103 protein-coding genes and 3 tRNA genes (2 of these 106 running past the window's edge) are annotated in these 112,833 nt (G+C 62.7%); 47 read left to right on the top strand and 59 right to left on the bottom strand.

What is annotated here, in order from left to right:
* From ACZ0AV_RS02715 to ACZ0AV_RS02700, 4 genes are all read left to right on the top strand, one after another.
* Positions 1 to 19, top strand: partial view of a FecCD family ABC transporter permease gene (locus tag ACZ0AV_RS02715; RefSeq protein ID WP_499149612.1) — the final stretch only. 1,034 nt of this gene lie to the left of the window's left edge; only the last 19 of its 1,053 coding nucleotides appear in the window; the start codon falls outside the window, past its left edge; it ends in the stop codon at positions 17 to 19.
* The gene (locus tag ACZ0AV_RS02710) at positions 12 to 800 is read left to right on the top strand and encodes an ABC transporter ATP-binding protein (RefSeq protein WP_499149611.1); all 789 of its coding nucleotides are present in this window, start codon (positions 12 to 14) and stop codon (positions 798 to 800) included. Before ACZ0AV_RS02715 ends, ACZ0AV_RS02710 begins: the two co-directional genes overlap by 8 nt.
* Before the next feature lie 65 nt (positions 801 to 865).
* On the top strand, positions 866 to 2,089 hold the full coding sequence (locus ACZ0AV_RS02705) for an MFS transporter (protein WP_499149610.1): 1,224 nt from the start codon (positions 866 to 868) through the stop codon (positions 2,087 to 2,089).
* Positions 2,090 to 2,198: 109 nt separating this feature from the next.
* A complete protein-coding gene (locus tag ACZ0AV_RS02700) occupies positions 2,199 to 2,543 on the top strand; it encodes a hypothetical protein (RefSeq protein WP_499153273.1) in 345 nt (114 codons plus the stop codon).
* 56 nt (positions 2,544 to 2,599) lie between these two features.
* Here ACZ0AV_RS02700 and ACZ0AV_RS02695 read toward each other — a convergent pair whose 3' ends face one another.
* The 3 genes from ACZ0AV_RS02695 to ACZ0AV_RS02685 all read right to left on the bottom strand — a co-directional run bounded on the left by ACZ0AV_RS02695 (position 2,600) and on the right by ACZ0AV_RS02685 (position 5,529).
* Positions 2,600 to 3,739 (bottom strand): mechanosensitive ion channel family protein, encoded by a 1,140-nt coding sequence (locus tag ACZ0AV_RS02695; protein WP_499149609.1) that lies wholly within the window; start codon positions 3,737 to 3,739, stop codon positions 2,600 to 2,602.
* Between the two features lie 131 nt (positions 3,740 to 3,870).
* Positions 3,871 to 4,278, bottom strand: coding sequence for a hypothetical protein (locus ACZ0AV_RS02690; RefSeq protein ID WP_499149608.1), 408 nt, complete (start codon positions 4,276 to 4,278; stop codon positions 3,871 to 3,873).
* A gap of 246 nt (positions 4,279 to 4,524) precedes the next feature.
* Positions 4,525 to 5,529: an NADP-dependent oxidoreductase gene (locus tag ACZ0AV_RS02685; RefSeq protein ID WP_499149607.1), complete on the bottom strand. Its 1,005-nt coding sequence runs from the start codon at positions 5,527 to 5,529 to the stop codon at positions 4,525 to 4,527.
* Positions 5,530 to 5,724: 195 nt separating this feature from the next.
* On the opposite strand from ACZ0AV_RS02685, the gene ACZ0AV_RS02680 reads away from it, so the two are divergent.
* Positions 5,725 to 6,618, top strand: a complete 894-nt coding sequence (locus ACZ0AV_RS02680) for a bile acid:sodium symporter family protein (RefSeq protein ID WP_499149606.1) — start codon at positions 5,725 to 5,727, stop codon at positions 6,616 to 6,618.
* A 106-nt stretch (positions 6,619 to 6,724) separates the two neighbouring features.
* Here ACZ0AV_RS02680 and ACZ0AV_RS02675 read toward each other — a convergent pair whose 3' ends face one another.
* From ACZ0AV_RS02675 to ACZ0AV_RS02665, 3 genes are all read right to left on the bottom strand, one after another.
* Complete coding sequence (locus ACZ0AV_RS02675) at positions 6,725 to 7,918, bottom strand: benzoate/H(+) symporter BenE family transporter (protein WP_499149605.1); 1,194 nt, start codon at positions 7,916 to 7,918, stop codon at positions 6,725 to 6,727.
* Positions 7,918 to 8,532: a LysE family translocator gene (locus ACZ0AV_RS02670; protein ID WP_499149604.1), complete on the bottom strand. Its 615-nt coding sequence runs from the start codon at positions 8,530 to 8,532 to the stop codon at positions 7,918 to 7,920. Before ACZ0AV_RS02670 ends, ACZ0AV_RS02675 begins: the two co-directional genes overlap by 1 nt.
* 96 nt (positions 8,533 to 8,628) lie before the next feature.
* Positions 8,629 to 9,075, bottom strand: a complete 447-nt coding sequence (locus tag ACZ0AV_RS02665) for a MarR family winged helix-turn-helix transcriptional regulator (protein ID WP_499149603.1) — start codon at positions 9,073 to 9,075, stop codon at positions 8,629 to 8,631.
* Between the two features lie 81 nt (positions 9,076 to 9,156).
* On the opposite strand from ACZ0AV_RS02665, the gene ACZ0AV_RS02660 reads away from it, so the two are divergent.
* Positions 9,157 to 10,323, top strand: coding sequence for an aminotransferase-like domain-containing protein (locus ACZ0AV_RS02660; protein ID WP_499149602.1), 1,167 nt, complete (start codon positions 9,157 to 9,159; stop codon positions 10,321 to 10,323).
* Between the two features lie 39 nt (positions 10,324 to 10,362).
* Complete coding sequence (locus ACZ0AV_RS02655) at positions 10,363 to 10,965, top strand: glutathione S-transferase family protein (RefSeq protein ID WP_499149601.1); 603 nt, start codon at positions 10,363 to 10,365, stop codon at positions 10,963 to 10,965.
* Between the two features lie 88 nt (positions 10,966 to 11,053).
* Here the strand turns inward: ACZ0AV_RS02655 and ACZ0AV_RS02650 are convergent, their stop codons facing one another.
* Positions 11,054 to 13,258 (bottom strand): heavy metal translocating P-type ATPase, encoded by a 2,205-nt coding sequence (locus ACZ0AV_RS02650; protein WP_499153272.1) that lies wholly within the window; start codon positions 13,256 to 13,258, stop codon positions 11,054 to 11,056.
* A gap of 325 nt (positions 13,259 to 13,583) precedes the next feature.
* Here ACZ0AV_RS02650 and cadR point away from each other — a divergent pair, with 325 nt between their 5' ends.
* Positions 13,584 to 14,030 carry a Cd(II)/Pb(II)-responsive transcriptional regulator gene (cadR, locus tag ACZ0AV_RS02645; RefSeq protein ID WP_499149600.1) on the top strand — a complete coding sequence of 149 codons (447 nt, stop codon included), beginning with the start codon at positions 13,584 to 13,586 and terminating at the stop codon, positions 14,028 to 14,030.
* A 318-nt stretch (positions 14,031 to 14,348) separates the two neighbouring features.
* Here the strand turns inward: cadR and ACZ0AV_RS02640 are convergent, their stop codons facing one another.
* Complete coding sequence (locus tag ACZ0AV_RS02640) at positions 14,349 to 14,717, bottom strand: glutaredoxin family protein (protein WP_499149599.1); 369 nt, start codon at positions 14,715 to 14,717, stop codon at positions 14,349 to 14,351.
* 114 nt (positions 14,718 to 14,831) lie between these two features.
* On the opposite strand from ACZ0AV_RS02640, the gene ACZ0AV_RS02635 reads away from it, so the two are divergent.
* Complete coding sequence (locus tag ACZ0AV_RS02635; RefSeq protein WP_074887485.1) at positions 14,832 to 15,065, top strand: DUF3820 family protein; 234 nt, start codon at positions 14,832 to 14,834, stop codon at positions 15,063 to 15,065.
* Here the strand turns inward: ACZ0AV_RS02635 and ACZ0AV_RS02630 are convergent, their stop codons facing one another.
* A complete protein-coding gene (locus ACZ0AV_RS02630) occupies positions 15,066 to 15,929 on the bottom strand; it encodes a universal stress protein (protein WP_499149598.1) in 864 nt (287 codons plus the stop codon).
* A gap of 159 nt (positions 15,930 to 16,088) precedes the next feature.
* Here ACZ0AV_RS02630 and copM point away from each other — a divergent pair, with 159 nt between their 5' ends.
* Both copM and ACZ0AV_RS02620 read left to right on the top strand, forming a co-directional pair.
* Positions 16,089 to 16,763, top strand: coding sequence for a CopM family metallochaperone (gene copM / locus ACZ0AV_RS02625; RefSeq protein WP_499149597.1), 675 nt, complete (start codon positions 16,089 to 16,091; stop codon positions 16,761 to 16,763).
* 170 nt (positions 16,764 to 16,933) lie between these two features.
* Positions 16,934 to 17,530 (top strand): MiaE family protein, encoded by a 597-nt coding sequence (locus tag ACZ0AV_RS02620; protein WP_499153271.1) that lies wholly within the window; start codon positions 16,934 to 16,936, stop codon positions 17,528 to 17,530.
* A gap of 97 nt (positions 17,531 to 17,627) precedes the next feature.
* Here ACZ0AV_RS02620 and lpxH read toward each other — a convergent pair whose 3' ends face one another.
* Positions 17,628 to 18,350 (bottom strand): UDP-2,3-diacylglucosamine diphosphatase, encoded by a 723-nt coding sequence (gene lpxH / locus ACZ0AV_RS02615; RefSeq protein ID WP_499149596.1) that lies wholly within the window; start codon positions 18,348 to 18,350, stop codon positions 17,628 to 17,630.
* Positions 18,347 to 18,841 (bottom strand): peptidylprolyl isomerase, encoded by a 495-nt coding sequence (locus tag ACZ0AV_RS02610; protein ID WP_499149595.1) that lies wholly within the window; start codon positions 18,839 to 18,841, stop codon positions 18,347 to 18,349. Before ACZ0AV_RS02610 ends, lpxH begins: the two co-directional genes overlap by 4 nt.
* Before the next feature lie 183 nt (positions 18,842 to 19,024).
* On the opposite strand from ACZ0AV_RS02610, the gene ACZ0AV_RS02605 reads away from it, so the two are divergent.
* From ACZ0AV_RS02605 to ACZ0AV_RS02595, 3 genes are all read left to right on the top strand, one after another.
* The gene (locus ACZ0AV_RS02605) at positions 19,025 to 20,704 is read left to right on the top strand and encodes a glutamine--tRNA ligase/YqeY domain fusion protein (RefSeq protein WP_499149594.1); all 1,680 of its coding nucleotides are present in this window, start codon (positions 19,025 to 19,027) and stop codon (positions 20,702 to 20,704) included.
* Positions 20,705 to 22,090 (top strand): cysteine--tRNA ligase, encoded by a 1,386-nt coding sequence (gene cysS, locus ACZ0AV_RS02600; protein ID WP_499149593.1) that lies wholly within the window; start codon positions 20,705 to 20,707, stop codon positions 22,088 to 22,090. It abuts the gene before it with no gap.
* Positions 22,091 to 22,169: 79 nt separating this feature from the next.
* On the top strand, positions 22,170 to 24,095 hold the full coding sequence (locus tag ACZ0AV_RS02595) for a UvrD-helicase domain-containing protein (protein ID WP_499149592.1): 1,926 nt from the start codon (positions 22,170 to 22,172) through the stop codon (positions 24,093 to 24,095).
* 40 nt (positions 24,096 to 24,135) lie between these two features.
* On the opposite strand, the gene folD is transcribed toward ACZ0AV_RS02595, so the two are convergent.
* On the bottom strand, positions 24,136 to 24,990 hold the full coding sequence (gene folD, locus ACZ0AV_RS02590; RefSeq protein WP_499149591.1) for a bifunctional methylenetetrahydrofolate dehydrogenase/methenyltetrahydrofolate cyclohydrolase FolD: 855 nt from the start codon (positions 24,988 to 24,990) through the stop codon (positions 24,136 to 24,138).
* Between the two features lie 267 nt (positions 24,991 to 25,257).
* On the opposite strand from folD, the gene ACZ0AV_RS02585 reads away from it, so the two are divergent.
* The 9 genes from ACZ0AV_RS02585 to ACZ0AV_RS02545 all read left to right on the top strand — a co-directional run bounded on the left by ACZ0AV_RS02585 (position 25,258) and on the right by ACZ0AV_RS02545 (position 34,189).
* Positions 25,258 to 25,334: transfer RNA gene (locus tag ACZ0AV_RS02585), tRNA-Arg, on the top strand.
* 38 nt (positions 25,335 to 25,372) lie between these two features.
* A tRNA-His gene (locus ACZ0AV_RS02580) sits at positions 25,373 to 25,448 on the top strand.
* Positions 25,449 to 25,510: 62 nt separating this feature from the next.
* Positions 25,511 to 25,595: transfer RNA gene (locus ACZ0AV_RS02575), tRNA-Leu, on the top strand.
* Positions 25,596 to 25,721: 126 nt separating this feature from the next.
* Positions 25,722 to 27,032 (top strand): trigger factor, encoded by a 1,311-nt coding sequence (gene tig / locus ACZ0AV_RS02570; protein ID WP_499149590.1) that lies wholly within the window; start codon positions 25,722 to 25,724, stop codon positions 27,030 to 27,032.
* A 94-nt stretch (positions 27,033 to 27,126) separates the two neighbouring features.
* Positions 27,127 to 27,768 (top strand): ATP-dependent Clp endopeptidase proteolytic subunit ClpP, encoded by a 642-nt coding sequence (clpP, locus tag ACZ0AV_RS02565; protein ID WP_070887516.1) that lies wholly within the window; start codon positions 27,127 to 27,129, stop codon positions 27,766 to 27,768.
* A gap of 109 nt (positions 27,769 to 27,877) precedes the next feature.
* On the top strand, positions 27,878 to 29,158 hold the full coding sequence (gene clpX / locus ACZ0AV_RS02560) for an ATP-dependent Clp protease ATP-binding subunit ClpX (protein ID WP_499149589.1): 1,281 nt from the start codon (positions 27,878 to 27,880) through the stop codon (positions 29,156 to 29,158).
* Between the two features lie 149 nt (positions 29,159 to 29,307).
* Entirely contained in the window at positions 29,308 to 31,704 is a 2,397-nt protein-coding gene (lon, locus tag ACZ0AV_RS02555; protein ID WP_499149588.1) for an endopeptidase La, read from the top strand.
* Between the two features lie 134 nt (positions 31,705 to 31,838).
* Entirely contained in the window at positions 31,839 to 32,111 is a 273-nt protein-coding gene (gene hupB / locus ACZ0AV_RS02550) for a nucleoid-associated protein HU-beta (protein WP_003239952.1), read from the top strand.
* A 218-nt stretch (positions 32,112 to 32,329) separates the two neighbouring features.
* A complete protein-coding gene (locus ACZ0AV_RS02545) occupies positions 32,330 to 34,189 on the top strand; it encodes a SurA N-terminal domain-containing protein (protein WP_499149587.1) in 1,860 nt (619 codons plus the stop codon).
* 143 nt (positions 34,190 to 34,332) lie between these two features.
* On the opposite strand, the gene ACZ0AV_RS02540 is transcribed toward ACZ0AV_RS02545, so the two are convergent.
* The 7 genes from ACZ0AV_RS02540 to gloB form a co-directional block, all read right to left on the bottom strand.
* Positions 34,333 to 35,952, bottom strand: a complete 1,620-nt coding sequence (locus ACZ0AV_RS02540) for an ABC transporter ATP-binding protein (protein ID WP_499149586.1) — start codon at positions 35,950 to 35,952, stop codon at positions 34,333 to 34,335.
* Between the two features lies 1 nt (position 35,953).
* The gene (locus ACZ0AV_RS02535) at positions 35,954 to 36,973 is read right to left on the bottom strand and encodes an ABC transporter permease (RefSeq protein ID WP_499149585.1); all 1,020 of its coding nucleotides are present in this window, start codon (positions 36,971 to 36,973) and stop codon (positions 35,954 to 35,956) included.
* 1 nt (position 36,974) lies between these two features.
* Positions 36,975 to 38,063, bottom strand: a complete 1,089-nt coding sequence (locus tag ACZ0AV_RS02530) for a microcin C ABC transporter permease YejB (RefSeq protein WP_499149584.1) — start codon at positions 38,061 to 38,063, stop codon at positions 36,975 to 36,977.
* Positions 38,064 to 39,914, bottom strand: a complete 1,851-nt coding sequence (locus ACZ0AV_RS02525; protein WP_499149583.1) for an extracellular solute-binding protein — start codon at positions 39,912 to 39,914, stop codon at positions 38,064 to 38,066.
* Positions 39,911 to 41,743: an extracellular solute-binding protein gene (locus tag ACZ0AV_RS02520; RefSeq protein ID WP_499149582.1), complete on the bottom strand. Its 1,833-nt coding sequence runs from the start codon at positions 41,741 to 41,743 to the stop codon at positions 39,911 to 39,913. Before ACZ0AV_RS02520 ends, ACZ0AV_RS02525 begins: the two co-directional genes overlap by 4 nt.
* 106 nt (positions 41,744 to 41,849) lie before the next feature.
* Positions 41,850 to 43,406 (bottom strand): LysM peptidoglycan-binding domain-containing protein, encoded by a 1,557-nt coding sequence (locus tag ACZ0AV_RS02515; protein ID WP_499149581.1) that lies wholly within the window; start codon positions 43,404 to 43,406, stop codon positions 41,850 to 41,852.
* 99 nt (positions 43,407 to 43,505) lie between these two features.
* Positions 43,506 to 44,279 (bottom strand): hydroxyacylglutathione hydrolase, encoded by a 774-nt coding sequence (gene gloB / locus ACZ0AV_RS02510; protein WP_499153270.1) that lies wholly within the window; start codon positions 44,277 to 44,279, stop codon positions 43,506 to 43,508.
* 88 nt (positions 44,280 to 44,367) lie between these two features.
* Here gloB and ACZ0AV_RS02505 point away from each other — a divergent pair, with 88 nt between their 5' ends.
* The 7 genes from ACZ0AV_RS02505 to nudC all read left to right on the top strand — a co-directional run bounded on the left by ACZ0AV_RS02505 (position 44,368) and on the right by nudC (position 52,299).
* Positions 44,368 to 45,129 (top strand): class I SAM-dependent methyltransferase, encoded by a 762-nt coding sequence (locus tag ACZ0AV_RS02505; protein ID WP_499149580.1) that lies wholly within the window; start codon positions 44,368 to 44,370, stop codon positions 45,127 to 45,129.
* 47 nt (positions 45,130 to 45,176) lie between these two features.
* On the top strand, positions 45,177 to 45,629 hold the full coding sequence (gene rnhA, locus ACZ0AV_RS02500) for a ribonuclease HI (protein WP_499149579.1): 453 nt from the start codon (positions 45,177 to 45,179) through the stop codon (positions 45,627 to 45,629).
* The gene (gene dnaQ, locus ACZ0AV_RS02495) at positions 45,622 to 46,374 is read left to right on the top strand and encodes a DNA polymerase III subunit epsilon (protein WP_499149578.1); all 753 of its coding nucleotides are present in this window, start codon (positions 45,622 to 45,624) and stop codon (positions 46,372 to 46,374) included. Before rnhA ends, dnaQ begins: the two co-directional genes overlap by 8 nt.
* A gap of 114 nt (positions 46,375 to 46,488) precedes the next feature.
* Complete coding sequence (locus tag ACZ0AV_RS02490) at positions 46,489 to 48,759, top strand: Orn/Lys/Arg family decarboxylase (protein WP_499149577.1); 2,271 nt, start codon at positions 46,489 to 46,491, stop codon at positions 48,757 to 48,759.
* A gap of 200 nt (positions 48,760 to 48,959) precedes the next feature.
* The gene (locus ACZ0AV_RS02485; RefSeq protein ID WP_499149576.1) at positions 48,960 to 49,772 is read left to right on the top strand and encodes a crotonase/enoyl-CoA hydratase family protein; all 813 of its coding nucleotides are present in this window, start codon (positions 48,960 to 48,962) and stop codon (positions 49,770 to 49,772) included.
* Between the two features lie 38 nt (positions 49,773 to 49,810).
* On the top strand, positions 49,811 to 51,469 hold the full coding sequence (locus ACZ0AV_RS02480; RefSeq protein ID WP_499149575.1) for a FimL-related protein: 1,659 nt from the start codon (positions 49,811 to 49,813) through the stop codon (positions 51,467 to 51,469).
* Positions 51,469 to 52,299, top strand: coding sequence for an NAD(+) diphosphatase (nudC, locus tag ACZ0AV_RS02475; RefSeq protein ID WP_499149574.1), 831 nt, complete (start codon positions 51,469 to 51,471; stop codon positions 52,297 to 52,299). Before ACZ0AV_RS02480 ends, nudC begins: the two co-directional genes overlap by 1 nt.
* Here the strand turns inward: nudC and ACZ0AV_RS02470 are convergent.
* The gene (locus tag ACZ0AV_RS02470; RefSeq protein WP_499149573.1) at positions 52,267 to 53,052 is read right to left on the bottom strand and encodes a TSUP family transporter; all 786 of its coding nucleotides are present in this window, start codon (positions 53,050 to 53,052) and stop codon (positions 52,267 to 52,269) included. The genes nudC and ACZ0AV_RS02470 overlap by 33 nt on opposite strands.
* 98 nt (positions 53,053 to 53,150) lie before the next feature.
* On the opposite strand from ACZ0AV_RS02470, the gene ACZ0AV_RS02465 reads away from it, so the two are divergent.
* Positions 53,151 to 53,798 (top strand): hypothetical protein, encoded by a 648-nt coding sequence (locus ACZ0AV_RS02465; protein ID WP_499149572.1) that lies wholly within the window; start codon positions 53,151 to 53,153, stop codon positions 53,796 to 53,798.
* 28 nt (positions 53,799 to 53,826) lie between these two features.
* Here the strand turns inward: ACZ0AV_RS02465 and ACZ0AV_RS02460 are convergent, their stop codons facing one another.
* The 4 genes from ACZ0AV_RS02460 to ACZ0AV_RS02445 all read right to left on the bottom strand — a co-directional run bounded on the left by ACZ0AV_RS02460 (position 53,827) and on the right by ACZ0AV_RS02445 (position 56,962).
* Complete coding sequence (locus ACZ0AV_RS02460) at positions 53,827 to 54,594, bottom strand: SDR family oxidoreductase (RefSeq protein WP_499149571.1); 768 nt, start codon at positions 54,592 to 54,594, stop codon at positions 53,827 to 53,829.
* Positions 54,595 to 54,621: 27 nt separating this feature from the next.
* Complete coding sequence (locus ACZ0AV_RS02455; RefSeq protein ID WP_499149570.1) at positions 54,622 to 55,689, bottom strand: phosphotransferase family protein; 1,068 nt, start codon at positions 55,687 to 55,689, stop codon at positions 54,622 to 54,624.
* 205 nt (positions 55,690 to 55,894) lie between these two features.
* The gene (locus ACZ0AV_RS02450; RefSeq protein ID WP_042552596.1) at positions 55,895 to 56,206 is read right to left on the bottom strand and encodes an SCP2 sterol-binding domain-containing protein; all 312 of its coding nucleotides are present in this window, start codon (positions 56,204 to 56,206) and stop codon (positions 55,895 to 55,897) included.
* Positions 56,207 to 56,263: 57 nt separating this feature from the next.
* Complete coding sequence (locus ACZ0AV_RS02445; protein ID WP_499149569.1) at positions 56,264 to 56,962, bottom strand: histidine phosphatase family protein; 699 nt, start codon at positions 56,960 to 56,962, stop codon at positions 56,264 to 56,266.
* A 207-nt stretch (positions 56,963 to 57,169) separates the two neighbouring features.
* Here ACZ0AV_RS02445 and sohB point away from each other — a divergent pair, with 207 nt between their 5' ends.
* Positions 57,170 to 58,189, top strand: coding sequence for a protease SohB (sohB, locus tag ACZ0AV_RS02440; protein WP_499149568.1), 1,020 nt, complete (start codon positions 57,170 to 57,172; stop codon positions 58,187 to 58,189).
* A 36-nt stretch (positions 58,190 to 58,225) separates the two neighbouring features.
* Positions 58,226 to 59,218 (top strand): YhdH/YhfP family quinone oxidoreductase, encoded by a 993-nt coding sequence (locus tag ACZ0AV_RS02435; protein WP_499149567.1) that lies wholly within the window; start codon positions 58,226 to 58,228, stop codon positions 59,216 to 59,218.
* Between the two features lie 141 nt (positions 59,219 to 59,359).
* Here the strand turns inward: ACZ0AV_RS02435 and ACZ0AV_RS02430 are convergent, their stop codons facing one another.
* The 4 genes from ACZ0AV_RS02430 to ACZ0AV_RS02415 form a co-directional block, all read right to left on the bottom strand.
* On the bottom strand, positions 59,360 to 61,486 hold the full coding sequence (locus ACZ0AV_RS02430) for a catalase (protein ID WP_499153269.1): 2,127 nt from the start codon (positions 61,484 to 61,486) through the stop codon (positions 59,360 to 59,362).
* 653 nt (positions 61,487 to 62,139) lie between these two features.
* On the bottom strand, positions 62,140 to 62,637 hold the full coding sequence (locus ACZ0AV_RS02425) for a DUF934 domain-containing protein (protein ID WP_499149566.1): 498 nt from the start codon (positions 62,635 to 62,637) through the stop codon (positions 62,140 to 62,142).
* On the bottom strand, positions 62,621 to 64,279 hold the full coding sequence (locus ACZ0AV_RS02420; RefSeq protein WP_499149565.1) for a nitrite/sulfite reductase: 1,659 nt from the start codon (positions 64,277 to 64,279) through the stop codon (positions 62,621 to 62,623). Before ACZ0AV_RS02420 ends, ACZ0AV_RS02425 begins: the two co-directional genes overlap by 17 nt.
* A gap of 424 nt (positions 64,280 to 64,703) precedes the next feature.
* A complete protein-coding gene (locus ACZ0AV_RS02415) occupies positions 64,704 to 65,168 on the bottom strand; it encodes an OsmC family protein (protein WP_499149564.1) in 465 nt (154 codons plus the stop codon).
* Between the two features lie 227 nt (positions 65,169 to 65,395).
* Between ACZ0AV_RS02415 and ACZ0AV_RS02410 the strand changes: the two genes are divergently transcribed.
* The 3 genes from ACZ0AV_RS02410 to ACZ0AV_RS02400 are packed head-to-tail and all read left to right on the top strand — an operon-like array spanning position 65,396 to position 67,468.
* Positions 65,396 to 66,271: a ZIP family metal transporter gene (locus ACZ0AV_RS02410; protein WP_499153268.1), complete on the top strand. Its 876-nt coding sequence runs from the start codon at positions 65,396 to 65,398 to the stop codon at positions 66,269 to 66,271.
* A gap of 60 nt (positions 66,272 to 66,331) precedes the next feature.
* Entirely contained in the window at positions 66,332 to 67,126 is a 795-nt protein-coding gene (locus ACZ0AV_RS02405) for a substrate-binding periplasmic protein (protein ID WP_499149563.1), read from the top strand.
* Between the two features lie 39 nt (positions 67,127 to 67,165).
* Complete coding sequence (locus ACZ0AV_RS02400; RefSeq protein ID WP_073266852.1) at positions 67,166 to 67,468, top strand: DUF1883 domain-containing protein; 303 nt, start codon at positions 67,166 to 67,168, stop codon at positions 67,466 to 67,468.
* Between the two features lie 35 nt (positions 67,469 to 67,503).
* Here the strand turns inward: ACZ0AV_RS02400 and ACZ0AV_RS02395 are convergent, their stop codons facing one another.
* The 3 genes from ACZ0AV_RS02395 to metH are packed head-to-tail and all read right to left on the bottom strand — an operon-like array spanning position 67,504 to position 72,065.
* The gene (locus ACZ0AV_RS02395) at positions 67,504 to 68,007 is read right to left on the bottom strand and encodes a hypothetical protein (RefSeq protein ID WP_499149562.1); all 504 of its coding nucleotides are present in this window, start codon (positions 68,005 to 68,007) and stop codon (positions 67,504 to 67,506) included.
* A 30-nt stretch (positions 68,008 to 68,037) separates the two neighbouring features.
* Positions 68,038 to 68,352, bottom strand: coding sequence for a DUF5629 family protein (locus ACZ0AV_RS02390; RefSeq protein WP_499149561.1), 315 nt, complete (start codon positions 68,350 to 68,352; stop codon positions 68,038 to 68,040).
* On the bottom strand, positions 68,349 to 72,065 hold the full coding sequence (metH, locus tag ACZ0AV_RS02385; protein ID WP_499149560.1) for a methionine synthase: 3,717 nt from the start codon (positions 72,063 to 72,065) through the stop codon (positions 68,349 to 68,351). Before metH ends, ACZ0AV_RS02390 begins: the two co-directional genes overlap by 4 nt.
* A 398-nt stretch (positions 72,066 to 72,463) precedes the next feature.
* Here metH and ACZ0AV_RS02380 point away from each other — a divergent pair, with 398 nt between their 5' ends.
* From ACZ0AV_RS02380 to ACZ0AV_RS02365, 4 genes are all read left to right on the top strand, one after another.
* Positions 72,464 to 73,483 carry an acyltransferase family protein gene (locus tag ACZ0AV_RS02380; RefSeq protein WP_499149559.1) on the top strand — a complete coding sequence of 340 codons (1,020 nt, stop codon included), beginning with the start codon at positions 72,464 to 72,466 and terminating at the stop codon, positions 73,481 to 73,483.
* A 71-nt stretch (positions 73,484 to 73,554) separates the two neighbouring features.
* Positions 73,555 to 74,139 (top strand): Fe-S biogenesis protein NfuA, encoded by a 585-nt coding sequence (nfuA, locus tag ACZ0AV_RS02375; protein ID WP_070883354.1) that lies wholly within the window; start codon positions 73,555 to 73,557, stop codon positions 74,137 to 74,139.
* A 208-nt stretch (positions 74,140 to 74,347) separates the two neighbouring features.
* Positions 74,348 to 75,349, top strand: coding sequence for a response regulator (locus tag ACZ0AV_RS02370; protein ID WP_499149558.1), 1,002 nt, complete (start codon positions 74,348 to 74,350; stop codon positions 75,347 to 75,349).
* Positions 75,350 to 75,354: 5 nt separating this feature from the next.
* Complete coding sequence (locus ACZ0AV_RS02365) at positions 75,355 to 76,311, top strand: GGDEF domain-containing protein (RefSeq protein WP_499149557.1); 957 nt, start codon at positions 75,355 to 75,357, stop codon at positions 76,309 to 76,311.
* Between the two features lie 3 nt (positions 76,312 to 76,314).
* Here ACZ0AV_RS02365 and ACZ0AV_RS02360 read toward each other — a convergent pair whose 3' ends face one another.
* From ACZ0AV_RS02360 to ACZ0AV_RS02335, 6 genes are all read right to left on the bottom strand, one after another.
* Positions 76,315 to 77,478 (bottom strand): MFS transporter, encoded by a 1,164-nt coding sequence (locus ACZ0AV_RS02360; protein ID WP_499153267.1) that lies wholly within the window; start codon positions 77,476 to 77,478, stop codon positions 76,315 to 76,317.
* Positions 77,465 to 77,716 (bottom strand): DUF1272 domain-containing protein, encoded by a 252-nt coding sequence (locus tag ACZ0AV_RS02355; protein WP_499149556.1) that lies wholly within the window; start codon positions 77,714 to 77,716, stop codon positions 77,465 to 77,467. Before ACZ0AV_RS02355 ends, ACZ0AV_RS02360 begins: the two co-directional genes overlap by 14 nt.
* Positions 77,709 to 78,719 carry a GlxA family transcriptional regulator gene (locus tag ACZ0AV_RS02350; RefSeq protein ID WP_499149555.1) on the bottom strand — a complete coding sequence of 337 codons (1,011 nt, stop codon included), beginning with the start codon at positions 78,717 to 78,719 and terminating at the stop codon, positions 77,709 to 77,711. The genes ACZ0AV_RS02355 and ACZ0AV_RS02350 overlap by 8 nt, the downstream gene beginning before the upstream one ends.
* Positions 78,720 to 78,810: 91 nt before the next feature.
* Entirely contained in the window at positions 78,811 to 79,839 is a 1,029-nt protein-coding gene (locus ACZ0AV_RS02345; protein WP_499149554.1) for a DNA topoisomerase IB, read from the bottom strand.
* Positions 79,840 to 80,109: 270 nt separating this feature from the next.
* On the bottom strand, positions 80,110 to 80,379 hold the full coding sequence (locus tag ACZ0AV_RS02340; RefSeq protein ID WP_499149553.1) for a hypothetical protein: 270 nt from the start codon (positions 80,377 to 80,379) through the stop codon (positions 80,110 to 80,112).
* Between the two features lie 366 nt (positions 80,380 to 80,745).
* The gene (locus ACZ0AV_RS02335; protein ID WP_499149552.1) at positions 80,746 to 81,825 is read right to left on the bottom strand and encodes a patatin-like phospholipase domain-containing protein; all 1,080 of its coding nucleotides are present in this window, start codon (positions 81,823 to 81,825) and stop codon (positions 80,746 to 80,748) included.
* Between the two features lie 127 nt (positions 81,826 to 81,952).
* Between ACZ0AV_RS02335 and ACZ0AV_RS02330 the strand changes: the two genes are divergently transcribed.
* Genes ACZ0AV_RS02330 through ACZ0AV_RS02315 form a run of 4 tightly spaced genes read left to right on the top strand, consistent with a single transcriptional unit; the run spans position 81,953 to position 84,564 of the window.
* Entirely contained in the window at positions 81,953 to 82,261 is a 309-nt protein-coding gene (locus ACZ0AV_RS02330) for a PepSY domain-containing protein (protein WP_499149551.1), read from the top strand.
* A 35-nt stretch (positions 82,262 to 82,296) separates the two neighbouring features.
* A complete protein-coding gene (locus ACZ0AV_RS02325; protein ID WP_499153266.1) occupies positions 82,297 to 82,575 on the top strand; it encodes a PepSY domain-containing protein in 279 nt (92 codons plus the stop codon).
* 1 nt (position 82,576) lies between these two features.
* Positions 82,577 to 83,245, top strand: coding sequence for a response regulator transcription factor (locus ACZ0AV_RS02320; RefSeq protein WP_499149550.1), 669 nt, complete (start codon positions 82,577 to 82,579; stop codon positions 83,243 to 83,245).
* Positions 83,242 to 84,564: a sensor histidine kinase gene (locus ACZ0AV_RS02315; RefSeq protein ID WP_499149549.1), complete on the top strand. Its 1,323-nt coding sequence runs from the start codon at positions 83,242 to 83,244 to the stop codon at positions 84,562 to 84,564. The genes ACZ0AV_RS02320 and ACZ0AV_RS02315 overlap by 4 nt, the downstream gene beginning before the upstream one ends.
* Before the next feature lie 121 nt (positions 84,565 to 84,685).
* Here ACZ0AV_RS02315 and ACZ0AV_RS02310 read toward each other — a convergent pair whose 3' ends face one another.
* Positions 84,686 to 85,282 carry an NADPH-dependent FMN reductase gene (locus tag ACZ0AV_RS02310; protein ID WP_499149548.1) on the bottom strand — a complete coding sequence of 199 codons (597 nt, stop codon included), beginning with the start codon at positions 85,280 to 85,282 and terminating at the stop codon, positions 84,686 to 84,688.
* Positions 85,283 to 85,516: 234 nt separating this feature from the next.
* Between ACZ0AV_RS02310 and ACZ0AV_RS02305 the strand changes: the two genes are divergently transcribed.
* Together ACZ0AV_RS02305 and ACZ0AV_RS02300 are read left to right on the top strand one after the other, a co-directional pair.
* A complete protein-coding gene (locus ACZ0AV_RS02305) occupies positions 85,517 to 86,836 on the top strand; it encodes a Na+/H+ antiporter family protein (protein ID WP_499149547.1) in 1,320 nt (439 codons plus the stop codon).
* 154 nt (positions 86,837 to 86,990) lie between these two features.
* A complete protein-coding gene (locus ACZ0AV_RS02300; protein WP_499149546.1) occupies positions 86,991 to 88,055 on the top strand; it encodes an AI-2E family transporter in 1,065 nt (354 codons plus the stop codon).
* A gap of 303 nt (positions 88,056 to 88,358) precedes the next feature.
* Here ACZ0AV_RS02300 and nuoN read toward each other — a convergent pair whose 3' ends face one another.
* From nuoN to purB, 19 genes are all read right to left on the bottom strand, one after another.
* Positions 88,359 to 89,846, bottom strand: coding sequence for an NADH-quinone oxidoreductase subunit NuoN (gene nuoN / locus ACZ0AV_RS02295; RefSeq protein WP_499149545.1), 1,488 nt, complete (start codon positions 89,844 to 89,846; stop codon positions 88,359 to 88,361).
* A gap of 19 nt (positions 89,847 to 89,865) precedes the next feature.
* Positions 89,866 to 91,395 carry an NADH-quinone oxidoreductase subunit M gene (nuoM, locus tag ACZ0AV_RS02290; RefSeq protein ID WP_499149544.1) on the bottom strand — a complete coding sequence of 510 codons (1,530 nt, stop codon included), beginning with the start codon at positions 91,393 to 91,395 and terminating at the stop codon, positions 89,866 to 89,868.
* Between the two features lie 41 nt (positions 91,396 to 91,436).
* Positions 91,437 to 93,284 carry an NADH-quinone oxidoreductase subunit L gene (gene nuoL / locus ACZ0AV_RS02285; protein WP_499149543.1) on the bottom strand — a complete coding sequence of 616 codons (1,848 nt, stop codon included), beginning with the start codon at positions 93,282 to 93,284 and terminating at the stop codon, positions 91,437 to 91,439.
* Positions 93,281 to 93,589 carry an NADH-quinone oxidoreductase subunit NuoK gene (nuoK, locus tag ACZ0AV_RS02280; protein ID WP_070883764.1) on the bottom strand — a complete coding sequence of 103 codons (309 nt, stop codon included), beginning with the start codon at positions 93,587 to 93,589 and terminating at the stop codon, positions 93,281 to 93,283. The genes nuoL and nuoK overlap by 4 nt, the downstream gene beginning before the upstream one ends.
* Positions 93,586 to 94,095: an NADH-quinone oxidoreductase subunit J gene (gene nuoJ / locus ACZ0AV_RS02275; protein WP_499149542.1), complete on the bottom strand. Its 510-nt coding sequence runs from the start codon at positions 94,093 to 94,095 to the stop codon at positions 93,586 to 93,588. The genes nuoK and nuoJ overlap by 4 nt, the downstream gene beginning before the upstream one ends.
* Positions 94,095 to 94,643: an NADH-quinone oxidoreductase subunit NuoI gene (gene nuoI / locus ACZ0AV_RS02270; protein WP_308841101.1), complete on the bottom strand. Its 549-nt coding sequence runs from the start codon at positions 94,641 to 94,643 to the stop codon at positions 94,095 to 94,097. The genes nuoJ and nuoI overlap by 1 nt, the downstream gene beginning before the upstream one ends.
* Before the next feature lie 13 nt (positions 94,644 to 94,656).
* Positions 94,657 to 95,649, bottom strand: coding sequence for an NADH-quinone oxidoreductase subunit NuoH (nuoH, locus tag ACZ0AV_RS02265; protein ID WP_499149541.1), 993 nt, complete (start codon positions 95,647 to 95,649; stop codon positions 94,657 to 94,659).
* On the bottom strand, positions 95,646 to 98,375 hold the full coding sequence (gene nuoG, locus ACZ0AV_RS02260; RefSeq protein WP_499149540.1) for an NADH-quinone oxidoreductase subunit NuoG: 2,730 nt from the start codon (positions 98,373 to 98,375) through the stop codon (positions 95,646 to 95,648). The genes nuoH and nuoG overlap by 4 nt, the downstream gene beginning before the upstream one ends.
* A gap of 108 nt (positions 98,376 to 98,483) precedes the next feature.
* The gene (nuoF, locus tag ACZ0AV_RS02255; RefSeq protein ID WP_499149539.1) at positions 98,484 to 99,845 is read right to left on the bottom strand and encodes an NADH-quinone oxidoreductase subunit NuoF; all 1,362 of its coding nucleotides are present in this window, start codon (positions 99,843 to 99,845) and stop codon (positions 98,484 to 98,486) included.
* Positions 99,842 to 100,342 carry an NADH-quinone oxidoreductase subunit NuoE gene (gene nuoE, locus ACZ0AV_RS02250; protein WP_499149538.1) on the bottom strand — a complete coding sequence of 167 codons (501 nt, stop codon included), beginning with the start codon at positions 100,340 to 100,342 and terminating at the stop codon, positions 99,842 to 99,844. The genes nuoF and nuoE overlap by 4 nt, the downstream gene beginning before the upstream one ends.
* Positions 100,343 to 100,351: 9 nt before the next feature.
* A complete protein-coding gene (gene nuoC / locus ACZ0AV_RS02245) occupies positions 100,352 to 102,133 on the bottom strand; it encodes an NADH-quinone oxidoreductase subunit C/D (RefSeq protein ID WP_499149537.1) in 1,782 nt (593 codons plus the stop codon).
* 59 nt (positions 102,134 to 102,192) lie between these two features.
* Positions 102,193 to 102,870 carry a NuoB/complex I 20 kDa subunit family protein gene (locus tag ACZ0AV_RS02240; protein WP_499149536.1) on the bottom strand — a complete coding sequence of 226 codons (678 nt, stop codon included), beginning with the start codon at positions 102,868 to 102,870 and terminating at the stop codon, positions 102,193 to 102,195.
* Positions 102,871 to 102,880: 10 nt separating this feature from the next.
* The gene (locus ACZ0AV_RS02235) at positions 102,881 to 103,294 is read right to left on the bottom strand and encodes an NADH-quinone oxidoreductase subunit A (protein ID WP_499149535.1); all 414 of its coding nucleotides are present in this window, start codon (positions 103,292 to 103,294) and stop codon (positions 102,881 to 102,883) included.
* 437 nt (positions 103,295 to 103,731) lie between these two features.
* The gene (locus tag ACZ0AV_RS02230; protein WP_499149534.1) at positions 103,732 to 105,327 is read right to left on the bottom strand and encodes an isocitrate lyase; all 1,596 of its coding nucleotides are present in this window, start codon (positions 105,325 to 105,327) and stop codon (positions 103,732 to 103,734) included.
* A 474-nt stretch (positions 105,328 to 105,801) separates the two neighbouring features.
* Entirely contained in the window at positions 105,802 to 106,617 is an 816-nt protein-coding gene (locus tag ACZ0AV_RS02225) for a secretin N-terminal domain-containing protein (RefSeq protein WP_499149533.1), read from the bottom strand.
* On the bottom strand, positions 106,614 to 107,243 hold the full coding sequence (locus tag ACZ0AV_RS02220) for a DUF7931 domain-containing protein (RefSeq protein ID WP_499149532.1): 630 nt from the start codon (positions 107,241 to 107,243) through the stop codon (positions 106,614 to 106,616). The genes ACZ0AV_RS02225 and ACZ0AV_RS02220 overlap by 4 nt, the downstream gene beginning before the upstream one ends.
* 39 nt (positions 107,244 to 107,282) lie before the next feature.
* Positions 107,283 to 107,705 carry a GNAT family N-acetyltransferase gene (locus ACZ0AV_RS02215; protein WP_499149531.1) on the bottom strand — a complete coding sequence of 141 codons (423 nt, stop codon included), beginning with the start codon at positions 107,703 to 107,705 and terminating at the stop codon, positions 107,283 to 107,285.
* Positions 107,698 to 108,864, bottom strand: coding sequence for a ribosomal protein uL16 3-hydroxylase (locus ACZ0AV_RS02210; protein ID WP_499149530.1), 1,167 nt, complete (start codon positions 108,862 to 108,864; stop codon positions 107,698 to 107,700). Before ACZ0AV_RS02210 ends, ACZ0AV_RS02215 begins: the two co-directional genes overlap by 8 nt.
* An 80-nt stretch (positions 108,865 to 108,944) precedes the next feature.
* Positions 108,945 to 110,315: an adenylosuccinate lyase gene (gene purB / locus ACZ0AV_RS02205; RefSeq protein ID WP_499149529.1), complete on the bottom strand. Its 1,371-nt coding sequence runs from the start codon at positions 110,313 to 110,315 to the stop codon at positions 108,945 to 108,947.
* Between the two features lie 592 nt (positions 110,316 to 110,907).
* Between purB and ACZ0AV_RS02200 the strand changes: the two genes are divergently transcribed.
* The gene (locus tag ACZ0AV_RS02200; protein ID WP_499149528.1) at positions 110,908 to 111,951 is read left to right on the top strand and encodes a GGDEF domain-containing protein; all 1,044 of its coding nucleotides are present in this window, start codon (positions 110,908 to 110,910) and stop codon (positions 111,949 to 111,951) included.
* A gap of 235 nt (positions 111,952 to 112,186) precedes the next feature.
* Here the strand turns inward: ACZ0AV_RS02200 and hflD are convergent, their stop codons facing one another.
* Together hflD and mnmA are read right to left on the bottom strand one after the other, a co-directional pair.
* The gene (hflD, locus tag ACZ0AV_RS02195) at positions 112,187 to 112,807 is read right to left on the bottom strand and encodes a high frequency lysogenization protein HflD (protein ID WP_499149527.1); all 621 of its coding nucleotides are present in this window, start codon (positions 112,805 to 112,807) and stop codon (positions 112,187 to 112,189) included.
* On the bottom strand, positions 112,804 to 112,833 hold the final stretch of the coding sequence (mnmA, locus tag ACZ0AV_RS02190) for a tRNA 2-thiouridine(34) synthase MnmA (protein WP_499149526.1). 1,086 nt of this gene lie beyond the right edge of the window; the window shows 30 of its 1,116 coding nt (coding positions 1,087–1,116); its start codon lies off the right edge, out of view; the stop codon is at positions 112,804 to 112,806. The genes hflD and mnmA overlap by 4 nt, the downstream gene beginning before the upstream one ends.

Below are 112,833 nucleotides of genomic sequence, written 5' to 3'. Positions count from 1 at the left end.
GCGAGGCCGCCATGCTTGAGTTGCAGTCGGTCACCGCGCGGGTCGGAAGCAAGCTGCTGTTCGAGAACCTCTCACTGAGCCTTGAACCGGGCCGCGTGCACGTGCTGATTGGTCCCAATGGCGCGGGCAAGTCGAGCCTGCTCAAGGTGCTGTTCGGGGAACTCGGCCATAGCGGACAGATCCGCATGCAGGGCGACGAGTTGCAGACTCGCCACCTGCCGCGCTGGCGCAAGCGCATCGGCTACATGCCACAGGACACCGCGCTGGAGCTTGGCCTGACCGCGCTGGAGGTGGTCCTGCTCGGGCGCCTCGACGCGCTCGGCATGCACCTCGGCGACGACCTGCTGATGACCGCCCTGCGGGCACTGGACGCGGTCGGCATGGCGGCGTTTTCCGACCGCCCGGTGCGCGAGCTCAGCGGCGGGCAACGGCAGATGGTGTTGTTCGCCCAGGTGTTGTTGCGCGAGCCGCTGCTGATGATGCTCGACGAGCCGGTCAGCGCCCTCGACCTGCAGCACCAGGTCGCGCTGATGGACCACCTCTGGCAGCAGACGCGCCGCCACGGCTGGATTACCCTGGTGGTGTTGCACGACCTGAATCTGGCGGCACAATATGCCGACCAGCTGATCGTGCTGGCAGACGGTGCGCTGCAAGCCTGTGGCGCGCCGGCGGACGTCCTCGACGAAGCGTTGATCCGTCGCCTCTACAAGGTGCCGGTGAGCGTGCAGCGCGGCGATGATGGCGTACCGCACATTCGCATCGTCCGCACCCCACAAGAGAACCGAGAGAACTGCCCATGAGTACCAGCGAGACCACCGCCGTGAACAGTCAGAACGCACGGGCTGGCATGATCGAGCGCTGAGCGATGCGCAGCATCTGGTCCCGGTTCCTCGAGCTGTCTCCCGCTGCGCGGGTGCTGATCCTCAACGGCCTGGCATTCAATTTCGGCTTCTACATGCTGGTACCGTACCTGGCCGGTCACCTCAGCGAGAACCTGGGTCTGGCGGGGTGGGCCGTGGGCCTGGTGCTCGGCATCAGGGTGTTCAGCCAGCAGGGGCTGTTTCTGCTCGGTGGCCTGCTCGGCGACCGCATCGGCTACCGGCGCGCGATTTTGATCGGTTGCCTGGTGCGCTGCGTGGGGTTTGCGGTGCTGGGGTTCTCCGAGAGCCTGGCCGTCCTGCTCTTGGCGGCCTGTCTCAGCGGCTTTGCCGGGGCGCTGTTCACGCCCTGCGCCCAGGCGTACCTGGCCGACGAATGCCAGGAGGCGCTGCAGCGCAAGCAGGCTTTCGCCTTGCACAACATGGCCAGCACCGCCGGCATGCTGCTCGGGCCGTTGGCCGGCCTGCTGCTGATCGGCGTCGACTTCGCGGTGTCTGGCATGGTGGCCGCGGCACTGTTCCTGTTGATGACCCTGGTTCAGTGGCGTTTTCTGCCGCTCAAGGAACTGGTCTCCGGCGAACAACCGGTGACCATGCTGCGCCAGTGCCTGGACATGCTGCAGCAGCGGCCCTTCCTGCGCTTCGCCTTGCTGGCTGCCGCCTACCCGGTGCTGTTCCACCCGCTGTACCTGGCCATCCCGGCCTATAGCCATGCCCACGGTGGCGGCCAGGCGTGGATCACCCGGGTGTTCGTGATCACCGCGCTGGTCGGCGTGCTGTTGCAGATGCCGATCAGTGCGTTGCGGCAACGCTGGCTCAGCGAAGGGCAGGGCATGGGCCTCGGCCTGGGGCTGATGGCCACCAGCTACAGCGTATTGGCGCAACCCTTTGCCAGTTTGCTGGGCCCGCAATGGGCGGTTCTGCTGATGGCCGCGTTGTTGAGCCTCGGTAGCCTGCTGGTGCTGCCGCTGCTGTCGGCCCACGTTCCGCATTACGCCAGGCGCGGTCAGATGGCCGCTTATTATGGCTTCTTCGCCGGTGTCGGTGGCCTGGCCGCGCTGTTCAGCAACGTGCTCATCGGCCGCCTGTTGCCGGCTGATCAGGCACCGCCGCAGCTGTTGTGGTGGGCGCTGGTGGCAATCGGCCTGGCGGCAGCAGTCGGTCTGGCTCGGCACATGAGCCGGCTGGAACGGCATCAGGGACAATCATGAGCGGCTGCAATGGGCCCGGACAGGGCGTTAACATGGGTAATCCGTTCGCCTGGAGAGGCCTGTGCCAACCTGTCTGAATCTTGCCGCCACCAGTCTGCTGGCCCTGTGCATGGCCGTACCGGTTCAGGCCGCATTCGTGCTGCCAGGCGACTCGATGCGCTGCACTCGCAGTGCAACGCTGCTCAACTGCACGGATCGCTTCGGCAATCACTACGGCATCGCCCAGCAGGGCAGCGACACGCTGATGCGTGGCTACGATGCCATTAGCCGGCAAACCTGGGCTCAGACCAGTACCACCTACGGTCGTCTGCAACTGTTCACGGGCGTGAGCAGCGATGGCGAGCTGTGGGTAGGTTCCAGCCGGCGCATCGGCTGGAACGTGGTGAGCCGGCTGTCCAGCTCCAGCGGTGAGCGAGACCGCGTCAACTGCAACCGCATGAGCGGTTGCCGGTAAAGCTGGGCGGCACTAATCCGCAGCTACGGGCGCGATGCCGAACGACGTCCGGCACGCTAGCTGAAGCGCGGCAGGCGCTGGTCATGTTCGGCCAGGTCGTCCTGCTGTTCGTGCTGCGGCAGGCCGGCGACCTTCAGTGTCGGCATCTTTTCACCGACCAGGCGCAGGTCGCGGCGCGGCAGGGCAAAGCGCACATCCATCTCGCGCAGGGTATCGAGCAGTTGCAGGTTGATCTCCTGCTGGATGTCCATGTACTGGTTATAGTCCGAGCTCAGCACGATATAGACCACCTCGAAGGTCAACTGGCTCTCGTCGAAGCCGAGGAAGTGGGCGCGGTCGAACCTGGCTTTCGGCGTGGCGCGGATGATCTCGCCGACCTTTTCGGACACCTGGCGCACCTTGTCGCTGGGCGTGTCGTAGCTGACGCCGAATTTGAAGACGATGCGCCGGGTGTCCATGCGCTTGTAGTTATGCACGATCTGGCGCAGCAGGTCGGCGTTGGCACATACCACCTGTTCACCGCTTAGGCTGCGGATGCGGGTGGTCTTCAGGCCGATATGTTCGATGCTCCCGGCCACTTCGCCGAAGACCACGAAATCGCCGATTTCGAATGGCTTGTCCACCCCGATCGACAGCGAGGCGAATACATCCCCCAGAACCTGCTGCACTGCCAGAGCGACTGCGATACCACCGACACCAAGGCTGGCTACCAGCGCGGTGATATCGACGCCGAGGTTGGCGAGGATCGACAGGAGCATTACCGACCAGACGACAATCAGCACCATGATGCTGATGATGGTGGTCATCACCGGGTTGTACGCGGTGCCGCCATGCTTGCCGACCACCAGGCTGCGCGACCACAGGCGCACCCCCGTGTCCACCCACAGGGCGATCTGCAGCGCCAGGGCGACGAACCAGGTGTGGCTCAGCGCCGCCTGCCAGCTGCCGGGGAGGTCGGGCACGCGCAACGCCAGCAACAGCGAGAAAGCCAGCAGCAGGAAGCGGCTGGTCCGCCCGACCACCACGGCGACAAAATGCTGCCAGTTGCCCTCCTGGCCTTTCGACCAGGCGCTCAAGCGCTTGTGCACGATGCCCACCACGGCACGCAGCACGGTGTAGATCACTGCGGTGGCGACCAGTACCACGCCGATGCCGAGCCATAGATCGCGGTCGAGCCAGATGTTCCACTGTTCCATTACGGGGTCTCCTGATGGGGCCGATACAGGTTTCTGTAGGCCTCAGCACGGAGAAGTTCCACCCAATTGGAGCAGATGGTGGCGGCAGATTGTTTCAGGCTGGCCTGGCCAACTGCTCGAGAAGGCGCTGCTCAGTCGCCAGCCGGCAGGCCGACCAACTGCCGGAAACGTTGGGGATCGACCTGATGAATCACCATCAGTGCGCCCAGTGTGCGGGCGGGCGAGGTGGCGATATATGCAGGAGGCAGGATCTCGGGCAGTTGGGTTCGCCAGCTGTCGATAAGAGCGGTGGGTTCGCCGTTAGCCGCCGCCAGGTCTGCCGCGTCGAGTTGCATACCCATTCGTGCCGCCAGCACCAGTGATTGCTGTAGCAGCGTCTCGGCCATCTCGTGCTGTTCGAGGGAACTGGCGGCCGCAAAGCGCTGCAGCCACTCGGCCATGGGCAGGCGGCACAGTGCGCTGGCGCTGCGAAAGTACTGGTACAGCAGATAGATCGCGCCAGCCAGCGCAAGGGTAATTGCAGTGAATACCAGTTCCATCACGGCTCCGCGCACGAGAGAGGTCTGCTGGCCGGGCCATGACGCGCGACCAGCATGGCGGCGAAGCTACCCGATCAGGCGGTGGCGCCTCAAGCAATTTCATGGCGTATCGCCATCGTCTCGTCGTGTCGATGCGCTGCCGCAGCCTGGGAGGCTGCTCGGCAAGCAAGCGCCGCAGCGCGGGCGAACCACGGCTGTGCGTGCGTGGAAGGATGAGCGGACGACACTGGGTCGCCCGCCAGGTGCTCAGACCTTGAGGACCAGCTTGCCGAAATTTTCCCCCTTGAACAGCTTGAGCAGGGTTTCCGGAAAGGTTTCCAGGCCGTCGACGATGTGTTCTTTCGACTTGACCTGGCCGCTGGCCAGCCAGCCACCGATTTCCGCAGCCGCGCTGGCGAAATTGGCCGCATGGTCCATGACCACGAAGCCTTCCATGCGTGCGCGATTGACCAGCAGGGACAGGTAGTTGGCCGGGCCCTTGACCGCTTCCTTGTTGTTGTACTGGCTGATCGCGCCGCAGATGACGATGCGCGCCTTGGGTGCCAGGCGACCCAGCACGGCATCCAGCGTATCGCCGCCGACGTTGTCGAAATACACATCGACGCCTTTCGGGCATTCGCGCTTGAGCGCTTCTGGCAGCGACTCGCTCTTGTAATCGATGGCCGCATCGAAACCCAGTTCATCGGTCAGGTAGGCGCATTTTTCCTTGCCGCCAGCGATGCCGATTACCCGGCAACCCTTGAGCTTGGCGATCTGCCCGGCAATGCTGCCCACCGCGCCTGCCGCGCCGGAGAGCACCACCGTATCGCCACTCTTCGGCGCGCCGACGTCGAGCAGGGCGAAGTAGGCGGTCATGCCGGTCATGCCGAGGGCCGACAGGTATACCGGCAGCGGTGCGCGTTTGGGGTCGACCTTGTAGAAGCCCTTTGGCGCGCCGAGAAAGTAGTCCTGCACACCCAGGGCGCCATTGACGTGATCACCGACGGCGTAATCCGGGTGCCGTGAGGCAACCACTTCACCCACGCCGAGGGCGCGCATCACATCACCCAGGCCGACCGGCGCGATGTAGGACTTGCCCTCGTTCATCCAGCCACGCATGGCCGGATCCAGCGACAGATAGAGGTTCTTGACGAGAATCTGCCCGTCAGCGGGCTCACCGATCGGCTTTTCCACGTAATCGAAGGTGTCGCGGCTGACCATGCCGGTGGGGCGTTTGGCGAGCAGGAACTGGCGGTTGAGCTGCGTGGACATGGGAAGCCTCCATTGGAATATGCAGTGTTGATAATCCTGGCCTGGTGATTGGACAAGGATGTCGCAGTGGCCGAATGTATGCCGATCCATCGAACTGATGGGGGGCGGGTTTACCGAAGCGGCCCACCCGTCGCGGAACAATGCCCGCTACAGTGTGGGCCAGGATCATGGAAGTCTGACCGCGGAGATGTACCGATGACTGCAAACCCCCTGCTGAGCGTGTTTCTCCCCATGGCACTGGGCATCATCATGCTCGGCCTCGGGTTATCGCTGACCCTGGCGGATTTCGCCCGGGTGCTGAAGTACCCCAGGCCGGTGTTGGTAGGGTTGTTCTGCCAGTTGCTGGTGTTGCCGGTGGCGTGTTTCTTCATGGTTCAGGCGTTCGGCCTGGCCCCGGCCCTGGCCGTCGGCATGATGTTGCTGGCCGCGTCTCCCGGCGGTACGTCAGCCAACCTGTACAGCCACCTGGCCCATGGTGATGTGGCGCTGAACATCACCCTGACCGCGGTGAACTCGGTCGTCGCGGTGCTGACCATGCCCATTATCGTCAACCTGTCGCTCGCCTATTTCATGGAGGGCGACCAGGCCATCCCCCTGCAGTTCGCCAAGGTGATGCAGGTGTTCGCCATCGTGCTCGGGCCGGTGGCCATCGGCATGCTGCTGCGCAGCCGCTTTCCCGGTTTCGCCATGCGCATGGAAAGCCCGGTGAAAATCATTTCGGCGCTGTTCCTGCTGCTGATCATCGTCCTGGCCCTGGTCAAGGACTGGCAGACGGTACTCGACTACGCGCCGGTGGTGGGTGCGGCGGCGCTGGCGTTCAACCTGCTGAGCCTGGCGGTGGGCTACTTGGTACCGCGGCTGCTCAAGCTGAGCCTGCGCCAGTCCATCGCCATCGGCATGGAGATCGGCATCCACAACGGCACCCTGGCCATCGCCCTGGCGCTCAGCCCGGTGTTGCTAAACAACAGCACCATGGCCATCCCCGCAGCGCTGTACAGCATCATCATGTTCTTTACCGCCGCGGCGTTCGGCTGGTGGGTGAATGCGGCCCACGGCAAACAACTGGCGACGGAGGCGGAGGCCAAATAGCGCGGTTGATGTCAGGCGTTCGCGGGCTTTGCAGGAGGGCGACGCTCCAGCCGTCCACCGCCTCTCGAGCGTAATGGCGGACGACACTGGCGTGGCCCATCCTCACTCAAGCTGCTTTTCTGCCGCCATTGAGCAGCACCAGGGTCAGCAGACCGGCAACGATGCCCCAGAACGCCGAGCCGACCCCGAACAGGGTCATGCCAGACGCGGTGACGAGAAAGGTGATCAGCGCCGCTTCGCGTTCCTTCGGCTCGCTCATGGCCTGGGTGAGGCCGCCGATGATCGAGGCGAACAGCGCCAGGGCGGCGATCGACAGGATCAGCGCCTTGGGCAGGGCCGCGAACAGGGCGGCGAGGGTGGCACCGAATAGGCCGGCGATGCCGTAGAAGACACCGCACCAGACTGCTGCCGTGTAGCGCTTGCGCGGGTCTTCGTGCGCCTCGGGGCCCGCGCAGATCGCTGCGCTGATGGCCGCCATATGAATGCCGTGGGAACCGAACGGCGCCATCACGATCGACACCAGGCTGGTGGTGTTGAGCAGCGGCGAGGCCGGCACGTCATACCCGTTGGCACGCAGCACGGCCATGCCCGGCAGGTTTTGCGAAGCCATGGCAACGATGAACAGCGGGATACCGATACTGATCGCCGCGGCGATGGAGAAGCTCGGCGTCGTCCATTCCGGAGTCGCCAGTTGCAACTCGAACCGTGAAAAATTCAGCAACCCAAGCGCGCCAGCCAGCACGCAGCCTACCACCAGCGCGGCCAGTACCGCGTAGCGGGGCTGCAGCCGTTTGCCCAGCAGATAGGTGAAGAGCATGGCGATCACCAGCAGCGGCTGCTGCTCGGCAGCCACACAGATCTCCAGGGCGATCTTGAACAGCACGCCGGCCAGGAGCGCCGCGGCGATGGAGCCGGGAATACGCCGCATGATGCGGTCGAAGCTGCCGGTCACACCGCACACCAGGATAAGCGCCGAGCAGATGATGTAGGCGCCGATCGCCTCGCTGTAGGGCACACCGGGCAGGCTGGTGATCAGCAATGCCGCGCCGGGCGTCGACCAGGCCACCATCACCGGTGCGCGGTAGCGCAGCGACAAACCGACACAGGTCACTGCCATGCCGATCGACAGCGCCCAGATCCACGATGAAATCTGCCCGGCGCTGAGCCCGGCTGCCTGACCCGCCTGGAACATCAGCACCAGCGAGCTGGTGTAGCCGGTGAGCATGCCGATGAAACCGGCCACCACAGCCGAGGTGGACGTATCGGCCAGCGGCCGCAGGCGCGTGCTGCTCCCAGGCATCACAGCACGCCTTTGAAGTCGGCGAAGATCGGGTACAGCGACGCCACCAGCAGCACCGCCATGCCGATGTTGAAGGCGCGCAGCACCGCCGGGTTACGCAGCCAACTGCGTAGCAGCGAACCGGCGACTGTCCACAGCCCCACGCTGGGGCAGTTCACCAGCGCGAAAAGGCCCGCGATCAGCAGTACGTTGACCAGGAAGTTTTCCTGCGGTGTGTAGGTGGTGATGGCGCCGATGGCCATCACCCAGGCCTTGGGATTGACCCACTGGAAGGCAGCGGCCTGCAGAAAGGTAAAGGGTTTGCCGCGCTCGCCAGTGGCGCTGTCCGGAGCGCCGGAACCGGCGATCTTCCAGGCCAGATAGAGCAGGTAGGCGGCTCCCAGGTAACGCAGCAGCGTGTACAGCATCGGGAGTCGTTCGAACACCTGCCCCAGGCCGAGCCCCACGCATATGACCAGCACCATGAAACCCAGGCTGATGCCCAGCATGTGCGGCACGCTGCGCCGCAGGCCGAAGTTCACGCCTGAGGCGAGCAGCATCATGTTGTTGGGGCCCGGCGTAATCGAGGTGACGAAGGCAAAGGCGACGAAGGCGAGCAGCAGTTCCGGGTTCATGGCGGTTTCTCATGGTTGAGCCGAAACGATAAGGACTGCCAGGCCACCCGTCGCCGTACAGCGATCAGCATAAGTGGCGATACAGTTAGATGTATGTCATTCGGCCGGGCGACCTGTACCGCTCAACGCCTTGTTGACTGCCAGCCAGCCATCTACCGCGTGCTTGCCGCTTTCGTCGAAGGCGCGCTGCAGCAGCTTGACCTGCTCGCGGCGCAGCGCCCGCTCCAGCTTGGCGCCCTCGGCAGTGAGGCCGAGCAGCCGTTTGCGCTTGTCGTCCTCGGCGGTGACGCTCTGGGTCAGGTGCATTTCCATCAACTGGCGCAGCGGAATGCTCAACGCCTGCTTGCTCACGCCGAGGTAGCCGAGTAGTTCGCTGACGCTCAACCCCGGTTGACGAGCGATGAAGAACAGGATGCGCTGGTGCACCCGCGACAGGCCACGGCGCGCGAGCATTTCATCGGCCTTGGCGGTGAACGCCTGGTAGCCAAAGAAGAAGGCTTCCATGGCGGCTTGCTGGTCGGTTGAGTTTTTAAGGTCAATCATATTGACGTATATGTCTCGGGCGTCGTACTTTCGGTCAACCAGTTTGACTTAAATTTCATGACTTATCACCCGGTGACCTCCATGGCCTTCTCCGAACGCACCTCACGCCTGAAAAGCTCGTTGATTCGTGAAATCCTCGCGGCTGCCCAGCGCCCGGAGGTGATGTCGTTCGCCGGCGGTCTGCCGGCCGAGGAGATGTTGCCGGCGCTCGACTGGTCGCGAATGCCCACCAGCATGGGACAGTACGGCATGAGCGAGGGCGAGCCGGCGCTGCGTGAAGCCATCGCCGCCGAAGCGCGGGCCCTTGGCGTCCCGTGTGAGGCGAGCCAGGTGCTGATCGTCAGCGGCTCGCAGCAGACCCTGGATCTGGCCAGCAAGCTGTTCATCGATCCGGGCACCAAAGTACTGCTCGAGGCGCCGACCTACCTGGCGGCGCTGCAGGCCTTCCAACTGTTCGGGGCCGACTGCATCGCTGTGCCGCAGGAGGCCGATGGCCCGCAATTGCAGGCACTCGAAGAGCAGCTGGAGCACCAGCGCCCGGCCTTCGCCTACCTGATCCCGACGTTCCAGAACCCCAGCGCCGTGCGCTACAGCGAGGCCAAGCGTGACGCCGTGGCGGCCTTGCTGGACCGTTATCAGATCACCCTGATCGAGGATGAGCCCTACCGCGAACTGGTATTCGATGCCGGCAGCGCCACGCCCATCGTCAGCCGCTTGCGCACGGCCAGTTGGATCTATACCGGCACGGTGTCCAAGACCCTGTTGCCTGGGCTGCGTGTCGGTTACCTGATCGCCACGCCCGATCTGTTTCCCCATTTGCTGCGCCTCAAGCAGTCGGCGGACCTGCACACCAATCGCGTCGGCCAATGGCAGGCGTTGCAGTGGCTGGGCACCGAGCAATACCGTGAACACCTGGCCCGATTGCGCGATTTCTATCGCCAGCGACGTGATGCCATGCAGGCGGCGCTCGTCGAACATTTCAGCGAGCTGGCCGAGTGGCAGGTTCCCCAGGGCGGCCTGTTCTTCTGGTTGAAGCTCAAGCAGCCCCAGGACACGCGCCTGCTGCTCGATGCGGCACTGGCGCAGAACGTGGCGTTCATGCCGGGCGAGCCGTTCTTCATCGACCCCGATCACGAGCCGGGTTACCTGCGGCTGAACTTCAGCCACGTGGCGCCGGAGCGGCTAGGCGAGGGGATGCGCCGACTGGCCATGGTGGTACGGCAGGGATTGGCCGCAGACGCGGCGTGATTATCGGCGGCTAACGATCATCGACTTCAGGAGGCGAACATGTACAAGGTGTATGGCGATTACCGCTCGGGCAACTGCTACAAGATCAAGCTGATGCTGGCCCTGCTTGGCAAACCCTACCAGTGGGAGCCCATCGACATTCTCAAGGGCGAAACCCAGAGCCCCGAGTTCCTGGCCAAGAACCCCAACGGCAAGATTCCGGTGCTGGAACTGGAAGACGGCAGTTGCCTGTGGGAGTCCAACGCCATCCTCAACTTCCTGGCCGACGGCAGCGAGTTTCTGCAGACCGAACCGCGTTTGCGCACCCAGGTGCTGCAGTGGCAGTTTTTCGAACAATACAGCCACGAACCTTATGTGGCCGTAGCGCGCTTCATTCAGCTGTACCTGGGCATGCCTGCCGAGCGTCAGGAGGAGTACTCGGTCTGCCAGATTCGCGGCCACAAGGCGCTGCGGGTGATGGAGCGGCAGTTGCAACAAACGCCATATCTGGTCGGTGACCGCTACACCATCGCCGACATCGCCCTGTATGCCTATACGCATGTGGCTCACGAGGGCGGTTTCGACCTGAGCGGTTACCCGGCGATCAATGCCTGGCTGGCGCGGGTCGCCAGTCACCCGAAGCATGTGACCATGTTGGGGTGATTGACGATAAACGGATGAATCGCCGAGGCGATCACTCCTCTTGTGGGAGCGGGCCTTGGAACAGGCCGGGTTTCGGTCCTCCCATTGCTTACTTGCGCAGCAACCGCAGCCCGTTGAACACCACCAGCAGGCTCACCCCCACGTCGGCGAATACCGCCATCCACATGGTGGCGTGACCGGTTACGGTCATGGCCAGGAAGATCGCCTTGATGCCCAGCGCCAGCGCGATGTTCTGCTTGAGAATCGCCGCCGTCTGCCGAGACAGGTGGATGAAGGCCGGGATCTTGCGCAGGTCGTCGTCCATGATCGCGACGTCGGCGGTTTCGATGGCAGTGTCGGTACCGATCGCTGCCATGGCAAAGCCGACATCGGCGCGGGCCAGGGCGGGAGCGTCGTTGATGCCGTCGCCGACCATGGCCACCACACCGTTTTGTTCGAGCAGTTTTTCGACAGTCGCCAGTTTGTCGGTGGGCAGCAGATCGCCGCGCGCCTCATCGATACCGACCTGGGCGGCGATGGCCTTGGCGGTGTGCTGGTTGTCGCCGGTGAGCATCAGCGTCTTTATGCCCATCTGATGCAGGCTGGCGATGGCCTCGCGACTGCTCGCCTTGAGCGTGTCGGCCACAGCGAACAGCCCCAGCGCGCGCGCGTCGTCGCTGAGCACGATCACCGTCTTGCCCTGCTGCTCCAGTTCGTCGAGCTGGCTGTCGATCTCGGCCGAGCGCAACCCCAGATCGGTGAGCAGGCGCCGATTGCCCAGCTGGTAGCACCGGCCATCGATCACGCCGCGCACACCACGCCCGGGCAGTGCCTCGAATCCCTGCACCTCGTCTGGTGTAACGCCTTGTTCCTGCGCCGCCTTGGCCACCGCCTGGGAAACCGGATGGTCGGAGCGGGCGGCCAGGCTGGCGGCCAGTTTGATGTAGGTATCTGCGGCGTCTGCAAGGGGCCGGTAGTCGGTCTGCACGGGTTTGCCGTGGGTGAGGGTGCCGGTCTTGTCCAGTGCCAGGTGGGTGATGTGCCGGCCGTTTTCCAGGTACACCCCGCCCTTGACCAGAATGCCCTTGCGCGCTGCCGCCGCCAGGCCGCTGACGATGCTCACGGGCGTGGAAATCACCAGCGCGCAGGGGCAGGCGACCACCAGCAGCACCAGCGCTCGATACACCCAGTCGAACCAGTTACCGTCCAACAGCAGTGGCGGTACCACGGCCACCGCCAGGGAAAGCAGGAACACCAGCGGCGTGTAGATGCGTGCGAAGCGATCGACGAAACGCTGGGTCGGCGCGCGCGCGCCCTGAGCCTCCTCCACGGCCTTGATGATGCGCGACAGCGCACTGTTGCTGGCCGCGGCGCTGACCTGGTACTCCAGCGCACCGCTCTGGTTGATGGTGCCGGCGAACAGGGTGTCGCCGATGCCTTTCTCGATGGGCAGGCTCTCGCCAGTGATCGGCGACTGGTCGACTGTCGAGTGCCCGTCGAGCACCTCGCCATCCAGACCGATACGCTCGCCTGGGCGCAGGCGTACCACACTGCCGATGCTCACCTGCGTCACGTCCAGTGCCTGCCAACTGCCGTCGGCCTGGCGCACGGTGGCCTGTTCCGGGGTCAGCGCCATCAGGCCGCGAATGGCGTTGCGCGCGCGATCCAGGGACTTCGCTTCGATCCGCTCGGCGATTGCGAACAGCACCATGACCATTGCGGCTTCCGGCCACTGGCCGATCAGCACCGCGCCAGTCACGGCAATGCTCATCAGTGCATTGATGTTCAGGTTGAGGTTCTTGAGGGCGATCCAGCCTTTTTTATAAACATCGAGTCCGGCGGTGAGAATGGCGCCCAGGGCGATCAGTGCCACTACCCATTGCGGCGCGGTATCGGTGAAGTGCACCAGCTCGGCCAGGAATGCGGCCACCCCTGCGCCGATCAGCCGCCACGGCAAACCACCATCGGTTCGTTCGGGGGTGATGGGCTGGCCCTCGTTGCCCTCCGGTTGCGGGGTGAAGCCCAGTTCCCGGATGGCTTGCAGGGCCGGTTCGAGCGCGTCCGGGCGGTGGCGGATGGTCAGCACCCGCTGCATCAGGTTGAACTGCAGCGCTTCGATGCCTGGCTGGCGGGCGAGCTTATCGGTGATCAGGCGCTCCTCGGCGGGGCAATCCATCTGCTCGATGCGCACCCGGGTCTCGGCCGCTAGAGGCGTGGCCTGCATACCGAGGCTGGCGATGGCCGCGATCACCTGAGGTGCAGCACCGGCCTGATGGTCGACGACCAGGGTGCGATTGAGCAGGTTGAAGTGCATGGCATGCACCTCGGGCAGGTGCTGCAATTTGCTGCGAATCAGTCCTTCTTCGGTCGGGCAGCACATCGCTTCGATGCGCAGTGTGCTGCCGGAGAGCGTCTGCGCAGGCGCTGCAGTGGCAGCAGGCTCGCTGATCTGGCTGACCAATGGACTGGAGGCGCAGCAGGGCGCTACTGCTTCGGTAGCACAGCACGAGGCCTGGGGCTCGACGGGCTTGGGGGTTCGTTCGTTATCGCAACAATTCGCCATGTGGGTTCTCCCAATATCATGTTGCAGAGTGAACACCCTGTAGCCACTATAGGGTCAAGCACCAGAGGAGGCGATGATGAAAATTGGCGAATTGGCGGCGGTCACCGGGTGTCCGGTGGAGACCATCCGCTACTACGAACGCGAGGGGCTACTGCCCGCGCCACAGCGCAGCGAGGGAAATTACCGGCTGTACCTGCCGGAGCACGTCGAGCGGCTGACCTTCATCCGCAACTGCCGCACGCTGGACATGACGCTCGGCGAGATTCGCGACTTGCTAAGCCTGCGTGGCCGCCCAGCGGAAAACTGCGAGGCCATCAATACCCTGATCGACGAGCACATCGAACACGTCAACGCGCGCATCGCCAGCCTGCAGTCGTTGCAGGGGCAACTGGTGGAACTGCGCAACAGCTGCCTGGCGGATCAGCAATCGTCGCCCTGCGAGATCATTCGGCAGCTCAGCACCAGTGACACCCTGCATGCCGAGAAGGATGTGTCCCATGTCGGACGCAGCCATCAGCACTAAAAGCCTGTTCCTAATCTTTCAGCCCAGATTCGCCGATTTTGGCAGCCAAGTGGCAAAAGCGGACGTAGGGTGGATGACGCTCTTTTCATCCACCATTGCGATCGGTGGACGGGTCGGGCCGCGTAGGTGAGGCGTCGTCCACCCTACGACTGTGGAAGCGGTCCGTGCCCGCGAATAATCACGGGCATGGCCCGTTCCCACAATGAATCACCGAACGTCTGCTTCTGCCTTGTAGCTGCTACTTCAGGCGCATAAGGATCGTGAACAGGCTCTAAGATGCCGCTAAGGAACGCCTGCGTTTCAGCCCCTAGGGGCGCTTCACACCGCGAAGCGCTGATCCAGGTAGGCGGCAATGGCCTTGGATTCGTACAGCCAGGTGCTCTGGCCGTTTTCTTCGATGCGCAGGCACGGCACCTGAATCTTGCCACCCTGGCTCTCCAGTTCGTTGCGAGCGGTGGCGTCGTTCTTGGCATCGCGCAGGGCGACCGGCACGTTGAGAGCGTGCAGCTTACGGCGGATTTTCACGCAGAACGGACACGCCTTGAACTGATACAGCGCCAGCTTGCCGGCTGCCTGCTCGACCGCAGCCTGCTCGTCAGGTGCACGCTTCATCTTGGCAGGACGAGTGGCGAGGTCGCCAAGAACGATCAGTTGGCCGAGGCCGAGGCGCAGTGCCTTGATAATCATGATGAGTCCCTGCAAGTGTGAACGGCGCGCAGCTTACCCGAGTTGAGGCCCAGGCCCAACCGCTTGGCGCTTGCGGCATAATGCCCAGTCCACACGAACGTTGCGGCCGATGTGATGAAACCCGAAGACCTGAAATTGCTGGTGAGCCGAGAAATGCCCTTTGGCAAATACAAGGGCAGGCTAATTGCTGATCTGCCTGGGCATTACCTGAACTGGTTCGCCCGTGAGGGCTTTCCGAAGGGCGAGATTGGCCAGTTGCTGGCGCTGATGCAGGAGATCGATCACAACGGCTTGTCGTCGTTGCTCGATCCCTTGCGCAGCAGACCAAGACAGCCGTTTCGCGAGTGATCAGCGCTCGCCGAGCTGCTGTTCCAGGTGCTCGATGATGCTGTCGGGCTTGAGCACCAGAATGTCACTTTCCAGCGTGTCGAGAATCACTTCGGCGGTATTGCCGATCAGCGCGCCACTGAAGCCGGTACGTGCAACGGTGCCGATCACCGTGACGGCCGCGTGCAGTTGGTGGGCAAATTGCGGGATCAGCACATCGGCCGGGCCTTCGGCGATATGCAGGTGCCCGTCATCGATGTCATAGGTCTGCTGAAACGCCAGGCACTGCTGGCGGTAGCTGTCCTCGATGGATTCACGCAGCTGGAAGGCCGGGTCGGCGGCCGCCAGCACCGGTGATGGGTGGGCGCTGAGCACGTGCAGTTCGGCTTTTGCCAGGTTGGCGATGTCATAGCCATGCTCGACGATGCGGGTGTGCAGTGCTCGATGCTCGCTGTCGACATTACCCACATCCACGGCTGCCAATACCGTGCCGCCGGCCCAGGGCGTCTGCGTTTTCACCAGCAGCACCGGGCAGGGGCAGTAGCGCAGCAGCTTCCAGTCCTCGGGCGTGAGCAGCGCCTTCTTCAGCGGGTTGTCAGGCATGTGCTGCTTGATCACCAGGCCGCAGCCCTCGGCTTGCTGCACGGTGCTGATCGTTTCATGCAGGCTGCCATGCCACGCCTGCTCGGTGCTGGCGCTGTAGCCATCCTGCTGCAGTACATTACCGAGCAGGCGCAGGTGGCCGCGGTGTTCGCCCGACTCGGCGCAAATCAGCAGGTGCAGATGAGACTGCGTCACGCCAGCAATCTGCTTGGCGCGTTTCAGGGCAAGTGCGTCCAGATGATCCGGCTGGATGACGACGAGAATGCTGCGGATGGCTTGCATGGGGTTTCCTCTGCGTGTGGCTGGCCCTGTTCACTATAGATGGCCTGCTGCGCCTATCGGCCCGGCCCGGTGATAGCCGGCAGCGGCAGGGCGCATCTTGACCTTCCCGCCGTGGCAAGGTGTAGGTTCTGACCTCCCATCAATGGTCGAGGATCGTCAATGAAAGCCCAAACGCTAGGTTTATTTGTGATTGTCGTGGCGTCGGTGCTGACCGCCGGCATGGTGAGCGCTCAGAGTGCAGCCGATGGCCATGCAGGCGCCCATGGCGCGCACGCGACCGAGGGCAAGTCGGCGGATGCCAGCGCCTCGACGACCGCCTATCACACGATCAACGAGAGGATGCACAAGGCGATGGCCGTCACGCTGACGGGCAATGCCGACGTGGATTTCATGCGCGGCATGATTCCCCATCATCAGGGGGCTATCGAGATGGCCAAGGTCGCGCTGCAGTACGGCAGCGACGCAAGCGTGCGTGCCTTGGCCAGCGAGGTCATTGCCGCGCAGGACCGGGAGATCGTGCTGATGAACGAATGGCTGCAAACCAACGCGGCGCGGTATGAGGCAGCTGTCGACCCCGGCAAGCGCGCTGAAGTCAAGGCTGCATTCGAGGCCGTCAACCATCGTATGCACGGTGCCATGGCCATTGATTTCAGCGGTGACGCCGACCGGGATTTCATGCGCGCGATGATTCCTCACCATCAGGGCGCCATCGATATGGCCAAGGTCGCATTGGCTTACGGCTCTGACCCGCAAGTGCTGGAGCTGGCCAAACAGGTCATCGCCGCGCAGGAGCAGGAAATCACCCAGATGGACGCTTGGCTGGAGAACAACTGAGTCATTCGACCGCCCGCGCTCTGTGCGGGCCAATAGACAGGACGCGCCGCGCTGGCGGCTCTATAATGGCCGGCTTATCAAGTAGCCAGCCGCCAGAGCCCATACCCGTGTTGTTTCCAGCCACTGCTCCCGATCAGCCATCGCCCAGCCGCCGCAGCGCCACGCCGAGCCTGCCGGAAATCCATGATTTTCTCGGTTGCCGCACGCCTCAGGGGTGGATCGATGCCGCCCTGGCCAACCAGGAAATCATGCTGATCGACCACAAGAACTGCGAGTTCAAGGCCGCCAGCACGGCGCTCAGCCTGATGGCCAAATACAGCTGCCACCTCGACCTGATCAACATGATGTCGCGCCTTGCCCGTGAGGAGCTGGTTCACCACGAGCAGGTGCTGCGCATCATGAAACGCCGCAAGATTGGCCTGCGGCCGGTATCCGCAGCACGCTACGCGTCGGGGCTGCGCAAGGTGACGCGCAATCACGAGCCGTACAAGCTGGTCGATACCCTGGTGGTCGGGGCCTTCATCGAAGCGCGCAGTTGCGAGCGCTTCGAGGCAATCGTGCCGCATCTGGACGACGAACTGGGCAAGTTCTACTTCGGATTGCTGCAAAGCGAGGCGCGGCATTTTCAGGGGTACCTGAAGCTGGCCTATCAATATGGCGAGGCGGCGGACGTCGATCAGGTGATCGAGCGGGTGAGGGCGGTCGAGCAGGAATTGATCGAGACGCCCGACGTCGAGTTTCGCTTCCACAGCGGCGTTCCGCAGTAAACCGCTGGCTGTTTTCAGGGGCGCTGCGCTCTCCCAGTGCTGCCAGGGCCGTATTGCACCCCTGAGCAGCCGTGGGCGTAACCCGCGAAGCAATCGCTCATTGCAAGCTGAACGGTGCCTGCGCAAAGCCATTGCCATCGATCTGTAACGCCCAGCCCTGCTGGTCCCAGTCACCTAGCACGATACGCCGCGCCGGCTGGCCATCGACCACCAGCTCATGCACCGCAGGGCGATGGGTATGGCCGTGGATCAGCGTGCGCACGCCATGAGCCCCCATCACGCGCTGCACTTCTTCTGGCGTGACATCGACGATGTCGCGGGCTTTCATGCGGGTCTGCGAGCGGCTTTCCGAACGCAGCTTGCGTGCCAGCTTGTGGCGGGTGCGCAGCGGCAGGTTGCGCAGGATGAACAGGCTCAGCGGGTTGCGCAGCAGGCGCCGCATCTTCTGGTAGCCGACATCCAGGGTGCACAGGCTGTCGCCGTGCATGAGCAGCACTTTCTCGCCGGCCAGTTGAACCGCGCAAGGATCGCTGAGCAGCGTGCAGCCGGCCTCGCGGCAGAACCCCTTGCCCAACAGGAAGTCACGGTTGCCGTGCATCAGGTAAATGCGCGTACCGCTGTCGCTCAAGCCGCGCAGGGCCTGGGCGATGCTGTACTGGAAGGGCGTCATGGCATCGTCGCCAATCCACACCTCGAAAAAATCGCCAAGGACGTACAGCGCCTCGGTCTGGCGCGCCCGAGTATCGAGAAAATGCAAGAACGCCCGGGTGATGTCCGGGCGCTCCTCTTCAAGATGCAGGTCGGAGATCAGCAGGATCACTCGATGATCTCGGCCTTCTCGATGATCACGTCTTCAGCCGGAACGTCCTGGTGACCGGATTTCATGGTGGTGGCAACGCCCTTGATGGCTTCGACTACGTCCATGCCTTCGACCACTTCACCGAACACCGCGTAGCCCCAGCCCTGTACGGTCTGTGCAGTGTGGTCGAGGAAGGTGTTGTCACCCACGTTAATGAAGAATTGCGCAGACGCCGAGTGTGGTTCCGAGGTGCGTGCCATGGCCACGGTGCCGATTTTGTTGCTCAGGCCGTTGTTGGCTTCGTTCTTGATTGTCGCTTTGGTCGGCTTCTGCTTCATGCCCGGCTCGAAACCGCCACCCTGGATCATGAAGTTGCCGATCACGCGGTGAAACACGGTGCCGTCGTAATGGCCGCTCTTCACGTATTCCTTGAAGTTGGCGACGGTTTCCGGCGCCTTGTCTTCGAACAGGTTGAGGGTGATGACGCCGTGGTTGGTGTGCAGCTTGATCATGTGTTTAATCGCTCTGTCGAGAAAATCCCGGGCTACTCCCGGTTCGGTACAGACAATTAATGTCGGCCGAAGGTCAGGGAGCAGGTGCCAAGGCCTGTCAGGGGGTTGACAGCTTGGGCTATGATAAGCGCTTTGTTTTAGTCGGCCTACCCTGTGCCGCAATCCGCACGCGCTAAGGACACCATGAGCAAGCCCACCGTCGAAAAAGCCGCCAACTTCCTGCGTCCCCTCGTTCAGGCTGACCTGGACGCTGGCAAGCACGCCAAGATCATCACCCGGTTCCCGCCGGAGCCCAACGGCTATCTGCATATTGGCCACGCCAAGTCGATCTGCCTGAACTTCGGCCTGGCCCAGGAATTCGGTGGCGAGTGCAACCTGCGTTTCGACGACACCAACCCGGCCAAGGAAGACCAGGAATACATCGATGCCATCAAGGCCGATGTCGAGTGGCTCGGCTTCAAATGGGCTGGCGAGGAGCGTTACGCCTCCAATTACTTCGACCAACTGCATGATTGGGCCGTCGAGCTGATCAAGGCTGGCAAGGCCTATGTCGACGACCTGTCGCCAGACGAAGCCCGCGAATACCGTGGCACCCTGAATACCCCCGGCAAGGACAGCCCGTACCGAGAGCGCAGTGTCGAAGAGAACCTCGAGCTGTTTGCGCGCATGAAGGCGGGTGAGTTCCCGGATGGCGCTCGCGCGCTGCGCGCCAAGATCGACATGGCCTCGCGCAACATGAACCTGCGTGACCCGATCCTCTATCGCATCCGCCATGCTCATCACCATCAGACCGGTGACAAGTGGTGCATCTACCCGAGCTACGACTTCACCCACGGTCAGTCGGATGCCATCGAAGGCGTGACCCACTCCATCTGCACCCTGGAGTTCGAGGACCATCGCCCGCTATACGAATGGTTCCTGGCCAACCTGCCGGTACCGGCGCAGCCGCGTCAGTACGAGTTCGCCCGCCTGAACCTGAACTACACCATCACCAGCAAGCGCAAGCTCAAGCAACTGGTCGACGAGAAGCACGTCAATGGCTGGGATGACCCGCGCATGTCGACCCTGTCGGGCTACCGTCGCCGCGGCTACACGCCAGCTTCGATCCGTACCTTCTGCGACATGATCGGCGTCAACCGCGCTGGCGGCCTGGTGGATATCGGCATGCTGGAATTCGCGATTCGTGAGGATCTGGACGCCAACGCCTCGCGTGCCATGTGCGTGCTCAAACCGCTCAAGGTGGTGATCACCAACTACCCGGAAGGCAAGGTCGAGAACCTGGAGCTGGCACGCCATCCCAAGCAGGACATCGGCACCCGCGTGCTGCCGTTCAGCCGCGAGATCTACATCGATGCTGGCGATTTCGAAGAAACCCCGCCGGACGGTTTCAAGCGCCTGATCCCGGGCGGCGAAGCGCGCCTGCGCGGCAGCTACGTGATCCGTGCCGACGAGGCGATCAAGGATGCCGCCGGCAATATCGTCGAGCTGCGCTGCTCCTATGACGAGAACACCCTGGGCAAGAATCCCGAAGGCCGCAAGGTCAAAGGTGTAATCCACTGGGTGCCGGCGGCCGAAAGCGTTGAATGCGAAGTGCGCCTGTACGACCGCCTGTTCCGTTCGGCCAACCCGGAGAAGGCCGGTGATGAGGGCGAGCAGGGCGGCAGTTTCCTCGACAACATCAACCCGGATTCGCTGGTGGTGCTCAAAGGTTGCCGCGCCGAGCCGTCGCTGGCCCAGGCTGCTGCCGAAGATCGCTTCCAGTTCGAGCGCGAAGGCTACTTCTGCCTGGACGCCAAGGATTCCAAGCCGGACGCGCTGGTCTTCAATCGTACCGTCACCCTGCGCGATTCCTGGGGGCAGTAAATGGCACTGAGCATTTACAACACCCTGAGCAAGGTCAAAGAACCGTTCAAGCCGCTGGTTGGTAATCACGTGCGCATGTACGTGTGCGGGATGACCGTCTATGACTTCTGCCACCTGGGCCACGGTCGCAGCATGGTCGCCTTCGACGTGGTAACACGCTGGCTGCGCCATAGCGGTTACGACCTGACCTATGTGCGCAACATCACCGACATCGACGACAAGATCATCAATCGCGCCAACGAAAACGGCGAGGCCTTTGAGGCGCTCACCGAGCGAATGATCAGTGCGATGCACGAAGACGAAGCGCGGCTGAACATCCTCAAGCCTGATCAGGAGCCGCGCGCCACCGATCATATCGCCGGCATGCACGCGATGATCCAGGCCCTGATCGACAAGGGGTACGCCTACGCACCGGGCAACGGCGACGTGTACTACCGTGTCGGCAAGTTCGAAGGTTATGGCAAGCTGTCGCGCCGCCGTGTGGAAGATCTGCGTATTGGTGCGCGCATCGAGCCGGGCGAATCCAAACAGGATCCGCTTGATTTCGTTCTTTGGAAGGCAGCCAAGCCGGGCGAGCCGAGCTGGTCATCGCCTTGGGGCGACGGTCGTCCGGGCTGGCACATCGAGTGCTCGGTGATGTCCACCTGCTGCCTTGGTGAGTCGTTCGACATTCATGGCGGCGGTAACGACCTCGAGTTTCCGCACCATGAGAACGAGATTGCCCAGAGCGAGGCTGCCACTGGCAAGCCTTACGCCAACTCCTGGCTGCACTGCGGGATGATCACTATCAATGGCGAGAAGATGTCCAAGTCGTTGGGCAACTTCTTCACCATTCGTGAGGTGTTGGAGAAGTATCATCCGGAAGTAGTGCGCTACCTGCTGATCGCCAGTCACTACCGCAGCCCGATCAACTATTCCGAAGACAACCTGCGCGAGTCCAAGGCGGCCCTGGAGCGCTTCTACAATGCGCTTAAAGGGTTGCCAGAGGCCGCCCCGGCTGGTGGCGAAAGCTATGTCGAGCGCTTCAGTACGGCGATGAACGACGATTTCAATACCGCCGGTGCCTGCTCGGTGATGTTCGAGTTGGCGCGTGAGGTCAATCGCCTGCGAGACAGCGACCTGCAAACTGCCGCTGCGCTGGGCGCACGCCTCAAGGAACTGGGAGGCTTGCTCGGTGTGCTGCAGCTGGAGCCGGATGCATTCCTCAAGGCGGGCGCGGAAGGCAAGGTCGATGCCGCTGAAGTGGAAGCGCTGATCGCCGCTCGCCTGCAGGCGCGTGCCGATAAAAATTGGGCGGAATCCGACCGCATCCGTGATCAGATCACCGCTCTGGGTGTGGTGCTTGAGGATGGCAAAGGTGGCACCACCTGGCGACTCGCCGAGTAAGCGAGCGTCGCAACGAAAAGGCCGCTGATGCGGCCTTTTCGTTTCCAGAAGCCTGCATCCAATTCGCTACGGAAAAACCATGCTGACGCGCTACAAACTTCTACTTTCCACCACGCTGGCCCGTTACTTCCCCCGCACCGCAGCCTATCTGGAGGCCGAAAAGCACGCCGCTGCCGAGCGACTGAAGTCTGCCGCCAAAACCAGGGGCAAGCCTGCAGCCAAGAAGAAACCGGCACCCAAACGCGCAGGGAAGGGCGCAAGCTCCGCAACAAAAAAGCCCGCTAGGCGCCCGAGCGCCGGTATCTACTCGGCGACACCCATGAAAATCAGCGTTGCCCAGGAGCAGGCCATGCGTGACACCGTTGCGCGAGCCGTGGCGGCTGGCGTGGTCGGTGCGCCTTCCGACGAGCAGTGGGCGATGATTCTCGGTCGCCAGCCGCTGACGCGCATCTTTGCCGGTGCAGGATCGGGCAAGTCGACGACGCTGGTGCTGCGTGTGGTCTTCATGCTCTGTCACCTGAATATCGAGCCCGAACGGTTGACGGTGATTTCCTTTACCAATGCATCCTGCGTCGAGCTGCGTGAGCGGCTGTCGAAGATGCTGGCGTTCTGGCAGTTGCCCGTCGACGAGCGTGCGGTACAGCAGTGCGTGCGTACTTTTCACTCCGCCATGGGCGTGCTGGCGCGTCGGGCGTTGGGCGACCCGGGCTGGTTCGAGCAGCTTGGTGATCGACAGGCCTCGTCCAGCGAACCCGATAATCCCTTTGCTGGTGGCCGTCTCGGGGTGGCACAGGGGCGTTTGCTGAAAGAGGTGTACCAGGTTTGCTACGCCGATGATCCGGCGTTTCGCTCGCAGGTCCACGGACTGCTGGGTTCGCCCGCGCCGGATGATCAGAAGCCCTTGCCCAAAGCGCCAATGCAGCCATTCAGGCTGGCTGGCGAGCTGCATGCCGCGCCGTTGTTCGAGGTGCTCTACGGCCAGGCAGGCTTTATCGAGAGCATCGGCCTTCGCATCGACCACTTGGCAGTGGCCGCGGTGCCTTGTTCGGATCAGGAAGGCCTTTTTCTTCTTGCCTTGCAGGCTTTCTGGCGTGCATTGCAGCAGCGTCTTGGCGAGCAAGGCCTGATGACCTTCAATGGCGCTTTTCAGCAACTGACGCAGATGCTCGATGAAGGCGATGGGCGGCTACCCGCCGAGGCGCTGGCGAACTTTTCCCATCTGTTGATCGACGAATTTCAAGATGTCTCACCGCAGATCGTGCAATGGCTGCAGGCAGTGCATCGGCGCCTGGTTGGCGCGGCAACGGCGGTGAGCCTGATGGCCATCGGTGATGACTGGCAGTCGATCTACGGTTGGCGCGGCAGTTCGCCGGAGTTGTTCATGACCTTCGACCGGCACTTCCCGAGCAAAGGCAAGGGCAAGAGTGCTGTGCTGATACTGCAGGCGAATTACCGGTCGATCGAGCCGGTGATTCGCGACGCCGAGTCGATTCTGCGCGAGGTTGCCGTCAAGCAGAACAAATCCACCCAGGCGATCAGGGCCGTGCCGCCCGGCGGGCATGGGGTACAGCTGGTTACGCCATTCGATCCGGCTCGGCAGATGCCCGATCTGTTGAATGAAATCGCCGCCCAGTGTGAATACGCCAGCTCCATCGACTCCATGGAGCGAACTGCAGTGCTGCTACTGGGTCGGCGTAACGAGACCCTCAAGGACGTGCAGGCCGGGCTTGATCGCAAGCTCCCGGTAAAGGCCTACACCATCCATCGTGCGAAGGGCCTGCAGGCCGAGGTGGCGATCATCATCGACGACTGCCTGCCGGCCACGCCGCATCCACTGCGCAATGCCCTGTACGCGCACTGTGGTTTCTTCGCCAACAGCTACGATCAGGCGATGGCCGATGAGAGCCTGCGGCTGGGGTACGTGGCGGTGACTCGCGGCGTCAGCCGGGTTCTGTGGTTCGTGCGCAAGCCACAGGGCGCCACGCGTCTTTTTGCGCTGAAATGAAAACGGCGCCTCCAGGGCGCCGTCTTTTCAGCGAGGGCCGTCAGGCGTGCAGATGTTCCGCGGCATGCAGGGTGTTTTCCAGCAGGCAGGCGCGGGTCATCGGGCCAACGCCGCCAGGTACCGGGGTGATCCAGCCGGCACGGGGCAGGGCAGTTTCGTACACCACGTCGCCAATCAGCTTGCCATCCGTCTGACGGTTGATGCCCACGTCGATGACGATGGCGCCTTCCTTGATCCACTCGCCCTTGACCAGGCCCGGCTTGCCGGCCGCCACGACGACGATATCGGCCTGGGCGACGTGGCCGGCGAGGTCCTTGGTGAAGCGGTGGGTGACCGTCACGGTGCAGCCCCCGAGCAGCAGTTCCATGGCCATCGGCCGGCCGACGATATTCGACGCGCCAACCACCACGGCGTGCAGGCCGTAGAGGTCCTGGCCGGTGCTGGCCAGCAGCGTCATGATGCCCTTGGGCGTGCAGGGCCGCAGCAGCGGCATGCGTTGCGCCAGGCGGCCGATATTGTAGGGGTGGAAGCCGTCGACGTCCTTGTCCGGCCGGATGCGCTCCAGCAACAGCGATGAGTCAAGGTGTGCCGGCAGGGGTAGCTGCACCAGGATACCGTCGATGCTGGTGTCTTCATTGAGCGAGTCGATCAGATTGAGCAGCTCGTCCTGGCTGGTTTCGGCACCGAGGTCGTAAGCGCGGGACACAAAGCCGACTTCCTCGCAATCCTTGCGCTTGTGCGCTACATAAACCTGAGAGGCGGGATCGCTGCCGACCAGGATCACTGCCAGGCCGGGCGCGCGCAGCCCCTGCTGGCGTCGTTCGGCGACGCGCTGGGCGATCTGCTGGCGGATATTGGCGGCAATCGCTTTGCCATCTATCAGTTGTGCGGTCATTGCGCTTGGTTAACCATCGAAAGGGATAAAAAAGGACGCGCATTCTCGCATGGCATTAAGGAAGGGCAAAGGCGCCAGGCAGCAGATTTGGTGTAACTCCTTTATCTAGCTGAATTTTTTTAAATTCGGGTGTTGACGACGTCAGGGTGCCTCTATAAGATGCGCACCACTTGGCGAGCACAGCAAGTGACAGGGTAAAGCGGCGACGGCAGCAACGAAAGTAGCCGCTCCAGCCGAAGCTTGAAGTCTGCTCTGGTGGATGGATAAGTGCCCGTAGCTCAGCTGGATAGAGCATCCGCCTTCTAAGCGGATGGTCGCAGGTTCGAGTCCTGCCGGGTGCGCCACTAGGTGAGTCGGCACAAGTAAGCGGTAAAGCGATATGGTGGGCGTAGCTCAGTTGGTAGAGCACAGGATTGTGGCTCCTGGTGTCGAGGGTTCGATCCCCTTCGTCCACCCCATATTCTGAAAGCGCCAGGCCCTAAAAGCCTGGCGTTTTTGTTTGTAAAAAATGTATTACCACGCGGACGTGGTGGAATTGGTAGACACACTGGATTTAGGTTCCAGCGCCGCAAGGCGTGAGAGTTCGAGTCTCTCCGTCCGCACCATCTTTAGCGCCCCTCCCGTTTGCCACCTGCATCTAGGGTGACTTCTGCAACACCTCCCTCTAGAATGCATGCCCTTGAATGGGGTCGGTAAACGGCCGGCATACGTCTGTGCAACGAGGAATATCCATGCAAGTTTCTGTTGAAAGCACTTCCGCTCTCGAGCGCCGCATGAGCATTACTGTGCCGGCCGAGCGTATCGAGACTCAGGTCAACAAGCGTCTGCAGCAGACTGCCCAGAAAGCCAAGATCCCTGGTTTCCGTCCAGGCAAGGTGCCAATGAGCGTGATCCGTCAGCGTTTTGAAGCTGATGCGCGCCAGGAAGCCGTGGGCGACGTGATCCAGTCCTCCTTCTACGAGGCGATCGCCGAGCAGAAGCTCGCGCCTGCCGGTCAGCCGTCGGTCGAGCCGAAAGTGCTGGAGAAGGGCAAGGACCTGGAATTCATCGCGACCTTCGAAGTGTTCCCGGAAATCACCATCAGCGGCCTCGAGGGCATTGCCATCGAACGTCAGCAGGCTGAAGTGGCTGATTCCGACGTCGACAACATGCTGGAAATCCTGCGCAAGCAGAACACCCGTTTCGAAGCCGTTGAACGCGCTGCCGAAAAAGACGACCAGCTGAACATCGACTTCGTTGGCAAGATCGACGGCGAAGCCTTCGCTGGCGGCTCTGCCACCGGCACTCAGCTGGTGCTGGGCTCCGGTCGCATGATCCCGGGCTTCGAAGATGCCCTGATCGGTGCCAAGGCCGGTGAAGAGCGGGTGATCAACCCGACGTTCCCAGAGGATTACCAGAACCTCGACCTGGCCGGCAAGACCGCCGAATTCACCGTCAAGGTGAACAGCGTTTCCGCACCGCAGCTGCCGGAACTCAACGATGAGTTCTTCACCCTGTTCGGCATCAAGGAAGGCGGTATCGAAGGCTTCCGCGCCGAAGTGCGCAAGAACATGGAGCGCGAGCTGCGTCAGGCGATCAAATCCAAGATCAAGAACCAGGTGATGGAAGGCCTGCTGGCCGCCAACCCGGTCGAGGTGCCGAAGGCGCTGATCGGCAACGAAGTGAACAACCTGCGCGTGCAGGCCGTTCAGCAGTTCGGTGGCAACATCAAGCCTGACCAACTGCCGGCCGAACTGTTCGAAGAGCAGGCCAAGCGCCGTGTGTCCCTCGGCCTGATCGTTGCTGAAGTGGTCAAGCAGTTCGACCTCAAGCCAGACGACGCTCGCGTGCGTGAGCTGATCCAGGAAATGGCCTCGGCCTACCAGGAGCCGGAGCAGGTCGTGGCGTGGTACTACAAGAACGACCAGCAAATGAACGAAGTGCGTTCGGTTGTACTGGAAGAGCAAGTTGTAGATACTGTTTTGCAGAAGGCCAATGTGACTGACAAATCGGTCTCTTACGAAGAAGCAGTCAAGCCGGCAGAAGCTCCACAGGCCGCCTGATCTCTTCACCTCGTTCGAGAACACCATAAGCCAGCCTCAGCGCTGGCTTATGCGTATTCGAGTCATGACTTTTATTAGGGAGCGAATGCTGGAAATGTCGCACAATCCTTTCATGCAGCAAATGTCCGATATCCAGGCCGCAGGCGGTCTGGTACCCATGGTCGTCGAGCAGTCCGCACGTGGCGAGCGCGCTTACGACATCTATTCGCGCCTGTTGAAGGAGCGGGTGATCTTCCTGATCGGCCCGGTCGAAGACTACATGGCCAACCTGGTGGCTGCGCAGCTGCTGTTCCTTGAAGCCGAGAACCCGGACAAGGACATTCACCTGTACATCAACTCGCCGGGTGGTTCGGTGACTGCGGGCATGTCGATCTACGACACCATGCAGTTCATCAAACCCGACGTGTCGACCACCTGCATCGGTCAGGCCTGCAGCATGGGCGCGCTGTTGCTGGCTGGCGGCGCGGCAGGCAAGCGTTACTGCCTGCCGCATTCGCGGATGATGATTCACCAGCCGCTGGGCGGTTTCCAGGGCCAGGCCTCGGATATCGAGATTCATGCCAAGGAAATCCTCTTCATCCGTGAGCGTCTGAACCAGGTTCTGGCCAATCACACCGGCCAGCCGATTGAAGTGATTGCCCGTGACACCGACCGCGACCGTTTCATGAGCGGTGAGGAAGCTGTCAACTACGGCCTGATCGACAAGGTACACAGCCGTCGCGAACAAATCGGCTGATGAGCGAGGCGTGCTGGTCGACAATGGTCGGCCAGCCGCACATCGGGCTTGAAAATGCCCCGGTTTGGCTCCATCTTGTGTTTTAAGCCTACGGTATTGGATTGATCGAATGACTGACACCCGCAACGGCGAGGACAACGGCAAGCTGCTTTATTGCTCCTTCTGCGGCAAAAGCCAGCATGAAGTACGCAAATTGATTGCTGGCCCCTCGGTTTTTATCTGCGACGAGTGCGTCGACCTGTGCAATGACATCATCCGCGAGGAGGTGCAGGAAGCCCAGGCCGAGAGCAGCGCGCACAAACTGCCTGCTCCCAAGGAGATCAGCGCGATTCTCGATCAGTACGTGATCGGGCAAGAGCGTGCGAAGAAGATCCTGGCAGTCGCGGTCTACAACCATTACAAGCGCCTCAACCAGCGTGAGAAGAAGGATGACGTCGAGCTCGGCAAGAGCAACATCCTGCTCCTGGGGCCTACCGGCTCCGGCAAGACCCTGCTGGCTGAAACCCTGGCGCGCTTGCTGAATGTGCCTTTCACCATCGCCGATGCCACCACCCTGACCGAAGCAGGCTATGTGGGTGAGGACGTCGAGAACATCATTCAGAAGCTGTTGCAGAAATGCGATTACGATGTCGAGAAGGCCCAGATGGGCATCGTCTACATCGATGAAATCGACAAGATTTCCCGCAAGTCCGACAACCCGTCGATTACCCGTGACGTGTCGGGTGAGGGCGTGCAGCAGGCGCTGTTGAAGCTGATCGAAGGCACCGTGGCTTCCGTTCCGCCGCAGGGTGGCCGCAAGCATCCCCAGCAGGAGTTCCTGCAGGTCGATACACGCAACATCCTGTTCATTTGCGGGGGTGCCTTCGCCGGTATCGAGAAGGTCATCCAGGGGCGTTCCACCAAAGGTGGTATCGGCTTTAGTGCCGAGGTGCGCACCAAGGATGCCGACAAGAAGATCGGCGAGTCGCTTCGCGAAATCGAGCCGGACGATTTGGTCAAGTTCGGCCTGATTCCCGAGTTCGTTGGCCGTTTGCCGGTCATCGCCACGCTGGAGGAACTCGACGAGGCTGCGCTGGTACAGATTCTCACCGAGCCCAAGAACGCGCTGACCAAGCAATACGGCAAGCTGTTCGAGATGGAAGGGGTGGACCTCGAATTCCGTCCCGACGCACTCAAGGCCGTTGCGCTCAAGGCTCTGGAGCGCAAGACCGGCGCCCGTGGTCTACGCTCGATCCTGGAAGGTGTGTTGCTCGACACCATGTATGACATTCCGTCGCAATCGGACGTCAGCAAGGTAGTCATCGACGAGAGCGTCATCGCTGGCACCTCCAAGCCGCTGTTGATCTACGAGAACAGCGAGCCGCCTGCCAAGGCTGCGCCCGACGCGTAATGCGTTTGTCACATGTTGAAAGCAAGGGGCCTGCGGGCCCCTTTGCTTTTGCCGATCGCAGTGCTTGTTTTTTCCCGGGCCTGCCCCCATCTTAGGGTCAAGGGTACTCCCACCGTTTACGGCCGCAAGGCCGCCGTAGAGCCTAAATCATGAAGACAACCATCGAATTGCCTCTCCTGCCTTTGCGCGATGTCGTGGTCTATCCGCACATGGTCATCCCGCTTTTCGTAGGCCGCGAGAAATCCATCGAAGCGCTCGAAGCGGCGATGAATGGGGAAAAGCAGATCCTCCTGCTGGCCCAGAAGAATCCCGCTGACGATGAACCGAGTGAAGAAGGGCTCTATCGAGTCGGCACCGTTGCAACGGTGCTGCAACTGCTCAAATTGCCCGATGGCACCGTCAAGGTGCTGGTCGAGGGCGAACAGCGCGGGGAAATCGAACAGTTCATCGAGGCCGATGGCTACAGCCGTGCCGAAGTCCAGCTGCTGGACGAGATCGACGCGCCGGAGCGTGAGGCCGAGGTATTCACTCGCAGCCTGCTGAGCCAGTTCGAGCAGTACGTGCAACTGGGCAAGAAGGTGCCTGCCGAGGTGCTGTCGTCGCTCAACAGCATCGACGAGCCGAGTCGCCTCGTCGATACCATGGCCGCCCACATGGTGCTGAAAATCGAGCAGAAGCAGGAGATCCTCGAGATCGTCGACCTGCCCACCCGCGTCGAACACGTGCTGGCCTTGCTGGACGCCGAAATCGACCTGCTCCAGGTCGAGAAGCGGATTCGCGGTCGCGTCAAGAAGCAGATGGAGCGCAGCCAGCGCGAGTACTACCTGAACGAGCAGATGAAGGCCATCCAGAAAGAGCTGGGCGATGGCGAGGAAGGCCACAACGAGCTCGACGAGCTCAAGCGCCGTATCGAGAATGCCGGGTTGACCAAGGAGGCCTACACCAAGGCCCAGGCCGAGCTGAACAAGCTCAAGCAGATGTCGCCCATGTCCGCCGAAGCCACCGTGGTGCGCTCCTACATCGACTGGCTGGTGAACGTGCCGTGGAAGGCGCAGAGCAAGGTGCGCCTGGATCTGGCTCGCGCTGAAAGCATTCTCGACGCCGACCACTATGGCCTCGAAGAGGTCAAGGAACGCATCCTCGAGTATCTCGCCGTGCAGAAGCGGGTGAAGAAGCTCAAGGGGCCGGTGCTCTGTCTGGTCGGCCCTCCTGGGGTCGGCAAGACCTCCCTGGCCGAGTCGATCGCCAGCGCCACCAACCGCAAGTTCGTGCGCATGGCCCTCGGCGGCGTGCGCGATGAGGCCGAGATCCGCGGTCATCGGCGCACCTACATCGGCTCGATGCCGGGTCGCCTGATTCAGAAAATGACCAAGGTCGGGGTGCGCAACCCACTGTTCCTGCTCGACGAGATCGACAAGATGGGCCAGGACATGCGCGGCGACCCGGCTTCGGCGCTGCTCGAGGTGCTCGATCCCGAGCAGAACCACAACTTCAACGATCATTACCTCGAAGTCGATTACGACCTGTCGGATGTGATGTTCCTGTGTACCGCCAACTCCATGAACATTCCGGCAGCCCTGCTGGACCGTATGGAAGTGATCCGTCTGCCAGGCTACACCGAAGACGAAAAGGTCAATATCGCCGTCAAGTATCTCGCGCCCAAACAGATTCAGGCCAATGGCCTGAAGAAAACCGAACTCGAGTTCGAGGAAGGGGCAATACGCGACATCATTCGTTACTACACCAGGGAAGCGGGTGTGCGTAGCCTGGAACGGCAGATCGCCAAGGTCTGCCGGCGGGCGGTCAAGCAGCACGCCAAGGAGAAACGCTTCCACGTGCTGGTGACCGCCGACTCGCTGGAGGACTTCCTGGGCGTGCGCAAGCACCGCTACGGCCTTGCCGAGCAGCAGGATCAGATCGGCCAGGTGACGGGGCTGGCATGGACCCAGGTGGGCGGCGAGTTGTTGACCATCGAGGCGGCCGTGGTGCCCGGCAAGGGCAACCTGATCAAGACCGGCTCGCTCGGCGACGTGATGGTCGAGTCCATCACGGCCGCGCAGACGGTAGTGCGCAGCCGTGCCAAGAGCCTGGGTGTGCCCCCCGATTTCTATGAAAAGCGCGACATTCATATCCATATGCCGGAGGGCGCGACACCCAAGGATGGCCCCAGTGCCGGCGTGGGCATGTGCACCGCGCTGGTGTCGGCGTTGACGCAGATTCCGGTGCGCGCCGACGTGGCCATGACCGGGGAAATCACCCTGCGTGGTCAGGTGCTGGCCATTGGTGGGTTGAAGGAAAAACTCCTCGCTGCACACCGTGGCGGCATCAAAACGGTGATCATTCCCCAGGAAAATGTCCGCGATCTCAAGGAGATTCCCGAGAACATCAAGCAGGACCTGCAGATTAAACCGGTTAAATGGATTGACGAGGTCCTGCAAATTGCGCTGCAATACGCCCCGGAGCCCTTGCCAGACGCGGCTCCGGAGTTGGTTGCAAAGGATGAAAAACGCGAGTCTGATTCCAAGGAGCGAATCAGCACGCATTAGCCGGGTGGCTTCCTTGACACAATTTTAGAGCCCTTGCTATAAAGCGGCTCTTACCGTGCCGGCAGCCATCCAGCACCCGATTCGCTTCCATTAAAATTAAGAAACAAACCCAACCGAAATTAAGGGGACTTAGAGTGAACAAGTCGGAACTGATCGATGCCATCGCCGCATCTGCTGATATCCCGAAAGCTGTAGCCGGCCGTGCGCTGGACGCAGTGATTGAATCCGTTACTGGCGCTCTGAAGGCTGGTGATTCCGTGGTACTGGTAGGTTTCGGTACTTTCGCTGTGAAAGAGCGCGCCGCTCGCACTGGCCGCAACCCACAGACTGGCAAGCCGATCAGCATCGCTGCTGCCAAGATTCCAGGTTTCAAAGCTGGTAAAGCACTGAAAGACGCCGTCAACTAAGCGTCTTCGGGCCTTTGCCCGCCGGGTCGGTTTACCCCGGCTCGGTTGTGGGGCGGCAATAGGACCACTGGGTCTGTCACGCCGGGGATTGTAGATGTGATGATCCCGATCCGCTTCGCACGTTACGAGAAGGCGCATCCCAGGATGCGCCTTTCTTCTATCCGGAATTTACCCACGCTGCGCGGCCATTTTTAGTACGTGGTCGTTCTGGGGGAAGCATGCTGCAAAATATCAGGGACAATTCACAGGGTTGGATTGCCAAGACCATTATCGGCCTGATCGTCGTTCTCATGGCGCTCACGGGCGTCGACGCCATCATTACCGGCACCAGCAACAGCCAGAATGCTGCCGAGGTGAATGGTGAGGCGATCAGCCAGAACGAACTCAATCAAGCTGTGGAGATGCAGCGTCGCCAGCTGTTGCAGCAGCTCGGTCAGGAATTCGACCCCGCGCTGCTGGACGAGAATCTGCTGCGTGATGCCTCGCTGAAAGGCTTGATCGAACGTTCTCTGCTGCTGCAGGGCGCCGCCGATGCCAAGTTCGCGTTTTCCCAGCCTGCGCTCGACCAGGTCATCGTGCAGACGCCCGAGTTCCAGGTGGATGGCCGTTTCAATACGGAGCGTTTCGACCAGGTGATTCGCCAGCTGGGCTACACCCGCATGCAGTTTCGCCAGATGCTCGAGCAGGAGATGCTGATCGGTCAGCTGCGCGCAGGCCTGTCCGGCAGCGGCTTCGTCACTGACGAAGAAGTGGCGGCCTTTGCTCGCCTCGAAAAGCAGACCCGCGATTTCGCCACCCGCACCCTCAAGGTGGATGCCGGTTCGGTGCAGGTCAGCGATGACGACGTCAAAGCCTACTATGATGCGCAGCAGTCCCAGTTCATGAGCCCCGAGCAGGTGGTGATCGACTACGTCGAATTGAAGAAGGATGCGTTCTTCTCCGAGATCACCATCAGCGACGACGAGCTGAAGGCCGCCTACGAGTCTGAAGTCGCCAACCTGGCCGAGCAGCGTCAGGCTGCCCACATTCTCATCGAAGTCGGCGGTGACGTCAGCGACGAGCAGGCCAAGGCGAAGATCGACGAGGTGCAGAAACGCCTCCAGCAGGGCGAAGATTTCGCCGCGCTGGCCAAGGAGTTCTCTCAGGATCCAGGTTCCGCCAGTGAAGGTGGAGACCTCGGCTATGCTGGCAAGGGCGTCTACGATCCGGCCTTCGAAGACGCGCTGTACGCACTCGACAAGGACCAGGTATCGGCACCGGTGCGCAGCGAATTCGGCTGGCACCTGATCAAACTGCTCGGTGTGCAGGCGCCGGACGTCCCGACACTGGCCAGCATGAAGGACAAGCTCGAAGCCGACCTCAAGGCGCAGCGTGTCGAGCAGCGTTTCGTCGAGGCGACCAAGCAGCTGGAAGATTCGGCGTTCGAGTCCGCGGACCTGGCTCAGCCAGCTCAGGAGCTGGGCTTGAAAGTGCAAACCAGCAAGCCGTTCGGTCGTCAGGGCGGTGAAGGCCTCACTGGCAATCGTCAGGTCCTGCAGGCGGCCTTCAGCCAGGAAGTGCTGGAAGATGGCAGCAACAGCGGTGCCATCGAGCTCGATCCGAGCACGCTGGTGGTCATCCGTGTCAAGGAGCACCTCAAGCCGCAGCAGCTGACGCTTGAGCAGGTGAGCGAGAGCATTCGTACCCAACTCACTCAGACCCGTGCCAGCGAGGCGACCAAGGCCGCAGGCGAGGCGCTGGTGGCCGAACTGCGCGACGGCAAGGCGCAGGCCGAGGGTGGCGACTGGCAGGTGGTTGAGGCGGCGACGCGTAACCAGGAAGGTGTCGACCCAGCGGTTCTGCAGGCGGTGTTCCGCATGCCGAAACCGAGCGGCGAAACCTCCGAGTTCAGCGGTGTGACGCTGGGCAATGGTGATTTCGTGGCCATCCGCCTCAAGGGCGTCAGCGAGCCGGAGGCCGCCCTGAGCGATGAGGAAAAGGCCATGTACCGCCGTTTCCTCGCATCACGCAGCGGCCAGCAGGACTTTGCAGCGTTCCGCAAGCAGCTGGAGAGCAAGGCCGATATCGAGCGTTTCTAAGCTCGACGGTTTTGCCTGAATGAACAAAGGCCCCGATTATTCGGGGCCTTTGCGTTTCTGCGGTGTGCGGCGTTCACATGGCGATGCCGATGAAAAGGCGCTGCTTCACGAGAAGGCAGGGCCTTTTCATATCGTCATCGCGGTTACGCGCGCTGCGCTGGTGCCGGTGACAGGAACGCCGCTTCCAGCAGTTGCTGGGTGTAGGGGTGCTGAGGAGCCTGGAAGATAGACTGGGCGTCGCCCTGTTCGACCACCTGGCCCTGCTTGACCACCATCAACTGATGGCTCAGCGCCCGCACTACGGCCAGGTCATGGCTGATGAACAGGTAGGTCAGGTTGTACTTGGTCTGCAGTGAGCGCAGCAGTTCGACCACCTGTCGCTGCACGGTGCGGTCGAGGGCCGAGGTCGGCTCGTCCAGCAGAATCAGCGCGGGCTTGAGCACCAGGGCGCGGGCGATGGCGATGCGTTGCCGCTGGCCACCGGAGAATTCATGGGGGTAGCGGTGCCGGCTCTCGGGATCGAGGCCAACTTCCAGAAGCGCATCGACGATCGCCTGTTCCTGTTCCGCCTCGCTGCCCATGCCGTGGATGCGCAGGCCCTCACCGACGATCATGCCCACCGTCATGCGCGGGCTGAGGCTGCCGAACGGATCCTGGAACACCACCTGCATTTCCCGGCGCAGTGGGCGTACCTCACCTTGCGACATGGCGCCCAGCTGGTGCTCGCCAAAGCGGATACCGCCCTGGCTGCCGATCAGGCGCAGGATCGCCAGGCCCAGGGTGGATTTCCCCGAGCCGCTTTCGCCGACGATGCCGAGGGTCTGGCCGCGCTGCAGGCTGAAGTTGATGCCATCCACGGCTTTGACGTGATCGACCGTGCGGCGCAGCAAGCCTTTCTTGATCGGGAACCAGACGCGCAGGTCTTCGACCCGCAGCAAGGTATCGGCGTCTTCGCTGGCGACCGGCTCGCCGTCCGGCTCGGCGGCCAGCAGTTCGCGGGTGTAGGGGTGCTGGGGAGTATTGAACAGGGTCTCGCAGTCCGCCTGCTCGACCAGCTCGCCGTTCTGCATCACGCACACGCGTTGAGCGATACGGCGTACCAGCTTGAGGTCATGGGTGATGATCAGCATGGCCATGCCCAGGCGCGCCTGCAGCTCCTTGAGCAGCTCGAGGATCTTCAATTGCACCGTCACGTCCAGCGCCGTGGTCGGTTCGTCGGCGATCAGCAGCTCCGGCTCGTTGGCCAGGGCCATGGCGATCATCACCCGCTGGCGTTGCCCGCCGGACAGCTCGTGGGGCAGGGCCTTGAGGCGCTTGTGCGGCTCGGGGATGCCGACCAGTTCGAGCAGCTCCAGGGTGCGCTGGGTAGCGGCCTTGCCGCGCAGGCCCTTGTGCAGGGCGAGCACCTCGTTGATCTGTTTTTCGATGTTGTGCAGCGGGTTCAGCGAGGTCATCGGCTCCTGGAAGACCATGGCGATGCGGTTGCCACGGATGCCACGCAGTTTGCGTTCAGGCAGTTTGAGCAGGTCCTGGCCATCGTAGTTGATCGTGCCGCTGGGATGCTGGGCGAGGGGGTAGGGCAGCAGGCGCAGGATCGAGTGGGCGGTGACCGACTTGCCGGAGCCACTTTCGCCAACCAGGGCCAGGGTTTCACCGCGGCGGATGTCGAAGCTGATGTGGTTGACCACCTGGCGGTGGCTGTCACCACTGACGAAGGCGACGGAGAGGTCGCGGATTTCGACGAGGTTATCAGGGTGGCTCATGTCATTTCCTCGGGTCGAACGCATCGCGAGCCGCCTCGCCGATAAACACCAGCAGGCTCAACATGATGGCCAGTACGGCGAAGGCACTGATACCCAGCCACGGCGCTTGCAGGTTGGACTTGCCCTGGGCGACCAGCTCACCGAGCGACGGCGAACCGGCCGGCAGGCCGAAGCCCAGGAAGTCCAGGGCGGTAAGGGTGCCGATGGCGCCCGTGACGATGAACGGCAGGAAGGTCATGGTCGACACCATGGCGTTGGGCAGGATGTGCCGGAACATGATGGCGCCGTTACGCATGCCCAGTGCGCGAGCGGCACGCACGTATTCCAGGTTGCGGCCACGCAGGAACTCGGCGCGCACCACATCCACCAGGCTCATCCAGGAGAACAGCAGCATCAGGCCCAGCAGCCACCAGAAGTTCGGTTGCACGAAGCTGGCCAGGATGATCAGCAGGTACAGCACCGGCAGGCCGGACCAGACTTCCAGGATGCGTTGCCCGGTCAGGTCCACCCAGCCGCCATAGAAGCCCTGTAAGGCGCCGGCGGTGACGCCGATCACCGAGCTGGCCAGGGTCAGTGCCAGGGCGAACAACACGGAAATGCGGAAGCCATAGATGACCCGCGCCAGCACGTCGCGACCCTGGTCGTCGGTACCCAGCCAGTTGTCAGCCGACGGCGGCGCTGGTGCGGGTACCTTGAGGTCGTAATTGATGCTGGAGTAGCTGTATGGAATCGGCGGCCAGACCATCCAGCCGTCCTTTTTCGCGATCAAGTCCTGGATGTACGGGCTCTTGTAGTTGGCCTGCAGCGGGAACTCGCCACCGAAGGTGGTTTCCGGGTAGCGCTTGATTACCGGGAAATACAGCTCGCCGTCATAGCTGACGACCAGGGGCTTGTCGTTGGCGATGAATTCCGCGCCCAGGGTCACGAAGAACAGGGCAAGGAAGATCCACAATGACCACCAGCCGCGCTTGTGCGCCTTGAAGCGCTCGAAGCGGCGTTGGTTGAGCGGGGAAAATGCCATGTCAGGCCTCCCTGCTTTCGAAGTCGATCCGTGGATCGACCAGGGTGTAAGTGATGTCGCCGATCAGTTTCACGACCAGTCCCAGCAAGGTGAAGATGAACAGGGTGCCGAACACCACCGGATAATCACGGTTGATGGCCGCCTCGAAGCTCAGCAGGCCGAGCCCGTCGAGGGAGAAGATCACCTCGATCAGCAGGGAGCCGGTGAAGAAGATGCCGATGAACGCCGCCGGGAAGCCGGCGATGATCAGCAGCATGGCGTTGCGAAACACATGGCCGTAGAGCACGCGGGTGTTGCTCAGGCCCTTGGCGCGCGCGGTGGTCACGTACTGCTTGTTGATCTCGTCGAGAAAGCTGTTCTTGGTGAGCAGGGTGAGTGTGGCGAAGTTGCCGATCACCAGCGCGGTGACGGGTAAGGCCAGGTGCCAGAAGTAGTCGAGGATCTTGCCGCCCAGGCTCAACTGCTCGAAGTTGCTGGACGTCAGGCCGCGCAGCGGGAACCAGTCCCAATAGCTGCCGCCGGCGAACAGCACGATCAGCAGGATGGCGAACAGGAACGCCGGAATCGCGTAGCCGATGATGATGGCCGAGCTGGTCCACACGTCGAAGGCGCTGCCATGCCGGGTGGCCTTGGCGATACCCAGCGGGATGGACACCAGGTACATGATCAGCGTGCTCCATAATCCCAGGGAAATGGACACGGGCATCTTTTCCATGATCAGGTCGATCACCTTGGCGTCGCGAAAGAAGCTTTCGCCGAAATCCAGCTGGGCGTAATTCTTGAGCATGATCCAGAAGCGTTCTGGCGCCGACTTGTCGAAACCGTACATCTTCTCGATTTCGGCGATCAGTTCCGGGTCGAGGCCCTGGGCGCCGCGGTAGTTGGAACCGGCGGTGGCGACTTCGCCGCCACCGCCGCCGGAGATGCGCCCGGTAGCACCGCCGGATGCGGCATCGAAACCTTCGAGTTTGGCGATCATCTGCTCGACCGGACCGCCCGGCGCGGCCTGGATGATCACGAAGTTGATCACCAGGATGCCGAACAGAGTCGGGATGATCAGCAGCAGGCGCCGCAGGATATAGGCCAGCATCTAGCGTTCTTCCTGCTTGGCGGTGGGCGTGTCTTGCGGCGTGATCACTTCACCGACCGGTTTTTCCTGCCACCAGGTCATCAGGCCGTAGTCGTACAGCGGCGATTTTTCCGGGTGGCCAAAGCGTTTCCAGTAAGCCACGCGGTAGGCATCGACATAGTAGTTGGGCACCACGTAGTTGCCCCACAGCAGAACGCGATCCAGGGCTCGCGTATGAGTGATCAGCGATTCGCGCGAGTCGGCGCGGATCAGCCCGTCGACCAGTTGGTCGATGGCCGGATCGCGCAGGCCGATGAGGTTGCGGCTGCCGGGGTTATCGGCGCTGCTGGAATGCCAGAACTCGCGTTGCTCGTTACCCGGCGAGCTGGATTGCGGCCAGATCGCCGAGGTCATGTCGAAATCCCTGGAACGCAGGCGATTGATGTATTGGGAGACGTCGACGCGGCGAATCTGCAGCTCGATGCCCAGTTCGGCGAGGTTGCGCTTGAAGGGCAGAATCACCCGTTCCAGGTTGGCCTGGGTATTGAGGAACTCGAAAACCAGTGGGTTGCCCTGGGCGTCGACCATCTTGTCGTTTTCGATTCGATAGCCCGCTTCGGTGAGCAACTGGTACGCCTTGCGCGCCTGATCACGGATGATGCCGGTGCCGTCGCTGACCGGAGGGCTGAAGGTCTCGGTGAACACCCTGTCGGGGATCTTGCCACGCAGCGGTTCCAGCAGCTTCAGCTCGGCTGCGCTGGGCAGCCCGGTGGCAGCCATTTCCGAGTTCTCGAAATAGCTGTGGGTGCGCTTGTAGGCGCCGTAGAAAAGCTGCCGGTTGGCCCATTCGAAGTCGAACAGCAGGGCTATGGCTTCGCGCACGCGCGCGTCCTGGAACATTGGCTTGCGAAGGTTGAACACGAAACCTTGCATGCCAGCCGGGTTGCGGTTGGGGAAGGCTTCCTGCACGAAGCGCCCGGCACGCAGGGCGGGGGAGTTGTAGCCGGTGGCCCAGTCCTTGGCCGAGTACTCGAGGTTGACGTCGAACTGGCCGGCCTTGAAGGCTTCCAGCGCTACGGCCATGTCGCGGAAATACTCGATGCGGATTTCATCGAAGTTGTATTGCCCGCGCGCCACGGGCAGGTCCTTGGCCCACCAGTCCTTGACGCGCTCGAAGCGAATCGAGCTGTTTGGCGAGAACCCGGCGATCCGGTACGGCCCGCTGCCCAGCGGTACTTCCAGGCTGCCGCGGGAGAAGTCGCGGCCCTCCCACCAATGCTTTGGCAGCACCTGCAACTGGCCGAGAATCAGCGGCAGTTCGCGGTTGCCGGCGTGCTTGAAGCTGAACCGAACGGTGCGCGGGTTCTCGGCGACTACCTCGGCGACGTCCGCGTAGTAGTGGCGGTACATGGGGTCGCCATGTTCGAGCAGGGCGTTGAAGGTGAAGATCACGTCCTCGGCGGTGACCGGCTTGCCATCGTGGAAGCGCGCCTTGGGGTTGAGAAAAAAACGCACGTAACTGTTGTCGGGTGCCTTTTCGACCTTCTCGGCGAGCAACCCGTATTCGGTGAAGGGCTCGTCCGGAGAATGGTAGGTGAGCGTGTCGTAGATCAGCCCGATGCGATCGGCCGCGTTGCCCTTGGGGATGAACGGGTTGAAGCTGTCGAAGCCATTGAGGCCCGGCAGGCGCAGGACGCCGCCCTTGGGGGCATCCGGGTTCACATAGTCGAAATGCTTGAAGTTGGCCGGGTATTTGGGCGGCTCGCCGTAGAGCGTCAGCGCATGCTGGGGGGCGGCCTGGGTGAGGCTGGCGAGGCCGAGCAGCAACAGGGCGCTGCCCTGCATCAGGAATGAGCGCAGTGGATGCGTCATTGGGCGTTCTCCGTGGTTTTCAGCCACCAGGTGCGCAGGCCCAGGGTGTAGGGCGGCGTGGTGACGAAGGCAAAGCGGTTGCGGTACGCCAGGCGGTGATAGTCGATGTACCAGTTGGGGATGGTGTAGTACTGCCACAGCAGCACGCGATCGATGGCGCGGGTCGCGGCCACCTGTTCGTCGCGGCTGCGGGCAGAGAGCAACTTTTCCAGCAGGGCGTCGACGACGGGGTCGTTGACGCCTGCGTAATTCTTGCCGCCTTTCACACTGGCCTGGCTGGAATGGAAGTACAGCGACTGTTCCAGGCCAGGGCTGAGGGTTTGCGGCAGGGTCAGCAATATCATGTCGAATTCGAACTGATCCAGACGCTGCTTGTACTGGGCGCGATCCACGGTGCGCAGATTGGCCTGGATGCCAATGCTCGCGAGGTTCTCGGTGAACGGCTGGAGGATGCGCTCGAGGTTGGGATTGACCAACAGGATCTCGAAGCGCAGCGCCTCGCCCTGATCGTTCAGCAAACGCTGACCCGAGGGCTTCCAGCCGGCATCGGCCAATAGACCAAGGGCTCGGCGCAAGGTTTCCCGGGGGATGCCGCGGCCATCGGTGACCGGCATCTGAAACGGCTCATTGAACAGCGCGGGTGGCAGTTGAGCCCGAAACCCTGACAACAGCAGCCACTCCGCGCCTTCTGGTTTGCCTTTGGCGGAAAATTCGCTGTTGGGGTAGTAACTGGCGGCTCGGGTATAGGACCCATTGAACAGGCTGCGGTTGGTCCATTCGAAATCGAACATCAGGCCCAGGGCTTCGCGAACCCGTGCATCCGCAAATGTATTGCGCCGGCTGTTCATGAACAGCGCCTGCGTCTGGGTGGGGATCTGGTGGGGAATTTCGGCGCGCACCACATCGCCGCGGGTGACCGCCGGAAAGCGATAGTTATTGGCCCAGTTCTTCGCCTGCTGTTCGATGTACAGATCGAATTCACCAGCCTTGAAGGCTTCGAAGGCGACGTGGCTGTCGCGGTAGAAGTCCACCTCGACGCGATCAAAGTTGTATTTGCCGCGATTGACCGGCAAGGCGGCGCCCCACCAGTCGCCGACTCTCTCGAAGCTCAGGCTGCGCCCCGGGTTGACCCGGGTGATGCGGTAAGGCCCGCTGCCCAAAGGTGGCTCGAAGGTGGTGGCCTTGAAGTCGCGGTCCTTCCAGTAATGCTGCGGCAGCACCGGCAGTTCGCCTAGGCGCAGGATCAGCAGCGGATTGTTGGCGCGCTTGAGGACGAAGCGCACCCGGTGGCGATTGAGGATGTCGACCCGCTTTACTTCCTGCAGGTTGGTGCGGTACTGCGGATGGCCTTCCTTGAGCAGCAGCCGGTAGGAAAACGCCACGTCGTAGGCGGTAATCGGCTTGCCGTCATGGAAGCGTGCCTCCGGGCGCAGATTGAACACCACCCAGCTGCGGTCTTCGGCGTATTCGACGGACTGGGCGATCAGCCCGTAGCTGGACGCGGGTTCGTCACCAGAGGGGTCGTACAGCCCGGTGCCGACCATCAGCGGCTCGTTCAGCTCGGTCACGCCGTATTGCAGGAAATTGGCCGTGGCGACCGGGCTGGTGCCCTTGAAGGTGTAGGGGTTGAGGGTATCGAAACTGCCCGCGGCCATGATCCGCAGGGTGCCGCCTTTGGGCGCCTCGGGATTGACCCAGTCGAAGTGGGTGAAGCTGGCGGGATACTTGAGCGTGCCGAACTGCGCATAGCCGTGGCTTTCGCTGAGCGTAGCCAGGGCCGGGAAGCTGGTGGCCAGGCCGAAAAACAGCGAGAGTAGGGGGCGTCTCAAGTGCAATATCCGATCCGCAGCGGCAACATCTCTGTACAGTAACAGCTTGTCTGTACAGGAAAAAGGCCGGCTCCAGCCGCGTGCATCAAGAGTGTTGCAATGAACTTCAGTCAGGCAGACGCAGCGTCAGCACCTGGCCCGGCTTCAGCGCCTTGCCGGTTCGTGGATTCCAGCTCTGCAGGTTCTTCATCTGCACGTTGAAACGCTTGGCGATCAGGTGCAGCGAGTCACCCTTGCGGACCTTGTAATAGGTCACGTCATCGCGCTCCAGGCGGGCCACGGCCTGGTTGCCGGTCGCGCCCTGCAGCTTGAGGGGCTGGCCAACACGCAGGGCGTTGCCCTTGAGCGCGTTCCAGCGCCGCAGATCGGTTACCGACACCTTGTGCGCCTGGGCGATCTGCCACAGGTTGTCGCCGTTGCGCACGGTGTAGCTACGCGAAGCGACAGCGGTGTTGGCGGTGCGCGGTGGCGTCGAGTCCGGCAGCGGCTGCGCAGTGCTCGGCAGATTGAGGTGCTGACCAACCCGCAGGGTATTGCCGGCGATCTGGTTGAGCTCCTTGATGCTCGCCACGCTGAGCTCGTAGCGGTTGGCAATGCCGTGCAGGTTATCGCCAGGGCGCACCACATATTCCTGCCAGTTCTGCAGGTCTGCGGGTTTGAGGGTCGACAGGTTGGCTGTGAGCAGTTCGACCTTTTCGGTCGGCACCAGCAGGTGCTGCGGGCCGTCCATGGTGATGCGTTTCTTGAAAGCAGGGTTGAGCAGGTACAGCTCGTCTTCGTCCACTTCGGCCAGCGCGGCGATACGCGACAGGTCCATGCGCTGCTTGAGTTCCACTTGCTCGAAGTAGGGCTCGTTGGCGATCGGGCTCAGGCTTACGCCGTAGGCACTGGGCGCCATGATCACCTGAGACAGCGCAAGCAGCTTGGGAACGTAATTCTGGGTTTCCTGGGGCAGCGACAGGTTCCAGTAGTCGGTTGGCAGGCCGAGCTTCTGGTTGCGCTCGATAGCGCGGCTCACCCGACCTTCGCCCGCGTTGTATGCGGCCAGTGCCAGCAGCCAGTCGCCGTTGAACATCTCATGCAGGCGCGCCAGGTAATCCATGGCGGCCTGGGTGGAGGCGGTGACGTCGCGCCGGCCGTCATACCAGCGCGTTTGACGCAGGTTGAAGCTGCGCCCGGTGGACGGGATGAATTGCCACAGCCCCACGGCATCCGCCGGGGAATAGGCAAAGGGGTTGTAGGCGCTTTCGATCATGGGCAGCAGCGCCAGCTCCATCGGCATGTTGCGCTCCTGCAGGCGCTCGACGATGTAGTGGATGTAGGGGCTGCTGCGCTCGCCGGATTTCTCCACGAACGACGGGTTGCTGGCGAACCACAGACGCTGCTGCTCGATGCGGGGGTTGACGCCGATGGCGTCCTGCAATTGATAGCCCGAGCGAACGCGCTCCCAGATATCCCTGGGCTGATCGGCCTGAGCCGAGGCATTGATCCACAGCGGCTGTTGCGGCGTTCTGCCACTCAGATCAACCGCCGGGGCGGCGTCCAGGGAACGTTGGTCAAGGCTCTGGCAGCCGCTGAGCACGGCGCAGATGGCCACGGCGAGCGCCGGGTAGCGCAAGGCCAATGCCTTTGAATTCAAGGAGCTGCAGGGGTTCGAAGGCATTGGTTGATGGGGGCGTCCTGGATCGAAAGTCGGGGGATTCTAGAAACCGATCCAGGGGTGGTCAAGTTTTGACCAGGATTTTGCGGCCTGGTCGGCGCTTCAGAAGTGATCCTTCCAGGCCCGCAGCGCCGTGAAAACCTCGGTCTCACTGCGCATGGCACGTCCTTCTCGGCTGGCGATCATTTCTTTAACCGATGTTTCGGCGGTGCGCAGAAACGGGTTGGTCGCGCGCTCCAGTGCGAGCGCCGACGGCAGGCTGATGCGGCCCTGTTCGCGCCACTTACTGACCTGTTGCAGGCGCCCGGCAATCGCCTGATTGGCAGGCTCCACGGCGTGGGCGAAGCGCAGATTGCTCAGGGTGTACTCGTGGGCGCAGTAGATGAGGGTGGCGTCCGGCAGTGCTGCCAGGCGCTGCAGCGATTGATGCATTTGCGCAGGCGTACCTTCGAACAGGCGACCGCAGCCGGCGGCGAACAGCGTGTCGCCGCAGAACAGCCAGTGATGCTCGGGCTGGTAGAAGGCGATGTGGCCGAGGGTATGGCCCGGGACGTCGACCACCTCCAAGGCCAGGCCCAGCACCGCGATGCGGTCGCCATCGGCCAGCGCCTGATCACGCCCGGGAATGGTCTCGCTGGCCGGACCGTAGACCCGCGCGCCGGTTTCGCGGCGCAGCTGTTCGACGCCGCCCACGTGATCGTTATGGTGATGGGTGATCAGAATGTCGCTCAAGGTCCAACCCGCATGGGCCCGCAGCCAGGCCTGCACGGGCGCTGCGTCACCGGGGTCGATTACCGCGACACGTCGGTGCTGCGCGTCCTGCAGCAGCCAGATGTAGTTGTCGGAGAATGCGCTGAGGGCTTCGATCTTGATCATCAGGTGGTCGCCAAGCAGGGGACAAAGGTGCATCTTAGGTGTCATTGTTGAAGATGGCTATGCAGGTACTGTCCATGAGCATGACCCGATGAGCGATACCCCCTTTGCCCAGGCTGACGCCGATTGGCTGCAGTTGATCGGCGCTGCCCGAGAATGGTTCACCAGCCCCTTGGGGCGCTTGCTGCTGGAGCAGGAGCAGCGCCTGCTGGATGAAGAACTGGCACGTTTCTTCGGCGGCTACCTGGTGCACTACGGGCCGTGTGCCGAGACCTCCATCGAGACGCAGCAGATCCAGCGCAGCGTGCGCCTGGGCGCGCCGTTCGCGGGCGTCGAGATCGTCTGCGAGGAGCAGTCCTGGCCGCTGGTCGAACACGCCGCCGATGTGGTGGTGCTGCAGCATGGCCTGGACTTCTGCCAGTCGCCCCACGGGTTACTGCGCGAGGCCGCTCGCAGCGTGCGCCCGGGCGGCCACCTGCTGGTGGTCGGTATCAACCCGATGAGCGCCTGGGGCGCACGGCACCTGTTCGCCCATGACATCCTCCATGACGCGCGCTGCATCGCCCCCGGGCGTCTCGGCGACTGGCTCAACCTGCTCGGCTTCGCGCTGGAGAAACGGCGCTTCGGATGTTATCGTCCGCCGCTTGCTTCCGCTGCCTGGCAGGCCCGGCTTGCTCCTCTCGAACGCTGGGGCGGCGCCTGGCAGTCGCCGGGTGGCGGTTTCTACGTATTGGTGGCGCGCAAGCTGGTGGTCGGCCTGCGCCCCCTGCGCCAGTCCCGTCGCGAACCGATGGGCAAACTGGTGCCCATGCCGGTCGCCAAGGTCAGCCGCCGCGACAGCGAGGCGTCCTGATCCTGCAACCGCTCTATCGTAATGTGACCATCGATCGAAGGCGCTGAATGTCCGAACAAGTTGAGCTATACACCGACGGTGCCTGCAAGGGTAATCCTGGCGTCGGTGGCTGGGGTGCATTGCTGGTATTCCAGGGTGTTGAGAAGGAACTGTGGGGCGGCGAGGCCGTGACCACCAATAACCGCATGGAACTGATGGGCGCGATTCGCGGCCTGGCCGAACTGAAGCGTCCCTGCGATGTACGCCTGGTCACCGACTCCCAGTACGTCATGAAGGGCATCCAGGAATGGATGCCCAACTGGAAGAAGCGTGGCTGGAAAACGGCCGCCAAGGAACCGGTCAAGAACGCCGACCTGTGGCAACAACTGGATGAGCAGGTCAACCGCCATAACGTGACCTGGCAGTGGGTGCGCGGCCACATCGGCCACCCCGGCAACGAGCGCGCGGACCAACTGGCCAACCGTGGCGTGGAAGAAATCAGGAGCATGAAGCGTGCGTAGAGTCGTACTGGATACTGAAACCACCGGTATGCCGGTCAGCGATGGTCACCGGGTCATCGAAATCGGCTGTGTCGAGGTCGAAGGGCGTCGCCTGACCGGGCGGCATTTCCATGTGTATCTTCAGCCCGATCGTGATATCGATGAAGGCGCGATCGCCGTTCACGGCATCACCAGCGAAGACCTCAAGGACAAACCGCGCTTCAAGGACGTTGCCGACGAGTTCTACGAGTTCATCAAGGGCGCGCAACTGATCATCCACAACGCGCCGTTCGACGTGGGCTTTCTCGCCAACGAGTTCTCGCTGATCGGCCAGCACGAGCGCGCGGACCTCGCCTCGTATTGCGACGTGCTGGACAGCCTGCAAATGGCCCGCGAGCGCCACCCGGGGCAGCGCAACAGCCTCGATGCGCTGTGCAAACGCTATGGCGTCGACAACTCCGGCCGGGAGCTGCATGGCGCCTTGCTCGACTCGGAGATTCTTGCCGACGTCTACCTGGCGATGACCGGTGGGCAGACCAACCTGTCGCTGGCCGGCGATGGCTCGGAAGGCGACGGCAATGGCCGTCAGCAGCCAACGCCAATTCGCCGCCTGCCGGCTGATCGCCCGCGGGGCATGGTGATCGCCGCCAGCGCCGATGACCTGGCCGCGCACGCCGCGCGTATGGCGGCAATCGAGAAGGCCGCCGGCGCGCCCGCGCTGTGGGCGCAAATGGACGTGGCGGAGCAGGGCAGTTCCGCTTCCTGAGCGGCCAATTGCGACCTTTTCGTACAGCTCCACCTGCGAGGGGTTCCGTCCTTTCCGGCGAGCCTCTACCCTGAGGATACAGCGGGCCGCCCCGCATGACCTCAGGTGTAGCTGATGTACAAAGACCTCAAGTTTCCCGTACTCATCGTTCATCGAGATATCAAGGCCGATACCGTTGCCGGCGAGCGTGTGCGGGCCATCGCCCAGGAATTGGAACTGGATGGATTCACCATCCTCTCCACCGCCAGTTCGGCGGAAGGCCATATCGTCGCCTCGACCCACCATGGCCTGGCCTGCATCCTGGTCGCAGCCGAGGGTGCCGGTGAGAACCGCCATCTGCTGCATGACATGGTCGAACTGATCCGCATCGCCCGCCGACGCGCGCCGCAACTGCCGATCTTCGCACTGGGCGAGCAGGTCACCATCGAAAACGCGCCGGCCGAGGCAATGGCCGATCTCAACCAGCTGCGCGGCATTCTCTATCTGTTCGAAGACACCGTGCCGTTCCTGGCCCGGCAGGTGGCGCGCGCGGCGCGCAACTACCTGGAGGGCCTGCTGCCGCCGTTCTTCAAGGCCCTGGTGCAGCACACCTCGCAGTCCAATTATTCCTGGCACACACCGGGTCATGGCGGCGGCGTGGCCTATCGCAAGAGCCCCGTGGGGCAGGCATTTCACCAATTCTTCGGTGAAAACACCCTGCGCTCCGACCTATCCGTGTCGGTGCCTGAACTTGGCTCACTGCTCGACCACACCGGCCCGCTGGCCGCTGCCGAGGAGCGCGCAGCGCGCAATTTCGGCGCCGATCACACCTATTTCGTGATCAACGGCACCTCGACCGCCAACAAGATCGTCTGGCATTCGATGGTCGGTCGCGATGACCTGGTGCTGGTCGACCGCAACTGCCACAAGTCGATTCTTCACGCCATCATCATGACCGGCGCGATTCCTCTTTACCTGTCGCCGGAGCGCAACGAGCTGGGCATCATCGGGCCGATTCCGCTGAGCGAGTTCTCCCGCGAGTCGATCCAGGCCAAGATCGATGCAAGCCCGCTGGCGCGGGGCCGCGAGCCCCGGGTCAAGCTGGTGGTGGTGACCAACTCGACCTACGACGGGCTGTGCTACAACGCCGAACTGATCAAGCGCACCCTCGGTGACTCGGTCGAGGTGCTGCACTTCGACGAAGCCTGGTACGCCTACGCCGCCTTTCACGAGTTCTATGCCGGGCGCTACGGCATGGGCACTACCCGCGAGGCCGGCGGACCGATGGTGTTCACCACCCACTCGACCCACAAGCTGCTCGCCGCATTCAGCCAGGCCTCGATGATCCACGTGCAGGACGGTGGCGCGGGCACCGGCGGGCGCAAGCTCGACCGCGACCGCTTCAACGAAGCATTCATGATGCACATCTCCACGTCGCCGCAGTACGGCATCATCGCCTCGCTGGACGTGGCCTCGGCGATGATGGAAGGCCCGGCCGGTCGCTCCCTGATCCAGGAAACCTTCGACGAAGCGCTCAGCTTCCGCCGCGCCCTGGCCAACCTTGGCCAGAGCCTGAGCAGCGAGGACTGGTGGTTCAGCATCTGGCAGCCGCCGCAGACCGAAGGCGCCGCCGATGTGTCCACGACGGACTGGCTGCTGCAGCCCGAGGCTGACTGGCACGGTTTCGGTGACGTGGCCGAGGACTACGTGCTGCTCGACCCGATCAAGGTCACTCTGGTGATGCCTGGGCTGACCGCCGGCGGCCGCCTCGACGAGCGCGGCATTCCCGCCGCGGTGGTCAGCAAGTTTCTCTGGGAGCGCGGCCTGGTGGTCGAGAAGACCGGCCTGTATTCGTTTCTGGTGCTGTTCTCCATGGGCATTACCAAGGGCAAGTGGAGCACGCTGCTCACCGAGTTGCTGGAATTCAAGCGCAGCTACGATGCCAACCTGCCGTTGAGCAGCGTGCTGCCGTCCATCGCGCGTGAAGGCGCGAGCTGCTACCAGGGCATGGGCCTGCGCGACCTGTGTGACGCACTGCACGACTGCTACCGGGAAAACGCAACCGCCAAGTCCCTCAAACGCATGTATACCGTGTTACCGGAAATCGCGCTGAAGCCGGCCGACGCCTACAACCAACTGGTGCGCGGCGAGGTGGAGGAGGTGCTGGTCGAGGAGGTGCAGGGCCGTATCGCCGCCGTAATGCTGGTGCCTTATCCGCCCGGTATCCCGCTGATCATGCCTGGCGAGCGGTTCACCTCGGAAACCCGGTCGATCATCGATTACCTGCGCTTCGCCCAGGCGTTCGAGCAGCGCTTCCCAGGTTTCGATGCCGACGTCCACGGGCTGCAGCGCCACGAGGGCGAGGAGGGCAGTTACTACACGGTCGATTGCATAATCGAAGGCTGACCGCGGGCACCTGCCGCAGGTTGGTGCACCCGTGTTGAGTAGCTGTGCTGTGCGTCACAGCACTGTGATCGACTTTCCGGGGGTGCTTGCTATAGTTGCGCCGTTTGCACGTCGCAGCCTGCTGCGGGCCACTCGAGTCGCCTTGCGAGTTCGTTAAACGTACGCCGAGCGCCCCTGCGCCTTCTGCCGAGGATCAACGCATGACCGAGTACCAGGCCTTTCGTGTCGAACTGATGGACAAGATTGCCCACGTGGTGATCAACCGTCCGGAGAAGATCAACGCGATGAACGCCGCCTTCTGGACGGAAATCATCGATATCTTCCGCTGGGCCGACGAGGCCGACGACGTCCGCGTGGTGGTACTGTCCGGCGCCGGACGGCATTTCTCCTCGGGCATCGACCTCGGCCTGTTGGCGCAGATCGGTAGTCAGTTGGGCAAGGACGTCGGCCGCAACGCGCAGACCCTGCGCCGCAAGATTCTCGAGCTGCAGGCCTCGTTCAACGCCGTCGACCAGTGCCGCAAGCCAGTGCTGGCGGCTATCCAGGGTTATTGCCTGGGAGGCGCCATCGACCTGGTATCGGCCTGCGACATGCGTTATTGCGCTGAGGACGCGCAGTTCGCCATCAAGGAGATCGACATCGGCATGGCCGCCGATGTCGGCACCCTGCAGCGCCTGCCGCGCATCATCGGCGACGGCATGCTGCGCGAACTGGCATTCACCGGGCGCACGGTGGCGGCTGCGGAGGCCCGGCAGATCGGCCTGGTCAACCAGGTGTTCGCCGACAGCGAGCGTCTGCTGGCCGGGGTGATGGACATTGCCCGGCTAATCGCCGCAAAATCGCCGATTGCCGTGCGCGGCACCAAGGAAATGATTCGCTACATGCGTGATCATCGCGTCGACGACGGCCTCGAGTACGTCGCTACCTGGAATGCCGCCATGTTGCAGTCCGCAGACCTGCGGGTGGCCATGGCGGCTCACATGAACAAGCAAAACCCCGAGTTCGCTGATTGATTGCGGCTTTATCACCTGTGCGGGAGGCACACTAGCGAATGGTTTCTGGAGCATCGTCACTGGGGCTGGTTCGCGACGAACTGTTCGCCACGATCGAGGAGGCGGAAGCGAGCCTCGAACAGTTCATCGTCGAGCGCAACAACGGCAGCTTGCTGCAACAGGCCGTGGACAACCTGCAGCAGGTGCGCGGTACGCTCAACCTCATCGAGCTGACCGGTGCCGAGCTGCTCGCCCAGGAAGTGCTCGACCAGGCCACCGACATTCCTGCCGGCGTCGGTCAGGAGCGCGATGCCCAGCTGGCTGCGCTGAGTAACGCCTTGCACGTGCTGCGTCGTTACCTCGAAGGGCTGGACGTGCATCGCCAGGAGATGCCCGAACTGCTGCTGCCGGCGATCAACGACCTGCGCCAGGCCTGCAAGCAACCACCGTTGCCCGAGAGTTTCTTCTTCAGTGTGCGCCTCGACCAGGCCCGCCCACGTATGGTGCCGCCGGCGCTGGACGCCGCCGCCAAGGAAAACGAGGGCCGTCGCCTGCGGCAGATGTACCAGGTGGGGCTGCTGGGCTTCATCCGCGAGCAGAACCCCGGCGGCAGCATGCGGCTGATGGGCAGGGCGATGAGCCGCCTTGATCGGCTGTTCGCCAACGAGCCCCGTGGGCGCCTGTGCTGGTTGGGCGCGGCTGCCCTGGAAGCGCAGAACGACGGCCAACTGCTGCCTCGCAAGTCGCGCAAGCAGCTGTTCTCACGCATCGACCGCGAGCTGCGGCAGATGCTGGTCAACGGTGCCTACGAGCCACCGCGCAGCCTGCTCAAGGAACTGCTCTATCTGGTGGCGCTATCCGGCGGCCAGGGGCCGATGGCGGGCGAAGTGCGCGAGCTGTTCGGCATCACCCCGCTGCCGTTCACCGACCACTTGCTGGAAGAGGAGTACCAGCGCCTGTCCGGGCCGGGCAAGGCGGTGATGCGCTCGCTGAGCTCGGCGATTCGCGAAGAGCTGGCCAGCGTCAAGGACCTGCTCGACCTGATCGAGCGGGGCACCCTGCAGGACGACGGCCTGAGCAGCCTGCATGCCTTGCTGGGCAAGCTGAGCAAGACTCTGGCGATGGTCGGCCTCAGCTCCGCCGGCAATTCCCTGGCCAACCAGTTGCCGACGGTTACCCGCTGGTGCGAAGGCGCAGCGGCGCGGCCGGACGAGCTGATCGCCCTGGCGGACGCCGTGCTGTACGTAGAAGGCATGGTGGCAACCCTGGAGCGCGGGGAGCGCATCAGCCTGCCGCGGCCGGAACCTGAGGTCTGCACCTTCGCCCAGCATCAACTGTTCGAAGCGCGTGTGGTGGTGCTCGATGAAGCGCGCGCGGGCCTGGCCCTGGCCAAGCGGGCGATCACCGCCTACCTCGAAGCGGCAGGTGATCGCATGCACCTGGCCAACGTGCCGTTCAGCCTGCAGGCGGTGCGCGGCGGCCTCTGGTTCCTTGGCCAGGAGCGCGCGGCGGCGCTGGTCGGCGCCTGTGCGGACTATATACAGACGCAGATGCTCGATGCCGAGCAGATGCCGGCCGAAGCGCGCCTGGAAGTGCTCGCCGATGCCTTGAGCAGCCTGGAGTACTACCTGGAAGCAGACAGCAACCTGGCGCAGCCCGGCGTGCTGGACCTGGCCACGGAAAGCGTGCGCGTGCTGGGCCAGGAGGTCGCCGCCTGATGTCGGCTCGCTGGTTGCCCGAGTTGCTCGATTGCCGGCAGCCTGGCGGTATGGCGCTGGTGCACCACCGCCAGCATTTCCTGGGCGATGCCAGTGGCTTGTTCTTCCCGCGCACCTGGCTGCACAAGCAGGACCTGCCGGTGCTGGCCGAACACGGCCTCGGGCATTTTCGCGGTGAGCCGCTCTACCTGATCGAGCTTGGCGACAAGGCCGAGCTGCCCGGCTGCAGTTGGCAGGGGCTGCGTCAGGTCATGCTGGAGGGCGACGCCGAGCTGTTCCAGCTGCTCGGTTACGCGGCGCAGATCGGTACCTGGGCCAGCGACAATCGATTCTGTGGCGGCTGCGCCACGCCCATGGAACAGGTCGCCGGCGAACGGGCCATGCAGTGCCCGCGCTGCCACCTGCGCCAGTACCCACGCCTGTCCCCGAGCATGATCGCCCTGGTCACCCGTGGTGACGAGGTGCTGCTGGCCCGCTCGCCACGCTTCGTCACCGGGGTGTACAGCACGCTCGCCGGGTTCGTCGAGCCCGGCGAGTCGGTCGAGCAATGCGTGGCACGTGAAGTGCGCGAAGAAGTGAACGTGGAGGTTTGCGACATCGAGTACCAGGGCAGCCAGAACTGGCCCTTTCCGCACTCGCTGATGCTCGGGTTTCACGCCCGTTATGCCGGTGGCGAGATCATCAGGCAGGAAGCGGAAATCGAGGACGCGCGCTGGTTCTCCATCCACGCGCTACCGCCGTTGCCGGCCTCGCGCTCCATCGCCCGTTACCTGATCGACCTGTACGTGGCGCGGCGCCTAGGGCACAGCGAACCAGTGCTGCCAGACTAGCCGCGTCGTCAGGCCCAGCACCACCAGAATGAACACCGGTCGGATGAACTTCGAACCGCCGCCAATCGCCGTACGTGCGCCCAGGAATGCGCCGGCCATCAGCGAAAAGCCCATGCACAGCCCCAGCACCCAGGCCACCTGACCGGCGGCGATGAATACCACCAGTGCGCAGGCGTTGCTGATGAAGTTCATCGAGCGGGCCACGCCGCTGGCCCGGACCAGATCCAGCGGATACATCAGCAGCGTACTGACCGTCCAGAACGCGCCAGTGCCCGGGCCGGCCACGCCGTCGTAGAAGCCCAGGCTGATGCTCTGCGGCCATTGCCGCCGGGTGGCGATCGGCAAGTCGGCGTCCAGCGGCGCGTCCGGGGTCTTGCCGAACAGCAGATAGAGGCCGCAAGCGAATACCACGACCGGCAGCATCTTGTTGATCCATTCGGCAGGCATCCAGTGCACCAGAATCGCGCCGCCGATGGCGCCGATTGCGGTGCCGACCATGGCGTTCTTCCATTTGCCGGGGCTGAATAGTTTGCGCCGGTAAAAGGTGTAGCTCGCGGTTGCGGAGCCGAAGGTCGCGCAGAGCTTGCTGGTGCCCAGCACCAGATGCGGCGGCAGGCCGGTGGTGAGCAGCGCCGGGATGGTCAACAGGCCGCCGCCTCCGGCGATGGCATCGATGAATCCTGCGATGAACGCGACCAGCGCAAGCAGCAGCAACGTCGTGGGGTCGACGGCCATTTCGAAGGGAGGGGACATAAAAGGCGACCTGTATCCGATTGTGCGGTGTCAATGCTGTTCGCAGAGGAACGCGCTGCGCATAATGCCGATATTTTCACGCACAAGGAATTGATTCCATGCAGTACAACGGTCTCGCCTGGGTGACGGCCCTGCTGGCCTTGCTGGTGGTGTTCGTCGCGCTCAGGATCCTGTTCGGTGGTCGCTGGTTTCTGGCCTGGCTGCGCGGCACCTGCGGCCTGGCTTTCCTCGGCGCCGCGGTGCTGATCGGGCTGGTGGCCTACGACCTCAGCCGCTATGACTCATGGCCCGCCGACAAGCCGCTGCTGACGCTCAGCTTCCACCGTGCCGGTGACGTCTACCAGGTCGACATCCTCGAAAATGGCGCCCAGCGCAGCGTCACCCTGGAAGGCGACCTCTGGCAGCTGGACGTGCGCCTGCTGCAATGGAAGGGGCTGGCAGCGCTCATCGGCCTGGAACCGGGCTATCGGCTGGAAAGGCTCAATGGCCGCTTCCTGGCCATCGAGCAGCAGAGCCAGGCCCGCTACACCCAGGTGGAGCTGACCCAGAGCCTGTATGGCGTCGACCTGTGGCGCTGGCTGCGCGTGGGCCAGCATGACCTGTTCATGTTCGACGCCCAGGCGCGCCGGGTAACCTACCTGCCGATGGCCGACGAAGCGGTGTTCAACATCAGCCTAACGCCCACCGGCCTGCTCGCGCAGCCGATGAACCAGGCGGCCCACCAGGCGCTGCAAGACTGGCAGTAGGGGGCGTCGCGTCAAGCCGGCGCCCGCCTCAGGACAGGAAGCCGCCGTCCACATTCAATGCCACACCAGTGGCGTAGCTCGACGCATCGCTGGCCAGATACAGCACTGCACCCGCCATCTCGCTCGGGTCGGCCACGCGCTTGAGCGGGATGCGCTGCAGGGCGAAGTTGAGGATCGCCTCGTTCTTGGTCAGCGCCGAGGCGAAACGTGTATCGGTGAGGCCCGGCAGCAGAGCGTTGCAGCGAATGCCGAACTGTGCGCATTCCTTGGCGAACACCTTGGTCATGCTGATCACCGCGGCCTTGGTGACCGAATAGATGCCCTGGAACTCGCCCGGTGACACGCCATTGATCGACGCGACGTTGATGATGCTGCCGCCGCCGTGTTCCTTCATCAGCTTGCCGCCTTCGATGGACATGAAGTAGTAGCCGCGGATATTCACGTCGACGGTCTTCTGGAACGCGCCCAGATCGGTGTCCAGCACGTTGCAGAACTGCGGGTTGGTGGCGGCGTTGTTGACGAGTATGTCGAGCCGGCCGAAGCGCTCGCGGATTTCGGCGAATACCGCCTTGATCTGCTCCATTTCGCCGATGTGGCAGGCCATGGCCACGGCCTGGCCGCCCTTGGCGATGATGGCGTCGGCGACCGTCTGGCAATCGTCCAGTTTGCGGCTGGCGACGATCACCTGGGCACCTTGCTGAGCCAGCAGGTGGGCGATCGCTTCACCAATGCCGCGGCTGGCACCGGATACGAAGGCAATCTTGCCGTCGAGGTCGAACAGCGGGGTCTTGGGCATGGCATGAGCCTCTTGCAAGGGGTGGCATCAGAGTGCAGAGCGGGCGATGACCTTCAGGGCCATCTGCTCCAGCAAGGCGTTCATTTGTACGAAGGAGGCGAAGCGCTTGTCGGCGGTCTGCCCGTGGTAGTAGCGGTAGTAGATCTGCTGGACGATGCCGGCCAGGCGGAACAGCCCGTAGAGGTAGTAGAAATCGACGTTGGCGATCTCGGTGCCGGACCGCTGTGCGTAATAGTCGACGAAGCCCTGGCGGGTCAGCATGCCCGGCGCATTGCTCGGCTGTCGGCGCATCAGTTGCACGGGCGCCGGGTCGTCGGCTTCGATCCAGTAGGCCAGCGTGTTGCCGAGATCCATCAGCGGATCGCCCAGGGTGGTGAGTTCCCAGTCGAGCACACCGATGATGCGCATGGGGTCGTGCGGATCGAGAATCACATTGTCGAAACGATAGTCGTTGTGGACGATCGCCGGCCGCGGATGGTCAGCGGGCATTTTCTCGCGCAACCAGCTTCTGGCTTCCTGCCACAGCGGCGCGTCAGGCGTGCGGGCGTTGTCGTAGCGCTCGCTCCAGCCGTTGATCTGGCGCGCCACGTAGCCGTCCGGCTTGCCAAGGTCGCCCAGGCCGCAGCTCTGGTAGTCGACCTGATGCAACTCAACCAGCCGGTCTATGAAGCTCTTGCACAGGGTCGTGGTCTGGGCGGACGTGAACGCCAGGTCGGCCGGCAGGTCGGCGCGCAGGATGATGCCTTCGAGCCGTTCCATGACGTAGAACTCGGCGCCAATCACCGACTCATCGGTACAGTGCACGAAGGCCTTCGGGCAATAGGGAAAGGCCTCGCGCAGCGCGTTGAGAATACGGAATTCGCGGCCCATGTCGTGGGCAGACCTGGCCTTGCTGCCAAACGGCGGGCGGCGTAGCACCAGTTCCCGATCGGCATAGCGCAGCAGGTAGGTGAGGTTCGAGGCGCCACCGGGAAACTGGCTGATCTGCAGTGCGCCGCGCAAGCCCTCGATATGGGCCTTGAGGTAGGCATCGATGGTGTGAACATCCAGTTCCTCGCCTTGGCGGATCGCGCTGGAGCGGTCGGTGAGTGTCATCCCTATCCCTTCTACTTGTGGTTGGCGGTGATGATCGAGCCAATCTAATCAGCCGGCGCTGGTGCGACAAGCCTGGCAGGGGCTTATAGATCTGGCTGTTGGCGGCGGATCAAGGCGGCTGATGCGCTGGAACGCGAGTGCCAGGCCAAAAAAAACCGGAATCGATCGACTCCGGTTTTCCTGGCGCGATCCGTGTGCCTGGCACTCAGACCGGGAACAGTTCGCTCAGCTTCAGTGCCAGCATCATGTCGCCTTCGGCGCGCAGCTTGCCGGCCATGAACGCCTGCATGCCGTCGGTTTCGCCGGTGGTGATGCCCTTGAAGGTTTCCTTGTCCATGATCAGGGTGACGTTGGCGTCCGGGCTGTCGCCCTGTTTGACGTCGCAGGTACCGTCCTTGACGATCAGGTAGTGATTGTCGGCATCTTCGATGTTGAACTGGAACACCAGGTCCAGGCCTTCGGCGGCGCTGGGGTTGAACTTGGCCTGCATGGTTTGGACGATGTCTGCGACGCTCATGGTGGTTTCCTTTGTTTTCGGATGGTTCTGCACCCTCGCGGGCACGTGTACCGGCGCTCAGCGATAGGTGATGAGCGACGGCGTATTCAACAGCTGCAGGTGGGCGTAGCTGTTGAACGAAGCCAGGGTCACCCGCTCGCCTTGAAACTTCAGGCAGCTTAGCGAGGTGTTGACGATTTGCCAGTTCATGGCGAAAGCGCTGGCGACCGGCATGCCGGTCAGCAGGTGCAAGAGGGCCGTGATGGTGCCGCCGGATGTGAACACGGCGATTTGCTCTCTGGATGTTGCGCCAGTGAGCAGGCGCTCCAGGCCGCCCGCGACCTGATCGAGAAACGCCTGCCAGCTCTGCAGCGCAGGGGCGTCGTAATCGCCGCCGATCCAGGTGTCCAGCAGGCGCACGAACAGGCGCTGGAACTCGGCGCGGTTGTGCGCGGCGTTGCGCATGATGTCGACAGCCTCTGGTTCGTACGGCAGCAGCGACGGGAGCAGGGCGCGGATGACGCCTTCGGCATCGAATTCATTGAATGCAGCATCGGTTTGCAGTGTTGGCGCCTCGTCCAGCTGAGCGAGTACCAGGCGGGCAGTATGCGATTGCCTGAGCAGGCTGCCGCTGATCGCGTGGTCGAGGCGTAGGCCGGATTGCGCAAGGTGCCGGCCGAGCAAGTCGGACTGCCGCTCGCCGAGCGACGAGAGGACGTCGTAATCCTCTGCACCGAACGAAGCCTGGCCATGTCGAATGAGGTAGATGCTGCCCACGTGCGCTGCAATCCGGGAACCTGATGGTGGGCGAGGTTAGGAGGGATGCACAAAGGCTGTCAACGAAAAATCATACGTTTGTTTGAATTCGTCCGAACTGCTGCGCCGAAAGCCACGACGCTGTCTGGTCGCGGTCAGGTGGCGCCGGTATGCTTGGACGACGCAGGGCCTCGAAACGAGGCCACCGATCACAGATAGGGGAAAAGTGTGGAGTTTCTTGCTGATTACGCAGGGTTTCTGGCCAAGACGGTGACGCTGGTGGTGGCCATCATCGTCGTTCTGGTCGCGCTGGTTGCCGTGCGCAGCCGTGGTCGGCGCAGTGGCGGCCAGCTGCAGGTGACCAAACTCAACGATTTCTACAAGGCGCTGCGCCAGCGCCTCGAACAATCGATTCTCGACAAGGACCAGTTCAAGGCCCTTGCCAAGGAAGAAGCCAAGGCTGCCAAACAGGCCAAGAAGCAGGCACAGCAGAAATCCCGGGTCTACGTGCTGGATTTCGACGGTGACATCAAGGCGTCGGCCACTGATGGTCTGCGCCATGAAATCACTGCGCTGCTGAGCCTGGCCACGCCGCAGGATGAAGTGGTGCTGCGCCTGGAGAGCGGCGGCGGCATGGTGCACAGCTATGGGCTGGCGTCCTCGCAACTGGCACGCATTCGCCAGGCCGGGATCCCGTTGACGGTGTGCATCGACAAGGTCGCTGCCAGCGGCGGCTACATGATGGCCTGCATCGGCGAGAAGATCATTTCCGCGCCGTTCGCCATCCTTGGCTCCATCGGTGTGGTCGCTCAGTTGCCCAACGTCAATCGCCTGCTCAAGAAGCACGACATCGACTTCGAGGTGCTGACTGCCGGCGAATACAAGCGCACCTTGACGGTGTTTGGCGAAAACACCGAAAAGGGCCGGGAAAAGTTCCAGGAAGACCTGGAAACCACCCATGAGCTGTTCAAGAACTTCGTGGCCCGTTATCGCCCGCAACTGGAGATCGACGAGATCGCCACGGGCGAAGTCTGGCTGGGTATGGCGGCGCTGGAAAAACAGCTGGTCGATGAGCTCAAGACCAGCGACGAATACCTGGCCGAGCGCGCCCGCGAAGCCGACCTGTTCCAACTGCACTTCGTGCAGAAGAAATCCCTGCAGGAGCGTGTCGGCCTGGCTGCCAGCGTGGCGCTGGACCGTTTCGCCCTGACCTGGCTGAGCCGCCTCGGCCAGCAACGCTTCTGGTAACCGCAGCGTCCGCCTGTGCGGATGAAGGAGGTTTGGATGACGAGTTTTTCCGCACTACAGGCAGCACCTGATGCAGGCGGCACCTTTTCCCAGCAGGTGGTCGAGCGCGATGTCGCCGACCTGCCTGCTGGCGAGTTGTTGATCCGCGTTCAGTACTCATCCCTCAACTTCAAGGACGCCCTGTCGGCCAGCGGCCAGCGTGGCGTCAGCCGCCATTACCCGCACACGCCGGGCATCGACGCGGCCGGTGTGGTCGAGCATTCCAGCGCCGCCGAATTCGCCGAGGGCGACGAAGTGATCGTCACCGGCTATGACCTGGGCATGAACACCGCTGGCGGGTTTGGGCAGTACATTCGTGTTCCTGTCGGCTGGGCCATCAAACGGCCCCAGGGCCTGTCGCTGCGCGAGGCGATGATCCTCGGCACCGCCGGGCTGACCGCTGCGCTGTGTATCGATAAGCTCGAGCGGGCCGGGCTCGAGCCGGACGACGGCCCGGTGCTGGTCACCGGTGCCACCGGCGGTGTAGGCAGCATTTCGGTGATGCTGCTCAGCACGTTGGGCTACCAGGTCGCGGCGGCGACCGGCAAGGCCCAGCAGGCGGACCTGCTGACTCGCCTGGGCGCCAAGCAGATCGTGCCGCGCCTCGAACTGCAGAGCGGGACGGATCGGCCCTTGTTGCGTGAGCAATGGGCTGGCGCGGTGGACACGGTGGGCGGCGATATTCTCTTCAACGTGCTCAAGGCCACCCAGTATGGCGGCAGCGTCGCCTGCTGCGGACTGACCGCGGGTGTCGACTTCCAGGCCAGCGTACTGCCGTTCATCCTGCGTGGCGTCAACCTGCTGGGTGTCGACTCGGTCGAGTTGCCGCTGGTGGTCAAGGCATCGATGTGGGACAAGCTGTCGTTGCAATGGAAACTGGCGAACCTCGAGGACTTGGTGACCGAGGTCGGCCTGGCGCAATTGCCGGCGGCCATCGAGCAGATCCTGCACGGCGAGCAGGTCGGCCGGGTGCTGGTGCGCCTGGACTGACCCTACGCAGGGGTGGCGGCAAACAAACGCCCGGTGCACTGCACCGGGCGTTTTGCATTCGGGGCAGGCTACCGGCGCTTGATCGAGCGGCCTGGAGCAGACAAAGAAAGCCCGGCAGAAGCCAGGCTCGGGTACCAGGTGTCAGACCTGGGGTGGATCGGTCTCGCGCTGCGGGTGACGGTGCTGGGCGATGCCTTCGATCAACTGCTTGATCAATGGCTGGTCAGCGCTGTCGCCGTTGTAGACACCGGCCGGCGCATCCTGCAGCGGCACATCGGCTTTTTCCAGCAATGCCGAGCCGGCGCCGACGGCGAGAATGGTCTTGCCATGGCGAAAGCTGTCACGCACGAATTCCAGGGCACGACCATCAGCCTGCAGCGCCTTGCTGGCAGCCATGCCGTCAGGCACCACCAGCGCATCGAACAGCGGCGCCGGCTGATTTTCCAGGGAACAGTCGGCCTCGATAACGCTGCCATCGGCCGCAGTGAAGGGCCCGACTCGCGGGCCAACCAGGCGAACCACGGCGCCCTCGGCCTGCAGGGCGGCAGACACCGCATGCAGCGACACGGCATCGACACCAGTCGCCAGCAGAATGGCTACCTGACGGGTGCGGATGCTGCCATCGCCTGGCCGCGCCAGCAGTGACAGCGCTGGCGAGTTGTCGATCTCCGCAGCGATGGGCTCCGGGTTGGCGCGCGGCAACGGCTCCGGCAATGACATGCCAAGGCCATCGGCGACGCCTTGCGCCAGCGTGTCGGAAATATTGCGCAGCATCGCCACGGTACGAACACGGATGCCAGGTACGGTCACCTTGCTCAGCTCGAAGCGCAGCGCGTCAATGATGTGTTGCTGCTCGTGGGGCGCCTGGCTGTTGAAGAACAGGCTCGCCTGGTTGTAATGCTCGGCGAACTTCTCCGGCTTGCCGCGCGTTTCATTGCCCTGCACCGGCTCGGGGAACGACATGTAGCCCATCTCGCCGTTCTGGAACGGGCAGCCACCGGCCAGGGAGTTCGGCTCGTAGGCGACCCGACCGCGGTGGATGGTTTGCCGATGCATGCCGTCACGCTGGTTGTTGTGCACCGGCACCACAGGGGCGTTGATCGGTAGCTCCTGGAAATTGGCGCCGCCGAGGCGGGTGATCTGCGTGTCCACGTAGGAGTGGATGCGACCAGCCAGTAGCGGGTCGTTGCTGAAATCGATCCCGGGCACCACATGGGCGGTGCAGAACGCAACCTGCTCGGTTTCGGCGAAGAAATTGTCCGGGTTGCGGTTGAGCACCATGCGGCCAATCGGCCGCACCGGCACCAGTTCCTCGGGGATCAGTTTGGTGGAGTCGAGGATGTCGAAGCTGAACGACTCTGCGTCGGCTTCGGAGATGATCTGTACGCCCAGTTCCCATTCCGGGTACTCACCTGCTTCGATGGCTTCCCACAGGTCGCGGCGGTGGAAGTCCGGATCGGCGCCGGATATCTTCACGGCTTCGTCCCATACATGGGAGTGAGTGCCCAGCTTGGGGCTCCAGTGGAACTTGACGAAGTGCGACTCCCCGGCGGCATTCACGAAACGGAAGCTGTGCACGCCGAAGCCCTGCATCATCCGGTAGCTGCGCGGGATGCCGCGATCGGACATCACCCACATGATCATGTGCGCGGATTCCGGCATCAGCGAGATGAAGTCCCAGAACGTATCGTGGGCCGAGGCTGCCTGGGGCATGCCGTGGTGCGGCTCGGGTTTGACCGCGTGCACCAGGTCGGGAAACTTCATGGCGTCCTGGATGAAGAACACCGGGATATTGTTGCCAACCAGGTCCCAGTTGCCCTGATCGGTGTAGAACTTGACGGCGAAACCGCGGGCGTCGCGGGCGGTGTCCTTGGACCCGCGCTCACCGGCCACGGTGGAAAAGCGCACGAACACCGGCGTCTGCTTGCCGGCTTCGGCGAACAGCGAGGCGCAGGTCAGGTCCTGCAGCGAATCGTAAGTTTCGAAATAGCCGTGGGCTGCCGAGCCGCGGGCGTGGACGATGCGCTCGGGAATCCGCTCATGGTCGAAATGGGTGATCTTCTCACGAAGGATGAAATCCTTGAGCAGTGCCGGGCCGCGCAGGCCGGCTTTCAGCGAGCTCTGGTTATCGCCGATCGGCACGCCCAGGTTGGTGGTCATGCCCTGGCCGCCGCTGTCGGCACGGACCCTCGGCAGATGGCCGGTAGCGGCGTTGACGCCTTGCTGTGGCGCATCACCGGTCTTCTCGTTGCGATTGACCTCGCTCACGGTACTGGCGCCCACGCTGAACGGACAGCCGGCGGTGGCGCCCTGGGGCGGCCTGCCGGAAGTCTCGCCGTATTCGGCTGCCTTGTTGGCATTGTGCGGCATGGCGTCGACGGTTTCGCCGGTGGCGCGTTTCTGCTCGATCACGGCTTTGCCGGTATCGGCGGGTGGCGCCGCATTGGCAGCGCTGTCGCTTTTCAAATAAGCGCTATCGGCGGCAGGGGATTTCGGGCTGGACGGTTTGCGCGAAGCCATTTGCATATCCTCATCGGGCTGTTGGGGTGGCTGCACCTCGGTTGCGCGCAGCGTGGTTTGGTCACCCCAAGGCATCGAGCAATCTGATGTTGCGCTGCTTCGATACCCATGGGCTTCTCGGGTCTATGGGTATCGAACGGCCGTGTACAACTTAGGTTCAGGGGAATTAACCCAACGGTTGCTGGCGCTTGGCTATCAGCCAAGGCCAACGGGTTCGCGAGCCACCAGAACTCGCATGGCAGCTGGAGGGCAGCCAAACAGCGCTGCGCATTGCAAGCGGCTGCAGGTGCCAGGGAAGCGGGAGAGTGAGTGCGAGAGGCCGCTACGGCTGTGATGAAGATTTGTACAGCTTCTGGAACAGGGCGCATAAAAAACCCCGCCGACTGGCAGGGCTTTTGGCGTCAGGCGCGGCGCCTGAACAGAGGTACCGGCTGATCGCTGGAGGCCTGATAGACCTCACTGAATTCCTCGAAGGCTTTCAGTGCGTCTTCCGGGTCCTTGTCTTCACGCAAGGCGAAGGCATCGAAGCCGCAGCGCTTGAGCGCCCACAGCTGATCACGCAGCACATCGCCAATCGCTCGCAGCTCGCCCTTGAATCCGTAGCGAGTGCGTAGCAGGTAAGCGGAGGAGGAGTGACGGCCGTCGGTGAAGGCCGGGAAGTTCAGCGCGATGACCTGGAAGTCGTCCAGGGCGTCGACGATGGACTCGATTTCTTCCTCGGCATCCAGCCAAACGCCCAGGCCGCCGTCGCGGGCTTTCAGTGCATGGCCATGCTCCAGCCAGAGTGCCAGCGGGACGATCAGGTCGTCGCAGTTGGACAGTTCCTCGAAGGTGGTTTCCTTCGGCAGCAGGTGCCAGCTTTCGTCGACGATCTGGCCGTTCTTAATGATTCGCTGCATATACGCGCTCCTTGAACGGGGCGACACCGATACGGCGGAAGGTGTCGATGAAGCTCTCTTCTTCGGTACGTTGCTCGACGTACACGTTGACGATCTTGTCGATCACGTCCGGCATGTCGTCCTGCGCGAATGACGGGCCGAGGATCTGTGCCAGGCTGGCATCGCGACCGGCGCTGCCGCCAAGCGATACCTGGTAGAACTCCTGGCCTTTCTTGTCCACCCCGAGAATGCCGATATGGCCGACGTGGTGGTGGCCGCAGGCGTTCATGCAACCGGAGATGTTGAGGTCGATGTCGCCGATGTCGAACAGGTAGTCGAGGTTGTCGAAACGCCGCTGGATGGCTTCGGCCACCGGGATCGACTTGGCGTTGGCCAGGGAGCAGAAGTCGCCGCCAGGGCAGCAAATGATGTCAGTCAGCAGGCCCACGTTCGGCGTGGCGAAACCCTGCTCGCGAAGCTCGCCCCACAGCGTGAACACCTGCTCCTGCTCGACGTCGGCAAGGATGATGTTCTGGTTGTGGCTGTTGCGCACCTCACCGAAGCTGTAGCGGTCGGCGAGGTCGGCGATGGCTTCGAGCTGCTTGTCGGTGACGTCGCCTGGTGCCACACCGGTTGGCTTGAGCGACAGGGTCACTGCCACGTAGCCGGGCTTCTTGTGAGCGAACGTGTTGCGTTCACGCCAGCGGGCAAACCCCAGGTGTTCGCTGTCGAGCCTGGCGAGGAGGGCATCCTGATCCTGCAGCGGCTTGTACGCCGGGTCGACGAAATGCGCGGCAACACGGGCCACTTCCTCGTCGGTGAGGGTCGTGGGGCCGTCTTTCAGGTGCGCCCATTCGGCATTCACGCGCTCGGCGAATACGTCCGGAGTCAGCGCCTTGACGAGGATCTTGATGCGCGCCTTGTACTTGTTGTCACGACGGCCATAGCGGTTGTAGACACGCAGGATGGCGTCGAGATAGGACAACAGGTGCCGCCACGGCAGGAATTCATTGATGAAGCTGCCGACGATCGGCGTACGGCCGAGACCGCCACCGACGGCGACGCGGAAGCCCAGCTCGCCGGCGGCGTTCTTCACCGCTTCCAGGCCGATGTCGTGCACCTCGATGGCCGCGCGGTCGCTGGCAGCGCCATTGACCGCGATCTTGAACTTGCGCGGCAGGTGGCTGAACTCGGGGTGGAAGGTCGACCATTGGCGGATGATTTCGCACCAGGGGCGCGGATCGATCAGCTCGTCCCTGGCAACGCCGGCGAACTGGTCGGTGGTGGTGTTGCGGATGCAGTTGCCGCTGGTCTGGATGGCGTGCATCTGCACGGTGGCCAACTCGGCGAGAATCTCCGGCACGTCTTCGAGTTCCGGCCAGTTGAACTGCACGTTCTGCCGGGTGCTGATGTGCGCGTAACCCTTGTCGTAATCACGGGCGATCTGCGCCAGCTTGCGCACCTGGGTGGAGGACAGCAGGCCGTACGGCACGGCGATGCGCAGCATGGGCGCGAAACGCTGGATGTACAGACCGTTCTGCAGGCGCAGCGGACGGAATTCTTCACCGCTCAGTTCGCCACTGAGGTACCGGCGGGTTTGATCGCGGAACTGCTTGACGCGGTCCTCGACGATTTTCTGGTCGTACTGGTCGTATACGTACATGGGAATCCTGTTATCAGGCTGCTTGCCAGATCGATGAAAAGCTACTGCGCAGCTGCACGGTGTGGAAATCAGCGATGAACTGGATAACCGTTCATTGCGACTTCGTTCCTGGCTAGCCGTCGCTCACAACGTCTCGATGACCTGTTACAGCAAATCTGCGCGCACGGCCGCGCACTCCAGGCGGAGCCGAGGGAAGATACCAGTTCGGGTTTATGCGCAAAAGTGATGTTTTAGAATATGAAAAGAACTTTTGATTCTATACATTGACTGCATGCATAACCGGGTGCGCTGAACCGCCGGCAACGCCTCGCACAAGCGCTGCTCAATAACGTTTGGCGTCTGCCGGCCGTCGAGAATGGTTCCTGATCGAGCGTGCAAGGTGCAACAGATATTCGCCTGAGTAGCGACGTAAAAGGGGCATTGCCTAGATGAGCGGCTCGCAGCGTACCGGGCAGCGCACCGAGTTGGCCAGGAAGCAGGCGTCGTGCGCGGCGCCGTGCAGGCCGTGCAGTTCATCCATCCCAGGCTGCCTGTCGCCACTGAAGATCACCTGCGGTCGAAGCAGCACGTCGGTAATCGCCAGGCGACCCTGTTCATCACGGGCCAGCTTGCCCTCGACGTCATCCCGATAATCGTCGACCTGAAATCCCTGTTGCGCGGCGAGCGAGAGAAACCACAGCATGTGGCAACTCGACAGCGAGGCGATGAACGCTTCTTCCGGGTCGACGGCGCTGGCGTCGGACATCGGCAGCGGCACCACGGCCGGGGAGGAGGAGGCGGGAATGTCCAGGCCACCGTCGAACAGCCAGCGATGGGCACGGCTGTAGCGGTTATCGAGAAAAGCCTGGTCGCCCCGCGACCAAAGAACGGTGGCGCTGTGTTTTGCCATGCTGACTCCATGTTGCATGAACACCAGTGAGGCCTGGAGTGTCGCAGATATCAAGCGTGTCATGGAGGCTGTGGCATGTGCGCACGGGGATCTGGCCGATCATTCGCGTGCCGGAACGTCAACAGGCCCTAAAGTATTCGTCCCGGTTATTCGTGGTTTAACAGAGAGGTTTCATGCAAGCGCTTCCACAGTCCAACCATGGTTTTCTGCAGGCCTGCCTCATCCAGATGCGCGCTTCGCCCTGGGTCGCCGCCGGGCTGGGCGTCGCACTGCTGGTGGTCCTGTGGCTGCTGATCAGCAGTCTGTTCAATGTCTTCGATGAAGGCCATCCCGAGCGCATAAGGAACGCGCTGTATGGCGGCGGCGCGGGTTTCGTGGCGACCGCACTGGGCGCGATGGCTGCGCTTGCGCTGGGCACCATCAGCGTCAAGACCCAGGACAGCCTGCTCGGCTTTGCCGCCGGGATGATGCTCGCCGCCAGTTCGTTTTCGCTGATCCTGCCGGGGCTCGAGGCGGCCGAAGGCATCACCGGCAGTGGCCTGCTCGGTGCCGCCACGGTGGTGCTGGGGCTGGCGCTCGGCGTCCTGCTGATGCTCGGGCTCGACCATTTCACGCCCCACGAACATGAGAGCACAGGGCCACGTGGCCCGCAGACCGAGCGGCTGAACCGCGTGTGGCTGTTCGTCTTCGCCATCACCCTGCACAACCTGCCGGAAGGCATGGCGGTTGGGGTCGGCTTTGCGGGGGATGACATGCAGGTCGGTGTGCCCCTGGCGACCGCCATCGCTATCCAGGATCTGCCCGAGGGCCTGGCCGTGGCGCTCGCCCTGCGTACCATCGGCCTGTCGGCGTTGCAGGCGGCGCTGATCGCAGCAGCCACGGGCCTGATGGAGCCGCTGGGCGCGCTGGTCGGCGTCGGTATGTCCAGCAGCTATGCGCTGGCTTATCCCATCGGGCTTGGTCTGGCGGCGGGCGCCATGCTCTTCGTGGTGTCCCACGAAATCATTCCGGAAACCCACCGCAACGGCCACCAGACACCCGCGACCCTGGGACTGATGGGCGGCTTTGCCGTGATGATGTTCCTGGATACCGCCTTGGGCTGATTGGCGTTTGCCCGTGCCTGATGCACACTGCGCCCGGGCGATCGGCTGTGGGGTTGGCGTGTGGGCATAAGTGATGGCGTAAGCCGAGTTCGGCGTGCGGGTTGGGCCGCGTTGCTGGTCGGTGCCCTGGGCACCAGCAGCGCCGTGCTGGCCGAGCCGTTGAACATCTATGTCGGCCAGGGGCAGATGCCGTTCGCTGACGTGGCCCCCGAGCGGGCCGGGCTGTTTGGCGACCTCATGAGCGAGCTGTGCGTGCGCACCGAGCAGCAGTGCAATTTTCGAAACGTACCCTGGCGCCGTGTGCTGAGCGAGGCGAGCGGCGATGAACGGGGCATCGTCCTGAACCTGGGGCGCACTGCGGAGCGCGAGGACGATTTCGTCTGGCTTGTGGACGTGCTGCCCACGTCCTATGTACTGGCCAGCGTCGATCATCCGTTCAGCAGTCTCGCCGAGGCGCTGAAAGCCGGGCCGGTGGCGGTCATGAGTGGCACGCCAAGGGCAGAGGACATCAATGCCGTGCGCACGGGCGAGCAACGCGTCGTCGAAGTCACCGATCCGCAACAGGCTGCGCAACTGCTGCACAGCGGTCGCGTGGTGGCCTGGTTCGAGATCGACCTGCGTGCGCTGTACCTGTGGCGTGAGCTGGGCTACGAAGCACCGCTGCTGTTCGGCAAACCGCTGGCCAGTACCCGCAGCCACATCGCTGGCAGCCTGAGGCTCGAAGGCGCTCCGGCGCTGCACCAGCGCATGACCGAGGCGTTCCAGAGCATGCGCGCCGACGGCAGCTGGCAGCGCATCCTGGCGAGCTACCTGGGCCTGGAAAAGTCCAGGGCTTTGCTGTCGGACGGCTGGTGAGTCATGCTATCGCACTGAAAACACCGCGCGGAGCGCCAAATGAAGTACATACACCAGCGCGAGCACCTCAACGAAGACGACCTGGTCGTCATCGAATGCTCGCAGCCCTGCAATATCCGCCTGATGAACGACGCGAATTTTCGCAGCTTCAAGAATGGCGGCCGGCACACCTACCACGGCGGCGCGTTCGACAAGTTTCCGGCCAAGATCACCGTGCCCAGCAGTGGCTTCTGGAACATCACCATCGACACGGTGACCCGCAAGGCGATCAGCGTAACGCGCAAGCCGACGCTCAAGCATTCGATCAAGCTGGTGCGCAGGTCGTCGTCGGATTTGTCGTAAGTCCTGCCTGAAGCGAGCTCCTTCCCCTGAGCCGCTTATCGCCGCTGCGAGCCAAACAGCCCGGCGTATAACGCCTCGATGGATTCGATACGAGCGAAGCTCGCTCGCGGCACCACACGTATATTCGGCCGCTCGGCCTTGGCGCCCTGGACGTTGGCCTTGGTATGCCTGGCGACTCTAAAAGCTTGCAGGTCGGCAAGTGGCTCGCCTGGCAAGCCACCGAAGAACAGGAATGGACCGAGTGCCATGCTGTTCGGGTCGAATTGAATCCAGATCACGCAGCCCGATGGTTTGCGTCCCAGATCGAGATGAATGTTCTGGCTGGCGGTAACCGCCGAAATAGCCGAGGTCTTGAGCTGGATATGACGGACAACGCCATCCGCTTCCAGCACGATATCGTGGCCCGAGCGGTCAAGCAGTGAATGGGAGACTTCCAGCGTTGCGCCGTACTTCAGCCAGGAAAGCTTGAGCATCTCTGCGACGAACAGATGCTCGATCAGCTTTTCCCGGTAGACGGATTGGTGGGTATCCAGGCTCATCGGCAAGAAGCCACTCGGTAATTGGCGAGGCTAGTCGGCATCAACGCTGACAGCGGCCAGACAGATCAAGCGATGGCCGTCGACTAGCCAACTATCATCGCCAGCCTGATATGCGGCTTCCATCACCGCGTTGTAACTGAACTGCCAGCGTTTGCGTTCGCGGCCATCCTGCACCTCGATGGACAGCACCACGCTTTCGCTGGCGAACGGCTCACCCGCTTCAGCGGCGGCGTCAGCCTGGTCGAGGAGTTCGTCGTCGAGCTGGAAGTCGAAGGCATGCAGGTCGTCGATGACCAGCATGTCGGCGCTTTCCAGCCCGTCGAGCAGGTAAGGGTGCTCACTCATTCGTCATACCCCAGGTTGGGTGCCAGCCAGCGTTCGCTGACGGAAATGTCCTGGTCTTTGCGCGCGCTGTACTGCTCGATCTGGTCTTTGTCGACCTTGCCGACTGCAAAATACTGCGCCTCGGGATGGGCGAAGTACCAGCCGCTGACCGCCGCCGCCGGGAACATGGCGTAGTGCTCGGTGAGAAACACGCCGCTGCGGCCGGCCTTGTGATAGTCGGCCTCGGGGTCGAGCAGGTTGAACAGGGTTCGCTTCTCGGTGTGATCCGGGCAGGCCGGATAGCCGGGGGCAGGGCGGATACCTTTGTAGGCCTCCTTGATCAGTTCGTCGTTGCTCAGGTGCTCGTCGGGCTGGTAGCCCCAGTGCTCCTTACGCACCTGCTCGTGCAACCATTCGGCACATGCCTCGGCGAGGCGATCGGCCAGCGCCTTGACCATGATCGAGTTGTAGTCGTCGCCCTTGGCCTCGTAGGCCTTGGCAACTTCCTCGGCACCGATGCCGGCGGTGGTGATGAAACCGCCCACGTAGTCGGTGATGCCGCTGTGCTTCGGTGCGACGAAGTCGGCCAGGGATAGATTGGGTTTGCCATCCGGCTTGATGGTCTGTTGCCGCAGGTGGTGCAGCGTTGCCATTGGCTGGCCGTCTTCGCCATACACTTCGATGTCGTCGTCACGCACCTGATTGGCCGGCCAGAACCCGAATACAGCACGGGCCTTGATCAGCTTCTCGTCGATGAGCTTGCGCAGGATCACCTGGGCATCTTCGAACAGGCTGGTGGCCGCTTCGCCGACCACTTCGTCGCTGAGAATGCGCGGGTATTTGCCGGCCAGGTCCCAGGAGATGAAGAACGGCGTCCAGTCGATGTATTCGGCCAGCCCGTTGAGGTCGATGTCATCGAGAACCTTCACCCCGGTAAAGCTCGGTGTCGGTGCGGTATAGCCGGTCCAGTCGAACTTCGGCTTGTTGGCGATGGCCTTGTCGTAGCTCAGCCGCTCGGTACGCGAGGCACGTGCCGAGGTACGCTCGCGCACCACTACATAATCGTCACGGGTGCGCTGCACGAAGTCGGGTTTGAGCTCCTTGGACAGCAACTGCGTGGCCACGCCGACGGCGCGCGACGCGTCGGTCACGTAGATCACCGCATCGTTGCTGTACTGCGGATCGATCTTCACTGCGGTGTGCGCCTTGGAGGTGGTCGCGCCGCCGATCATCAAGGGCAGGGTGAAGCCCTGGCGCTGCATTTCCTTGGCGACGTGCACCATCTCGTCCAGCGACGGGGTGATCAGGCCGGACAGACCGATGATGTCGCACTTTTCGGCGATGGCGGTTTGCAGGATCTTTTCTGCCGGCACCATCACGCCCAGGTCGACGATGTCGTAGCCGTTACAACCCAGCACCACGCCGACGATGTTCTTGCCGATGTCGTGAACGTCACCTTTCACAGTGGCCATGAGGATCTTGCCCTTGGCTTCCGGCTTGTCGCCTTTCTCGGCTTCGATGAACGGAATCAGATGGGCCACGGCCTGCTTCATCACCCGGGCGGACTTGACCACCTGGGGCAGGAACATCTTGCCCGAGCCGAACAGGTCGCCAACGATGTTCATGCCGCTCATCAGCGGGCCTTCGATGACCTCGATGGGGCGCGCGCATTGCTGGCGGCATTCTTCGGTGTCTTCGACGATGAACGCGGTGATGCCCTTGACCAGCGCGTGTTCAAGGCGCTTGTCGACCGGCAGCGAGCGCCACTCTTCATTCTCGACTTCCTTGGTCGCGCCACCGCCACGGTAGTTCTCGGCGATGGCCAGCAGGGCATCGGTGCCGCCCGGTGTGCGGTTGAGCACTACATCCTCGACGCGGTCACGCAGCTCCTTGGGAATCTCGTCGTAGATTTCCAGCTGGCCGGCGTTGACGATGCCCATGGTCAGGCCGTTCTGGATCGCGTAGTAGAGGAACACCGAGTGGATCGCTTCGCGCACCGGGTTGTTGCCGCGGAACGAGAACGACACGTTGGATACGCCACCCGAGCTCAGCGCATGGGGCAGGTGGTCGCGAATGAAGGCGCAGGCTTCGATGAAGTCCACGGCGTAATTATTGTGCTCCTCGATGCCGGTGGCGATGGCAAAGATGTTCGGGTCGAAGATGATGTCTTCCGGCGGGAAGCCCACTTCGTTGACCAGGATGTCGTAGCTGCGCTGACAGATCTCGCGCTTGCGAGCGGCGGTGTCGGCCTGGCCGGCCTCGTCGAAGGCCATCACCACCACGGCGGCGCCGTAGCGCTTGCACAGCTTGGCGTGGTGCTTGAACTGCTCGACGCCTTCCTTCATGGAAATCGAGTTGACGATGCCCTTGCCCTGGATGCACTTGAGGCCGGCTTCGATCACCTCCCACTTGGAGGAGTCGATCATGATCGGCACCCGGGAAATGTCCGGCTCGCCGGCGATCAGGTTGAGGAACCTGACCATCGCCGCCTGGGAGTCGAGCATGCCCTCGTCCATGTTGATGTCGATGATCTGCGCGCCGGCTTCCACCTGCTGCAGGGCGACTTCCAGAGCCTCGGTGTAGTTCTCTTCACGGATCAGACGGGCGAATTTGGCCGAGCCGGTGATGTTGGTGCGCTCGCCGACGTTCACGAACAGCGAGCTGCGGTCGATGGTGAACGGCTCCAGGCCGGACAGGCGACAAGCCTTTGGAATATCCGGGATGGTGCGTGGCGGGTACTTGGCAACCGCCTCGGCGATGGCCCGGATGTGCGCCGGTGTGGTGCCGCAGCAGCCGCCGATGATGTTGAGGAAGCCACTGGCGGCGAATTCCTCGACCACGGCTGCCATTTCCGCCGGTGTTTCGTCGTATTCACCGAAGGCGTTGGGCAGGCCCGCGTTGGGGTGCGCCGAAACGTGGGTGCCGGCCTTGGTCGACAGCTCCTCCAGGTAGGGGCGCAGGTCTGCGGCGCCAAGGGCGCAATTGAGGCCCACGGAAATCGGCTTGGCGTGGGCCACCGAGTTCCAGAACGCTTCGGTGGTCTGCCCGGACAGGGTACGGCCCGAGGCGTCGGTAATGGTGCCGGAGATCATGATCGGCAGCTCGACACCGTCTTCGTCGAACACCTGCTGCACGGCGAAGATCGCCGCCTTGGCATTGAGGGTGTCGAAGATCGTCTCGATCAGGATCAGGTCGGCGCCGCCTTCGATCAGGCCCCGGGTGGCTTCGGTGTAGTTCTCCACCAGCTCGTCGAAGGTGACGTTGCGGTAGCCCGGGTCGTTGACGTCCGGAGAAATCGAGCAGGTGCGGCTGGTCGGGCCGAGCACGCCGGCAACGAAACGTGGGCGATCCGGGGTTTCGAGGGTTTTCGCGTCGGCCACTTCACGGGCCACGCGGGCACCGGCCAGGTTCAGCTCGTAGGCCAGGGACTCCATGCCGTAGTCGGCCTGGGACACCTGGGTGGCGTTGAAGGTGTTGGTTTCCAGGATGTCCGCGCCGGCGTCCAGGTAGGCGCGCTCGATCTCGGCGATGATCTTCGGCTGGCTGAGCAACAGCAGGTCGTTGTTGCCCTTGACGTCGCTCGGCCAGTCGGCGAAGCGCTCGCCGCGGTAATCGGCTTCTTCCAGCTTGTAACTCTGGATCATCGTGCCCATGCCGCCATCGAGAATCAGGATGCGTTCCCTGAGGGCGTGCTGAAGTGCTTGGAGGCGGGCGCTGCGATCTGACAAGGGCATGGGAAAAGCTCTGAACGGTGGGCTATGACAAGGGTTGCGATGATAACAAAGGTTGGTGCTTTTTCTGCGCAGCGCGATTGTGCATGAATTATGTTCATGTTCCCGTCGGCCTTCAGTCCGCTTGCCTGGCAGGCAGCGCGCCCGCTGCGCAGTTCGACATGATCCATACATCGCCTGCCGCGGCGTGAGGGACATGCGAGCGTGTGGTCCCGACGGTGTGCATGCTCCTGCAGTGCTCGCATGGTGCCGACAACGCCGGCGCAGCGACGAGGCGCGCCGGGTAGCGCATGCCGGCGAATCGCGCCCGACCTTTCTCCAGCCGCTGCGGTCGGACGCTGTGGCAGGCGGATTTCACGGCTGCCCCTAGCGGTTTCAACGAGAGGGAGAATGGCGGTTTTATGCTGATTTCAGTGCAGGCCCTGCGGGCGCTGGCAGCCTGGGTTGTGGTCTTTCACCATGTCATGCAGGTGTTTTTCGATTTCAAGGCGGACAGCTTCCTGGGCAGGCTGTTTACCGACAAGGGTGCGGTTGGTGTGGATATCTTCTTCGTCATCAGCGGGCTGGTGATCTACCTGTCTACCCAGGGCAAGGCCATCACACCATGGCGCTTCATGCTCAATCGCGCGCTGCGCATCGTGCCGGCCTACTGGCTGTATTCGCTGATCGCCGCACTGATCATTGCCTTCGCCAATCCGGTGATGCCCACCCAGGCGTTCGACCTGCAGCACCTGCTGCTGTCGCTGCTGTTCATCCCGGCAGAGAACCCCGCAGGCTTCGGCCTGTACCCCACGCTCAACGTCGGCTGGACGCTCAACTACGAGATGTTCTTCTACCTGCTGTTCGCGCTGGCTTTCATCGCGCCGGAACGCTTGCGCCTGCTGCTGATCACCGGTGGCCTGCTGGCGTTTGGGCTGTTGGCCACCCAGCCCTGGCTCAGCGACTTCTATCGCAACAGCATCGTCTACGAGTTTCTGTTCGGCGTACTGCTGGGCATGGTCTACAGCCGTGGCTGGATTCGCCAGGGCCTGTGGCTGCCGCTGTTGCTGATCGCCGGCGCGCTGCTGGCCATCTACCACCTGGACAACTCCATGCGCCTACTGCACTGGGGAGTGCCCAGCGCGCTGATCGTCGCGGCCTGCATCGCCATGGAGCCCTGGTTCACCGGCAATCGGCTGTTGGCTCGAATGGGCGACCTTTCCTATTCGGTGTACCTGCTGCACGTGATCGTGCTGTCGCTGGGTTGGTATCTACAGGCGCGCCTCGACCTCAATCCGTACCTGGTCATCACGGCCTGCCTGCCGCTGATCGCGCTGGCGTCGTGGGGCAGTTACGAATTGATCGAGAAGCGTTTTTTCGTTCACGCCAAGGCCTGGGTCGCCGAGCGAACGACGCCTGGTAGGCGGCAGGCATTATCCTGAGTAATTTAGTAGGACTTTATCCAGCAGCATGATTTGGCGTACACTTCGCCACATGACCGTGAGGAGTTGCCATGAGCACTATTACCATTACCGATGCCGCCCATGATTACCTGGCAGACCTGCTGAGCAAGCAGAACACTCCGGGTATCGGCATTCGCGTTTTCATCACCCAGCCGGGAACCCAGTACGCGGAAACCTGCATCGCTTACTGCAAGCCCGGTGAGCAGAAGCCCGAAGACCAGGCTATCGGCCTGGCCAGCTTCACCGCCTGGATCGACGCCGTCAGCGAGCCCTTTCTCGAAGACGCGGTAGTCGATTACGCCACTGATCGCATGGGCGGCCAGCTGACCATCAAGGCACCGAATGCCAAGGTGCCGATGGTCAACGAGGACAGCCCGCTCAACGAGCGCATCAACTACTACCTGCAGACTGAAATCAACCCGGGCCTGGCCAGTCATGGCGGCCAGGTCACCTTGATCGACGTCGTCGACGAAGGTATCGCCGTGCTGCAGTTTGGCGGTGGTTGCCAGGGCTGCGGCCAGGCTGATCTGACGCTCAAGGAGGGCATCGAGAAAACCCTGCTCGAGCGCATTCCTCAGCTCAAGGGTGTGCGCGACGTGACCGATCACAGCAACCGCGAAAACGCCTACTATTGAATCAGGTGGCGGCAAGCAAACAAGGCGACTTCGGTCGCCTTGTTTGTTTAAAGGTGCTGACGCTCACGAATTTGCGATGACAACAGAAATGTAATGGCTTTTTGCTATATCTTGGCCAGGCGCTCCAGGACTGAGCCGTTGTCGTCGCCAGACTCACCGCCGCGTTACCAGACCGGACAAACGGTTTATCTTTATGTGGGGCGTTTTGATGCCAACAGCATCTCTTCTCGTATGTGACGATTCGAACATGGCGCGCAAGCAACTGCTGCGCGCCTTGCCAGCCGATTGGCCGGTGACCGTCAGCCAGGCGGCCAACGGCGAGGAAGCCCTGGCGCAGCTGCGTGCTACTCGTTTCGACCTGCTGCTGCTGGACCTGACGATGCCGGTGCTCGATGGCTATGGCGTGCTTGCAGCGCTGAAGGCGGAAGGGCTGGCGCAGAAGGTCATCGTGGTCTCCGGTGATGTGCAGGAAGAGGCTGTGCGGCGCGTCGAGGCGCTCGGTGCCCTGGCCTTTTTGAAGAAGCCTGCTGATCCGCAATTGCTGCGCGAGACCCTCGACCGGCTGGGCTTTCTGACGGCTGCTGCGGTGCCGGTGGCGGCACCTGCCGGCGCCGTCAAAGAGCCCTCGGTGTCGTTTCGCGATGCCTTTCGTGAGGTCGTCAACGTCGCCATGGGGCGTGCTGCGGCGCTGCTGGCGCGCGTGCTCGGGGTGTTCGTGCAGTTGCCGATTCCCAACGTGAACATCCTCGAGGTCAGCGAGCTGCACATGGCCCTGGCCGACGCCCAGCGCGGCAATGGCCTCACCGCCGTGTGCCAGGGCTATATAGGCGGGGGCATGTGTGGTGAAGCGCTGCTGATCTTCCATGACTCGGAAGTGGCCGACATGGCCAGGTTGATGAAGTGGCAGGAGCAGGACGCGAGCCCCATGGAGATGCTCCTGGACATGTCCAGCGTGCTGATCGGTGCCTGCCTGAGCGGAATCGCCGAACAACTCGACGTCAATTTTTCCCAGGGCCACCCGCAGGTGCTGGGTGAGCACGCGTCCATCGATGAACTGATCCGCATCAACAGCCAGCGCTGGCGCAAGACCCTCGCGGTGGAAGTCAGCTACAGCATCGAGGGGCACAACATCCACTTCGACCTGTTGCTGTTGTTCACCGAGGATTCGGTGCCCCTGCTCACCGGCAAACTCGCCTACCTGATGGAATGACAGACATGGTCGCGAACATGGATTTCAACGAGTTCCACTGGCTGCTGGCGATCGTGCAGAGTATCGATGTCGGTGTGGTGGTGCTGGATCGCGAATACCGGGTGGAGGTGTGGAACAGCTTCATGGAAAACCACTCCGGGCGTTCGGCGCGCGATGCCGCAGAGCGCTCGTTCTTCGAACTGTTCCCGGAGGTCGAAGAGAGCTGGTTTCGCCGCAAGGCGGAAAGCGTCGTCACGCTCGGAACGCCAGCCTTCACCATCTGGGAGCAGCGCCCGTATGTGGTGCGCTTTCGAAACTACCAGCCGATTACCGGGCTGGAAGATTTCATGTACCAGAACACCACGATCCTGCCGCTGCAGGCCACCAACAGCAAGATCGAGCACCTGTGCCTGATCATCTATGACGTCACCAGCGTGGCGGTCAACAAGCGCCAGCTGCAGTCGATGAGCGATCAATTCAAGCACCTGTCGCGCACCGACCGCCTGACCGGCCTGAACAATCGCGGGTACTGGGAGGAGGAACTCAAGCGTGAGTACGCGCGGCATCGCCGTTATGGCAGCAGCGCAACGCTGGTGATCTTCGATATCGACCATTTCAAGAAGGTCAACGACACCTACGGCCACCAGGCTGGTGATACGGTAATCCAGAGCCTCGCCAGGGTGTTGAGTGAGCAGATTCGCGATACCGATATCGCCGGCCGCTACGGTGGCGAAGAATTCGTGGTGCTGCTGCCGGATATCGACGCGGCAGGAGGCCGCGTTTTTGCCGAGCGCCTGCGTGGCGTGGTGGAGGGCCTGCAGATAAGCCGCGAAGGGCAGATGATTCCCTTCACGGTAAGCCTCGGTGTGGCTGACCTCAGCGCACCCTGCCAGGACCATCAGCAGTTGATCGAGCGCGCCGATCAGGCGCTCTACAACTCCAAACGCAATGGTCGCAACCAGGTAACGGTATACGGCGCTTAGCGCTCAACCGCCGACTGATTGGCGCGGCGCCGAGCGCACCAGCAGCGCCATGGTGGCGAGTGCCAGTACCGGCAGCATGGCGAGATTCACAAAGCTCCAGCCCAGTCCGGTGATCAGCGCGCCCGAAGCGAATGCCGCGCAAGCGGCAACGCCGCCGTTGCTGAGCTCCATCAGCCCCTGGGCTCGGCCACGCTCGTCGGCGCTGTGAGCGCTGGCCAGCAGCGTGGTGCCGGCAACCAGCATCAGGTTCCAGCCGATTCCCAGAAGCAGTGACGAGAGCAGGAAATACGCTTGCGCCTGGCCGAACAGGGCGATCAGCGCGCTGCTGCCGAGCAGCGCGATGCCCGCCGCCGCCATCCGCTGGCCGCCGAGACGGTCCACCAGCGGGCCGGCGATCAGGGCCGGCAGGAACATGCCAAGCATGTGCCACTGAATCACCCGTGCGGCGCTCTCCACGTCCAGGCCGCAGAAGCTCATCGCCAGTGGCGTGGCATTCATCACCAGGATCATCAGACCGTGGCCGATGGCGGTAATGGCCAAGGCACGGCGGATACCGGGACGGCCAAGCAGCGCCAACAGGTTGCCACGCGGTGCAACCGCAATGGCGCCCTCACGCAGCGCACTCAGCAGGACCACGCCGAGCAGCGCCAACGCCGCCAGCAGCAGGTAGGCGCCGACGAAGGGCGTGTCCAGCACGTTGCGCGCCCACAATGTCAGCGGCGGGGCCAGCAGTGCGGCGCACACGCCGCCGCCGATCACGAAGGCCGCGGCGCGACCCTTGTGTGCATCGCCCACCGCCTCCAGGGCGGCAAAGCGGTAATACATGGCCGACGCCTGGTAGACCCCGATCGGCAGGGCGCCGATGCAGAACAGGTAGAAATCTGCCAGCCACACCCCCAACGCACTGATCAGCCCACCGAGGATGCCGGCCGCCGCCCCGAGGGCCAGCCCCGGGCGGCGGCCATGGCGCTGCATGAACAACGACAGCGGGTGGGTGGCCAGCAGATTCGCCAGCACCAGCAATGCCAGCGGCAGGGTTGCCAGGCTGTTGTAGGGCGACAGCTGCATGCCGATCAGGGCGGTGAGGGTGATGCCGATCAGCGAGCAACTCCAGTACAACGCCTGGGCGCAGAACAGGATCAACAGCGATTTGTTATGCAATAGCAGCATCGCATCCCCCGGCCTTGAGCACCCTCAACGTCGACGGTGGGTTAGCCGCCAGTTTCGCGGCGGGACGGATCGGCCGGCGCACCAGCTCACCCAGGCAGTTCGGGCAGTGGCCGTTCAGGTGGTTGTCGGCGCAATCGCTGCAATAGGTGCATTCGAACGAGCAGATGCGCGCATCCATGGCATGCGGGGGCAGATCGCGGTCACAGCATTCGCAATTGGGGCGTAGTTCAAGCATGGGTCGTCTCCTGGCCGAAGCGCTCGGCGTAGTCCTGCGGGCTGATGGATAAATGTTTGTGAAAGACTCGACGCAGGTTCTCCGGATGGCCGAAGCCGGTCAGGCGCGCGACGGTGCTGACCGAGGCTTGGGCGTCCTGGAGCAATGCCCGGGCGGCCTCCAGACGAACGCGCTCCACGTAAGCTGCCGGGCCGACGCCCAGCTCCCGGGCGAACAACCGCGACAGGGTGCGCGGCGCCATGTTTGCCTGGCTCGCCAGCGTCTCCAGCGAAAGGGGGCTGCCCAGGTGGGCGGGAATCCAGTCCAGCAATCCGGCCAGGCGTGGCGTACGGCTGGGCTCGGGGGCGAGCAGGGCGCTGAATTGAGCCTGGCCGCCAGGGCGGCGCAGGAACATCACCAGACGCCGCGCCACCGCCAACGCCATGCTGCGGCCAAGGTCAGCCTCGACCAGGGCCAGAGCAAGATCGATACCGGCGGTCACGCCCGCCGAGGTGAACAGGTGGCTACCGACGCTGCCCGTGACCGGATCGTAGGTGTGCAGGCAGTCGCCATCCACCCGCAACCTGTCGTGCTGGCGCAGGGTTTCGATGTCGGCCCAGTGGGTGGTGACGCGCTGGCCGTCGAGCAGGCCGGTACGTGCGAGGATCAGCGCCCCCGAACACACCGACCCCAGCCGCCGGATATGCGGCTCGGCATCGCGCAGCCAGGCGAGCAACGGCTGGTTCTCGCATTGCGCGGTTTCGCCGATGCCGCCTGGAATCAGCAGGGTATCCAGCGTGGCCGGAGCGCAATCGGCCCACGCCGCGTCGGCCAGCACGCAGATGCCAGAAGAACTGCGCACCGCGCCGGGCTGCTCGGCCAGCATCAACAGCCGGTAGGCGTCGCCCAGGCCCTGGCGATTGCGTTCGACGTTGGCGGAGGCGAAAACCTGCAACGGGCCCACGACGTCCAGGCTCATGAAGCCCGGGTAGATCAGCGCGGCGATACATTTGCGGGCGTCCATGGCCATCCCTCGGGAAAGATGGCCGCAGTGTGCGCGCGCGCAGGTTTGGCAGCAATGACATCGATCCCACAGATCTTGCCACTTCCGTGGGCTATTCGACTTTCGGCAGGCGCTCGAGGAAACGCATCAACAGACTTTCTTCCGAGCGCAGGCCCTTGCGTGCGGCCGCCAGGCGCAGACCCGCCAACTCGCCGGCGTGAAAGGCCTCGATCAGGCCCGGATGGATGTAGCACTTGCGGCACACCGCCGGCGTATTGCGCAGCTCCTCGGCCACCTGCTTGACCATCGCGACCACGTGCTTCTTGCCCGCGCTTTCCGGTTGCCACTCCAGTTCCCTCAGCAGGGTCAGCGCCAGCGCGCTTCCCGCCCAGGTGCGATAGTCCTTGGCGGTGAAATCGGCGCCGGTCAACTCGCGCAGGTAGTTGTTGATGTCGGTGGAGGTGACGGTGTGGCGTTCGCCATTCGCGTCCAGGTATTGAAACAGATGCTGCCCCGGCAATTCCAGGCAGCGCCGGATGATGCGCGCCAGGCGCCGGTCGCTGACTTGCACCTCATGCTCGATGCCACTCTTGCCGCGGAAATGGAAGCGGATGGCGCTGCCTTGCACCTCTACGTGGCGGTTGCGCAGGGTGGTCAGGCCGTAGGAACGGTTCTCCTGGGCATAGCGGGCGTTGCCGATGCGGATCAAGGTGTTGTCGAGCAGGGTGATGACGGTGGCCATGACCTTCTCGCGGCCATGCTCGGGTAACAACAGGTGCTGTTCGACCGCCTGGCGCAATTTGGGTAGCGCCTTGCCGAACAGCAACAGGTTGGCGTACTTGTTGGTATCGCGCACTTCGCGCCAGCGCGGGTGATAGCGGTACTGCTTGCGGCCCCGTGCGTCGCGGCCGGTGGCCTGCAGGTGGCCCTTGGGGTCTGGGCATATCCACACGTCGGCATAGGCCGGGGGGATGGCCAGGGCATTAATGCGCGCAATTTCGGCGTTATCACGAATGCGCTCGCCGCTGGGTTCGAAATAACAGAACTTGCCACGTAACTTGCGCCGTGTGATACCCGGTGTGCGGTCGTCGACGTAGTGCAGATCGTTGGGCAGGTCGGAAAGCGGGTCGACTCTGCTCATCAGCGCGCCTCCGCCATTAGCCGCGCGGCGAATACCTGGTCAGGCTTGAGGCGCCCCTTGGCAACTATTACTTCCACGACGTTGTACATGCCGGTCAACTCGTTACGACAGATACAACTTAGCCCGCCAAAGAGGGCGGTAAGTTCAGTGTTTCCCTGTATCGCGAGGTCGTGTGGCGGCGGGGGGCAAGCGGATGTTGCTGGCGAATGAAAGTTGCCGCACGGGATGCGGCAACTTGGCAGGGCCGTATAAGCGAGGTGCTCTAATGCACTATTCCGGCATGCTCCACGGGGCAAGATCGAAGCCCTTGCGGCTCAGTTCTTCACGGGATTTTTTCAGTGCCTTGGCCAGTTCCTGCGGGTCGCTGTAAATGCTGCTGGTGAGTTGCGTGCGATCGATCAGGCGAGTGCTGGTCCGGTCTACGACCGTCAGGCTCAGCACGCCGGTGCCATCCTGAGGAGCCCAGGCGACACAGTGAAAAGGTTGAAAGGCACGATCGGCAATCAGCAGTGCATCATTGAAACGCAGCGAAGCGTTCATGGGGTCGGTTCTCCGAGGATTTCCCAATGATTCATAGTGTCAGCAGGTTTGTTAACGCTGACGGTCATAGCTGTTGATGGTTCGATGAGCCCTGCAAGTCACATCCCAATCAATTAATTTTTAAAAAAACCGAAAATTAAATTGTGACGTTGACGGGCATCAAAGTTTTCAGGGGTTACGCCACTAGCCGCATGTTGCAGTTGCCCGGCCAACCCATGAAAAAAACACCAACATTCAATAGGAAAATAGCCCCGCGTATCGGTTCCATTTGGTTCGGTATTTTTTATAGCCGCCAATCGTTTAAGTGCTGCACCCGCTATTACGCCAGTTTTCTGACAAAAGATGGGCTGGGCGACACGGCCGATACTAGAGCGGCTGCATCTGGTCGGCCAGGCGGCCGCTTTGCACCAGCTCCAGGAAATCGTCGCCCAGCCGGCGGCTTTCGTCCATCGCCAGACGCCAGTACCGCTCGCGCCCGGCGTCATCGCCGAGAAAGCGACTGAAATCCTTGCGGTCCGGCAACTTGCCGTGGGGCAGGCGTGCCAGGTAGTCACGGGAGGGAGCGAGCAGCACCACATCCTGCAGCCGCGTGGCGTCGCCACGGCGCCAGGGCATGCCCTTGTCGAACCAGCCGGGGATGATCCGATCGGTAAAATGCGGATAGAGCACGATGTCTTCGCCGCTGTAGGGCAGGTCCAGGTGGTAGTCGAGCAAGCCGCCGTCGCGGTAGGTACCCGGGCCGGCGCCGGGAATATCGCGTACGCCCTGCATGACGAACGGGATCGAGCCGGATGCCAGCAGAGCTTGGCGCAGGTTGCCGACGTCCAGCGGCAGGCAGCGGGAGGGGAAGTCTGTAAGCGGATGCAGTGGCGGGGCGAGGCGCGCATCGTGCAGGATCACCCGCTCGAAGTGCCGTGCCAGCCGCTGGCGGCCCAGCAGGTTGTCACCAATCACCGACGAGAGTCCCAGGCCCAGCGCGCGCCTGCCGTCCTCGGCGAGGCGGCCATGGCTTTTCACCACCACGACATTGAGTCGGTAGTGGGCGTTGTCGAGCACCGCGGCATCCTGCTGCTGCAACAAGTCGTCGAGCATCTGCGCGCAACGCCGCGACACCTCCACGGTACTCACACCCTTGGCGAAACGCATGCCTGTGTACAGCTCGCCCAGGCGGCGCAGTGCCGAGGCCGGTTCTGGCAGGCATGCGCTGGCGAAGCGCCAGGAACCGATCGAGGCGCCGATCAGCGAGCGCTCCCGGGGAGCGCCTGCCAGCCATTCGCCGAACAGGGCAATGTCCAGCCCCTGGATGCCAAGTGCCTTCGGGCCTCCCGCTGCGCCTGGCAGGGTGCCGACATCGGCAGGCTGCAGGTTGCGCTCGCGGATACGCGCCAGGGCGCGGCGGCCGGCCTTGACGGTGAGGGACGAAAACTTGATCTGAATGGCGCTCATGCCAGTCTCCGGTTGTGAGGGCGCCAGTATAGGACGCGGACGCCAACCGGTCTGTGGGCCAATTCAGCTTGAGTTAAGTCGGCCCCCTTAATCTGAACACCGTCGAAACAGATCCAAGGAGATCACCATGAAGAAATTGACCGCATTGTTCGCCGTTGCTGCCCTGACCGCCACCGCCGGTATCGCCCAGGCCCGCGACCTGGGACCCGACGAGGCACTGAAGCTGCGTGACGCGGGTACCATCCAATCCTTCGAAAAACTCAATGAGGCTGCCCTTGCCGCGCATCCGGGCGGTAAACTGGAGGACACCGAACTCGAGGAAGAGTATGGCCGCTACCTCTATCAGGTAGAAATCCGTGACGCCCAGAACCGTAAATGGGACGTCGAGCTGGACGCGACCAATGGCACTGTCCTCAAGAACCATCAGGATGATTGATGAAAGGCAATCCACTCTTACGCTTCATTTGCATCATGCTACTGGTGACGCTGACCTGCGCCGCCAGTGCGCGTGATCTCGACCAGGACGAGGCGCGCGACTTGCGTTTGAGCGGCGTGATTCTGCCGCTCGAGCAACTCATGCGCGCCGCCCTTGAGCGCTACCCCGGCGCGACGCTGCTCGAGGCCGAGCTGGAGGAAGAGGACAACGTGTTCGTCTATGAAGTGGAACTGCTGACCCGCGAGGGCGTGGTACGTGAGTTGGAACTGGATGCCCACGACGGCAATATCCTGAAGGACGAGGTGGATAACTGACATGCGCCTGTTGCTGGTGGAAGATCATGTACCCCTCGCCGATGAGCTGATCGCCTCGCTGACGCGTCAAGGCTACGCCGTGGACTGGCTGGCCGATGGCCGCGATGCGGTCTATCAGGGCGCCAGCGAGCCTTATGACCTGATCATTCTCGACCTCGGTTTGCCTGGCAAGCCGGGGCTCGAGGTGCTGCAGGAATGGCGCAAGGGCGCCCTGGCCACACCGGTTCTGGTGCTCACCGCACGCGGCTCCTGGGCCGAACGCATCGAAGGGCTCAAGGTGGGCGCCGACGATTACCTGACCAAACCCTTCCATCCTGAAGAACTGCAACTGCGCATTCAGGCGCTGCTGCGCCGAGCCCGCGGCCTGGCCAACCAGCCGCAATTGCAGGCTGCCGGTCTGCACCTCGACGAGGGGCGCCAGTGCGTGAGCCGCGGCGAGCAGGAAATCGAACTGACCGCCGCCGAGTTCCGCCTGCTGCGCTATTTCATGCTGCATGCCGGGCAGATTCTTTCCAAGAGCCACCTGGCCGAGCACCTGTACGACGGCGAGACCGAGCGTGACTCCAACGTCATCGAGGTGCACGTCAACCACCTGCGCCGCAAGCTTGGCCGTGAGGTGATCGAGACCCGCCGTGGCCAGGGCTACCGGTTCAGCGGCAGTGCCGCTTGAGATCTATTCAGCGGCGCCTGAGCCTGGGCCTGATCAGCGTTTTGCTGATCATCGGCCTGTTGCTGGCACAGACCTGCCTGTGGCTGTTCGACAGCAGCCTGCGGCGCTACATACAGTCGGGCCTCGAGGACGAGGCGCAGTCGCTGCTGGTCGCGCTGGTGCGTGGCCCTACCGGTATTCAGCTGGATGAGTCGCGCCTCAGCGCGGCATTTCAGCGCCCCTATTCGGGCCTGTATTTCCGTATCGACTTCCCCGACAAGAGCTGGCGTTCGCGCTCGCTGTGGGACAGCGAGCTGCGGCCGTCCGACGTGGATGGCCTGCAGCCCGAGTTGCAGGACGGCCCGCAAGGGCAGTTGCTGGTGACCTACCGCGGCGAGTACCAGCGTTTCGGCCAACAACTGAGCATTTCCGTGGCGCGTGACTACACGCCAGTGCTGGAGAGCTTCCGCCGCGTGCAGCGTATCGGTCTGGCCCTCGGGTTGGGCGGCCTGGCGCTGATTCTGCTCCTGCAGCGCCTGGCCGTGAGCCGTGCGCTCAGGCCACTGGAACAGACCCGCGTGCAGATCGCCCAGCTGCAACAGGGCCAGCGTTCGGAGCTGGACACCCAGGTGCCCGAGGAAATGGAGCCCTTGGTCGAGCAGATCAACCACCTGCTGGCGCACACCGAGGAAACCCTCAAACGTTCGCGCAACGCCCTCGGCAACCTCGGGCACGCCCTGAAAACGCCACTGGCGGTGCTGGTCAACCTGGCCTCGCGTGACGAACTGCGCGCCCATCCCGAGCTGCGCGACAACCTGCTCGAGCACCTGCAACAGATCGAGCAGCGCATCGCCCGTGAACTGGGCCGCGCCCGCCTCGCGGGCGAGGCCCTGCCAGGCGCGCATTTCGACTGCCAGGAGGAATTGCCAGGCCTGTTCGCCACGCTGGGGATGATCCACGACAGCGGGCTGCAACTGAGCTGGCAGACCACGCCTGCGCCGCTGCGCCTGCCGCGCGACCGCGAAGACCTGCTGGAGCTGCTTGGCAATCTGCTCGACAACGCCTGTAAATGGGCAGACAGCCAGGTGCGGCTGAGCATCGAACGCACGGCCCAGCACTACGTGCTCAACGTCGACGACGATGGCCCGGGAATCGACACGGAGCGCCGCGAGGAGGTGCTCAGCCGCGGTATTCGCCTGGACGAACAGACGGCGGGGCACGGTCTGGGGCTGGGTATCGTGCGCGATATCGTCGACGCCTGGGGCGGCACGCTGTCGCTCTGCGATAGCGACCTCGGCGGCCTGCGGGTAAGCGTCGAGTTGCCGCTGCGCGGCCGTTAGCTGATCGTTCTTTGCGCGATGCGCAGGAAACCTCGCCCCCGGTTTCGCTGCGCTTCAGCCAGGCTACAGGCCGTGTCTGTCATGCGACGGCATTGCGGCTGCCAGTGAATGCTTCCGGTAATTACATACCATTGGTGAACGCCGGATCGCTCAGGTCGATGTTGGCGCGCACCGGTTTCAGCGCTTCGCCGTACTGGGCGAGGATGTCCAGGGCGTAGTCGATGCGTGCGCGAATGCGGCTGTCGTCTTCGCTGGCCGGCTGTTCGTCGTTCAATACCTTGGTCACCTGACGGATGATCACGTGTTCGGGCAGGTAATTCACCCGGCAGTTCTTGTAGCTTGAACTGCGCAGCTCGGCGATCGGGCTGCCGCCGCCTATCCCGGAAGACACCCCCACCAACAGTGCCGGCTTGTGGGCCAGCTCGGCCTTGCTGGCGTAGATGAAGAAGTTCTTGATTGCCGGAGCGGCCATGCCATTCCACTCGGGCGCGATCACCACCACCGCGTCGGCACGTTTCAGGCGTTCGCTGTAATCGGCCCAGGCGCCCGCATCCTCGGCCGGCCACAGGGGCAGAGGGCCGCTACCCAGATCAATGACCTGGCTCGACTGCGCGCTGGTCTTGCCCAGGCTGGTCAGGCGTTTACGCAGGAAGTGGGCGACTTTTGCGGATTGGCTGTCGGGGCGGCTCGAGCCGGCGACCAGAACGATATCGAGCATATGTATCCTCCAATAGGTAAACCCGCGAGGCTAACGCTCCAGGCCGCAGGCGCAAAGGACGTTTGTGCTATTTGCTTAGAACCGCTGCGCTTGTTCGGCGGCGAGCCCGCGCCTGCTTTGGGATGTGGTTTTTGACACCTAGGTCAGCTTCCGGCAGAGTGCGACGCTTTTTGCGGGACGCACCCAAAGTCGTCCTCCATGCGCCACCCCAGGCGAGGATTCCAGGAGCCTTTCATGAACGCAGTCATCGCCGCCGTCGGCATCATGCTGATTCTCAGCCTTTGCAGGGTCCATGTCGTGGTCGCGCTGATCGTCGGAGCCCTGGCCGGCGGGATGATCGGTGGGCTCGGTATCGAAGGTTCACTGACGGCCTTCAACAAGGGGCTTGGCGGCGGCGCTACGGTGGCGCTGTCCTACGCCTTGCTGGGCGCCTTCGCCGTGGCGATCGCCAAATCCGGTCTGGCCCACGCCTTGGCCGACAAGGCGCTGGTGCTGGTTGGCCGCCAGGATTCGCAACGCGGTGGCGGGGCGTTGAAATGGATGTTGGTCGGCCTGCTTCTGGCCGTGGCGATCGCCTCGCAGAACATCCTGCCGATCCACATCGCCTTCATCCCGTTGCTGGTGCCGCCGCTGCTTTACGTAATCACCCGGCTGCAGATCGACCGCCGGCTGATCGCCTGCGTGCTGACCTTCGGGCTGGTAACTCCCTACATGTTCCTGCCGGTCGGTTTCGGCAATATCTTCCTCAACGAAATACTGTTGGCCAACGTGGCTCGCAGCGGCGTGGATGTAGCTGGCGTGAACGTAAGCCATGCCATGCTGATACCCGCCATCGGCATGCTCGTGGGGCTGTTACTGGCGCTGTACACCTATCGCCGCAAACGCAGCTACGACCTGGCCAGAGTCGAGCGCACCGAGCGCGTGGCGGTGAGCTACAACGCACGCAGCCTGTTGGTTGCTGCCGTGGCCGTAGCGGTGGCCTTTGGTGCGCAGCTGTGGCTCGATTCGATGATCATCGGGGCGCTGCTCGGTTTCGTGGTGTTCTCCGCCTCCGGCATTGTGCGCTGGAAGGAGACCGATGACCTGTTCACCGAAGGCATGAAAATGATGGCGATGATCGGCTTCATCATGATCGCCGCGTCAGGCTTCGCCGAAGTGATGCGTGAAACGGGGGAAATCAACGGCCTGGTCGATGCCAGCGCCGCCTGGATCGGCGACAGCAAGGGGCTCGGCGTGCTGGTGATGTTGCTGGTCGGCCTGCTGGTGACCATGGGTATCGGCTCCTCGTTCTCGACCGTACCGATCATTGCCGCGATCTTCGTGCCCCTGTGCATGCAGCTTGGCTTCAGCCCGCTGGCCACGGTTTGCATCGTCGGTACCGCCGGTGCCATCGGTGATGCCGGCTCGCCCGCCTCAGACTCTACCCTGGGCCCGACTGCCGGGCTCAATGTCGACGGCCAGCATCACCACATCTGGGATACCGTAGTGCCGACTTTTCTGCACTACAACCTGCCGCTGCTGGTGTTCGGCTGGATCGCCGCCATGGTTCTGTAGGCTGGTAAACCCTTCGGCTGCAAAAGCGGACTGGAGTGCCCTGGCGGCCATTCGGGACAGGACTTGCGCGGGCAAGGACGCCCGTACAACAAGTTTGTCGCACTTTGTCCGGCCGGCAGCAGACTAACGGGCATACCCAGCCTGTGATCCGACCATGCCGACCACCTCGCTCGAAAAGAAAACCTTCATTCTCCTGCTCATCATGGTGACGATCGCCTTTCTGTGGATCCTGCTGCCGTTCTACGGCGCCGTGTTCTGGGCGATGGCACTGGCAGTGGTGTTCGCCCCCCTGCAACGGCGCATGGCCCAGCGCATTGGCGGGCGGGGCAACCTGTCGGCGCTGCTGACACTGCTGATCTGCCTGCTGGTGGCGATCCTGCCGGTGATCTTCATCACCTCGGCGCTGGTCGCCGAGGGCACCAGCATCTACCAGCGCATCGAGTCCGGCGAGCTTGACGTGGGCGCTTACGTGACCAGCACCCGGGAGATGCTGCCGCCGTTCCTGCAACAGCACATCGACCGCTTCGGCATGGGCGACCTCAATGACCTCAGCGAGCAGGTCTCCAGTGGCGCCGCCGCGGGCAGCCAATACCTGGCGACCAAAGTGTTCGCGATTGGCCAGGGCACGTTCCAGTTCATCATCAGCTTCTTCATCATGCTGTACCTGCTGTTCTTCCTGCTGCGTGACGGCCAGGAACTGGTTCGCGACATTCGCATGGCCATTCCGCTGGGCGACAACACCAAACGTCGCCTGCAGATCAAGTTCACCCGGGTGGTACGCGCCACGGTCAAGGGCAACATCGTCGTGGCCGCCGTACAGGGCGCCCTGGGCGGGTTGATCTTCTGGGTGCTGGGCATTCCCAGCCCGCTACTGTGGGGCGTGCTGATGGCCTTTCTGTCGCTACTGCCGGCTGCCGGTGCGGGGATCGTATGGGCTCCGGTAGCGGCCTATCTGTTTCTCAACGGCAGCGTCTGGCAAGGCGTGGTGTTGACCCTGTTCGGCGTGCTGGTAATCGGCCTGGTGGACAATATCCTGCGACCGATACTGGTCGGCAAGGACACCCGCCTGCCCGATTACCTGATCCTCATCTCCACGCTGGGCGGCATGGCGCTGCTGGGCCTGAACGGCTTCGTGATCGGCCCGCTGGTGGCCGCCTTGTTCGTCGCCAGCTGGAACCTCTTCAGCGCGGGCAAGAAAACGGTCCGCCTGCCCGAATAACAGCGCGCGCCAACCAAAACGGCTGCCTAAAAGGCAGCCGTTTTTCTTTGTCACTCGGACGGTAGCCTGGCTAGAGCGCAGCGATACCCGGGAGCGGGGGAGGAAATGAGGGCATCTTCTAGCCCGCTCCCTGCGCATCGCTTCGCTCATCAGCAGGCTACGAAAGCACGATCACCGGACCCGTAGCCTGGATGAAATGAAGTGAAACCCGGGGAGCAGCCTGGCGAAGACCAACCCGCTGCGTGAGGGACAAACAAAAACGGCTGCCCAATGGCAGCCGTTTTTCATGACGCCAGGCTCGGGTCAGAGCGCCACAGTGGCCAAGCCAGCCTGCTGTACCAGGTCCAGCAGCGGCTGCGGGTACACGCCGAGGATGAAGGCCAGGATGGTCACCAGAATCAGCATGATCCCGCCGGCACGCTGGCCCCAGTTGAACTGGGCATCGTGGCGGTGCAGGTTGGGCTCGTTGAGGAACAGCGTGACCATTACCCGCAGGTAGTAGAACACCGCGATGGCACTGCCGAGGATCAGCGCGCCGATCAGCCACCACAATTGCGCCTGCACACCGGCGGCAATGACGTAGAACTTGCCGATGAAGCCCGCAGTCAGCGGAATGCCGGCCAGCGACAGCATCATCACCGTCAGCACTGCGGTCAGGTACGGGCGCCGCCAGAACAGCCCGCGGTACTCGTACAGGGCATCGGCGTCACGGCCGTTGTAGGGCGTGGACATCAGGGTGATCACGCCGAATGCGCCCAGGCTGGTGAGCACGTAGGTTGCCATGTACACGCCGATGGCCTCGACGGCCAGGCCCTTGCTGGCGATCAGCGCGACCAGCAGATAGCCGAAGTGGGCAATGGACGAATAACCGAGCAGACGCTTGAGGTTGCTCTGCACCAGGGCCAGCAGGTTGCCAAACAGAATCGAGGCGATGGCGATGACCGTCAGCAGATCGTTCAGCCAGCCACCGGCGGTGGCCGGGGAGAGCTGATAGAGGCGCAGCAGCACGGCGAACACCGCCACCTTGCTGGCGGTGGCCAGGAACGCCGCAACCGGCGCCGGGGCACCTTCGTAGACGTCCGGCGTCCACAGGTGGAACGGCACCATGGACAGCTTGAACGCCAGGCCGATGAGCATCATGCCGATGCCGATCTGTACCAGTTGGCTGCCGCTGGCGCCGGCCAGGCTGGCACCGATTTCGGCGAAGCTCAGGCTGCCGGCGTCGGCGTACAACAGCGCCATGCCGAACAGCAGGAAGGCGCTGCCGGCCGCCGACAGCACCATGTACTTGATGCCGGCTTCCAGCGAGCGTTTGTTGAAGTAGGCGTAGGCGATCATCCCGTAGGTCGGTACCGAGAGCAGCTCCAGGCCGATGAACAGGCCCGCCAGGTGCTCGGTGCTGACCAGCACCAGGCCGCCGGCCGCGGAGAGCAGCAGCAGCAGGTACATTTCCTCGCGGTTGCGCGGGTAGCCCTTGGTCTTGCCATCGCTGACCGTCGCCTCACCCAGGTAGGCGTGGGTCAAGGTCACGCAGGCCAGCGTGGCGATCAGTACCAGCGCCATGTAGTAACAGGCGAAGGTGTCGATCTGCATCAGCGGGGTGACCTGCAGCGGGGTCACGCCGATGGTCGGCAGCAGCGACAGCAGGGCGGCGTTGAGGCCGATTACCGAGAGCACGCAGGTCATGCCATGGCTGCGTTTCCAGGCGATGGCCAGCATCACCACCACCACGGTGGCGCAGGTGACCAGCAGCGGTAGCAGGGCGATCAGGTGTTGGGTGGTGAATTCCACAGCGTGATGTTCCATAGCGTTACTGGCCCGTAGCGAGTTGATTGAGGGCGCCACTGAACCACTGCTGCACGCCTTGCATGCTGGCGGCAGAGGTATCGAGCACCGGCTGCGGGTAAACACCGAGCAGGATCAGCAGCACGGCCAGGCACAGCACCATGCTCAGTTCACGAAATTGCAGGCCGGGTAGCGGGCTGTCGTTCTTGACCGGGCCGAAGTGCGCGCGGTGAATCATGATCAGCGAGTACACCGAACCCAGGACCAGGCCGGTGGCGGCGATTACGGTGACCCAGGGCGCGGCCGGGAAGCTGCCGATCAGGATCAGGAACTCGCCGACGAAGTTGCCAGTGCCGGGCAGGCCCAGCGCCGCGGCCGCGAAGAACAGGCTCAATGCCGGCAGCCAGGACATGCGTGCCCAGATCCCGCCCATCTCGCGCATGTCACGGGTGTGCAGGCGTTCGTATAGCTGGCCGCAGAGGATGAACAGCGCCGCTGCCGACAGGCCGTGCGCCATCATCTGCACCACCGCGCCCTGCAGGGCGATCTGGCTACCGGAATAGATGGCGATCAGCACGAAGCCCATGTGCGACACGCTGGAATAGGCCACCAGGCGCTTGATGTCGGTCTGCGCGAAGGACAGCAGCGCACCGTAGATGATCGCGAACACACCCAGGTACATGGCGATTGGCGCGAACTCCGCTGACGCGTTGGGAAACAGCGGCAGGGCGAAGCGCAGCAGGCCGTAGGCGGCGGTTTTCAGCAGGATGCCGGCCAGGTCCACGGAACCGGCGGTAGGCGCCTGGGCGTGGGCGTCCGGCAGCCACGAGTGGAATGGCACCACCGGAAACTTGACCGCGAAGGCGATGAAGAAGCCGAGCATCAGCAGGTATTCGGTGCCTTCCGACAGTTCGGTCTTGAGCAGGTCCGCGTAGTTGAAGGTGAAAACGCCAGTCTGGTTGAAGTGCACGAACACCAGGCCGAGTATCGCCACCAGCATCACCAGGCCGCTGGCCTGGGTGAAGATGAAGAACTTGGTCGCCGCGGTGATGCGGCTCTTGCCAGGGCTGCCGCTATGACCCCAGAGCGCGATGAGGAAATACATCGGCACCAGCATCATTTCCCAGAAGAAGAAGAACAGGAACAGGTCGATGGCCAGGAATACGCCGACCACGCCGCCCAGGATCCACATCAGGTTGAGATGGAAGAAGCCGACGCGGTTGTGAATCTCGCTCCACGAGCAGAGTACCGAGAGCACGCCGAGCAGGCCGGTCAGGGTGACCATCAATACCGACAGGCCATCCATCGCCAGGTGGATGCTGATGCCGAAGCGCGCGATCCACTGCACCTGGAACTCGTGGGCCCAGCGCGGCTCGGCGCCTGGCGCCGGGGCCAGGCTGAAGTCGCCGGTGCCCCACAGCCACAGGCCGAGGCCGAACAGCAGGGACATGGTCAGCAGGGCGATCCAGCGTGGCAGGGTGGCGCCGAAGCGCTCGCCTTGCCAGCACAACAGGCCGCCGATGAAGGGAATCAGGATTAGCCAAGGCAGAATCATGACGGACGGGATTCCTTAGAAAAAGTATTCGGGATCATCGGTCAGGCCACCAGCACGGCGGCAAGCACCAGCACGGCGCCCCCGGCGATGGAGATGGCGTACCAGCGCAGATGTCCGGTCTCGCTGCGGCTCAACACGCCATGACCGCCGCGCGCCAGGCGCGGGATGATGCCTATGGCACCATCGATGGGGTCACGGGCGAGCACCCGGCAAAGGAACAGGTAGGGCTGCACGAAAATCTTGTCATAGAGCCAGTCGAAGCCCCAGGCCGCGAACCACCAGGCCGACAGGAAACGACCCGGCGCGCTGCTGGCGACCGCAGTCGTAAAGCTGCGCTTGCCAAGGAACAGCATCGCGGCCAGCAGGATGCCGGCCAGGGCGATGCAGCCCGAGACGATTTCCAGGCTGTGCTTGGCCTCACCACCGGCATGCCCGGCACTTTGCGGCAACACGCCGGCCAGCGGCGGGGTGATCCAGGCGCCGATGAACGTCGACAGCACGATCAGCACCAGCAGCGGCAGGTTGTGGGCGATGCCATGGCCGGCATGGGCCTCGGTTTTCTGCTCGCCATGGAAGGCGATGAAGATCAGCCGGAAGGTGTAGATCGAGGTCATGAAGGCGCCCAGCAGGCCGGCGTAAAGCAGGCCGGAGTTGCCGCTGGCGAAGGCTTCCCAGAGGATTTCGTCTTTCGAATAGAAACCCACGGTGATCAGCGGCAGCGCCGCCAACGCCGAGCCGCCGACGATGAAGCTGGCGTAGGCCAGAGGCAGCTTCTTCCACAGGCCGCCCATCTTGAAGATGTTCTGCTCATGGTGGCAGGCATGGATCACCGAGCCGGAGGCGAGGAACAGCAGCGCCTTGAAGAAGGCGTGGGTCATCAGGTGGAAGATCGCCGCGTCCCAGGCACCCACGCCCAGGGCCAGAAACATGTAGCCGATCTGGCTCATGGTCGAGTAGGCAAGGATGCGCTTGATGTCGGTTTGCACCAGGGCCGCAAAGCCTGCCAGCACCAGGGTCACGCCGCCAACGATACCGACCAGCTCGAGAATCTCCGGGGTCAGCAGGAACAGGCCGTTGGTACGGGCGATCAGGTACACGCCGGCGGTGACCATGGTCGCCGCGTGGATCAGCGCAGAAACCGGGGTTGGGCCGGCCATCGCATCGGCGAGCCAGGTCTGCAGGGGCAGCTGGGCAGACTTGCCCACCGCGCCGCCGAGCAGCATCAGGGTCGCCAGCCACAGCCAGGTATCACCGGCTGCGTATTTCTGTGGGGCCAGTACCATCAGCTCCTGAATGTTCAGGGTGCCGAGGTTGAGGAACAGCAGGAACAGGCCAATCATCAGGAACACGTCGCCGATGCGCGTGACGATGAAGGCCTTCAGCGCCGCGTTACCGTTGGGCACGTGTTTGTAGTAGAAGCCGATCAGCAGGTACGAGCACAGCCCAACGCCTTCCCAGCCGAAGAACAGGGTCATCAGGTTGTCGCCGAGTACCAGCAACAGCATGCTGAAGATGAACAGGTTGGTATAGGACAGGAACCGCGAATAGCCCTCTTCGCCGCGCATGTACCAGCTGGCGAACATATGGATCAGGAAGCCCACGCCGGTGACCACACCGAGCATGGTCAACGACAGGCCATCGAGGTACAGGGTGAAGCTTGGCGTCAGGCCCTCGACGCTCATCCACTGCCAGAGGGTCTGGGTGTACACACCGCCGGCGGGCGGCGCGGTGTTGAACTGCCACATGATCCAGGCCGTGGTCAGCGCCGAGAGGCCGACCGAGCCGACGCCGATGATCGCCGCGACGGTTTCCGAGAGACGCCCGCGGGAAAAGGCCAGGATGAACCAGCCAATCAGGGGGAATACTAGGGTCAGGAATAGAAGATTCATCCGCGCATCTCGCTGGCTGCGTCGATATCGAGGGTGTGAAAGCGGCGGTACAGCTGCAGCAGGATCGCCAGGCCGATGCTCGCTTCGGCGGCGGCCAGGGCGATGATCAGGATGAACATGATCTGCCCATCAGCCTGGCCCCAGCGCGCACCCGCAACGACGAAGGCCAGGGCGGCTGCGTTCATCATCACTTCCAGGCTCATCAGCACGAACAGGATGTTGCGCCGCACCATCAGGCCGACCAGGCCAAGACTGAACAGCACGCCGGCCAGCGCCAGGCCGTGCTCCATTGGAATACCGTTCATGGCGTAGCGTCCTTGATGTCGTTGCGGCCAAGGTGATAGGCGGCGACCAGCGCGGCGAGCAGCAGCATGGAAGCCAGCTCAACGGCGAGCAGGTAGGGGCCGAACAGGTGAATGCCGACGGCTTTGGCATCGACCGTGGTATGGCCAATGGTGGCGCCGCTCGGTACGGCGAACAGCACGTACAAGAGCTGCCCGAGCAGGATCGCGGACAGCGCCGCCGGGCCGATCCAGATGCCCGGCGTCAGCCAGGTGCGTTCCTGTTCGACCGAGGCCGGGCCGAGGTTGAGCATCATCACCACGAACACGAACAGCACCATGATGGCGCCCGCGTAGACGATGATTTCCAGGGCGCCGGCGAACGGCGCGCCAAGGCTGAAGAACACCATGGACACGGCCAGCAGCGAGATGATCAGGTAGAGCAGGGCGTGCACCGGATTCTTGCTGGTGATCACCCCAACGGTGGAGGCCACGGCGACCCCCGCTGAGAAATAGAAGGCAAATTCCATTATGGCAACAACCCTTTGACGTTGATCGGCTCGGCTTCGTCCTGCGCAGCGCCTTTCGGCTTGCCGGCAATGGCCATGCCGGCCACGCGGTAGAAGTTGTAGTCCGGGTTCTTGCCTGGGCCGGAAATAAGCAGGTCTTCCTTCTCGTACACCAGATCCTGACGTTTGAACTCGCCCATCTCGAAATCCGGGGTGAGCTGGATCGCGGTGGTCGGGCAGGCTTCTTCACACAGGCCGCAAAAGATGCAGCGCGAGAAGTTGATACGGAAGAAATCCGGGTACCAGCGGCCGTCTTCGGTTTCCGCCTTTTGCAGCGAGATGCAGCCCACCGGGCAGGCCACGGCGCACAGGTTGCAGGCCACACAGCGTTCTTCGCCGTCAGGGTCGCGGGTCAGCACGATGCGACCGCGATAGCGCGGCGGCAGGTAAACCTGCTCTTCCGGGTATTGCAGGGTGTCGCGCTTGCGAAAACCATGGCTGAAGACCATGGCCAGGCTGCGCAACTGGGTACCGGTACCGACCAGCACATCCCATATGTATTTGAACATTTTACGATTCTCCTTACTGGGCCGTGGCCAGCACGACGGCGCCGGTCACCAGCAGGTTGATCAGGGTCAGCGGCAGACAGAACTTCCAGCTGAAGGCCATGACCTGGTCATACCGCGGGCGCGGAATGGACGCGCGCAGCAGGATGAAGATCATGATGAAGAAGCAGGTCTTGATCGCGAACCAGAAGAACGGGATCTGCGGCAGGATGCCGAACGGGCCGTGCCAGCCGCCGAAAAACAGCGTTACCAGCAGGGCGGAAATGGTCACGATGCCAATGTACTCACCGACGAAGAACATGCCCCATTTCATGCCGGCATACTCGATGTGGTAGCCGTCGGCCAGCTCCTGCTCCGCTTCGGGCTGGTCGAAAGGGTGACGGTGGGTTACCGCGACGCCAGCGATGAAGAAGGTACAGAAGCCGAAAAACTGCGGAATGATGAACCACAGGTTTTCGGCCTGGTAGTCGACGATCTCACGCATGTTGAACGAGCCGACCTGAGCAACGATGCCCATCAACGCCAGGGCCAGGAACACTTCGTAGGAAACGGTCTGGGCCGAGGCGCGCAGCGCGCCGAGCAGGGCGAACTTGTTGTTGCTCGACCAGCCGGCGAAGAGCACGGCGTATACCGACAGACCGGCCATGGCGAAGAAGAACAGGATGCCGATGTTCAGGTCCGCCACGCCCCAGTTGGGGGTGATCGGGATGATCGCGAAGGCGACCAGCATGGCGCCCATGCCGATGACCGGAGCCAGGGTGAAGATCACCTTGTCGGCGAACGGCGGCGTCCAGTCTTCCTTGAAGAACATCTTGATCATGTCGGCAGCGATCTGGAACATGCCGAACGGGCCAACGCGGTTCGGGCCGTAACGGTCTTGCCACCAGCCGAGCAGGCGGCGCTCGACGAAGCTCAGCAGCGCGCCGCAGACCACCACGGCGAGCAGGATGACAATGGCCTTGAGCACTTCCTGAATGATGTCGAGCAACCCGGGAGTCAGCCAGCTCATTGCAAGGCCTCCCCGATGCCGGTCACCGACGCACCGGCGATGCCAGCCGGAATGCCCGTCAGCCCAGACGGCAGGCCGACCAGGCCGATGCCCAGCTCTTCGCTGACACGCAGCGGCAGACGCAGCACCTGGCCGTTGACGTTCAGTTGCACCAGCGTGCCATCGTTGACGCCGAGGCGATCGGCTTCGTCCCTGGCCAGCGCCACGTACGCTTCAGGCGTGCGTTCGGCGATCGGTGCGGCGCGCGACGACATTTCCTCGCTGCCGAACAGGTGATGCAGCGGCACTGCCTGCCAGGTGCCGTGAGCCGGGTTGAACGCGCCCGGGGCGCTGAACCAGCCAAGGCTTGCGCCTCTGGCTTCGATCAGGCGTACGCCCGGATCGCCAGCGCGCAGATGACCACCGACTTCGTCCTGGAACTTGTTCCAGGCCTGCGGCGAGTTCCAGCCTGGCGACCAGGCGAAAGGAATCTGCTGACGGTCTTCCTTGCTGCCCGAATAGCCTTCCATCGAGAAGGCGAAGGCCGAGTCCTTGTCCTGCGGCTGACGCGGCTCATGCACACTGATGTTGGCGCGCATGGAGGTACGGCCACTGTAGCGATGCGGTTCGCGGGCAAGCTTCATGCCCTTGATGCGGAACGACGCGCCCGGCGCGGCATCGCGGATGCCGGCCAATTGGGGATTGCTTTCGGCGCATGCGGCGGTGACCTGATCCAGCTGGGTCCAGTCGACATTGCGGTTGTGCAGCGTGCTGTGCAGCGCGTGCAGCCAGCGCCAGCCTTCACGCACCAGAATGTTGGCGTCGTAATAGGACGGGTCGTACACCTGGAAGAAACGCTGGGCGCGGCCTTCCTGGCTGACCAGGGTGCCATCGCCCTCGGCGAAGCTGGCCGCTGGCAGCAGCAAATGCGCCTTGGCGGTGGTCGCTGTGCTCTGATGGTCGGCGACGATCACCACTTTGGCGGCCTTCAACGCGGCGTCCACCCGCGCGGCATCGGCGCGGTGATAGAGGTCGTTCTCCAGTACCACCACGGCATCGACCTGGCCCGAGATCAAAGCCTCGAGCGCATCATCCAGGCTGTTGCCGGCGAAGCGTTCAGCCATCAGCAGGGCCAGGCCCATGCTGTTGGCTTCCGGCACCACCAGGCTGATCGAGCCATTTTTCTCACGGTTTTTCAGGGCGCTGGCGATATTCGCGGCGGCTTCGATCAGGGCGCGGTTGCCCAGCGAAGCACCGGAGACGATCAATGGCCGTTTGGCGTCGAGCAGGGCTGTGGCGATGCGCTGTACCAACTCGGCGGCTTCGCCATCCAGACCGTCGACCGCAGGCGCGCTCGGGTCGATGGCGTGGGCCACGGCGAAGCCGATGCGGGCCAGATCATCCGGCGCGGCATGCACGCACTGCTCGGCGATGTCGTCGAGGCGCGTGGCGGTGACGCTGGCGATGAACAGCGGATTGAGCGCGTTCTGGGCGACGTTCTGCACGGCCGCCATGTGCCAGTCCTGGATCTTCGCGCCGGCAGCGATTTCGGTGGCCTTGCCTTTGACCGATTGGCGCAGTGCCAGGGCGACACGCGCCGCGGTCTGGGTCAGGTCTTCACCGAGCACGAATACCGCATCGTGGTTCTCGATGTCGCGCAGGGTCGGTACCGGCAGCGGGCCGTTCTGCAGGATGTCGCGGATCAGGCGGATGTTGGCCTGCTCGCCGGCCGTGATGCCGGAATAAAAGTTGGCCTCACCGACCAGTTCGCGCAGGGCGAAGTTGCCTTCCAGGCTGGCACGCGGCGAACCGATGCCGATTACCTTGCGGTTTTTCAGCAGGGCGGCGGCCTGGTCGAGTGCCGAGTCCAGGCCCATCTTCATCTTGCTGAGCATCATCATCGGCTGACGCGGGCGGTCTTCACGGTTGACGTAGCCGTAGCCGAAACGACCCCGGTCGCACAGGAAGTACTGGTTCACCGAGCCGTTGAAGCGGTTCTCGATGCGGCGGATCTCCCCATAGCGTTCGCCCGGGCTGGTGTTGCAACCGCTGGAGCAGCCATGGCAGATGCTCGGCGCGAACTGCATGTCCCACTTGCGGTTGTAGCGTTCGGAGTGGGTCTTGTCGGTGAACACGCCGGTCGGGCAGACCTCGACCAGGTTGCCGGAGAACTCGCTCTCCAGGGTGCCGTCTTCGACGCGGCCGAAGTACACGTTGTCATGCGCGCCGTAGACGCCCAGGTCGGTACCGCCGGCGTAGTCCTTGTAATAGCGCACGCAGCGATAGCAGGCGATGCAGCGGTTCATCTCGTGGGCGATGAACGGGCCGAGTTCCTGGTTCTGGTGCGTGCGCTTGGTGAAGCGATAACGCCGGGCGTTGTGGCCGGTCATCACCGTCATGTCCTGCAGGTGGCAATGGCCGCCTTCCTCGCAGACCGGACAGTCGTGCGGGTGGTTGGTCATCAGCCATTCGACCACGCTCTTGCGAAAGGCCACGGCCTCTTCGTCGTCGATGGAAATCCAGCTGTTGTCGGTGGCTGGCGTCATGCACGACATGACCAGGCGGCCGCGCTTGTCGTTTTCATCGGTGTACTGCTTCACCGCACACTGGCGGCAGGCGCCGACGCTGCCAAGCGCCGGGTGCCAGCAGAAGTAGGGGATATCGAGTCCGAGGGACAGACAGGCCTGCAGCAGGTTGTCTGCACCATCGACTTCAAGATCTTTGCCGTCTACGTGGATAGTGGCCATTTTTCTTCAGTCTTCGTTTGCCCACCCGAAGGTGGACGGGCTAAGGGAATTCTTTTGTCGTTACCCGGGCCGGACGGCGCAGCGCGCCCACATGTCCGGCCATCAGGTTCATACCGCGTGGGCCGCCACTGGCGGCGTGATCGCATCGGCGATCACGCCGGCGTCGAACTCTTCGCGGAAATACTTGATCGCACTGCCCAAAGGCTCCACGGCACCTGGCGCGTGAGCGCAGAAGGTCTTGCCGGGGCCAAGGAAATTGACCAGGCCAAGCAGGGTGTCGATGTCCTCGCGGGTGCCTTGCTTGCGTTCCAGGGCGCGCAGAATCTTCACGCTCCACGGCAGGCCATCACGGCACGGCGTACACCAGCCACAGGATTCGCGCGCGAAGAACTCTTCCATGTTGCGCAGCAGCGACACCATGTTCACGGTGTTGTCGATGGCCAGCGCCAGGCCGGTGCCCATGCGGGTGCCGACCTTGGCGATGCCGGCAGCGTACATGGACGCCTCCAGATGCTCGGGAAGCAGGAAGCCGGTGCCGGCGCCGCCGGGCTGCCAAGCCTTGAGCGTGTACCCGTCGCGCATGCCACCGGCGTAGTCTTCGAACAGCTCGCGGGCGCTGATGCCGAAGGGCAGCTCCCAGATACCGGGGTTCTTCACCTTGCCGGAGAAACCCATCAGTTTGGTGCCGTGGTCTTCGCTGCCCTCACGGGCCAGGGATTTGTACCAGTCGACGCCGTTGCCGATGATCGACGGTACGTTGCACAAGGTCTCGACGTTGTTCACACAGGTCGGTTTGCCCCACACGCCCACGGCGGCCGGGAAGGGCGGTTTGGCGCGCGGATTGGCGCGACGGCCTTCCAGGGAGTTGATCAGCGCGGTTTCTTCACCGCAGATGTAACGCCCGGCACCGGTGTGCACGAAAAGCTCGAAATCGAAGCCGCTGCCCAGGATGTTCTTGCCCAGCAAGCCGGCGGCCTTGGCCTCATCGATGGCACGATTGAGATTGGCAGCCGCGTCGACGTATTCACCACGCAGGAAGATATAGCCGCGGTAGGCCTTGAGAGCCCGCGCGCTGATCAGCATGCCTTCCACCAACAGGTGCGGCAGCTGCTCCATCAGCATGCGGTCTTTCCAGGTGTTGGGCTCCATCTCGTCCGCGTTGCAAAGCAGGTAGCGGATGTTCAGGGATTCGTCGTTGGGCATCAGGCCCCACTTCACGCCGGTGGGGAAGCCCGCACCGCCGCGGCCCTTGAGGCCAGAGTCCTTGACGGTCTGCACGATGTCGGCCTGGGCCATTTCCGCCAGGGCCTTGCGCGCTGCGGCGTAGCCGTTCTTCTGCTGGTATTCATCGAGCCACACCGGCTGGGCGTCGTCACGCAGGCGCCAGGTCAGGGGATGAGTCTCCTCGTTTCGGGCGATGCGATTGGCCGGGCCGAAGGAGGTCAGCAGGTTCGAGCTGCGGCTGATCATTGGAAATTCTCCAGCAGTTGCGCCACGCCTTCGGGTTGCACGTCACCGAAGGTCTCGTCGTCGATCATCATCGCCGGCGCCTTGTCGCAGTTGCCCAGGCAACACACCGGCAACAGGGTGAAGCGACCGTCAGCGGTGGTTTGCCCGGGCTCGATGCCGAGCTCGGACTTGATGCTGCCGAGCACGTTTTCATGGCCACCGATGAAGCAGGTCATGCTGTCGCATACGCGGATGATGTGGCGGCCGACGGGCTGGCGGAAAATCTGGCTATAGAAGGTGGCGACACCTTCCACGTCGCTGGCCGGGATACCGAGGATCGCGCCGATGGCGTCGGCGGCGCCGTCCGGCACCCAGCCGCGCTGCTTCTGTACGATTTTCAGCGCTTCGATGCTGGCCGCGCGCGGGTCTTCGTAGTGGTGCATCTCGTGCTCGATGGCCGAGCGTTCGGTGTCGCTGAGGGCGAAACGGTCTGTCTGAATCAGGGCTGCATTGCTCATGAGATATCCTCAGCGGTCCACGTCGGCCATAACGAAGTCGATACTGCCCAGGTACGCGATCAGGTCAGCGACCATGCTGCCGCGGATCACCGAAGGGATCTGCTGCAGGTGCGGGAAACTCGGCGTGCGGATGCGCGTGCGGTAGCTCATGGTGCTGCCGTCGCTGGTCAGGTAGTAGCTGTTGATGCCCTTGGTCGCTTCGATCATCTGGAAGCTTTCGTTGGCCGGCATCACCGGCCCCCAGGAAACCTGCAGGAAGTGGGTGATCAGGGTTTCGATGTGCTGCAGCGTGCGCTCTTTCGGCGGCGGCGTGGTCAGCGGGTGATCCGCCTTGTACGGGCCTTCCGGCATGTTGCGCATGCATTGATCGATGATTTTGATGCTCTGACGCATCTCCTCGACGCGCACCATGCAGCGGTCATAGGCATCGCCATTCACGGCCAGTGGCACTTCGAACTCGAAGTTCTCGTAGCCTGAATAAGGACGAGCCTTGCGCAGGTCGAAATCGCAGCCGGTGGCACGCAGGCCGGCACCGGTGGTACCCCACTCCAGCGCTTCCTGGGTGTTGTACTGGGCGACACCGATGGTCCGCGCCTTGAGGATGCTGTTGCGCAGCGCAGCCTTCTCGTACTCATCCAGACGTTTGGGCAGCCAGTCGACGAACTCCTTGACCAGCTTGTCCCAGCCACGCGGCAGGTCATGGGCGACCCCGCCGATGCGGTACCAGGCCGGATGCAGGCGGAAACCGGTGATGGCTTCGATCACCTTGTAGGCACGCTGGCGGTCGGTGAAGGTGAAGAACACCGGCGTCATGGCGCCAACGTCCTGGATATAGGTGCCCAGGAACAGCAGGTGGCTGGTGATGCGGAAGAACTCGGCCATCATGATGCGGATGGTGTCGACCTTCTGCGGCACCTTGATGCCGGCCAGCTTCTCGACCGAGAGCACATACGGCAGGTTGTTCATCACCCCGCCGAGGTAGTCGATACGGTCGGTGTAGGGAATGAAGCTATGCCAGCTCTGCCGCTCGGCCATCTTCTCGGCGCCGCGGTGGTGGTAACCGATCTCTGGCACGCAGTCGACGATCTCTTCGCCGTCGAGTTGCAGGATGATGCGGAACGCGCCGTGGGCAGAAGGGTGGTTGGGGCCGAGGTTGAGGAACATGTAGTCCTCGTTCTCGCTCTGGCGCTTCATGCCCCAGTCTTCGGGGTTGAAGCGCGCGGCTTCTTCCTCGAGCTGCTGCTTGGCAAGGGTCAGGCTGAACGGGTCGAATTCGGTGGCGCGCGCCGGGTAGTCCTTGCGCAGCGGGTGACCTTCCCAGGTAGGCGGCATCATGATGCGGGTCAGGTGCGGGTGACCGGTGAAATGGATACCGTAGAGGTCCCACACTTCGCGCTCGTACCAGTTGGCGTTCGGCCAGATGCCGGTCACCGATGGCAGGTTGAGGTCGCCCTCACGCAGGGCCACCTTGATCATCACGTCGCTGTTACGTTCCAGCGACATGAGGTGATAGAACACGGTGAAATCGGCGTCCGGCAGGCCGCGGCGCTGGGTGCGCAGCCGCTCATCGACACCGTGCAGGTCATACAGCATGACGTAGGGGCGCGTTGCCTGACGCAGGAAACGCAGCACGTCGACGAGCTTGTCGCGGCCGACCCAGATGACCGGCATGCCGGTGCGGGTGGCCTGCAGCGTGAAGCTGTCGGCGCCAAAACGGGATTGAAGCTCAACGACGACGTCTTGGTCGTCCGCCTTGTAGGGCGCAATGGACACGGTGGTGTCTGCAGTCATGGTCTCGATCGCTATCGGTCAACGGTGAGAGTGAATCCGGCCTTGCTTGAAAGCGGGACTCAGACGTCGTCAGGGGAACGCAGGTTGGTAACCGCAATGCGCTGCGCGCGGCGCTGCTCTTTCTGCGAAGGCATCTCGGCGCGATAAACGCCCTGATCGCCAACGACCCAGGACAGCGGACGGCGCTCCTGACCGATGGACTCCTGCAGCAGCATCAGCCCTTGCAGGAAAGCCTCGGGGCGCGGCGGGCAACCGGGAATGTAGACGTCGACCGGAAGAAACTTGTCGACACCCTGAACGACCGAATAGATGTCGTACATGCCGCCGGAATTGGCGCACGCGCCCATGGAAATGACCCACTTGGGTTCGAGCATCTGCTCGTAGAGACGCTGGATGACGGGGGCCATCTTGATGAAGCAGGTGCCGGCGATGACCATGAAGTCAGCCTGGCGTGGGGATGCCCGAATGACTTCGGCACCGAAGCGCGCAACGTCGTGAGGCGCCGTGAAGGCCGTGGTCATCTCCACGTAGCAGCACGACAGCCCGAAGTTGTACGGCCACAGGGAGTTCTTGCGACCCCAGTTCACCGCACCACTGAGAACATCCGAGAGTTTCCCCATGTAGATGTTCTTGTGCACTTCATCTTCTAGACGCTGATCGGAAACGACCTCCCGATCGCCGATCGGGTACTGCTCGTTGGGAGCGTCCGGATCGATCCGAGTGAGTTTGTATTGCATCGCCAAAGCCTCATTGTTTCAGCTTCGCCTGCCGAGCCTTACGGCCCTCGGGTGCCCAATCAAGCGCACCGATACGCCAAAGGTAGACAAGACCTGCCAACAGAATGTTTATGAAAATGGCTGCTTCGATAAAGCCGGCCCAGCCGCTTTCGCGAACAGAGACGGCCCAGGCGAAGAGAAAGAGGGCTTCGACGTCGAAGATCACGAACAGCATCGCGACCAGATAGAATTTTGCAGACAGGCGCAGACGCGCACTGCCGGTGGGAAGCATGCCCGATTCGAACGGCTCGTTCTTGCTGCGGCCCCATGCCTTGCTGCCAAGCAGGCTGGAGACACCCAGCATGAATGCACAGAGGCCAACGACCCCGAGCAGAAAAACGGCCAACGCCCAATTGTGGGAGAGGGTACTGCTTGCTTCCAACATGCCGAGACTCCTCAGGCAAGGAACGGCTTAACGCACACTATTAAGTTATGGCCAGACAACCCAGGTTGCCTCGCGATCTATTTGCACAATGTTATGCCTGTATTGGGTGTAAGTAAATTTTTCGGTATAGAAAAATTAATTCCCGGCCTTTTAGCGATTCTTGGAAGATCAGGGCGAGCCCTTTTAAATCAGTGACCTAGCTAACGCATTGGATGCTGCGTCGGCCAATCGCGACGTACAGTAGCAACTGCCTGAGCCTTAAATGGGAATAAATAACGTTTGAGAATTAATTCTTTTTCGCGATGACCTGTCGCTTAACTGTCCATTGATGACGCACTTTCTCAGTGCTGATTATTGAATTTTTTCTTCTGATAGTTACAAGCATAAAAAAGCCCCGACATCGCTGTCGGGGCCGAGGTTTAAATTGTCGCCAGCTCTCAGTGGAACTGGTTCATCGTGTTGTCCTTGCCGCCGGCTTTCAGGGCCGCTTCGCCGGCAAAATATTCCTTGTGGTTGTCGCCGATATCCGAGCCGGCCATGTTCTGGTGCTTGACGCAGGCGATGCCCTGGCGGATTTCCTGGCGCTGCACGCCTTTGACGTAGGCGAGCATGCCTTGGTCGGCGAAGTAACCCTTGGCCAGGTTGTCGGTGGACAAAGCAGCTGTGTGGTAGGTCGGCAAGGTGATCAGGTGGTGGAAGATGCCGGCATTTGCCGAGCCATCGCGCTGGAAGGTGCGGATCTTCTCATCGGCTACCTGGGCCAGTTCGGTTTCGTCGTACTCGGCGCTCATCAGCTTGGCGCGGTCGTAGCCGGACACATCCTTGCCTTCGGCAGCGAATGCGTCGAATACCTGTTGGCGGAAACTCAGCGTCCAGTTGAACGAAGGACTGTTGTTGTAGACCAGCTTGGCGTTCGGCACGACCTCACGTACCCGGTCGACCATGGCCTTGATCTGCCCGACGTGCGGCTTCTCGGTTTCGATCCAGATCATGTCGGCGCCGTTCTGCAGCGAGGTGATGCTGTCCAGCACGCAGCGGTCTTCGCCGGTGCCCTTGCGGAACTGGAAGAGGTTGGACGGCAAACGCTTGGGACGCAGCAGCTTGCCTTCGCGGTTTATCACCACATCGCCGTTCTTCAATTGCGACGCGCTGATCTCTTCGCAATCGAGGAACGAGTTGTACTGGTCGCCGAGGTCGCCCGGCTCGTTGGTCACGGCGATCTGCTTGGTCAGCCCGGCGCCCAGGGAGTCGGTTCGCGCGACGATCACGCCATCGTCGACGCCAAGCTCCAGGAAGGCATAACGCACGGCATTGATCTTGGCCAGGAAATCGCTGTGCGGAACCGTGACCTTGCCGTCCTGGTGGCCGCACTGTTTCTCGTCGGACACCTGATTCTCGATCTGGATGCAGCAGGCGCCTGCCTCGATCATCTTCTTGGCCAGCAGATAGGTAGCCTCGGGGTTGCCGAAGCCAGCATCGATATCGGCGATAATCGGTACCACATGGGTTTCGAAATTATCAATCTGCGCCTGGAGGTCGGCCTGCTTGGCTTTGTCACCAGCATCGCGTGCAGCGTCCAGCGCATTGAAAAGCAGATCCAGCTCACGGGCATCGGCCTGGCGCAAGAAGGTGTAAAGCTCTTCTATCAGTGCGGCGACCGCGGTCTTCTCGTGCATGGACTGGTCTGGCAGCGGCCCGAAATCGGAACGCAGTGCAGCGATCATCCAGCCGGACAGGTAGAGGTAGCGCTTGTTGGTGGTCTTCAGATGCTTCTTGATGGAAATCAGCTTCTGCTGGCCGATGAAGCCGTGCCAGCAACCGAGCGACTGGGTATAGACGGAAGAATCGGCGTCGTACTCGGCCATGTCCTTGCGCATGATGGCGGCCGTGTACTTGGCGATGTCCAGCCCGGTCTTGAAGCGATTCTGGGCGCGCATGCGAGCCACGGATTCCGGGTTGATGGCGCTCCAGCTGCTGCCAGCGGCTTCTTTCAGGGCGGCAACGGCTTTAATGTCGTTTTCGTAAGCTGACATGGTCAATCCTTCACGTGTGAGTTTGGTCGAGCGTCGAACGTTGCGCACAGTCCAGGCGCAGGGCTCGGGGTGAGCTCACCGCAGACGTCGAAAAGAGACTGGAAGGAGGGCACTTGGGCCGGGTGGACGAAACGCATCGCCAGGCACGCCCGCCGGGTAGGCGAGAAAGGTGAATATGGGCCCGTGGACGCCCGCTGCACTGTGCTGATCGATACGTGAAACGCTTCCCCGTCCCTCAGGACAACCTCGTTCCAGTCGCCATCTCGTCGAACTGCCTTGTGGGCTTAACAACACGAATCGATCCCTGCGGTAAGCGGGGAAGCGACCCGGAGACTCCGCTTCCGGAGCCCCTGATTAGCGGGAGCGAGGCCATCATGCGACCGGCGAAAATGTTCGTCAATCGTTTTTGTAGTGTTTTTTTTGATCTACTACATAAGTCTTAGATCGACCGTACAGTCACGTTTCACGGGGCTTTCAGTCGATCACGTCAACTTTCACGCGCATGCTCATGTCGGCACGTCCCTCGGTCGAGTAGCGCCGCAATACTCCGTTGCGGTCAGCCTGGCTCTGCTCGCTGCTGCCGCCGATGCTGATCCATTCACCGACCCGGCCACTGACCCGGGTGTCGGCCTGCTGGATGTCGATGACCCCGGGTTGCGCCTGGTTGAGGCGGTCGCGGTTGCTGCTGATGTCCAGGTGCACGACGTCGCCTGCCAGGCTCGCGGTGACGTAGAACCCCTGGGTGACATTGCGGTACTCGGTGTTGTTGTACACCTGGCCGTAGCGGTCGCGGCTGCTGGTGGTGACGGGCACGCTCTGGCCGACCTGGATCAGCGCCGGGTATCCCTCGCTGGTCTGCACCTGCTGCGTGCCGCCACCCCGACTGTCCGTGCTGCGGCGAATGATGCGCGCCTGGTCACGGCCGTCCACCTCGCCACGGCCGATCTCCACACGGGCGCTGCCGGTACTGATGCTGCCATCGACGCCGTAGCCGCGGTCATCGCGGTAGCTCGACTCGCTGGTATCGACACTGATCAGCAGACGCCTTGGCTGGGTGTCGAGCTGGGCGAGCAGGGCACGGATCTCCTCGATTTTGGCCGCTGGCGCGTTGACGATGAGCTGATTTCCGTAGGCGCTGACGCGCCCCTCATTGCCCAGCGCCGACTGCACGACAGGCAGCAAGTCGCCGGCGGTACGATAATTGAGCGGGATGACCTCGGTCGCCGCCACCGCAGACAGACTGAAAGCCAGCAGTGCCGCGCTGAATAAATGCCGTTTCAAAGATTTCATAGGAGGAAATTCCGCAGATCGGGGTCGGTGATACTGGTGTCCCAGGTTTGCTCGAACAGGCGCTGCAACTGCCGCACGCGCCCTGGGTCGCGGTATTTCGCATAGCCGGCGAAACGCTGCGACTGCGGACGTACCAGCATGCCCTGATCATCCGCCAGCAGGAACGCGTCTTCGAGGGCCGGGTAGTCGGGATGACAGCGGCGGATCTGCACCTGGCTGGGCAGCTTGCGTGACAGGGTGAGCAGCCGATGGCCATCACGAACCGCACGGCTGCTGTCGCGCACCAGAATGCGCAGGCGGCTGTTACGGTGGTCCAGCAGCAGGCGCGTACAGGCCTGCTGAATGCTGCTGTGGTGGTAGAGCCAGGGCTCGAGATCGGGACTGTACAGGCACAGGGTGCGGCGCGCCTGTTGCATCAGCGCAAGGGCGTGGGCACGCGCGTGTTCGGGCAGGTCGAAGCGTTGCAGTTCCTGCTCAACGCCCAGCACGAATGGCGCCGGCTCCCAGCTGGCAGGCTCCGGCAATTCGCTCGCGGGGTTGTGCAGGGTAAACCGGCCAGGCGATTCGAACTCGATCAACTCGATCAACTCGAGCTCACCGTCGCCGGGCGTGTGTTCATCGTTCATGCTGACCTCTGTGGCACTGGCGCAGGCCACAGCTGGTCATCAGCTGCTGCGCACCATGTCGACGTGGGGAATGCCTGCTTCCAGGTATTCGTCACTCACTACAGTGAAGCCCAGCTTTTCATAGAACGGCGTTGCCTGCACCTGGGCGCTGAGCATTTGCTGATTCAACCCGCGTTTCTGCGCCTCGGCGATGACCGCCTGCAACAGCGCTTCGCCGACTTTCAGGCCGCGCCAGTCCTTGAGCACCGATACCCGGCCGATCTGCCCGTCGGCCAGCAGGCGGGCCGTACCGATCGGATAGTCGCCTTCGCAGGCGAGGAAATGCACGGCATCGCTGTCTTCGGCGTCCCATTCCAGTTCAGGCGGCACTGCCTGTTCGGCGACGAATACCGTCTCGCGGATGCGTCGCAGTTCATCATAATCCTTGTGCCAGTCGGCAATGCGTACGTGCAGCTCATTCATCGGCGAACTCCAGGCTCCCTTGCTTGGCGAGTTCGAGCAGCAGGATCCGCGCTTCGTCATTGGCCAGCCAGGGGCCGAGGTTCTCCAGGTGCAGGGCGTCCGCCGAGCAGACCATTTTCAATAGCTCACGCAAGCCGGTGGATACCATGCGGCTCTGGCCGCTGGCGAACAACACCAGGTCTTCGCCCACTTCGGACCAGGCCATGCGCGCGCTGGGGTTGCGGATCATCACCGCGCCGTCTTCCAGCTGGTCAAGGAAACCGTCCTCGTCGATTTCAAGGCCAGCAATCAGCTCCGGGTAACGTGGCTCGGTCATGAACTGGCCGAACCAGGTCATCAGCAAGCGCTCATCGCTCATGTGCTCGGCCAGCAGTGCTTTCAGGCGGTCCAGGGCATCGCGCTGGATTTCTGTCGGGTCGCTGACGGGGGCGGTGCCGGCGTCGCTGTAGCGCGTTTCGTCGGGCAGGAACTGGCCAAGAAAATCGGTGAAATGGGTCAGTACTTCAGCGGCGCTAGGGGCGCGGAAACCCACGGAATAAGTCATGCAGTCGTCCTCGGCGGTGCCACAGTGGGCCAGGAGCGGCGGCAGGTAAAGCATGTCGCCGGGCTCGAGCACCCATTCTTCAGTTTGATCGAATTGAGCCAGGATCTTCATGTCCAGATCCGGCAGCAGGGGGCTTTGCGCGTCGCACATCTGGCCAATCTGCCAGCGGCGCCGGCCATGACCCTGCAGGAGAAATACGTCGTAGTTGTCGTAATGCGGGCCAACACCGCCGCCCGGTGCGGCAAAGCTGACCATCACGTCATCAATGCGCCACTTGGGCAGAAACTTGAATTGCTCCAGCAGCTCGGCCACTTCCGGCACGAACTGGTCGACGGCCTGTACCAACAACGACCATTCGCGTTCGGGCAGCTGCGAAAAAGCGTCTTCGGCAAATGGCCCGCGGCGCACTTCCCAGGGCGTTTCACCGTGTTCGAGCACCAGGCGCGACTCGACCTCTTCCTCGAGGGCAAGGCCGGCCAGCTCGTCCGGGGTGATCGGGCTCTCGAAGCCCGGGATCGCCTGGCGCACCAGCAAGGGCTTCTTCTGCCAGTAATCACGCAGGAACTCGCGTGCGCTCAGGCCACCCAGCAGCTGAAGAGGAGCATCAGGATTCATCTGTAAGTCCTTGATATTTATATAGCCGTATAAAAAGAAACGCCCGGCTTCAGCCGGGCGTCCTTGAGACTGAATCGAGCTTAGATGCGTTTGGCCTGAGCCACCGCATTGCCGATGTAGTTGGCCGGCGTGAGCTGCTTCAGCTCTTCCTTGGCGTGCTGCGGCATATCCAGCCCTTCGATGAAGGCCAGCAGCGCTTCAGGGGTGATGCCCTTGCCACGCGTCAGCTCCTTGAGCTTCTCGTAGGGGTTCTCGATGGCGTAGCGCCGCATGACGGTCTGGATCGGCTCGGCGAGCACTTCCCAGCAGGCATTCAGGTCTTCAGAAATTCGTTGAGCATTGAGCTCCAACTTACTGATTCCTTTGAGGCTCGCCTCGTAAGCAATCACGCTGTGAGCGAAGCCGACACCGAGGTTACGCAGCACGGTGGAGTCGGTCAGGTCGCGCTGCCAGCGGGAAATCGGCAGCTTGCTGGCCAGGTGTTGGAACAGCGCGTTGGCGATACCCAGGTTGCCTTCGGAGTTTTCGAAGTCGATCGGGTTGACCTTGTGCGGCATGGTCGACGAGCCGATCTCGCCTGCCACGGTCTTCTGCTTGAAGTAGCCCAGGGAGATGTAGCCCCAGACATCGCGATCGAAGTCGATGAGGATGGTGTTGAATCGGGCAATGGCGTCAAACAGCTCGGCAATGTAATCGTGGGGTTCGATCTGCGTGGTATAGGGGTTCCACTGCAGGCCCAGGTCGCCTTCGATGAACTGGCGGGCATTGGCTTCCCAGTCGATTTGCGGGTACGCGGACAGGTGAGCGTTGTAGTTGCCCACCGCGCCATTGATCTTGCCCAGCAGCGGCACGGCGGCGATCTGTACGATCTGCCGCTCGAGGCGGTAAACGACGTTGGCCAGCTCTTTGCCCAGGGTAGTGGGCGAGGCCGGCTGGCCATGGGTGCGCGACAGCATCGGCACGTCAGCGAACTTCACCGACAGCTCGCGGATGGCGGTGGCGACCTGGCGCATCAGCGGCAGCAGTACAGTGTCACGGCCTTCGCGCAGCATCAGGGCGTGGGACAGGTTGTTGATGTCCTCGCTGGTGCAGGCGAAATGAATGAATTCGCTGACCGCGTCCAACTCCGGCAACTTGGCGGCCTGCTCCTTGAGCAAGTACTCCACGGCCTTGACGTCGTGGTTGGTGGTGCGCTCGATTTCCTTGACGCGCTCGGCGTGCTCGACGGCGAAATTTTCCGCCAGCTCGTTGAGCAGGGCATTGGCTTCGGCAGAGAAGGGCGCCACTTCGCTGACACCTTCATGGGCGGCAAGACGCTGCAGCCAGCGGACTTCGACCTGGACGCGGAAACGGATCAGGCCGTATTCACTGAAAATCGGGCGCAGGGCGCTGGTTTTGCCGGCATAGCGGCCATCTACGGGCGAAACCGCGGTGAGCGAGGAAAGCTGCATGGGAGGCGTTCTCGGACAATCGGGCGTTGAAAAGGGGGCATATCATACACGAATTGGCATTTTTTTTATAAGGAATTGGTTCATAAGGGTATTTTATGTTTTACCGGTCGCAAGCCATCGATACTCAGGTGCACTCGCTTTAGCGATTTACCCAGCAGAGCATTCAAAACCGTCTCGACTGCGGCTACAGGGGCGCAGCGTGCTCCGGTCTGCCGGCTGCATAGCGATAAGGTCGTGAGCCCCAACTCGGCGCAAAAACCAACACGCCACGGGCAACGCTGTGGTGCAAGAGAACCGTCGGGCACGCGCAGGGCTGACAGCGTAGGAGCACCACTTGATTAATGCCTGAGAGCTCATCACAGCCCGGAACCACTGCGCGGAGCTGCATAACGACTCAATGAGCACGCGCAGACAACCGGCCCGATGCACCTCAGGCAACCAGTGCGGCAACGTAGCCATCGCCGCAAAGCTGGCGCTTTAATGGCATACTGAGGTTGTGGAGAACGCTCGTCACTTCAAACGCTAAAGCGTTCGGCGTGACGAGCCGCTAGCAAAAGCAGTAGGTGCAGCCCGCCCTCCACCAAGGATGACCATGCAGAGATTGACTTTCGCAAATGAAATGCCTCTGGACCAAATCTGGCGTTTTTTGAAACTGCCCAACCTGGGGATTGAGGTGCTCGTCATCGTCACCTGGCTGGGCGGCGCGTTCTTGAATCCTGGCTATGACAGCGCGCTGCCCTGGCCGGAGCTGCTCATGCTGACCGGCATGGTGGCCTGTTGCGCGGGGACTCTCTGGGCCCGAGGTTTTGCAACCTGGCGGCTGGCGCTGATTGCATTCTATTTTTTCGACATCATCGCGTTCCGGCTGCAGATAGAAGCCATTGGCGAGCGTGGCGCCATCTGGGCGCTGCTGGTGGCGCTGATTATTAATTTTGGTACGGCGATCCTGCTTGCGCGGCTGCTGGATTATCTGATGGTGGTCGCTTTCAGTTGGCTGGTGCTGTGCTACGGCATGGTGCCTATCCTGATTGCGCCAGACATGATGCCGCTGTATTACCTGTTGGTTTCCGGGGTGATCTGCGGGGGCGCCGCCATCAACTTCACCTTCATGCGCTTGCTGACCAATGTGCTGCAACTCAAGGAGCATTACCGGATACAGGCAGAGACCGATTCCTTGACCGGCATCGCCAATCGTCGGGTCCTGCTAAGCGAGCTGCAACGGGCCTGTGCGCAACCCGACCCGCGGGGCGCCTGGTTCGTCATGTTGGACATCGACAATTTCAAGCGCATAAATGACGAGTTTGGCCATGATCGCGGCGATGAGGTACTCAAGAGCCTGGCCGAACAGTTCCGCTGCTGCTGCCAACTCAACCACTACGGGCGCCTGGGCGGCGAAGAGTTCGGCATCGTGTTCAATGGCTGTACCCGGCATGAGGTAGTGGACGCCCTGAAATGCCTGTTCGAGGGTACGCATCGGGCCGCCTTGGCGTTTTCCTTCAGTGCCGGACTGGCGCGCATGGGCGTGGATTTCACCGCTTCGGAGACCCTGATCCATGCAGACCAGCAGCTTTATCTTGCCAAACGGGCCGGTAAAAGCTGCCTGTTCGCCGACAACTCCCTGCTCTATAAAAGCTGAGTCAATTGGCTGCAGCCCAGCCCCGGCCACTCGCCTGGCACCAGGGAGGCGAGGCCCTCGCAAGAACTAGGTGCACGGCCAGTTCCTCCCTACGCGCCCCGCGACCAAAGGTCAGAAAAACCTCTGCGCATGACTAACAGGATGTCGCATTTTCCACATACTGAACCCGTTGCCCCGGCAGCAACAGGCGACGAATAACGGATCAGGCATTACCCGTCGATGTTGCTCCGGGCGCTCAGCTGCGCAGCATCGGATAGAGCTCTTTCAGCAGCTTGCGGCGGCTGAACACCAGTTGCCAGCGATGCCCGCCCAACTGACGCCACAAACGGCCGGAACGGATACCGGCAAGCAGCAGCGCACGGATCTTCGATGCGTTGGCGGGCTGCTGCAGGAAGCGGCTGTCCCCCTGCACCTGAATGCGCTGCTTGAAGGTGCTGATGGTGTCCTGGTAAAGCGCACCGCACGAGGAAATCACGTTCTCGTGACCAATGCCGAAATGCTCGGCCTGGCTCTGGATCTGATCGAGGCGGCTGCCCATCAGTTGCAGCAGGTCACCACGCTTGTCGAGCTGTCGTTCCAGACCCAGCAGGGCGAGGGCATAGCGCAGCGGTTCGCGCTGCAGGCTGGCGGGGTCGCGCTCCAGCGCACTGACCAGAGCGCGATAACCTTCACGCAGATTGAGATCGTCGCCGCCGAAAACATCCAGTGTGCTCACGGCGTCGCGCACCAAAAGGCTGCGGATCAGGCACGTCACTTCGCTTTCGGCGGCTTGCCCGGTTTTGGCAATCTTGTCGACCATCACCGCGGCCTGGAACACCGCACCCAGGGCAATCAGTTGCTCTTGAATCGGACTCATCGCGGTGCACCCTCGCTCCAGGGCTC

It is taken from the genome of Pseudomonas sp. AC532 (assembly GCF_979258965.1).
The sequence above is the reverse complement of the archived record's forward strand: the minus strand, read 5'-3'. Positions and strand labels throughout refer to the sequence as shown.

Coding starts and splice junctions, on each gene's coding strand:
- ACZ0AV_RS02610 (WP_499149595.1), bottom strand. CDS start 18,841: ATGATCAAGCTGCACACCAACCACGGCGTCATCACCCTCAACCTGTTC.
- ACZ0AV_RS02665 (WP_499149603.1), bottom strand. CDS start 9,075: ATGATTGACCTTAAAAACTCAACCGACCAGCAAGCCGCCATGGAAGCC.
- nuoC (WP_499149537.1), bottom strand. CDS start 102,133: ATGACTGCAGACACCACCGTGTCCATTGCGCCCTACAAGGCGGACGAC.
- ACZ0AV_RS02330 (WP_499149551.1), top strand. CDS start 81,953: ATGAAGAAATTGACCGCATTGTTCGCCGTTGCTGCCCTGACCGCCACC.
- ACZ0AV_RS02670 (WP_499149604.1), bottom strand. CDS start 8,532: ATGAACCCGGAACTGCTGCTCGCCTTCGTCGCCTTTGCCTTCGTCACC.
- ACZ0AV_RS02530 (WP_499149584.1), bottom strand. CDS start 38,063: ATGCTGGCCTATATCCTGCGGCGCCTGCTGCTGATCATCCCGACTCTG.
- ACZ0AV_RS02660 (WP_499149602.1), top strand. CDS start 9,157: ATGGCCTTCTCCGAACGCACCTCACGCCTGAAAAGCTCGTTGATTCGT.
- ACZ0AV_RS02505 (WP_499149580.1), top strand. CDS start 44,368: ATGAGCGATACCCCCTTTGCCCAGGCTGACGCCGATTGGCTGCAGTTG.
- clpP (WP_070887516.1), top strand. CDS start 27,127: ATGTCGCACAATCCTTTCATGCAGCAAATGTCCGATATCCAGGCCGCA.
- ACZ0AV_RS02675 (WP_499149605.1), bottom strand. CDS start 7,918: ATGCCTGGGAGCAGCACGCGCCTGCGGCCGCTGGCCGATACGTCCACC.
- ACZ0AV_RS02485 (WP_499149576.1), top strand. CDS start 48,960: ATGACCGAGTACCAGGCCTTTCGTGTCGAACTGATGGACAAGATTGCC.
- cadR (WP_499149600.1), top strand. CDS start 13,584: ATGAAAATTGGCGAATTGGCGGCGGTCACCGGGTGTCCGGTGGAGACC.
- ACZ0AV_RS02630 (WP_499149598.1), bottom strand. CDS start 15,929: ATGCAAGCCATCCGCAGCATTCTCGTCGTCATCCAGCCGGATCATCTG.
- ACZ0AV_RS02345 (WP_499149554.1), bottom strand. CDS start 79,839: ATGAGCAGAGTCGACCCGCTTTCCGACCTGCCCAACGATCTGCACTAC.
- folD (WP_499149591.1), bottom strand. CDS start 24,990: ATGACCGCACAACTGATAGATGGCAAAGCGATTGCCGCCAATATCCGC.
- ACZ0AV_RS02650 (WP_499153272.1), bottom strand. CDS start 13,258: ATGCACTTCAACCTGCTCAATCGCACCCTGGTCGTCGACCATCAGGCC.
- ACZ0AV_RS02230 (WP_499149534.1), bottom strand. CDS start 105,327: ATGTCAGCTTACGAAAACGACATTAAAGCCGTTGCCGCCCTGAAAGAA.
- lon (WP_499149588.1), top strand. CDS start 29,308: ATGAAGACAACCATCGAATTGCCTCTCCTGCCTTTGCGCGATGTCGTG.
- ACZ0AV_RS02350 (WP_499149555.1), bottom strand. CDS start 78,719: ATGGACGCCCGCAAATGTATCGCCGCGCTGATCTACCCGGGCTTCATG.
- nudC (WP_499149574.1), top strand. CDS start 51,469: ATGTCGGCTCGCTGGTTGCCCGAGTTGCTCGATTGCCGGCAGCCTGGC.
- ACZ0AV_RS02450 (WP_042552596.1), bottom strand. CDS start 56,206: ATGAGCGTCGCAGACATCGTCCAAACCATGCAGGCCAAGTTCAACCCC.
- ACZ0AV_RS02435 (WP_499149567.1), top strand. CDS start 58,226: ATGACGAGTTTTTCCGCACTACAGGCAGCACCTGATGCAGGCGGCACC.
- ACZ0AV_RS02710 (WP_499149611.1), top strand. CDS start 12: ATGCTTGAGTTGCAGTCGGTCACCGCGCGGGTCGGAAGCAAGCTGCTG.
- ACZ0AV_RS02300 (WP_499149546.1), top strand. CDS start 86,991: ATGCCGACCACCTCGCTCGAAAAGAAAACCTTCATTCTCCTGCTCATC.
- ACZ0AV_RS02460 (WP_499149571.1), bottom strand. CDS start 54,594: ATGCCCAAGACCCCGCTGTTCGACCTCGACGGCAAGATTGCCTTCGTA.
- ACZ0AV_RS02225 (WP_499149533.1), bottom strand. CDS start 106,617: ATGAAATCTTTGAAACGGCATTTATTCAGCGCGGCACTGCTGGCTTTC.
- ACZ0AV_RS02515 (WP_499149581.1), bottom strand. CDS start 43,406: ATGCCTTCGAACCCCTGCAGCTCCTTGAATTCAAAGGCATTGGCCTTG.
- nuoF (WP_499149539.1), bottom strand. CDS start 99,845: ATGATCAGCCGCAGCTCGAACCTGCTGACCTCCTTCGGCCCGGCCAAT.
- ACZ0AV_RS02700 (WP_499153273.1), top strand. CDS start 2,199: ATGGCCGTACCGGTTCAGGCCGCATTCGTGCTGCCAGGCGACTCGATG.
- ACZ0AV_RS02490 (WP_499149577.1), top strand. CDS start 46,489: ATGTACAAAGACCTCAAGTTTCCCGTACTCATCGTTCATCGAGATATC.
- cysS (WP_499149593.1), top strand. CDS start 20,705: ATGGCACTGAGCATTTACAACACCCTGAGCAAGGTCAAAGAACCGTTC.
- ACZ0AV_RS02470 (WP_499149573.1), bottom strand. CDS start 53,052: ATGTCCCCTCCCTTCGAAATGGCCGTCGACCCCACGACGTTGCTGCTG.
- ACZ0AV_RS02395 (WP_499149562.1), bottom strand. CDS start 68,007: ATGAGCCTGGATACCCACCAATCCGTCTACCGGGAAAAGCTGATCGAG.
- gloB (WP_499153270.1), bottom strand. CDS start 44,279: ATGATCAAGATCGAAGCCCTCAGCGCATTCTCCGACAACTACATCTGG.
- ACZ0AV_RS02425 (WP_499149566.1), bottom strand. CDS start 62,637: ATGCAGCGAATCATTAAGAACGGCCAGATCGTCGACGAAAGCTGGCAC.
- ACZ0AV_RS02690 (WP_499149608.1), bottom strand. CDS start 4,278: ATGGAACTGGTATTCACTGCAATTACCCTTGCGCTGGCTGGCGCGATC.
- ACZ0AV_RS02420 (WP_499149565.1), bottom strand. CDS start 64,279: ATGTACGTATACGACCAGTACGACCAGAAAATCGTCGAGGACCGCGTC.
- ACZ0AV_RS02540 (WP_499149586.1), bottom strand. CDS start 35,952: ATGAGCCACCCTGATAACCTCGTCGAAATCCGCGACCTCTCCGTCGCC.
- ACZ0AV_RS02465 (WP_499149572.1), top strand. CDS start 53,151: ATGCAGTACAACGGTCTCGCCTGGGTGACGGCCCTGCTGGCCTTGCTG.
- ACZ0AV_RS02235 (WP_499149535.1), bottom strand. CDS start 103,294: ATGTTGGAAGCAAGCAGTACCCTCTCCCACAATTGGGCGTTGGCCGTT.
- ACZ0AV_RS02640 (WP_499149599.1), bottom strand. CDS start 14,717: ATGATTATCAAGGCACTGCGCCTCGGCCTCGGCCAACTGATCGTTCTT.
- ACZ0AV_RS02595 (WP_499149592.1), top strand. CDS start 22,170: ATGCTGACGCGCTACAAACTTCTACTTTCCACCACGCTGGCCCGTTAC.
- ACZ0AV_RS02335 (WP_499149552.1), bottom strand. CDS start 81,825: ATGAGCGCCATTCAGATCAAGTTTTCGTCCCTCACCGTCAAGGCCGGC.
- nuoG (WP_499149540.1), bottom strand. CDS start 98,375: ATGGCCACTATCCACGTAGACGGCAAAGATCTTGAAGTCGATGGTGCA.
- ACZ0AV_RS02340 (WP_499149553.1), bottom strand. CDS start 80,379: ATGAACGCTTCGCTGCGTTTCAATGATGCACTGCTGATTGCCGATCGT.
- ACZ0AV_RS02320 (WP_499149550.1), top strand. CDS start 82,577: ATGCGCCTGTTGCTGGTGGAAGATCATGTACCCCTCGCCGATGAGCTG.
- ACZ0AV_RS02380 (WP_499149559.1), top strand. CDS start 72,464: ATGCTGATTTCAGTGCAGGCCCTGCGGGCGCTGGCAGCCTGGGTTGTG.
- hflD (WP_499149527.1), bottom strand. CDS start 112,807: ATGAGTCCGATTCAAGAGCAACTGATTGCCCTGGGTGCGGTGTTCCAG.
- ACZ0AV_RS02545 (WP_499149587.1), top strand. CDS start 32,330: ATGCTGCAAAATATCAGGGACAATTCACAGGGTTGGATTGCCAAGACC.
- ACZ0AV_RS02310 (WP_499149548.1), bottom strand. CDS start 85,282: ATGCTCGATATCGTTCTGGTCGCCGGCTCGAGCCGCCCCGACAGCCAA.
- ACZ0AV_RS02355 (WP_499149556.1), bottom strand. CDS start 77,716: ATGCTTGAACTACGCCCCAATTGCGAATGCTGTGACCGCGATCTGCCC.
- ACZ0AV_RS02200 (WP_499149528.1), top strand. CDS start 110,908: ATGCAGAGATTGACTTTCGCAAATGAAATGCCTCTGGACCAAATCTGG.
- ACZ0AV_RS02365 (WP_499149557.1), top strand. CDS start 75,355: ATGGTCGCGAACATGGATTTCAACGAGTTCCACTGGCTGCTGGCGATC.
- ACZ0AV_RS02220 (WP_499149532.1), bottom strand. CDS start 107,243: ATGAACGATGAACACACGCCCGGCGACGGTGAGCTCGAGTTGATCGAG.
- tig (WP_499149590.1), top strand. CDS start 25,722: ATGCAAGTTTCTGTTGAAAGCACTTCCGCTCTCGAGCGCCGCATGAGC.
- ACZ0AV_RS02390 (WP_499149561.1), bottom strand. CDS start 68,352: ATGAGTGAGCACCCTTACCTGCTCGACGGGCTGGAAAGCGCCGACATG.
- ACZ0AV_RS02215 (WP_499149531.1), bottom strand. CDS start 107,705: ATGAATGAGCTGCACGTACGCATTGCCGACTGGCACAAGGATTATGAT.
- ACZ0AV_RS02240 (WP_499149536.1), bottom strand. CDS start 102,870: ATGCAATACAAACTCACTCGGATCGATCCGGACGCTCCCAACGAGCAG.
- ACZ0AV_RS02305 (WP_499149547.1), top strand. CDS start 85,517: ATGAACGCAGTCATCGCCGCCGTCGGCATCATGCTGATTCTCAGCCTT.
- ACZ0AV_RS02410 (WP_499153268.1), top strand. CDS start 65,396: ATGCGCGCTTCGCCCTGGGTCGCCGCCGGGCTGGGCGTCGCACTGCTG.
- ACZ0AV_RS02325 (WP_499153266.1), top strand. CDS start 82,297: ATGCTACTGGTGACGCTGACCTGCGCCGCCAGTGCGCGTGATCTCGAC.
- ACZ0AV_RS02535 (WP_499149585.1), bottom strand. CDS start 36,973: ATGGCATTTTCCCCGCTCAACCAACGCCGCTTCGAGCGCTTCAAGGCG.
- clpX (WP_499149589.1), top strand. CDS start 27,878: ATGACTGACACCCGCAACGGCGAGGACAACGGCAAGCTGCTTTATTGC.
- nuoM (WP_499149544.1), bottom strand. CDS start 91,395: ATGATTCTGCCTTGGCTAATCCTGATTCCCTTCATCGGCGGCCTGTTG.
- nuoE (WP_499149538.1), bottom strand. CDS start 100,342: ATGAGCAATGCAGCCCTGATTCAGACAGACCGTTTCGCCCTCAGCGAC.
- nuoK (WP_070883764.1), bottom strand. CDS start 93,589: ATGAACGGTATTCCAATGGAGCACGGCCTGGCGCTGGCCGGCGTGCTG.
- ACZ0AV_RS02635 (WP_074887485.1), top strand. CDS start 14,832: ATGAAACCCGAAGACCTGAAATTGCTGGTGAGCCGAGAAATGCCCTTT.
- purB (WP_499149529.1), bottom strand. CDS start 110,315: ATGCAGCTTTCCTCGCTCACCGCGGTTTCGCCCGTAGATGGCCGCTAT.
- nuoJ (WP_499149542.1), bottom strand. CDS start 94,095: ATGGAATTTGCCTTCTATTTCTCAGCGGGGGTCGCCGTGGCCTCCACC.
- ACZ0AV_RS02705 (WP_499149610.1), top strand. CDS start 866: ATGCGCAGCATCTGGTCCCGGTTCCTCGAGCTGTCTCCCGCTGCGCGG.
- nuoL (WP_499149543.1), bottom strand. CDS start 93,284: ATGAATCTTCTATTCCTGACCCTAGTATTCCCCCTGATTGGCTGGTTC.
- copM (WP_499149597.1), top strand. CDS start 16,089: ATGAAAGCCCAAACGCTAGGTTTATTTGTGATTGTCGTGGCGTCGGTG.
- ACZ0AV_RS02415 (WP_499149564.1), bottom strand. CDS start 65,168: ATGGCAAAACACAGCGCCACCGTTCTTTGGTCGCGGGGCGACCAGGCT.
- nfuA (WP_070883354.1), top strand. CDS start 73,555: ATGAGCACTATTACCATTACCGATGCCGCCCATGATTACCTGGCAGAC.
- ACZ0AV_RS02455 (WP_499149570.1), bottom strand. CDS start 55,689: ATGACACTCACCGACCGCTCCAGCGCGATCCGCCAAGGCGAGGAACTG.
- ACZ0AV_RS02370 (WP_499149558.1), top strand. CDS start 74,348: ATGCCAACAGCATCTCTTCTCGTATGTGACGATTCGAACATGGCGCGC.
- ACZ0AV_RS02685 (WP_499149607.1), bottom strand. CDS start 5,529: ATGTCCACGCAGCTCAACCGCCAGTTCCTGCTCGCCAAACGCCCCACC.
- rnhA (WP_499149579.1), top strand. CDS start 45,177: ATGTCCGAACAAGTTGAGCTATACACCGACGGTGCCTGCAAGGGTAAT.
- ACZ0AV_RS02525 (WP_499149583.1), bottom strand. CDS start 39,914: ATGACGCATCCACTGCGCTCATTCCTGATGCAGGGCAGCGCCCTGTTG.
- ACZ0AV_RS02400 (WP_073266852.1), top strand. CDS start 67,166: ATGAAGTACATACACCAGCGCGAGCACCTCAACGAAGACGACCTGGTC.
- ACZ0AV_RS02480 (WP_499149575.1), top strand. CDS start 49,811: ATGGTTTCTGGAGCATCGTCACTGGGGCTGGTTCGCGACGAACTGTTC.
- ACZ0AV_RS02605 (WP_499149594.1), top strand. CDS start 19,025: ATGAGCAAGCCCACCGTCGAAAAAGCCGCCAACTTCCTGCGTCCCCTC.
- ACZ0AV_RS02655 (WP_499149601.1), top strand. CDS start 10,363: ATGTACAAGGTGTATGGCGATTACCGCTCGGGCAACTGCTACAAGATC.
- ACZ0AV_RS02680 (WP_499149606.1), top strand. CDS start 5,725: ATGACTGCAAACCCCCTGCTGAGCGTGTTTCTCCCCATGGCACTGGGC.
- nuoI (WP_308841101.1), bottom strand. CDS start 94,643: ATGTTCAAATACATATGGGATGTGCTGGTCGGTACCGGTACCCAGTTG.
- ACZ0AV_RS02695 (WP_499149609.1), bottom strand. CDS start 3,739: ATGGAACAGTGGAACATCTGGCTCGACCGCGATCTATGGCTCGGCATC.
- metH (WP_499149560.1), bottom strand. CDS start 72,065: ATGCCCTTGTCAGATCGCAGCGCCCGCCTCCAAGCACTTCAGCACGCC.
- ACZ0AV_RS02210 (WP_499149530.1), bottom strand. CDS start 108,864: ATGAATCCTGATGCTCCTCTTCAGCTGCTGGGTGGCCTGAGCGCACGC.
- nuoH (WP_499149541.1), bottom strand. CDS start 95,649: ATGAGCTGGCTGACTCCCGGGTTGCTCGACATCATTCAGGAAGTGCTC.